Annotated in this window: 110 protein-coding genes (1 of these 110 running past the window's edge); 52 read left to right on the forward strand and 58 right to left on the reverse strand. The window is 44.3% G+C overall.

Features of this window, described 5'->3' with window-relative positions; genetic code table 11:
• Positions 1-220: 220 nt before the first annotated feature.
• The 3 genes from G6047_RS01765 to xerA form a co-directional block, all read right to left on the reverse strand.
• Positions 221-910, reverse strand: a complete 690-nt coding sequence (locus G6047_RS01765; protein WP_169525753.1) for a hypothetical protein — start codon at positions 908-910, stop codon at positions 221-223.
• Between the two features lie 171 nt (positions 911-1,081).
• Positions 1,082-1,873, reverse strand: coding sequence for an HNH endonuclease (locus tag G6047_RS01770; RefSeq protein WP_169525754.1), 792 nt, complete (start codon positions 1,871-1,873; stop codon positions 1,082-1,084).
• A 127-nt stretch (positions 1,874-2,000) separates the two neighbouring features.
• Entirely contained in the window at positions 2,001-2,912 is a 912-nt protein-coding gene (gene xerA, locus G6047_RS01775; protein ID WP_169525755.1) for a site-specific tyrosine recombinase/integron integrase, read from the reverse strand.
• 483 nt (positions 2,913-3,395) lie between these two features.
• Between xerA and G6047_RS01780 the strand changes: the two genes are divergently transcribed.
• Positions 3,396-4,442 (forward strand): quinone-dependent dihydroorotate dehydrogenase, encoded by a 1,047-nt coding sequence (locus tag G6047_RS01780; RefSeq protein WP_169525756.1) that lies wholly within the window; start codon positions 3,396-3,398, stop codon positions 4,440-4,442.
• A 139-nt stretch (positions 4,443-4,581) separates the two neighbouring features.
• Positions 4,582-5,457: a beta/alpha barrel domain-containing protein gene (locus G6047_RS01785; RefSeq protein ID WP_169525757.1), complete on the forward strand. Its 876-nt coding sequence runs from the start codon at positions 4,582-4,584 to the stop codon at positions 5,455-5,457.
• A 1-nt stretch (position 5,458) separates the two neighbouring features.
• Here G6047_RS01785 and G6047_RS01790 read toward each other — a convergent pair whose 3' ends face one another.
• Positions 5,459-7,552 carry a beta-galactosidase gene (locus G6047_RS01790; RefSeq protein ID WP_169525758.1) on the reverse strand — a complete coding sequence of 698 codons (2,094 nt, stop codon included), beginning with the start codon at positions 7,550-7,552 and terminating at the stop codon, positions 5,459-5,461.
• A 112-nt stretch (positions 7,553-7,664) separates the two neighbouring features.
• Here G6047_RS01790 and G6047_RS01795 point away from each other — a divergent pair, with 112 nt between their 5' ends.
• Entirely contained in the window at positions 7,665-8,144 is a 480-nt protein-coding gene (locus tag G6047_RS01795) for a spermidine synthase family protein (protein WP_169525759.1), read from the forward strand.
• Between the two features lie 2 nt (positions 8,145-8,146).
• Here the strand turns inward: G6047_RS01795 and G6047_RS01800 are convergent, their stop codons facing one another.
• From G6047_RS01800 to G6047_RS01830, 7 genes are all read right to left on the reverse strand, one after another.
• Positions 8,147-9,109: a D-2-hydroxyacid dehydrogenase family protein gene (locus G6047_RS01800; RefSeq protein ID WP_169525760.1), complete on the reverse strand. Its 963-nt coding sequence runs from the start codon at positions 9,107-9,109 to the stop codon at positions 8,147-8,149.
• Position 9,110: 1 nt separating this feature from the next.
• A complete protein-coding gene (locus G6047_RS01805) occupies positions 9,111-10,823 on the reverse strand; it encodes a tetratricopeptide repeat protein (protein ID WP_169525761.1) in 1,713 nt (570 codons plus the stop codon).
• Positions 10,824-10,851: 28 nt separating this feature from the next.
• Positions 10,852-12,168: a serine hydrolase domain-containing protein gene (locus G6047_RS01810; protein WP_169525762.1), complete on the reverse strand. Its 1,317-nt coding sequence runs from the start codon at positions 12,166-12,168 to the stop codon at positions 10,852-10,854.
• Positions 12,122-12,787: a Zn-dependent protease gene (locus G6047_RS01815; RefSeq protein ID WP_169525763.1), complete on the reverse strand. Its 666-nt coding sequence runs from the start codon at positions 12,785-12,787 to the stop codon at positions 12,122-12,124. The genes G6047_RS01810 and G6047_RS01815 overlap by 47 nt, the downstream gene beginning before the upstream one ends.
• A gap of 13 nt (positions 12,788-12,800) precedes the next feature.
• Positions 12,801-13,904, reverse strand: a complete 1,104-nt coding sequence (locus tag G6047_RS01820; protein WP_169525764.1) for an MBL fold metallo-hydrolase — start codon at positions 13,902-13,904, stop codon at positions 12,801-12,803.
• Between the two features lie 89 nt (positions 13,905-13,993).
• Positions 13,994-14,290, reverse strand: a complete 297-nt coding sequence (locus G6047_RS16705) for a superinfection immunity protein (protein ID WP_211165358.1) — start codon at positions 14,288-14,290, stop codon at positions 13,994-13,996.
• Positions 14,291-14,315: 25 nt separating this feature from the next.
• Positions 14,316-15,722, reverse strand: a complete 1,407-nt coding sequence (locus tag G6047_RS01830; RefSeq protein WP_169525765.1) for a glycoside hydrolase family 30 protein — start codon at positions 15,720-15,722, stop codon at positions 14,316-14,318.
• Between the two features lie 115 nt (positions 15,723-15,837).
• Between G6047_RS01830 and G6047_RS01835 the strand changes: the two genes are divergently transcribed.
• The 5 genes from G6047_RS01835 to G6047_RS01855 all read left to right on the forward strand — a co-directional run bounded on the left by G6047_RS01835 (position 15,838) and on the right by G6047_RS01855 (position 19,680).
• Positions 15,838-16,158, forward strand: a complete 321-nt coding sequence (locus tag G6047_RS01835) for an ArsR/SmtB family transcription factor (RefSeq protein ID WP_169525872.1) — start codon at positions 15,838-15,840, stop codon at positions 16,156-16,158.
• Between the two features lies 1 nt (position 16,159).
• Positions 16,160-16,624 (forward strand): SRPBCC family protein, encoded by a 465-nt coding sequence (locus tag G6047_RS01840; RefSeq protein ID WP_169525766.1) that lies wholly within the window; start codon positions 16,160-16,162, stop codon positions 16,622-16,624.
• Positions 16,625-16,630: 6 nt separating this feature from the next.
• Positions 16,631-17,008, forward strand: coding sequence for a DoxX family protein (locus G6047_RS01845; RefSeq protein WP_169525767.1), 378 nt, complete (start codon positions 16,631-16,633; stop codon positions 17,006-17,008).
• Positions 17,009-17,690: 682 nt separating this feature from the next.
• Positions 17,691-19,163 carry an IMP dehydrogenase gene (gene guaB, locus G6047_RS01850; RefSeq protein WP_169525768.1) on the forward strand — a complete coding sequence of 491 codons (1,473 nt, stop codon included), beginning with the start codon at positions 17,691-17,693 and terminating at the stop codon, positions 19,161-19,163.
• 154 nt (positions 19,164-19,317) lie between these two features.
• On the forward strand, positions 19,318-19,680 hold the full coding sequence (locus G6047_RS01855; protein WP_169525769.1) for a VOC family protein: 363 nt from the start codon (positions 19,318-19,320) through the stop codon (positions 19,678-19,680).
• 29 nt (positions 19,681-19,709) lie between these two features.
• On the opposite strand, the gene G6047_RS01860 is transcribed toward G6047_RS01855, so the two are convergent.
• The 7 genes from G6047_RS01860 to G6047_RS01890 form a co-directional block, all read right to left on the reverse strand.
• Positions 19,710-21,878 carry a cation:proton antiporter domain-containing protein gene (locus G6047_RS01860; protein ID WP_169525873.1) on the reverse strand — a complete coding sequence of 723 codons (2,169 nt, stop codon included), beginning with the start codon at positions 21,876-21,878 and terminating at the stop codon, positions 19,710-19,712.
• Between the two features lie 312 nt (positions 21,879-22,190).
• Positions 22,191-23,537: an adenylosuccinate lyase gene (purB, locus tag G6047_RS01865; RefSeq protein WP_169525770.1), complete on the reverse strand. Its 1,347-nt coding sequence runs from the start codon at positions 23,535-23,537 to the stop codon at positions 22,191-22,193.
• A gap of 68 nt (positions 23,538-23,605) precedes the next feature.
• Positions 23,606-25,345: an ABC transporter ATP-binding protein gene (locus G6047_RS01870; RefSeq protein ID WP_169525771.1), complete on the reverse strand. Its 1,740-nt coding sequence runs from the start codon at positions 25,343-25,345 to the stop codon at positions 23,606-23,608.
• A gap of 65 nt (positions 25,346-25,410) precedes the next feature.
• On the reverse strand, positions 25,411-26,004 hold the full coding sequence (locus tag G6047_RS01875) for a VOC family protein (RefSeq protein ID WP_211165359.1): 594 nt from the start codon (positions 26,002-26,004) through the stop codon (positions 25,411-25,413).
• 11 nt (positions 26,005-26,015) lie between these two features.
• Positions 26,016-26,402 carry a hypothetical protein gene (locus tag G6047_RS01880; protein ID WP_169525772.1) on the reverse strand — a complete coding sequence of 129 codons (387 nt, stop codon included), beginning with the start codon at positions 26,400-26,402 and terminating at the stop codon, positions 26,016-26,018.
• Between the two features lie 178 nt (positions 26,403-26,580).
• Positions 26,581-27,267, reverse strand: a complete 687-nt coding sequence (locus G6047_RS01885; protein WP_169525773.1) for an SIR2 family NAD-dependent protein deacylase — start codon at positions 27,265-27,267, stop codon at positions 26,581-26,583.
• Between the two features lies 1 nt (position 27,268).
• Positions 27,269-28,462, reverse strand: coding sequence for a serine hydrolase domain-containing protein (locus tag G6047_RS01890; protein ID WP_169525774.1), 1,194 nt, complete (start codon positions 28,460-28,462; stop codon positions 27,269-27,271).
• 126 nt (positions 28,463-28,588) lie between these two features.
• On the opposite strand from G6047_RS01890, the gene G6047_RS01895 reads away from it, so the two are divergent.
• From G6047_RS01895 to G6047_RS01910, 4 genes are all read left to right on the forward strand, one after another.
• Entirely contained in the window at positions 28,589-29,251 is a 663-nt protein-coding gene (locus tag G6047_RS01895; protein WP_169525775.1) for a TrmH family RNA methyltransferase, read from the forward strand.
• Between the two features lie 99 nt (positions 29,252-29,350).
• The gene (locus G6047_RS01900) at positions 29,351-32,179 is read left to right on the forward strand and encodes a T9SS type A sorting domain-containing protein (protein WP_169525776.1); all 2,829 of its coding nucleotides are present in this window, start codon (positions 29,351-29,353) and stop codon (positions 32,177-32,179) included.
• A 180-nt stretch (positions 32,180-32,359) separates the two neighbouring features.
• Complete coding sequence (locus G6047_RS01905) at positions 32,360-32,680, forward strand: ArsR/SmtB family transcription factor (RefSeq protein WP_169525777.1); 321 nt, start codon at positions 32,360-32,362, stop codon at positions 32,678-32,680.
• A complete protein-coding gene (locus G6047_RS01910; protein ID WP_169525778.1) occupies positions 32,677-33,180 on the forward strand; it encodes an SRPBCC family protein in 504 nt (167 codons plus the stop codon). Before G6047_RS01905 ends, G6047_RS01910 begins: the two co-directional genes overlap by 4 nt.
• 187 nt (positions 33,181-33,367) lie before the next feature.
• Here G6047_RS01910 and G6047_RS01915 read toward each other — a convergent pair whose 3' ends face one another.
• The 3 genes from G6047_RS01915 to G6047_RS01925 form a co-directional block, all read right to left on the reverse strand.
• The gene (locus tag G6047_RS01915) at positions 33,368-34,138 is read right to left on the reverse strand and encodes a carboxypeptidase-like regulatory domain-containing protein (RefSeq protein WP_169525779.1); all 771 of its coding nucleotides are present in this window, start codon (positions 34,136-34,138) and stop codon (positions 33,368-33,370) included.
• A gap of 108 nt (positions 34,139-34,246) precedes the next feature.
• Positions 34,247-36,091, reverse strand: a complete 1,845-nt coding sequence (locus G6047_RS01920) for a DEAD/DEAH box helicase (RefSeq protein WP_169525780.1) — start codon at positions 36,089-36,091, stop codon at positions 34,247-34,249.
• A 142-nt stretch (positions 36,092-36,233) separates the two neighbouring features.
• On the reverse strand, positions 36,234-36,812 hold the full coding sequence (locus G6047_RS01925; RefSeq protein ID WP_169525875.1) for a non-canonical purine NTP diphosphatase: 579 nt from the start codon (positions 36,810-36,812) through the stop codon (positions 36,234-36,236).
• 295 nt (positions 36,813-37,107) lie between these two features.
• Here G6047_RS01925 and G6047_RS01930 point away from each other — a divergent pair, with 295 nt between their 5' ends.
• From G6047_RS01930 to G6047_RS01950, 5 genes are all read left to right on the forward strand, one after another.
• Positions 37,108-41,844, forward strand: a complete 4,737-nt coding sequence (locus G6047_RS01930) for a beta strand repeat-containing protein (protein ID WP_169525781.1) — start codon at positions 37,108-37,110, stop codon at positions 41,842-41,844.
• 11 nt (positions 41,845-41,855) lie between these two features.
• Positions 41,856-42,065: a hypothetical protein gene (locus G6047_RS01935; protein ID WP_169525782.1), complete on the forward strand. Its 210-nt coding sequence runs from the start codon at positions 41,856-41,858 to the stop codon at positions 42,063-42,065.
• 155 nt (positions 42,066-42,220) lie between these two features.
• A complete protein-coding gene (locus G6047_RS01940) occupies positions 42,221-43,489 on the forward strand; it encodes an aminotransferase class I/II-fold pyridoxal phosphate-dependent enzyme (RefSeq protein ID WP_169525876.1) in 1,269 nt (422 codons plus the stop codon).
• 129 nt (positions 43,490-43,618) lie between these two features.
• Positions 43,619-44,095, forward strand: a complete 477-nt coding sequence (locus G6047_RS01945) for a hypothetical protein (protein WP_169525783.1) — start codon at positions 43,619-43,621, stop codon at positions 44,093-44,095.
• A 105-nt stretch (positions 44,096-44,200) separates the two neighbouring features.
• Entirely contained in the window at positions 44,201-44,815 is a 615-nt protein-coding gene (locus G6047_RS01950; RefSeq protein WP_169525784.1) for a TMEM175 family protein, read from the forward strand.
• A 49-nt stretch (positions 44,816-44,864) separates the two neighbouring features.
• Here G6047_RS01950 and G6047_RS01955 read toward each other — a convergent pair whose 3' ends face one another.
• Both G6047_RS01955 and G6047_RS01960 read right to left on the reverse strand, forming a co-directional pair.
• A complete protein-coding gene (locus G6047_RS01955) occupies positions 44,865-45,986 on the reverse strand; it encodes a GTP cyclohydrolase (protein ID WP_169525785.1) in 1,122 nt (373 codons plus the stop codon).
• Positions 45,986-46,951, reverse strand: coding sequence for a transporter (locus G6047_RS01960; RefSeq protein WP_169525786.1), 966 nt, complete (start codon positions 46,949-46,951; stop codon positions 45,986-45,988). Before G6047_RS01960 ends, G6047_RS01955 begins: the two co-directional genes overlap by 1 nt.
• 114 nt (positions 46,952-47,065) lie before the next feature.
• On the opposite strand from G6047_RS01960, the gene G6047_RS01965 reads away from it, so the two are divergent.
• From G6047_RS01965 to G6047_RS02010, 10 genes are all read left to right on the forward strand, one after another.
• Positions 47,066-47,344, forward strand: coding sequence for a DUF4834 family protein (locus G6047_RS01965; RefSeq protein ID WP_169525787.1), 279 nt, complete (start codon positions 47,066-47,068; stop codon positions 47,342-47,344).
• 66 nt (positions 47,345-47,410) lie between these two features.
• Positions 47,411-49,825 (forward strand): YfhO family protein, encoded by a 2,415-nt coding sequence (locus G6047_RS01970; protein WP_169525788.1) that lies wholly within the window; start codon positions 47,411-47,413, stop codon positions 49,823-49,825.
• Between the two features lie 4 nt (positions 49,826-49,829).
• The gene (locus tag G6047_RS01975; protein ID WP_169525789.1) at positions 49,830-51,104 is read left to right on the forward strand and encodes a glycosyltransferase family 4 protein; all 1,275 of its coding nucleotides are present in this window, start codon (positions 49,830-49,832) and stop codon (positions 51,102-51,104) included.
• Position 51,105: 1 nt separating this feature from the next.
• Positions 51,106-52,578 carry a lipopolysaccharide biosynthesis protein gene (locus G6047_RS01980; RefSeq protein ID WP_169525790.1) on the forward strand — a complete coding sequence of 491 codons (1,473 nt, stop codon included), beginning with the start codon at positions 51,106-51,108 and terminating at the stop codon, positions 52,576-52,578.
• 190 nt (positions 52,579-52,768) lie between these two features.
• Positions 52,769-53,656: an ABC transporter ATP-binding protein gene (locus G6047_RS01985; RefSeq protein WP_169525791.1), complete on the forward strand. Its 888-nt coding sequence runs from the start codon at positions 52,769-52,771 to the stop codon at positions 53,654-53,656.
• 9 nt (positions 53,657-53,665) lie between these two features.
• The gene (locus tag G6047_RS01990; RefSeq protein WP_169525792.1) at positions 53,666-57,313 is read left to right on the forward strand and encodes an ABC transporter permease/M1 family aminopeptidase; all 3,648 of its coding nucleotides are present in this window, start codon (positions 53,666-53,668) and stop codon (positions 57,311-57,313) included.
• An 81-nt stretch (positions 57,314-57,394) separates the two neighbouring features.
• Positions 57,395-57,898, forward strand: a complete 504-nt coding sequence (locus G6047_RS01995) for a low affinity iron permease family protein (protein ID WP_169525793.1) — start codon at positions 57,395-57,397, stop codon at positions 57,896-57,898.
• Positions 57,899-57,969: 71 nt separating this feature from the next.
• Entirely contained in the window at positions 57,970-58,335 is a 366-nt protein-coding gene (locus G6047_RS02000; RefSeq protein ID WP_169525794.1) for a hypothetical protein, read from the forward strand.
• A gap of 58 nt (positions 58,336-58,393) precedes the next feature.
• Positions 58,394-59,149: a TIGR02757 family protein gene (locus G6047_RS02005; protein WP_169525795.1), complete on the forward strand. Its 756-nt coding sequence runs from the start codon at positions 58,394-58,396 to the stop codon at positions 59,147-59,149.
• A 231-nt stretch (positions 59,150-59,380) separates the two neighbouring features.
• Positions 59,381-60,427: a proline iminopeptidase-family hydrolase gene (locus G6047_RS02010; protein ID WP_211165360.1), complete on the forward strand. Its 1,047-nt coding sequence runs from the start codon at positions 59,381-59,383 to the stop codon at positions 60,425-60,427.
• A 12-nt stretch (positions 60,428-60,439) separates the two neighbouring features.
• Here G6047_RS02010 and G6047_RS02015 read toward each other — a convergent pair whose 3' ends face one another.
• Positions 60,440-61,303 carry an alpha/beta hydrolase gene (locus tag G6047_RS02015; protein WP_169525797.1) on the reverse strand — a complete coding sequence of 288 codons (864 nt, stop codon included), beginning with the start codon at positions 61,301-61,303 and terminating at the stop codon, positions 60,440-60,442.
• Between the two features lie 34 nt (positions 61,304-61,337).
• Positions 61,338-61,634 (reverse strand): hypothetical protein, encoded by a 297-nt coding sequence (locus G6047_RS02020; RefSeq protein WP_169525798.1) that lies wholly within the window; start codon positions 61,632-61,634, stop codon positions 61,338-61,340.
• 423 nt (positions 61,635-62,057) lie between these two features.
• Here G6047_RS02020 and G6047_RS02025 point away from each other — a divergent pair, with 423 nt between their 5' ends.
• Entirely contained in the window at positions 62,058-63,398 is a 1,341-nt protein-coding gene (locus tag G6047_RS02025; protein WP_169525799.1) for a DEAD/DEAH box helicase, read from the forward strand.
• A gap of 159 nt (positions 63,399-63,557) precedes the next feature.
• On the opposite strand, the gene G6047_RS02030 is transcribed toward G6047_RS02025, so the two are convergent.
• Positions 63,558-65,024, reverse strand: coding sequence for a TonB-dependent receptor (locus G6047_RS02030; protein WP_169525800.1), 1,467 nt, complete (start codon positions 65,022-65,024; stop codon positions 63,558-63,560).
• A 124-nt stretch (positions 65,025-65,148) separates the two neighbouring features.
• Here G6047_RS02030 and G6047_RS02035 point away from each other — a divergent pair, with 124 nt between their 5' ends.
• The 3 genes from G6047_RS02035 to G6047_RS02045 are packed head-to-tail and all read left to right on the forward strand — an operon-like array spanning position 65,149 to position 66,777.
• A complete protein-coding gene (locus tag G6047_RS02035; RefSeq protein WP_169525801.1) occupies positions 65,149-65,916 on the forward strand; it encodes an MBL fold metallo-hydrolase in 768 nt (255 codons plus the stop codon).
• On the forward strand, positions 65,917-66,399 hold the full coding sequence (locus G6047_RS02040; RefSeq protein ID WP_169525802.1) for a hypothetical protein: 483 nt from the start codon (positions 65,917-65,919) through the stop codon (positions 66,397-66,399).
• A gap of 3 nt (positions 66,400-66,402) precedes the next feature.
• Complete coding sequence (locus G6047_RS02045; RefSeq protein ID WP_169525803.1) at positions 66,403-66,777, forward strand: VOC family protein; 375 nt, start codon at positions 66,403-66,405, stop codon at positions 66,775-66,777.
• Here the strand turns inward: G6047_RS02045 and G6047_RS02050 are convergent, their stop codons facing one another.
• From G6047_RS02050 to G6047_RS02070, 5 genes are read right to left on the reverse strand one after another with little or no spacing between them, the layout of a single operon-like run.
• Complete coding sequence (locus G6047_RS02050; RefSeq protein WP_169525804.1) at positions 66,778-67,350, reverse strand: hypothetical protein; 573 nt, start codon at positions 67,348-67,350, stop codon at positions 66,778-66,780.
• The gene (locus G6047_RS02055) at positions 67,347-67,997 is read right to left on the reverse strand and encodes an alpha/beta hydrolase (protein ID WP_169525805.1); all 651 of its coding nucleotides are present in this window, start codon (positions 67,995-67,997) and stop codon (positions 67,347-67,349) included. Before G6047_RS02055 ends, G6047_RS02050 begins: the two co-directional genes overlap by 4 nt.
• Positions 67,997-68,323 (reverse strand): hypothetical protein, encoded by a 327-nt coding sequence (locus G6047_RS02060; protein WP_169525806.1) that lies wholly within the window; start codon positions 68,321-68,323, stop codon positions 67,997-67,999. Before G6047_RS02060 ends, G6047_RS02055 begins: the two co-directional genes overlap by 1 nt.
• On the reverse strand, positions 68,320-69,573 hold the full coding sequence (locus G6047_RS02065) for a dihydroorotase (protein ID WP_169525807.1): 1,254 nt from the start codon (positions 69,571-69,573) through the stop codon (positions 68,320-68,322). The genes G6047_RS02060 and G6047_RS02065 overlap by 4 nt, the downstream gene beginning before the upstream one ends.
• Positions 69,570-71,495 (reverse strand): BatA domain-containing protein, encoded by a 1,926-nt coding sequence (locus tag G6047_RS02070; protein ID WP_169525808.1) that lies wholly within the window; start codon positions 71,493-71,495, stop codon positions 69,570-69,572. The genes G6047_RS02065 and G6047_RS02070 overlap by 4 nt, the downstream gene beginning before the upstream one ends.
• Positions 71,496-71,591: 96 nt before the next feature.
• On the opposite strand from G6047_RS02070, the gene G6047_RS02075 reads away from it, so the two are divergent.
• Positions 71,592-72,698 carry a lactonase family protein gene (locus tag G6047_RS02075; protein WP_169525809.1) on the forward strand — a complete coding sequence of 369 codons (1,107 nt, stop codon included), beginning with the start codon at positions 71,592-71,594 and terminating at the stop codon, positions 72,696-72,698.
• Positions 72,699-72,799: 101 nt separating this feature from the next.
• Here the strand turns inward: G6047_RS02075 and bcp are convergent, their stop codons facing one another.
• From bcp to G6047_RS02115, 8 genes are read right to left on the reverse strand one after another with little or no spacing between them, the layout of a single operon-like run.
• Positions 72,800-73,255: a thioredoxin-dependent thiol peroxidase gene (gene bcp, locus G6047_RS02080; protein ID WP_169525877.1), complete on the reverse strand. Its 456-nt coding sequence runs from the start codon at positions 73,253-73,255 to the stop codon at positions 72,800-72,802.
• A gap of 58 nt (positions 73,256-73,313) precedes the next feature.
• Positions 73,314-74,087: a tryptophan synthase subunit alpha gene (gene trpA / locus G6047_RS02085; protein WP_169525810.1), complete on the reverse strand. Its 774-nt coding sequence runs from the start codon at positions 74,085-74,087 to the stop codon at positions 73,314-73,316.
• Position 74,088: 1 nt separating this feature from the next.
• Positions 74,089-75,267, reverse strand: a complete 1,179-nt coding sequence (trpB, locus tag G6047_RS02090; RefSeq protein ID WP_169525811.1) for a tryptophan synthase subunit beta — start codon at positions 75,265-75,267, stop codon at positions 74,089-74,091.
• Positions 75,255-75,863: a phosphoribosylanthranilate isomerase gene (locus G6047_RS02095; RefSeq protein ID WP_169525812.1), complete on the reverse strand. Its 609-nt coding sequence runs from the start codon at positions 75,861-75,863 to the stop codon at positions 75,255-75,257. Before G6047_RS02095 ends, trpB begins: the two co-directional genes overlap by 13 nt.
• Positions 75,860-76,642 carry an indole-3-glycerol phosphate synthase TrpC gene (trpC, locus tag G6047_RS02100; protein ID WP_169525813.1) on the reverse strand — a complete coding sequence of 261 codons (783 nt, stop codon included), beginning with the start codon at positions 76,640-76,642 and terminating at the stop codon, positions 75,860-75,862. The genes G6047_RS02095 and trpC overlap by 4 nt, the downstream gene beginning before the upstream one ends.
• Positions 76,639-77,631: an anthranilate phosphoribosyltransferase gene (gene trpD / locus G6047_RS02105; protein WP_169525814.1), complete on the reverse strand. Its 993-nt coding sequence runs from the start codon at positions 77,629-77,631 to the stop codon at positions 76,639-76,641. The genes trpC and trpD overlap by 4 nt, the downstream gene beginning before the upstream one ends.
• Positions 77,628-78,203: an anthranilate synthase component II gene (locus G6047_RS02110; RefSeq protein WP_169525815.1), complete on the reverse strand. Its 576-nt coding sequence runs from the start codon at positions 78,201-78,203 to the stop codon at positions 77,628-77,630. The genes trpD and G6047_RS02110 overlap by 4 nt, the downstream gene beginning before the upstream one ends.
• A gap of 1 nt (position 78,204) precedes the next feature.
• Positions 78,205-79,602: an anthranilate synthase component I family protein gene (locus G6047_RS02115; protein ID WP_169525816.1), complete on the reverse strand. Its 1,398-nt coding sequence runs from the start codon at positions 79,600-79,602 to the stop codon at positions 78,205-78,207.
• Between the two features lie 246 nt (positions 79,603-79,848).
• Here G6047_RS02115 and nth point away from each other — a divergent pair, with 246 nt between their 5' ends.
• Entirely contained in the window at positions 79,849-80,511 is a 663-nt protein-coding gene (gene nth, locus G6047_RS02120; protein ID WP_169525817.1) for an endonuclease III, read from the forward strand.
• Between the two features lie 13 nt (positions 80,512-80,524).
• On the opposite strand, the gene G6047_RS02125 is transcribed toward nth, so the two are convergent.
• Positions 80,525-80,668: a hypothetical protein gene (locus tag G6047_RS02125; RefSeq protein WP_169525818.1), complete on the reverse strand. Its 144-nt coding sequence runs from the start codon at positions 80,666-80,668 to the stop codon at positions 80,525-80,527.
• Between the two features lie 47 nt (positions 80,669-80,715).
• On the reverse strand, positions 80,716-81,300 hold the full coding sequence (locus G6047_RS02130) for an RNA polymerase sigma factor (RefSeq protein ID WP_169525819.1): 585 nt from the start codon (positions 81,298-81,300) through the stop codon (positions 80,716-80,718).
• 325 nt (positions 81,301-81,625) lie between these two features.
• Here G6047_RS02130 and uvrA point away from each other — a divergent pair, with 325 nt between their 5' ends.
• The 4 genes from uvrA to G6047_RS02150 all read left to right on the forward strand — a co-directional run bounded on the left by uvrA (position 81,626) and on the right by G6047_RS02150 (position 86,817).
• Positions 81,626-84,415, forward strand: coding sequence for an excinuclease ABC subunit UvrA (uvrA, locus tag G6047_RS02135; RefSeq protein ID WP_169525820.1), 2,790 nt, complete (start codon positions 81,626-81,628; stop codon positions 84,413-84,415).
• Positions 84,416-84,485: 70 nt separating this feature from the next.
• Entirely contained in the window at positions 84,486-85,001 is a 516-nt protein-coding gene (locus tag G6047_RS02140) for a hypothetical protein (protein WP_169525821.1), read from the forward strand.
• Positions 85,002-85,015: 14 nt separating this feature from the next.
• On the forward strand, positions 85,016-85,663 hold the full coding sequence (locus G6047_RS02145) for a hypothetical protein (RefSeq protein WP_169525822.1): 648 nt from the start codon (positions 85,016-85,018) through the stop codon (positions 85,661-85,663).
• Positions 85,645-86,817 carry a hypothetical protein gene (locus tag G6047_RS02150; RefSeq protein ID WP_169525823.1) on the forward strand — a complete coding sequence of 391 codons (1,173 nt, stop codon included), beginning with the start codon at positions 85,645-85,647 and terminating at the stop codon, positions 86,815-86,817. The genes G6047_RS02145 and G6047_RS02150 overlap by 19 nt, the downstream gene beginning before the upstream one ends.
• An 8-nt stretch (positions 86,818-86,825) precedes the next feature.
• On the opposite strand, the gene G6047_RS02155 is transcribed toward G6047_RS02150, so the two are convergent.
• A complete protein-coding gene (locus G6047_RS02155) occupies positions 86,826-88,517 on the reverse strand; it encodes an LIC_10190 family membrane protein (protein ID WP_169525824.1) in 1,692 nt (563 codons plus the stop codon).
• Between the two features lie 2 nt (positions 88,518-88,519).
• Positions 88,520-89,182: an ABC transporter ATP-binding protein gene (locus G6047_RS02160; RefSeq protein WP_169525825.1), complete on the reverse strand. Its 663-nt coding sequence runs from the start codon at positions 89,180-89,182 to the stop codon at positions 88,520-88,522.
• 174 nt (positions 89,183-89,356) lie between these two features.
• On the opposite strand from G6047_RS02160, the gene msrA reads away from it, so the two are divergent.
• A complete protein-coding gene (msrA, locus tag G6047_RS02165; protein WP_169525826.1) occupies positions 89,357-90,022 on the forward strand; it encodes a peptide-methionine (S)-S-oxide reductase MsrA in 666 nt (221 codons plus the stop codon).
• 22 nt (positions 90,023-90,044) lie between these two features.
• A complete protein-coding gene (locus G6047_RS02170) occupies positions 90,045-90,353 on the forward strand; it encodes a hypothetical protein (RefSeq protein WP_169525878.1) in 309 nt (102 codons plus the stop codon).
• On the opposite strand, the gene G6047_RS02175 is transcribed toward G6047_RS02170, so the two are convergent.
• The 4 genes from G6047_RS02175 to G6047_RS02190 form a co-directional block, all read right to left on the reverse strand.
• The gene (locus tag G6047_RS02175) at positions 90,350-90,673 is read right to left on the reverse strand and encodes a DUF6787 family protein (protein ID WP_169525827.1); all 324 of its coding nucleotides are present in this window, start codon (positions 90,671-90,673) and stop codon (positions 90,350-90,352) included. The two genes, G6047_RS02170 and G6047_RS02175, sit on opposite strands and share 4 nt — an antisense overlap.
• Before the next feature lie 35 nt (positions 90,674-90,708).
• Positions 90,709-91,134, reverse strand: a complete 426-nt coding sequence (locus G6047_RS02180; RefSeq protein ID WP_169525828.1) for a DUF6146 family protein — start codon at positions 91,132-91,134, stop codon at positions 90,709-90,711.
• A gap of 45 nt (positions 91,135-91,179) precedes the next feature.
• Positions 91,180-91,413, reverse strand: coding sequence for a hypothetical protein (locus tag G6047_RS02185; protein WP_169525829.1), 234 nt, complete (start codon positions 91,411-91,413; stop codon positions 91,180-91,182).
• Positions 91,414-91,544: 131 nt separating this feature from the next.
• Positions 91,545-92,696 (reverse strand): THUMP domain-containing class I SAM-dependent RNA methyltransferase, encoded by a 1,152-nt coding sequence (locus G6047_RS02190; protein WP_169525830.1) that lies wholly within the window; start codon positions 92,694-92,696, stop codon positions 91,545-91,547.
• A gap of 86 nt (positions 92,697-92,782) precedes the next feature.
• On the opposite strand from G6047_RS02190, the gene G6047_RS02195 reads away from it, so the two are divergent.
• The 5 genes from G6047_RS02195 to G6047_RS02215 all read left to right on the forward strand — a co-directional run bounded on the left by G6047_RS02195 (position 92,783) and on the right by G6047_RS02215 (position 96,468).
• A complete protein-coding gene (locus G6047_RS02195; RefSeq protein WP_169525831.1) occupies positions 92,783-93,541 on the forward strand; it encodes a class I SAM-dependent methyltransferase in 759 nt (252 codons plus the stop codon).
• Complete coding sequence (locus G6047_RS02200; protein ID WP_169525832.1) at positions 93,538-94,221, forward strand: ZIP family metal transporter; 684 nt, start codon at positions 93,538-93,540, stop codon at positions 94,219-94,221. The genes G6047_RS02195 and G6047_RS02200 overlap by 4 nt, the downstream gene beginning before the upstream one ends.
• A 601-nt stretch (positions 94,222-94,822) precedes the next feature.
• Entirely contained in the window at positions 94,823-95,650 is an 828-nt protein-coding gene (murQ, locus tag G6047_RS02205) for an N-acetylmuramic acid 6-phosphate etherase (RefSeq protein WP_169525833.1), read from the forward strand.
• Positions 95,647-96,213 (forward strand): hypothetical protein, encoded by a 567-nt coding sequence (locus G6047_RS02210; RefSeq protein WP_169525834.1) that lies wholly within the window; start codon positions 95,647-95,649, stop codon positions 96,211-96,213. The genes murQ and G6047_RS02210 overlap by 4 nt, the downstream gene beginning before the upstream one ends.
• 3 nt (positions 96,214-96,216) lie before the next feature.
• The gene (locus G6047_RS02215) at positions 96,217-96,468 is read left to right on the forward strand and encodes a DUF6095 family protein (RefSeq protein WP_169525835.1); all 252 of its coding nucleotides are present in this window, start codon (positions 96,217-96,219) and stop codon (positions 96,466-96,468) included.
• Between the two features lie 15 nt (positions 96,469-96,483).
• Here the strand turns inward: G6047_RS02215 and G6047_RS02220 are convergent, their stop codons facing one another.
• Genes G6047_RS02220 through G6047_RS02235 form a run of 4 tightly spaced genes read right to left on the reverse strand, consistent with a single transcriptional unit; the run spans position 96,484 to position 99,332 of the window.
• On the reverse strand, positions 96,484-96,906 hold the full coding sequence (locus tag G6047_RS02220) for a GNAT family N-acetyltransferase (protein ID WP_169525836.1): 423 nt from the start codon (positions 96,904-96,906) through the stop codon (positions 96,484-96,486).
• 53 nt (positions 96,907-96,959) lie between these two features.
• Entirely contained in the window at positions 96,960-97,511 is a 552-nt protein-coding gene (locus tag G6047_RS02225) for a dihydrofolate reductase family protein (RefSeq protein ID WP_169525837.1), read from the reverse strand.
• A 54-nt stretch (positions 97,512-97,565) separates the two neighbouring features.
• A complete protein-coding gene (locus G6047_RS02230) occupies positions 97,566-98,387 on the reverse strand; it encodes an alpha/beta hydrolase (RefSeq protein WP_169525838.1) in 822 nt (273 codons plus the stop codon).
• A gap of 27 nt (positions 98,388-98,414) precedes the next feature.
• The gene (locus G6047_RS02235; RefSeq protein WP_169525839.1) at positions 98,415-99,332 is read right to left on the reverse strand and encodes a sialate O-acetylesterase; all 918 of its coding nucleotides are present in this window, start codon (positions 99,330-99,332) and stop codon (positions 98,415-98,417) included.
• 617 nt (positions 99,333-99,949) lie between these two features.
• Here G6047_RS02235 and G6047_RS02240 point away from each other — a divergent pair.
• The 3 genes from G6047_RS02240 to G6047_RS02250 all read left to right on the forward strand — a co-directional run bounded on the left by G6047_RS02240 (position 99,950) and on the right by G6047_RS02250 (position 102,562).
• Positions 99,950-100,855, forward strand: coding sequence for an NmrA family NAD(P)-binding protein (locus tag G6047_RS02240; RefSeq protein ID WP_169525840.1), 906 nt, complete (start codon positions 99,950-99,952; stop codon positions 100,853-100,855).
• 17 nt (positions 100,856-100,872) lie between these two features.
• Complete coding sequence (locus G6047_RS02245) at positions 100,873-101,787, forward strand: helix-turn-helix domain-containing protein (RefSeq protein WP_169525841.1); 915 nt, start codon at positions 100,873-100,875, stop codon at positions 101,785-101,787.
• Positions 101,788-101,977: 190 nt separating this feature from the next.
• Positions 101,978-102,562 carry a DUF1572 family protein gene (locus G6047_RS02250; RefSeq protein WP_169525842.1) on the forward strand — a complete coding sequence of 195 codons (585 nt, stop codon included), beginning with the start codon at positions 101,978-101,980 and terminating at the stop codon, positions 102,560-102,562.
• On the opposite strand, the gene G6047_RS02255 is transcribed toward G6047_RS02250, so the two are convergent.
• Positions 102,563-103,789, reverse strand: a complete 1,227-nt coding sequence (locus G6047_RS02255; protein ID WP_169525843.1) for a DUF418 domain-containing protein — start codon at positions 103,787-103,789, stop codon at positions 102,563-102,565.
• A 133-nt stretch (positions 103,790-103,922) separates the two neighbouring features.
• Here G6047_RS02255 and G6047_RS02260 point away from each other — a divergent pair, with 133 nt between their 5' ends.
• From G6047_RS02260 to G6047_RS02280, 5 genes are all read left to right on the forward strand, one after another.
• Positions 103,923-104,309, forward strand: a complete 387-nt coding sequence (locus G6047_RS02260; RefSeq protein WP_169525844.1) for a DNA topoisomerase IV — start codon at positions 103,923-103,925, stop codon at positions 104,307-104,309.
• On the forward strand, positions 104,309-105,142 hold the full coding sequence (locus G6047_RS02265) for a TerC family protein (RefSeq protein WP_169525845.1): 834 nt from the start codon (positions 104,309-104,311) through the stop codon (positions 105,140-105,142). The genes G6047_RS02260 and G6047_RS02265 overlap by 1 nt, the downstream gene beginning before the upstream one ends.
• Positions 105,143-105,511 (forward strand): hypothetical protein, encoded by a 369-nt coding sequence (locus G6047_RS02270; protein ID WP_169525846.1) that lies wholly within the window; start codon positions 105,143-105,145, stop codon positions 105,509-105,511.
• A gap of 75 nt (positions 105,512-105,586) precedes the next feature.
• A complete protein-coding gene (locus G6047_RS02275; protein WP_169525847.1) occupies positions 105,587-106,384 on the forward strand; it encodes an MbnP family protein in 798 nt (265 codons plus the stop codon).
• A gap of 46 nt (positions 106,385-106,430) precedes the next feature.
• Positions 106,431-107,330, forward strand: a complete 900-nt coding sequence (locus G6047_RS02280) for a transporter (RefSeq protein WP_235946478.1) — start codon at positions 106,431-106,433, stop codon at positions 107,328-107,330.
• Positions 107,331-107,584: 254 nt separating this feature from the next.
• Here G6047_RS02280 and G6047_RS02285 read toward each other — a convergent pair whose 3' ends face one another.
• From G6047_RS02285 to G6047_RS02310, 6 genes are all read right to left on the reverse strand, one after another.
• The gene (locus G6047_RS02285) at positions 107,585-108,031 is read right to left on the reverse strand and encodes an SRPBCC family protein (protein WP_211165362.1); all 447 of its coding nucleotides are present in this window, start codon (positions 108,029-108,031) and stop codon (positions 107,585-107,587) included.
• 49 nt (positions 108,032-108,080) lie between these two features.
• Positions 108,081-108,473: an RDD family protein gene (locus tag G6047_RS16965; protein WP_169525849.1), complete on the reverse strand. Its 393-nt coding sequence runs from the start codon at positions 108,471-108,473 to the stop codon at positions 108,081-108,083.
• Between the two features lie 76 nt (positions 108,474-108,549).
• Positions 108,550-111,228, reverse strand: a complete 2,679-nt coding sequence (locus G6047_RS02295; RefSeq protein ID WP_169525850.1) for a DNA gyrase/topoisomerase IV subunit A — start codon at positions 111,226-111,228, stop codon at positions 108,550-108,552.
• Between the two features lie 301 nt (positions 111,229-111,529).
• Positions 111,530-113,383 carry a DNA topoisomerase IV subunit B gene (locus tag G6047_RS02300; protein WP_169525851.1) on the reverse strand — a complete coding sequence of 618 codons (1,854 nt, stop codon included), beginning with the start codon at positions 113,381-113,383 and terminating at the stop codon, positions 111,530-111,532.
• Between the two features lie 133 nt (positions 113,384-113,516).
• Positions 113,517-115,031, reverse strand: coding sequence for a phosphoethanolamine--lipid A transferase EptA (gene eptA, locus G6047_RS02305; protein ID WP_235946479.1), 1,515 nt, complete (start codon positions 115,029-115,031; stop codon positions 113,517-113,519).
• A 78-nt stretch (positions 115,032-115,109) separates the two neighbouring features.
• Positions 115,110-115,343, reverse strand: partial view of a lipid A deacylase LpxR family protein gene (locus G6047_RS02310; protein ID WP_169525853.1) — the 3' end only. 714 nt of this gene lie beyond the right edge of the window; 234 of the gene's 948 nt are visible here — the last part of the coding sequence; its start codon lies beyond the right edge, outside the window; its stop codon occupies positions 115,110-115,112.

Consider the following 115,343-nt stretch of genomic DNA (forward strand, 5'->3'; position numbering starts at 1 on the left):
TCATTCTGCATTTTGGCAAAAAAGTAATACCAGGAAATTATTGCCAATAATGGTCTTTGACTTTTGCGGCGATAGGCATGGAACACAACGTTTGGCAGCCAAGCGCGGTTGCGGACTTCCGAAGAAAGTTGGTTCGGCTGAACGTGAAAGTACAAAGAAAATCGATTGGTTCAATTACCGGAAAGCAGCAATCGCGTCTTGGGTGCGGTTAGGTGCGGTTTTAATTCGCCATCTTAAAAATTCCATAGTCCGAAAATTCAAGAACTGAAATTTTACCTTTTGGTTTTAGTAAATAGCTCTTATGTGAGTAAATCCTATCTGACTTAGAAATTTGGATATCTTCAATTTGAATTTCAATTATTTCCATTTCTTTATTTTGTCTCAGAAAAAGATTTCCTTTCTTTAATTTTAAACTTTCTAAATGTTGTGGATTGATAAATGGCTCATCTAGATTATAAAAGCATACACTATCTCGCGTTTCTACAAAACGTTCGAATTTATAAATTCCATTACTTATAGATTTATTTTGAAATCCGGCATTTTGATATTTTTTTACTTTTATATCAATACCTTCTTGAGAGATATTAAACTTTTCTATTGGATCAAATATCTCTTTTTCTCGGGCTTCTTCGAAAGGTTCTAAACCAATTCCAAGAATAAATTTTCGATTTGGAATTTCTTCAAGATACATAACATCCAAATTTTTTGATAAATCAACTTCGAAAACATCTGAAGAATCCATAATGACAAAACCATGAATCATTGTATCTCTACCGCCAGTAGCAATATAATTATAAATTACTTTGGGTGAATCTTCTATTTTTTGACAGTATAATTGATAAGACCATTCAGTTTTGCAGCTTGCAAGTAGAGATGTCGAAAGGATGAAAGCTAAATATTTAAATTTCATATTTCGGTTTTACAGTTGTTAAAAATCGCACCTAACGTTTGGCAGCCAAGTGCGGTTGCGGACTTCCGGAGAAAGTTGGCTCGGCTGAACGTGAAAGTACAAAGAAAATCGGTTGGTTCAATTACCGATGAGCAGCAATCGCGTCTTGGGTGCGGTTGTGCGCTGTAAATATTAGTTAAACGATAAATTAATTTTATATTCTTTACCGTTGAGTGTAAATTCGATTGACGATTTATCCTTTTTTGTAATATTAGGGCTTCCTAAATCGAATTCCTTATGATGATTTGGACAAAACAAAATAATGTTTTCAGGTAATTCTTGTCCTTGTTCATGTTTAGGAATAATGTGAGCCGCTTCTATATATTTTTCGCCATTACTTTTTGGAATAAAGGTTTGGCAAATTTGACATTTAAAATCTCGTACAATTTTAATTAAAGCAATAGTTTTATTATCTCGTTTATAGGCTTTATGGTTAATTGTTACTATTTCAGGTTCTCTCGCAGTAATACTATTTAGTTCAGCTAAAACTTCTTGTTTTGATTTTGTACGCTTTAAATATGAGATGATTTCATTTTGTTCAACTTCGTCATGTAAACTTTCAATAGTGCTTTGGAATGTTGATACTCTTAATTTTTCAAAGTACATGTTACAAATTAATCTCAAACGCCTTTTAGGGTTTCCCTTTGCCCATATATAAGTGATATGAAGATCTAATGCTGTTAAAGCCGCTTCGAGTTTCTCTTTTCCATATTCTAAAAATATATTTTCTAGAAAGTATTCAAATAGTGGATTGCTTAAAGTTCTTGTAAATCGCTCGCCGTTCATCATTTTTACAAAAATATTGACAACAATAACTGCAGAATTTCGATTCATGTTTTGTTGATCGACTAATGCTTGTATTCCTTCCTTTCTCGTAATCTGATTTTCGAAAACTTGTTTACAGATTTGATAAATAATTTCCATATTTGATCAAAGTTCGAAGATTGGTTTATAGCGAACAACTAATTTATCCCTTCCCAAATCCAACACATATCCTCCAACTAAAGTGCGATAAACGCATAAAAATAACAAATAAAACAATTATATCGATTTATAGCATATCCAAAGGATTTTTAATATTGTGCATAGCTACATCGGTAACATGGGTATAAATCATGGTAGTTTTTGGGTTACTATGACCTAGAAGATTCTGTATGTAACGAATGTCGGTTCCTTGTTCCAGCAGATGAGTGGCAAAACTGTGTCTCAGTGTATGTAGTGTAATTTTTTTGCGGATATCTGCCCGTTCAGCAGATGTTTTAAGAACATTTTGTGCGGCTCTTTCAGAATATCTCTGCCCATTTTGTCCTTCAAAAAGAAATTGTTTTGGCTGATATATAGCTAAATATTCATTCAACATAGCCAATGCTTTATGGGACAAGAGCGTATATCTGTCTTTTTTCCCTTTGGCATTGCGGATATGTATCAGCATACGATCGCCATCAAGGTCAGACATTTTCAAATTGAGTACTTCACTTATCCTGAATCCGCCGGAATATATGAGGCTCAAAAGCACCTTATGCTTGAGATTTGTAGCACATTTGAGCAAGCGACGTACTTCTTCAACACTCAAAACCACAGGTAATTTCTTTTCCCGTCGAGGCCGTTCAATATTATAGACCACCGTGTCATTCTTACGGAAACGCAAAAATTGTTTGATTGCATTAATCGCCTGGTTTTGATAGGATATGGATTTTTCCGGAAGCACGATAAATTCATAATTGAATTGAGCCACGGTTCGTTCGGTAATCGTATCAAACTTGCGCTTAGCCAGATATTTCAGGAAGAATTCCGCAAGCCCTTTATAAGTATGAATAGTTGACGGACTATAGCGTTGCGCTTCCAGCCAACGTACAAATTGCGAAAGTTCGGTCAGTTGATGCAATTCAAGCTGAATATCATAAAAATGGACACGGCGCTTTCGTTCTATTTTCTTGATTTTGGAATAATCAATCTCCGCCATAGTCGATAATTTGGCAAGAACGATTGGCAAATTTTCTGCGGAATACGGAATATACCAGCAGCGTTTGGTTTCACTCCAAGTGGCTCCGAATTCAAATCGGATAAATTCAAAAAGTCTGCGGTTTGTGGAAAAATGGAAACTCAATATTTCCTGTTCACGATGGTCTTGTAGGTCCAGGACCAATAAAGGTAGCGGTTGCATATTCGTAAATTTTGGCGTTTATGTAGCAAATATAATTAATTTTTAGAAGCTGTTCCCGCTGCCTGCTTCAACTCCTCGTTTTATAACCGTAGTTCGCACAAAAAATCAATGGCTTCCGGTGGTCGCCTTGATTTTATGGCTCACGATCGGTTGTAAAACTGCGGGGTTTTCACTGCATCGGGGCTAGGCAATCGTTGATAAATAGACTGATTTCTATTTCAGAAGCTTTTTTTCGGTTGTCCCAAAAAACTATCTTTGCCAACCGAACCAATGCCATCCAGAATGTACAAACTCCTTTTACGCCCAATCCTGTTTCTTTTCGACCCGGAAGAAGTCCATTATTTTACATTTTCGGCCATACGATTCGCGTGCAAAATTCCTGGAATGTCTGGTCTTTTCAAATCGCTTTATGAAGTCCGCGATCCGTTGCTCGAAAAAGAAGTCTTCGGAATCAGGTTTAAAAATCCGGTGGGTCTGGCGGCGGGTTTCGATAAAGATGCCAAACTGTATAAGGAATTATCCTATTTTGGTTTCGGCTTTATTGAAATAGGCACCTTGACACCAAAAGCGCAACCTGGAAATCCCAGAAAACGTTTGTTTCGTTTGCGTGAAGATTCGGCGGTTATCAACCGGATGGGTTTCAATAACGGTGGTGCCGTAGAAGCAGCCAATCGGCTCAAAGAAAACAAAACGGTATTGATTGGAGGAAACATCGGCAAAAACAAAGACACGGCCAATGAAGATGCCGGAACAGATTATGATATTTGTTTTGAAGCACTGTTCCCATACGCCGACTATTTTGTCGTTAACGTAAGTTCCCCGAACACGCCCAATCTTCGTGCATTACAGGAAAAAGAACCGCTCAAAGCTCTGTTGCTGGCGCTTCAGCAGAAGAATTTGTCAAAGCCATCGCCTAAACCAATCCTGCTTAAAATCGCCCCGGATCTTACCGATGAACAGTTGCTCGACATCATCGAAATTGTGAATGAAACAAAGATTGCCGGTGTCATCGCAACCAATACGACTTTGTCACGTGATGGATTGGTATCTGAAAATAAAGTTGAAACAGGCGGATTATCCGGAAAACCGTTGACGAATCGTTCAACAGAAGTCATACGGTTCCTGTCTGAGAAAAGCAACAAATCATTCCCGATAATCGGAGTAGGAGGAATCCATTCTGCCGACGATGCCATCGAAAAAATCCGCGCTGGTGCCAGCCTTGTCCAGCTTTACACCGGGTTTATCTATGAAGGCCCGAAATTGGTGCGCGATATCAACAAACGCATCCTAAAAGAGCTCAAGCAGGGAACTTTGCACAACTGCGGTTAAGATAGTCATATATATAAATTATTACCATTTTATCTCATATCTTGTTTATTAGGTTTTTCGGTAATAATGTGAAACATTACGATTTTGAGTAATGATGATCGGTTTCAATCGATTTCGCAAAATCACTATATTTGACGCTATGATTTCCGGAAACGCCCCAATCAAGATTATCGAATGCCCGCGCGATGCCATGCAAGGTATCAAAGATTTTATTCCGACCCAAAAGAAAATAACGTATCTGCAATCGTTGCTTAGGGTCAATTTCGATACGCTTGACTTTGGCAGTTTCGTATCGGCACGTGCCATTCCTCAAATGCAGGACACAGCCGAAGTGCTTGCAGGGCTTGACCTCAGTCGTTCCCAAACCAAACTGCTCGCCATAGTCGCCAATACCCAAGGGGCACAATTGGCAGCTGAGCACGAACCTATCCGCTATCTGGGTTACCCGTTTTCTATTTCGGAGAATTTCCAGATGCGCAACACCCATAAAACCATAGCCGAATCGATTGTCACGTTACAGGAAATCCTCAACATCGCATCGGCCAAAAACAAAGAAGTCGTCGCGTATTTGTCCATGGGTTTCGGAAATCCTTACGGCGATCCGTGGAATGTCGAAATAGTAGGCGAGTGGACCGAAAAATTATCGGGAATGGGTGTAAAGATACTGTCGCTGTCCGATACCGTAGGCAGTTCCACGCCCGATGTCATATCGTACCTTTTTTCAAACCTGATCCCAAAATATCCGAACATCGAATTCGGGGCACACTTGCATACGACTCCGGATAAGTGGCATGAAAAAGTAGATGCTGCCTTTCACGCAGGCTGCAGGCGGTTTGACGGTGCGATACAAGGTTTCGGGGGTTGTCCGATGGCTAAAGACGAACTCACCGGGAACATGCCGACCGAGAAATTACTGTCGTATTTCAGCCAGCACAAGCAAGATACCGGAACAGGTTGGATGAGTTTTGAGAGCGCTTACAACGAAGCCTCTAAGTTGTTTGGTGCCTATCACTGAATCATTCCTCAACAATCAGGACGCCCCAGGGTTCGATGGCCAGTTTTTGGTTGGTATTGACTTTTTTACCCGATAGCAATTCGGTTCCTGAGCCTTTCGAATAGCTAAAAGAAGCGTCTTCCGATGAATAATTGTAGTAATAATGGATGGTTTTGCCGAACTCATTTTTACCTGATTTGGTAATCAACGGCCAATGTAAATCTGTATCCGGAGCCAGTTTGAGTTTTTCGATTTCCTGCAGGATAATCTTTTCCTGTATGGCATCGGAAACCATGCAGCCTTCATACACCAGGCTTCCTTTTCCGAATGTATTTTGTGTGACCGCCGGATATTTTCCAAAGTATTTATGATCGTAAAAAGCAATCGGTTTTGCAGAGTCGGGAATCAGATATTCCGCCCAGGTATTGACTTTGTTGTTTTCATCCCCAACCCGGAACGGATCGTCTTTTAAGGAAAGTTCCTTGAAATTCGTAAACTCCTGATAGGTAAACCCACAGGCTTCACGTAACGGACCAGGCGCAAGTACAGGCCGGACCATTGAGTTTTCATCGCTGAAACCGCTTTTAAACTGCATAATCACATGGCCACCTTTTTTTACATAATCGCTGATTTTTTTAAGCAGGTCGTCGCTGGCAATATACAATGACGGGATGATGACAAGGTCGTATTTTTCAAATTCGGGCCGTTCCGGAAATATAAAATCGACACCAATGTTGTTCTGATACAAAACCCTGTGGAATTGTGTGACCAGATTGTTCCTGTAAAAATTATTGTGGTCCGGCCCCCACGGATTTCCGCTTTGGTCGAATGGCATGAAATTCAACGCCGCATTCGCATCATGACTGAACAAGATAGCGACTTTATTTTCTTTTTTAAGGTTGACCAGATGCTTCCCGATTTGTTTTAATTCCTGAGCAGTCCGGGTTACTTCCGAATAGGTCCGGTTCGGTTGCAGGTCATGTGACAGCACGCCTTTCCAATAGATTTCCTGTCCGTAATGAATGGAATGCCAGTGCCAGTATTCCACCATATTGGCGCCAGAACCCAAGTGTGCGTATACGTTTTGCCTCAACTGGTTCGGATAGGGCGGTGACTGGATTCGGGAATTCCACCCGATGGTTTGGGCGTTGGTTTCGGTAATGAGGTAATTGTCATGCTTGACAGATCTGAAATAATCGCCGGCCAATGCAATCTCGCTTCCCGTAAGCTTATCCTGTGAATCGTGGTAAACATTGACCGCCATGACATCCATGAGTTTCGAGCTTTCCATTTGGTCTACATCTTCGAATGCAGGCATAAAACATTGGGTCACGAACTGGTCAGGCCTTTTGTATTCGCGCACAATCGCCGATTCCCAGGTTAGGAAATCCGCAAGAGCCTTTCTGTTGAAACGCTCCCATTCGAGTTTGTAGCCGGTATTTGTAATGCCGTCTCTCGGCGCGAGTTCTTCCCATCCGTTTATCGTCATTCCCCAATAATTGAGACCCCAGATTTTATTGAGGTTATCGGTCGTCTTGAATTTTTTCTTCAGATAATCCACAAAACTGACCTGGAAATCGTGGTTGTTCACCCCTCTGGTCAGCGTCTCATTATCGACCTGGTAGCCAATGATAGCCGGGTGTTTTGCATAATGCTGCATCAGCTGGCGAATGATGCGTTCACTGTAAAAAAGGAAAGTCGGGTTTGTAATATCCATATTCTGGCGGATGCCGTAATACGTCCTGTCTCCTTTTTGCAGCTCGATCAAAACTTCAGGATGTTTGTGCCAAAGCCATGCAGGAATGGAATAGGTAGGTGTTCCGAGGATAACCTTAATCCCGGCCGAATGCATTTTGTCTATGATACGATCCATCCACGCAAATTCAAACTGGCCTTCTACAGGTTCAAATAAGCTCCACGTCGATTCGCCTAACCTCACTACGGAAATACCTGCTTCTTTCATCATTTTTACGTCTTCATCCAATCTGTCGGTGGGCATATATTCCTGATAGTAAGCCACCCCGTAGAGAATGTTGTCGAATTTTTTGACCTGGGCACTGACTGCCATTGAAATCAGGGACAGGCAAGAAATGAGAAAGCGTATGTTGGGATTCATCGGATAAAGAATAACCATATTTAAAGTGTAATTTAAACATTTAATTTCCAATAACAAATGGAACCGAAAAATTCCCGAAAGATTTTATAAATTCCCGCGAATAAATCGCAATATGTCGCATCAATTACTCTTTCAACTGCAATCTGGAAATCCCGAAGACGAAGAATTCAACCTGTTCCTTTTCGCCATTCTCATGACAGGCGTCATTATGGTTTGCCTGTGTTTTATTGTTGCCCTGATCCTGATTGCGCTGGCAATTGTGGTGATTCTGGGGTTGATAGGCATCGGCGCGTTATCGGCCTCTGTCATTGTCGGGCTGAGTCAAAAGTCGTTGACCAAAGGATTCAAGACGTTTGTAATTGTGTTTTCGACGTTGACAAGCGGAGTCATAGCTGCATTCGGATTTTGGGGAATTAATAGTATCACGCATTGGTGGTCGACAAAAATGGCACTATTGACCGGTTTGGGGATAGGCCTTGTAGGTGGTTTTGCCATTGGATTCATCATCGCATACCTGATCCGGAAACTGAGCAATTTCATCAAACTGAAACTCGAAAAGAGAAAGCGACTCAGGGAAAAAACAGTGGAGTAATATTATTTCAGGACTTCAGGATTGGCGATGTTCGTCGGAGTTCCGTCTATAAAATTTATCACATTTTCAAAGGCTTTCCCAAAATACAACTCGTAGCCGTTTTTCTCGACATAACCCAAATGGGGCGTGCAGATGACATTCTCGAGTTGCAGTAAATCATAGTTTTTATCGTAGATGGGTTCGTCTTCATAGACATCGATTCCGGCCAGGAGCTTTCCCTTTTTCAGTACATTCAGCAAGGCACCGGATTCAATCAGTTCAGCGCGGGCGGTATTGATGAAGGCCGAATTGGCTTTCATACGTTCCAGGTCTTCCTGCTTTACAATTCCCCTGGTGGTTTCGGTCAGGCGCAGGTGCAGCGTCACGATATCTGAATTCTCAAAAAAATATTCTTTTGACGCCGCTTTTGCAAAACCATCGGCAACTGCTTTTTCGCATGACATTTCGCTTCCCCAAACCAACACATTGGCACCGAAAGCCTTTGCATATTGTGCGATTTTCTGGCCTATTTTTCCGTATCCCCAAATGCCGATCGTCTTTCCGTGGATCGTCGATCCGATGTTCACCTGCCATTTGCCGTCTTTCATTCCCTGGATTGCCTGCGGTATTTTGCGCACGACGTTCATCATCAAAGCCCAGGTGAGTTCTGCCGGCGCGATTGGCGATCCGATTCCTTCAGCTACCGCAACGTTGTATTTGGTACAGATCGAGAGATCGAGATGATTCGATATTTTACCGGTCTGGCTGATGAGTTTGAGGTTCGGCAGCAGTTGCAACAAACCTTCGGAAATCTCAGTCCTTTCGCGTGTAAGCACGAGGATTTCGCAATCGTCTATTTTTGATGCCAATGTCCGCGGATCTTTCTCAGTTTTATGAAGAATCCGGAAGTCCTGACCTTTCAATATGCTGAAACAATCCAGTTTTTCAATGACGTTCTGGTAATCATCTAAAATGGCAATCTTCATATCAGTTCAGGATTCTTGATGATTTTATAGAAATATCGGCATACTTCCAGGCTTCGTTGAATTTGGTTTCGGTTTGCAGATACATTTTTTTATCCTGCTTTTTTTCATAGGCATTCATCAATCCTTTTAACGCCCAGCCGTTTTTGCGGAAGGTCTTTAAATCGGCTTCATACACTTTTATCGCGTCGTCGTACTTTCGGGCATCGATTAAAACAGCGCCCAGATTATGACGGACAGAGAAGAACCAATCAGGCGGCTCGTCGTAATTCAACGCATCTTCCTCTGCGACGGCTTCGGTAAGTAACGTGATTGCTTTGGTATAATTCTTTTCGCTTGCGCAGATTTCCCCTTCGAGGGTTTTTGCCGCTATTTCACATAAGTCATATAAGTTGTTGATGCCCCAAATGGTCAGGTCTTTTAGTTTGGGATCGGTCATTATAGTTCTGATTTCTGACAAGTGTTTTTTGGCGATATCAGTTTTGTTTTCTGATAATGAAGCCATTCCCTGGGCATAATTCCAAATGACCGACGGGTATTTCAAATCTTTTTCAGGTTGTTTTGAATTTCGGATTTCATTCCACTTCCCAAGTTTGACCTCAACATACCACGGAATCGAATAATAATGCTGTAAAGTGGCCCATGCCGGATCACGCAACAGTTTTTTATGGGCGTGTCTTGCAGTGGCATTCGCCGATTCGAGAGCCATCTTGCTTTCTCCGTCAAGCGTGGCACAGGCCGAAATAAAATGATGGTTATGTGGATAGTAAGCCAACGGATAGGCACCTTGTGCATGGCACGCATCGAGATAAGTATCGTCTGCATCAACCGCCTTCCGGTTTGTGACGACGCCATCGTGATATCGGCCGGTCCTGATATAGATATGTGATGGCATATGCAACAAATGCCCCGAACCCGGAACCAAATGTTCGAGTAATTTCGCACTTGCATCGGCGGCTTCCGGATGATGCGACATTTCCTGTGCATGGATGAAAAAGTGATTGGCACCAGCGTGATTTGGTTCTGCAGAAAGACATTTTTCAAGCACTTGTATTATTTCGTGCGTCCACGGTTGAGGTTGTCCGTCTTTTTTCCACAGATCCCAAGGATGTATATCCATGATCGATTCGGCGAACAAAGAACCAATAGTGGCATCGTCCGGATATTTCTTATAGACCTTCCGCATCGCATCGGCATAAGTGGAATCAAGCGATTTGCGGGTAAGCGTCGTGTCGTTTGAATATCGATGTGACAAAGCTTCGATGAGGTCTTTCTCTTTTGGTGTACAATGGACAGAATGTTTCTTCGCCTTGTTGACTGCTTCAAACGCACGTTCAAAATTGTCTTTTTCCATTCCACCGTTGTAATTCGGGCCGAGCACATAGGCAAATCCCCAGTAACCCATGGCGCAAAGTGAATCCTGGCGTGTAGCTTCAAAGAAAGAACGGGCAGCTTCGGCATGGTTGAACCCGAACGAAAGCATCAATCCCTGGTCAATGTATTTCTGGACTTCCGGATTTTTTGTCGAAACCGGAAAATGAATGCCATCGAGACCTTTGAAAAATGGTGCTTTTTTATCGGAAGCATACCAATTGGCATCTGAAACTTCGGGCGTCCCGCAACTGTATGAAGAAGAAACGATGGTTTGTGACACTTTTTCCTTTTTGTCGCACGAAAGGGAAAGTAGCGTAAAACACAGAATATAAAGTTTTTGCATATCTAAAATTACAAAAACTGCCCAAAGATTATTCTTTGGTAAACAAAAATTCGCCTCCGCCTTGTTTTAAGGTCAGCGTCTTTTTTGTAGTATCGAATTCGATAAGTATTCCGGCGGCATCAAACCTGAATTTATCCTTTTCAAATGCTTCCAATGGAAATGCCGATTGACCCGTAGCCTGGGCCGTAAGCTTGCTTCCTTCTTTGGCAATGGTAATTTTCATTGGCATCTGTGTAGTAGAATACACACCTGTATAGGTATCGAGCTGTTCCGGTGTGAGTGCTACAGACTTAAAATCCGGAATTGAAAAAGGTTGGCTATAAACGGCATTCAGCGCCACGATCAGTATGTCGTTCATATTGAAATTATTTCCGTTCGAAAGCAGCACCACAGAAACATCCTGTTCATCGATGTGGCAAAATACAGATGAAAACCCGTCAATGGAACCGGTATGCCCAAATCCTTTTTTATCACCAAAAGGCAACGAGAATAAAGCCATTCCATAATCGTCTTTGATATCTTTCATCATATCAAGGCTTTTGGCAGAAATGATTTTGCCTTTGAATAAAGCCTCTATGAAGACAGATAAATCAGTCGGAGTCGAAACTATCGCTCCGGCACCAAGAGGCACGGATGGATCTGTCTCTATTTCCTGTTTCCAGCTTTTATCGAATCCATACGATTTGCAGTCGCCAGCTGCCACATTGATTTTTTTCCCGGAATATGTATGCTTTAGTCCCAGCGGTTGTGTGATGTCTTTGGAAAGCAATTCGGCATACGGTTTCCCATATATTTTTTCCAGGATAATGCTCAGCAGGATGTAATTCGAATTGCTGTAATCGGCGGTGGTGCCGGGTTCAAACACACTTTCTTTTTTGGCGATTTGTGCAATCAGCTGTTGTTCTGTTTGAGGATGTATGGCCCACGACATGAATTCCGGATCGTCGGTGATATTGTAGATTCCACTGCGGTGATGCAATAATTGATAAATAGTGATTTTACCGGAATTCGGAACTTCAGGAAAATAACCTCCGATATTTTGGTCGAGACTGAGTAATTTGCTTTCGACTGCTTTGAGGATAAGGGCCGCCGTAAAGGTTTTGGAAATGGAACCAATGTGGTATTTTGATTTTTCGGTCGCGCGGATATTGTTTTCGACATCGGCAAACCCAATGGATTTGGTGTAGATGACTGAACCGCCTTTGGAAATCGCGACGCTTCCCATAAATTTATTGTGCTGTTCAAGCGCATCGAAATAGGAATCGAGTCTGGTTTTGTCGATGGTTTGGGCAGATGCATTAAGAATGAAAAGACAGGTCGATAGAATAAGTAGTGTTTTTTTCATTGTATTTCTGATTACCGTTTGGGTTTTGTCGTGTGTTTTCAGTCTTATTGAATTTCCATCCGTGATTTTTCAAAAAAGCGGTGCAATCTTCACAGAATCCTTTTTCTTCGTCTATTACGTTCGCACCTTCGGCATCACGCATCAGACAGGTTTTTTCGGGACAATGTGACAAGCCTTCGGTATGGCCGAGTTCATGAAGGACGACTTTGTGAAACTGCTCTTTTTTGTTGTAAGAGGCCAACCGGTAATCAGAAATTACACATGCTTTTCCAGGCCGATAGCCCAAACCCATAATGCCCCAATCCTGGAATTTACCTTTTGTCGTGCTGATATCTTTATGTGTCAGGCCTACAACCACCGAATCTTCCCCAATCCTGGCGTTGAGGTATTTTATGATGCTGTCCGCCCTGTAACGACCTCTGACCTGGTTATATGATTTCGGCGGAAAATCCATGTTCTTCCTGAGAATGACGTTTGGATTTATGGCTTTTACCTGAACCAGTACCTCTTTGGCCATAGACGCATCAAAATTTCCTAAAGGCTGGATCACGATATGTTTTGTCCTTGGTCCTGAACAGGAAACGATTGCAAAAAGCAAAATCAGTAATAGTCTTTTCATTGATGCCAATTAATTAATCAATCGTTTCCCACCATTTGGAGAATTGCTGTCCGCCCTCGAGGTAAACCAATTCCCCAATCATCGGTGTCCATAATGGAATTCCAGATGCTATTGCATTTTCGGTAATCTTGCGTATCGGCTCGTCCCAATCGTGCAGGGCGAGGTTGAATTTTGCCCAATGGACGGGAAGCACCGCTTTGGCCTGCAAGTCTTTTGCGGCGTTCATTTCATCTTCTGGCAATAAATGAATGTACTTCCAGGCCGGATTGTATTGTCCGCATTCTATAATTGCCAGATCGAAAGGGCCGTGAACCGCACCGATGTTTTTGAAATGGGAATCATATCCACTGTCGCCACCGATGAAGATTTTTTTCGATGGTGTCTTGAGCACGAAAGAAGACCATAAGGTACCGTTTCGTTTAAAAGTGCGACCCGAAAAATGACGTGCAGGCGTACAATCGAGACGGATGTTGTCACGAAGCAGGATATGCTCGTTCCAGTTGAGTTCATTGATGCGCTGCGGATCGTAACCCCAGGCTTCCAGGTGCGCACCCACACCGAGACTCGTCACGACAGCCGAAACCTTCGGGATTAGTTTTCTGACTGTTTTATAATCGAGGTGATCCCAGTGATCGTGCGTAATGATGAGAATGTCTATGTCAGGGAAATCATAGGTGGAATATACATCGGAACCCTTAAAACTTCTTGTCGTCGGCGGAATAGGAGAGGCCGAACCACTGAACACGGGATCGACAAGTATCTTGAGGCCATCGATTTGGATAAAGTAAGACGAATGCCCGAACCAGACCAGGACATTTTCATCCGGAGCCAGTGATTTGAGATCGGTTTTACGGGAGGGAATGGGTTGTTTTGGTTTACGACGAGCACCCCGGCCAAAGAAGAAATTGTAAAGAACCGTAGACATTTTTGCATCTTCAGCGAGGTTCGGTGTAAAGGAAATATTCTGGAATTCACCTTTATCGAAATTCGTGGCAGCAAGAATACGATCGAGACGTTTGCCTTTTGGTTTCTTCCCGAATTCGGGGCGTTGCATAAAGGCGTAAGTGAGAAGAATCAGTAAAAGTATGGTGGAGATTAAAATCAGGAGAAAGGACATGGTTGCTGTTTTTCCAAAGTTAATGGTTAACTGATAACGGCCGAAAGAAATAAAATTGTTTCAGAAGTAATTGTATGTAATCATCCAAATCAACTTCCGGATAATTCGGGGTCGGGATTTTTATTTTTTCCTTTCATGGCAAATGCAAAGCTGATAAACCAGCCAAGTATTGTCCAACCGACTAAGAGGTTCATCACCAAGACCAGTTTGAAATTTATTTTATCGCGGGCAATGACGGTTGGAATAAAGTAAACGAATGCGGCAAAAATTCCCGCCATTATCTTTTCAGGCGTAATCTCTTTGTTTTCAAACGGAATATCGCTTTGTTGTGACCAAAGTGAATAAATGCTTAAAAGCGCTAAGGTTACTGCATATGTTGATTTCATCGTTCAGGATGTTGAGATACGAAAATCAAAAAACGTAAGTGATTACAGATCCGGCCGGTAAATGCCCGCCTACCGCATTTCCGCCCAATGCAATCCAGAAGTTCTTTTTCACATTGGTTTTATTGACCACTACGAGTACGAATTTCCCATCTGGTGTTTTGAATGCAACATTCGCTAAACCTTCAACCTGTGTCGTTTCGATACGCTTTGAACCCGGCCGCACGAATTTTGCCGCATGGGCCATATGGTAATACGCGACATTGCGGGTGACTTTTGATCCGTCGATTGTCACGGCTCCCATACACGAGGTACAACCACCGCGATCCGTGTGCGGGTCATACTTAAGGTCTGATGCGAGGTTCCATTGCAGCACGGTTTTCGCCCAGTTTTGGGTCGCGCCGATGAGCAGGTTTTCGACATTCCATTTGAGGTCGTTCGGGAAATCGCCGGGGCCGCCAGTCCATTGTTCGGTAAAATAGATGTTCTTATCAGGATGTGCATCGTGGACTTTGCTCATGGCGTCTATCGTGCCTCCATATAAATGGAAAGCTGAACCGTCGACGAATTTTTTAGCTGCCGCATCATCAAGGATTTCAAGCGGATATTCGGGCTTGTCGCAATTGTGGTCGTACACAATGATTTTAGTTTTGACACCCGCTTTTTCGAATGCCGGGCCGAGATTGTCGCGGACGAAAACCTTCTGGTCTTTGGCAAGCATCAGTAAACTCGGATTGTTTCCGGGATGAAGCGGTTCGTTTTGGACGGTGACGGCATCGATGGTAATTCCTTCGAGTTTCATCCATTTGATGTACATCACGAAATAATTGGCATAGGTACCATAAAATTCCGGCTTCAGTGAACCACCACGGGTATCGCCATTGTCCTTCATCCAGACTGGTGGCGACCAGGGCGAGCCCATGATTTTAATTTTAGGATTGATCTTTAGGATTTTTTTGAGGATTGGGATCAGTCCGGTGCGACGGTCGTTTTCGAGGCTGAATTTTTCAAGTTTAGGGTCGGTTTCACCTGCTGGCAAATCATCGTAAGAAAATACTTTGTCGTCGAGATCTGATGCGCCAATGCTGATTCTCAGATAGCTGATGCCAATATTGTTTTTATCGGTACCGAATAATTCCTTGAGCAGATCGTCCTGAGCCTTCGGGTCCATTTGGGAAATAAGCTGGGCGCTTCCTCCGGTCAGGCAATATCCAAAGCCGTCTATGCTCTGGAATGTTTTGTTTTCGTTGAGACGGATGATGTCGCCGGTTTTAGCATTGACATTCGTAAATCTGAAATCTTCCTGTTTGGAAAAAAGTGCCGATTTATCTGGAGTCGTGAGCCAGGATTGGACGGTAAAGTGATTGTTTTGTGCGGATAAATTGCCAATGCAGATTACATTGAGTGCAAAAACGATTTTAAGGAAGCGGTTCATTGAAAGTTGTTTTACCCAAAGTTAGCAGATTAACGAACCGAAAAAATTAAATTATCCAGATAAAAAATTGCGTAGTTAAATAACTACATTATATTTGTAGCCAAATGACTTCATGATGAATTTGAGACGAGATGTTTTCCAGGCAATTGCAGATCCGACACGAAGGGCAATCCTGTTGCTGCTGACTTCCCAAACCATGACGGCGGGTTCAATCGCTAATAACTTCGATTCCGCCAGGCCGACCGTTTCAAAACATCTGCAAATACTTACAGAATGCGGATTGATACTGCAGGAACAGCAAGGCCGTGAAATCTACTATCAGCTTAATACCCAAAAGATGAAGGAAATAGCGGAATTCCTGGAACCTTTCCGCAAGATTTGGGAAGAGCGTTTCGATAAGCTCGAAAATCTGATGAAAAACTACAAAAGCAAATAAAATGGAAGCGAAGACAAAAATCAGTACCGAACAAGATAGGCAAGACCTGGTTATAACCCGGGAATTCGACTTATCAGTAGCGTTGCTTTTCAAGGCTTTTGAAGACGCGGATCTTTTTGAACAATGGATGGGAACAAAAGTGCTGAAGCTTGAAAATAAAAAACACGGCTCCTATGCTTTTGAAACATCGCAACGAGGCAATGTGGTTTTTCGTGCCAACGGAACAATCCATGAGTTTATACGGAACGAGAAAATCACAAGGACGTTCGAGATGGAAAACACTCCGTTTCCGGTTCAGTTGGAATTTCTTGAATTTGAAAAAATCAGTGAGGAAAAAAGTAAGCTGACCCTGCATATCGTCTTCAAATCTATTGCGTTCAAAAACCAATTGCTCCAGATGCCTTTTGCCCATGGAATCAATATGGCGCACAACAGACTTGAGGAAATCATGAAATTTTTAAATTGAAATACTATGGCTAAAAGGAACAAAATTATCTATTGGATCGCGACGGTTTGGCTGGCACTTGGAATGGTTTCTACGGGAATTGTCCAGCTTATCGGCATGAAAGAAGAAGTAGATGAAATTTCTGTAAAACTTGGTTATCCGGCTTATTTTCTGGTTATCATCGGGGTTTGGAAATTGCTGGGTGTGGTTGCGGTACTTATCCCAAAATTCCCATTGCTCAAAGAATGGGCATACGCCGGATTTTTCTTTGTGATGACGGGTGCTGTTTTTTCACATCTCGCGGTTGGGGATGAACCGTTGGAATATTTCGGGCCTACGTTATTATTGTCGCTGACTATTCTTTCATGGTATTTTCGGCCTGCCGATAGACGGTTAGCGGTTTAAAGTTTCTTTTGGTATTAAAGCCTAGCCCCGATGTGAGCGGTTAGCCTTTCGCAGATCCTATGTATTTTTTGCCGCAAGATGAGGGCGACCAACGGAAGCCATTAGATTGAGCCGCAAAAAAGCATTGGAGCAAGAAAGCTATGAGCGGGCAGCGGGAATTTGCTTCAAATATCCATTAATCGATGGAAGGGTTTTCAAACTAATTTTCCTTTGAATGAGCTTTTAACATTTGGTACATTTTTTATGTACTTATTGTGTCGCTGAGATTTGTAATTTGCAACCGGGGAGGGGCCAATGCTGTTCCCTACAAAATCTGAAAATAGGTTTGTTACATTTTTTATTACACTTCGTTCCATACAGTTCGGCTACGCCTCGGGTTATGTACCAATTAGCTTCGCTCAGTTCGGCTAAAGCCTCCGGGTGTTAAATTTTTACATTCTGGTTTTTGCTCATTTCAATTCTGACTTTTTCTAACGATACTTCCGAACAACCAATTTTCGATCTTTTCCGTCTTTCCTGACTTTCCTGACTTTCCTGACTTTAAGACTTATATTCTTTCCCGACGCCTATCTGCACTTCCGATTTCCCGAACCACGAACTTCCGATCTTTCCAGACTTCTAACCACACTTCCAATCTTTTTCCTTACATTTGCACGCAATTTAACCACAACAGTTAATTGCAATGAATGCACACACTTCCAAGATCATCGGTGAAGGATTGACTTACGATGATGTTCTCCTGGTTCCCAATTATTCCTCTGTACTTCCGCGCGAAGTATCCATAAAATCCAAATTTTCACGCAATATCGAGCTCAATGTCCCAATCGTTTCGGCGGCTATGGACACGGTCACAGAAAGTGCCATGGCAATCGCAATGGCACAGGAAGGCGGAATCGGCGTACTTCACAAGAACATGACCATCGACCAACAGGCTGCGAAAGTCCGCAAGGTAAAGCGTGCCGAAAGCGGGATGATCATCGATCCGGTGACGCTTCCATTGACTTCGACGGTTGCCGATGCCAAAGCCGCGATGAAGGAATTCGGGATCGGCGGTATTCCGGTTGTCGATGAAAGCCAGAAACTCAAAGGGATCGTTACCAACCGCGACCTGCGTTTCGAAAAGAACCTGTCTCGCCCAATCGTTGAGGTAATGACATCTGAAAACCTCATAACGGCTGCCGAAGGTACCTCCTTGCAAGAAGCCGAGGTAATCCTGCAAGGCCACAAAATCGAGAAACTTCCGGTCATCAATTCGAATAATGAACTTGTCGGGTTGATTACATTCCGCGATATCACAAAACTTACGCAGAAGCCAATTGCCAACAAAGACAGCTTCGGGCGTTTGCGCGTTGCAGCTGCTATTGGAGTTACAGGCGATGCTGTAGACAGAGCAGAAGCGTTGGTAAATGCCGGTGTAGATGCTATTGTTATAGATACGGCTCACGGGCATACCGCAGGTGTTGTCGGGATTTTAAAAGAAGTCAAGTCGCGTTTCCCAAAAGTAGATGTGATTGTCGGAAATATCGCCACTCCTGAAGCTGCAAAATATCTTGCCGAAAATGGTGCCGATGCGGTAAAAGTAGGAATCGGTCCAGGTTCTATCTGTACCACACGTGTCGTTGCGGGTGTTGGGTTTCCGCAGTTTTCCGCAGTATTGGAAGTAGCTGCAGCCCTTAGAGGTAGCGGTGTTCCGGTTATTGCCGATGGCGGTATCCGTTATACAGGCGACATTCCAAAGGCAATTGCCGCGGGAGCAGATTCCGTAATGATGGGATCGCTGCTTGCAGGTACAAAGGAATCTCCGGGTGAAACCATCATTTTTGAAGGACGTAAGTTCAAGTCATATCGTGGAATGGGTTCGGTGGAGGCCATGAAAGAAGGATCAAAAGACCGCTATTTCCAGGATGTGGAAGACGACATCAAGAAATTGGTTCCGGAAGGAATCGTCGGCCGTGTTCCCTATAAAGGCGAACTCAATGAAAGCATGCAGCAATTCATTGGCGGTCTCAGGGCCGGAATGGGTTATTGTGGTGCGAAAGATGTTCCGACGTTACAGGAAACCGGACGTTTTGTTCGGATTACTTCAAGCGGAATAACAGAAAGCCATCCGCATAATGTGACTATTACCAAGGAAGCACCGAATTATTCGAGGTAGGGCCGAGCGTTAAAAAAATGTCCAGTAGACATTTTTAGCGAAGGAGCCTGGAGGCGCGTCGGGGCTTGTTAAAATTGAATAATTGCGGCTCTTTGGGGCCGCTTTTTTATGAAGTTAAAAAGCTATTTATTAAGTTTGGTAACAATCCAAAGATATGCAACACCGCGCCAAATCAATCCGACCGTTTATAGGAGCAGACAATTTTGAACTTTCCCGCAATTTCTACACAGATATTGGATTCGAAGAAACGGTTTTAGACAAAGGTTTTTCTGTCTTCAAATCCGGAAATCTTGCTTTTTATCTTCAGGATGCAAGTGTACGCGACTGGATTGACAACACCATGATTTTTATGGAAGTCGAAGATGTCCGGCAATTCTGGGATGATTTACAAAAACTCGGACTTCCTTCAAAATATCCTTCGGTACGACTGGTTCCTGTTCGTGAAGAATCATGGGGACGTGAATGTTTCGTCCATGATCCTTCAGGGATTTTATGGCACTTTGGAGAGTTTTTCTAAAGCCTTTTTGCTTTTTCGCCTAGTTAGGTTCAATCCGAAAAACGCAGATTACCTAATAATTTCTTATCGCCCACAATCCATAAAATATCATTCTGTTCGAGGATCAAATGCGAATCCGGATTCAGTATGCGATTGCCGCCTCGTTCCACGCCAACCACAAGTCCTTTGGTCTTTTCGCGTATCTGTGATTGCCTGATGCTTTTTCCGGCAAATTCAGTACGCCCGATTTCAAACTGCTGGAGTACAATTTCAGAATTGGAATTATCCGATGTCGCGCCAATTTCATTTCGTTCCAGGTATTTCTTGAATTCATCTACCTGTTCATCTGTCCCAATCACGCAAATTTCATCACCTGGAAATAACCGTTCGTTTCGTGCCGGAATATTGATGGTCACTTCGCCACGTTTGATGAATGCGATGTTGACGCCCATCTGTTCCCGAAACTGTAGTTCCTCTAACGTATGCCCGGCAATGTTCGATTCGCGTGAAATATCGAACAGCGTCATATGTCCTTCCCAAGGTGTCAAGTCGCTGCGCTGGCGTTTCATTTTGATGATTTCGCGTGCGTTGAGGTTATTCAGGAAGCGGGTTTCGATACGATGGTATTGCTTGTTGAGTTTTTTCGGGAAGATGGAATACACGATGATACACGCACAAAAAGCCAGGAAAGCGATTTCTGCCGAAAAGAAATTGTCAAGCAGAAATCCGATGTAAAACAACGCCAATACAAATCGGAACAGCACCATCATTACGATCGGCCCGCGATACCGTCGTTCAGCCATCAATTGTGTCACCTGTTCCACCGCGACGCGACGTAAGGACAAAGCCCAGAAAAAAGGTGCCAACGCAGCTAATGTCACAAAAGCCGCCAATGCATGCCCGAATCCGTAATGGTCCACAATCGGAAGGAAGAAATTACGAGAAAGTAAAATTCCGCCAATAATGATGACCGAATGCAAAACTACCTGAAGAATATAAGCCCGAAGCACGATTTGCCAGTTGCTAGCCGATTTGATCGATTGCGCATTCGCCGAATACCGTTCGATGCGTTTGAGCCATTTTCTCGGCAATATGCGGCCCAGGTATTCGGCCATAGGTGTAGACCATTTCACCATAAAAGGAGTGGTGAAAGTAGTGATTGCCGATACCGCGACCACAATCGGATATAAAAATTTACTCGTCACATGAAGTGAACTTCCCAGCGTGGCGATTATAAACGAGAATTCCCCAATCTGGGAAAGGCTCATTCCCGTCTGTACCGATTGTCGCAACGGTTGGCCCGAAAGCAACGCACCGAAAGTGGAAGCGATCGGTTGTCCTATAATGACCAGAAGTGTCAGTATCCCGACAGGGACGATATGTTCGGTTAGTGTATTCGGATCGATAAGCATCCCGACAGATACAAAAAATACGGCGGCGAATAGATCCTTTACGGGTTTGACCAAATGCTCGATGTGTTCGGCCTGTGTCGTTTCTGCAATGATAGAACCCATGATGAACGCACCAAGGGCAGGAGAAAATCCGGCTCCCGAAGCCAGTATTACCATGACCAGGCAAAGCGCTATCGAAATGATAAGCAGCATTTCGTCCGTCAACAGGTTTTTGGCCCGCTTGAGCAACGTCGGGATAAAGAAAATACCGCACACGAACCACAACGTCAGGAAAAACAGTAGTTTGAGTACGCTCATAAGCAATTCCATTCCGGAGAATTGGTTACTCACGGCAACGGTAGACAGCAATACCATCATCAAAATCGCCACGATGTCCTGGACAATGAGCGACCCGATTACAATCCCGGCGAAACGTTTTGCTTTTACGCCCAATTCGTCGAAAGTTTTTAAAATGATTGTGGTGGAAGAAACCGAAACAATCACACCTAAAAAGATACTGTCCATCGAACTCCACCCCATAAGACGTCCGGTTCCATAGCCGAAACATGTCATGAGCAGAATCTGTGTTACGGCCGTAATCGAAGCCGTTCCACCAACCTTCATCAATTTCCGGAAACTGAATTCGAGTCCGAGGCTGAATAACAAAAAGATAATCCCAATCTGCGCCCAGACCTCCACGCTGTGCATGTCCTTGACCGATGGAAAAAAGTCGAAATGGTTTCCTGCCAAAAAACCTGCAATAAGATAACCGAGCACCAAAGGCTGCTTGATCATGCGGAACAACAACACGGCAATTGCGGCCGTCATCAGGATTAGTCCCAGATCGGAGATAAGTGGGTAGAGTTGCTGGGTGGTTTCGGCAGCCAATTGGAGGATGTTTTTTGTTTATTTGATGATTCGTCAATGCGAAAAGTGAAACCGTAAGATAGTACTTTCGGCCAATAGCGAAAAACGATCTGGGTTAAAGATTTGTTTTTTTTGGAGCTGATCCCGCTGACACGCTTTAAGCTTTTTCAATCCCGCTTGTTTTGCAGGCACAAAAAAGGGCTTCTGTTGTCGCCTTTTTTGAGCGGCAAAACTATCGCGTTATTTTCAAAAGGCTTTACGCTTGCATCGGGGCTATATCCCGGTGTAGTTTGCAGGCGTGATTTTCAAAAGTTCCTGCTTGATTTCGTCAGTTACATCAAGCGTTTCGATGAATCCGTGGATCGCATTTTTGTCAATCGCAGTGTTAGTCCGCGTCAGGCCTTTGAGGGCTTCGTAAGGGTTCGGATAGCCTTCGCGTCTCAGGATGGTTTGGATCGCTTCGGCCACGACGGCCCAGTTTTTTTCGAGGTCTTCGGCAAATTTGGATTCGTTAAGCAATAGTTTGTTCAGGCCTTTGAGTGTAGCCTCAAAAGCGATTATCGTATGCCCGAACGGAACACCGATGTTTCTTAAAACCGTACTGTCTGTCAAATCGCGTTGCAACCTTGAGATAGGAAGTTTGGCCGAAAGATGCTCGAACAAGGCGTTAGCGATTCCTAAATTGCCTTCGGAATTCTCAAAATCAATCGGGTTCACTTTATGTGGCATGGCCGATGAACCGATTTCCCCGGCCTTGATTTTCTGTTTGAAATAATCCATCGACACATATGTCCAGATGTCGCGGTCCAGATCGATCAATATGGTGTTGATTCGTTTCAATGCATCGAAAAAGCCTGCGAAATGATCGTAATGCTCAATTTGTGTCGTCGGGAACGAATGCTGCAACCCAAGTCTTTTCTCAACGAAATCTGTCCCGAACTGTTGCCATGAAATTTGAGGATACGCCACATGATGCGCATTGAAATTCCCCGTCGCCCCACCGAATTTGGCCGCGAAAGGCACATTGAAAAGCTGTCTTAATTGTTCTTCGAGCCGTTGGACGAACACCGCGATTTCCTTGCCCAATCGGGTAGGGGAAGCCGGTTGTCCGTGCGTGCGTGCAAGCATCGGGATATCCTTCCATTCTACACTCAGTTCTTTTAATTTGGCAATGACGGCAATCAACGATTTTAGATATACGTTCTCAAAAGCTTCTTTGGTGGAAAGTGGAATCGCAGTATTGTTTATGTCTTGTGATGTCAGCCCGAAATGGATGAATTCCTTGAAATCTGCCAACCCCAGTTTATCGAATTCGGCCTTGATGAAATATTCGACTGCCTTGACATCGTGGTTCGTAGTCTTTTCGATTTCCTTGATGGCAAGTGCATCGTCGGTACTGAAATTTTCATAAATGCGACGAAGCTGCGGAAAAACGGCCTGACTCACATTGTTTAATTGAGGCAACGGCAACTCGCACAACGCGATAAAATACTCGACCTCGACAAGCACGCGGTATCTGATAAGCGCTTCTTCTGAAAAATAAGGAGCGAGCGAATAGGTTTTGTTCCTGTAGCGTCCGTCGATAGGTGAAATGGCGTTGAGTTCAGAGAGTTGTTGCATTGTCGTGATTTTAGAGAAATGCAAAGATAGGTTTTAGGGCTGTATCTAAAAAGCCTGGTAGCTGTCTTTTATTCCTTTCTTTCCCCAATCTGCTGACGCCACAACGCGTAATACAATCCTTTTGCGTCAAGAAGCTCATCATGTGTACCGTGTTCGGTAATCTGGCCTTTTTCAAGTACGTAAATTGTATCAGCGTGCATGATGGTCGAAAGCCGGTGCGCGATCAAAACTGTAATCTGTTGGCGGTTATCGCTGAGTTCGCGTATGGTTTGCGTAATTTGTTCTTCAGTTATTGAATCGAGTGCCGATGTCGCTTCGTCAAAAATGAGAAGCCTCGGATTCCGAAGCAATGCACGTGCAATTGACAATCGCTGTTTTTCACCTCCCGACAGTTTGCGTCCGCCTTCACCTAAAATGGTATCGAGGCCGTCTGGCGCATTCTGCAGTATGGTCATCGCCGATGCATTTTCCATAGCCGAAAGCATCTCCGCTTGGGTGGCATCTGGTTTTACGAACAACAGGTTTTCACGTATCGTCCCGAAAAACAATTGCGTATCCTGGGTTACGAAACCCATTTGTCGCCGGATTCGGTTGTATCGCAGTTCTTTTATGGAAACGCCGTCGTATAAGATGTCGCCTTCAACTGGTCGGTACAATCCGACAAGTAATTTTACGAGCGTAGATTTTCCGGAACCTGACGGCCCCACAAAGGCAATCGTATCGCCCAATTTTGCTTTGAAAGAAATATTCCGGATGGCATCGGTCGAAGCGTTGCGGTGCCTGAAAACCACATTGGAAAATTCCAGTTCCGATATCGGCCCGCTGTCGACCCAATCTTTCGGGCTGTATTCAACCGGTTTTTCAAGGATGTCGTTGAGCATCGACAGCGCTGTTTCCGCTTCGCGCCAGGAAACGATGATGTTGCCCAAATCCTGTAACGGACCGATGATGGCTACAGAAATGAACTGCATTGAAATCAGCTGGCCGGCGGTGAGTACATTGCGGAAAATCAGCCACAATAAAATAAAAAGAATCGATTGCTTGAGCAGGATCAGTATGCTTCCCTGAAGGAAACCGAGCGTGCGCATCTTTTTGACCTTGGCCATTTCCGAATCGTAGATTTCACGTGTATGCAGCTTGAGCCGTTTGATTTCGGAATACGTCAGGCCGAGGCTTTTGACGAGTTCTATGTTGCGAAGGCTTTCGGTTATGGTGCCGCTCATTTGACGGTTCTGGCGCATCAGTGAACGCTGGAGCGTCTTGATCGACCGGCTCAATAAACTCGTGATTCCGCCCAGCAATACGAATCCGACAAAAAATATCGGGATCAAAGCCCAGTGTTTGGTCACGGCGTACCACATCAAAAAACCGATGCCGACAAGCGATGAAAAAAGTACATTGATAAACGCCGTGATGAATTTTTCGGTGTCGCTTCGAACTTTGAGCAAAACCGCGAGGATCTCGCCACTTGTCTGGTCTTCGAATTCCTGGAATGGGAGCCGCAGCGTATGTTTAAGGCCTTCATTGAAAATGTCCATGCCGAAACGCTGGACAATCATTCGAAGCACATATTCTTTAAGCGAGAGGAAGATTCGTGCACCGATAGCGACCGCAAGCGCAAGGATCAGTAAGTGGATTATGCCTTTCGGGATTTGTTTCGATTCGCTGTTTTTGAGTGCATAACCGTCTACGATCTGTCCGAAAATAATCGGGTCATATAAAGCGAGGATTTGTGCAAAACCCGCAAGCAACAAGGCGAGGAAAATGTAGTTAGCGTAAGGTTTGAGGTATTTCCAGAAGAGCTTCATTGTTGTGTGAAGATACTAAAATCACGGATCATATCGCTACTGATAAAGCTCGAAACAGATGGAATTCATTTAAGCTCAGAAAGTATCAGCTTGGTTTGCTTAAATGTATTTTTCATTGCCTTATCCCTGACTTTTGGGTCATTACTGTTAATCAGGTCAAAATATTCAACAGGAACAACCTGCCACGATAAGCCGTATTTGTCTTTGCACCAGCCGCAGGACCCTTCTTTTCCGCCGTTTGCAGTCAGGGCTTCCCAATAATAATCTACTTCTGCCTGGTCTTTACAATTGATGACGAATGAAATGGCTTCGTTGAATTTGAACAAAGGGCCGGCGGCGAGAATACTGAACTCCGTACCGGCAACTTCTATGACCGCGGTTTCAAAACTGCCCTGATCCTGGCCGTTTTCCTGAGGCGGATTTTTATACTTGCGATAGTCTTTGAGTTTGCCATTCCTGAAAATGGAAAGGTAGTAATCAGCGACTGCTTTTGCATCTTTTTCCACCCAAAGACAGGGTGTTATTTTGTGTGCAATGGAATCAGAAGCCTGACTGGATGCCTTGTCAGCTTCACCGGTCTCATTGGAATTTTGTTGTGAGTTTCCGCAACCCATTACCAGAAGTGATGCGGTAAAAAAAATGGGGATATATTTTCTCATCGGGATTGATATTAACTTTTTAAATCACTCAGTAAAAAACGCATCGTATCTCTGCGGAAATCAAACGTGCTTTGGTTTCCGTGTGTATCGAAGGTATCAAATCTTAAAATTAATTGTCCGGATTCCATTTTATATTTTCCGTTTCCGGTGACAATTAGTTTTAGATTTCTTTCCTTTATTTTCTGTCCTATTGGGCTCATTTGACTTTCGGGACTTGTCTTGCAATATTCTAAAAAAGTAAAGTTTCCATCGGCACTGATTTCTATAAGATCGATTGCATTGGCCTGATCATATTTGTAAGTGGAACGACAATATGTTTTTTCCGGTATTTTCTGAGCGACTGTAAAAACTGAATTTATAATCAAAGCGAAGAATATTATGCTGGGAATTGACTTCATGTACAATAGATTTTAATGAATATTTCCATAAATGATTCTCATATTCAGCTGTTTATTATTCCAAACTTACAATTTTCGTCCAACAAACTTGCGTAAGGATTTCAAAAAAATTAAAACACAATGACGTTGAAAAACCAGTTTAAAAATGGGGTTTGTCAGTGAACGACAAGAAAATGTTTTACAAAGCAGTCAAACGTTTGCGCAACACTGCAATTCCCTCAGATGCGGTCATTGATATGACTTCAACGGCATTCGGCATCCACGGAATCTCCGCAGGTTTCGGATCTATGTAAAAAACGGGGACTTCTGGCCGGACATAAGATATCAATCCCGCCGCAGGATACACTTGCAAAGAAGTTCCGATCACGACAAGAATATCGGCGTCATCTGCAAGCCTGATTGCTTCTTCCATAGCCGGAACCGCTTCACCGAACCAGACGATGTGCGGCCGGAGCTGGCTTCCGTCAGTTGCTTTCTGTCCAAGTGCAATATCAGCTGTCCAATCTATGATCGCTTCAGGATTGTGTGAACTTCTTGCCTGTAACAATTGGCCGTGCAGGTGAACGATTTTCGAGCTTCCGCCGCGTTCGTGCAAATCATCTACGTTTTGGGTCACGACGGAAATGTCGAAATCTTTTTCCAGTTCGGCTAGCCCGATGTGTGCGGCATTCGGTTTGACGTCTTTGAGCTGTTTTCTGCGTTGGTTATAAAATTCAAGTACGAGTGCTGGATTTTTTTGGAAACCTTCTGGTGTCGCGACTTCCATTACATCGTGGCCTTCCCATAGTCCGTCGGCGTCTCGGAATGTCTTGATTCCGGATTCGGCAGAGATTCCGGCTCCGGAAAGTACGAGTAGTTTTTTCATGTTACTGTTTTTTGAGATTGTAGGGGATATAATTTTCCCATTGCCACGGCGTGTACGTATCACCTATTGCTGTTTCGAGCAGTTCCTTGAAGATACTTTCGGCATTGTCGCTGTTGCTCATGATGATTATTCCAATTCCGGCTTTCGGAAAAAGGATTGAATAATGCTGGAAACCGTCGCCGTGCCCTTCCTTGAAAGCACCAGTTCCGTATGGAGTCGTCAGTAACCCCCACCCGAGACCGTAACCCAGGTTGATACTGTCATTTGCCTCGGAATCCTTTACACTTAATGGCCCGAATTGGGCAACCGAACGTATCTTAACTTGTTGCCGGAACATTTCGTCTGTGGTTGACTTTTTGAGCAACTGATTTGTCAGGATAGCTTTGGTAAACAGGATATAATCTTCGAATGTAGTCTCTAATGTGCTGGCCGACCTCGCATCATTATCCTTATCTTTTTCGTACAATTCGCCATTTGATTGATGGCCCATACAATAATCTTTTTCAAAACGGGGCTGCCACGTGTACGAAGAGTTGTTCATTTGAAGTGGAATGAAAACATATTCACGCATCAATTCCTCCAATGGTTTGTTCAGGTAATATTCCAATACGACCTGCAAGTAGACCAGTCCTTCGCCGGAATAGCTGTATCTGGAACCCGAAGTTGTTTTGACACGCAATTTCTGGTCTGGTTCCGTCCATCTCCAATTTGGAAAGCCTGACGTATGATCGAGGCACATACGGGCGGTGATTTTTCTATAAGCGGGGTCGTCCTTCAGGTCTTTATAGTTGTCATGCCATTTTTTTGTCGGCGTGTATTCGTAGATGGGTTTGGGCAGATAATCCTGAAGCGGCTTGTCGAGGTCAAGAATTCCTTCTTCCACAAGCCGCATCACCATGGTCGCAAAAACGGGTTTGCTTAATGAAGCGCCGTACATATTCGTATCCATTTTTATCGGCTCTTTTGTCCGGATGTTTTTGTATCCGAACGTCTTCGCGTAAACCGGTTTGTTATCATTAAAGACGGCAACCGCCAATCCCTGGACATTGGCGGCTTTTATCAACGTCTCGATTTTCGTATTCAGATCTGCTGAGGAAATACGTGTGTTGTCAAGCTTTCGGATTGATTGGCCTATGCAGGCACCTGTAAAAAAGAGAACTAAGAAAAAAATCCGACGGTGGTTTTTTGATGACATGGATGGCGTTTTATCCGATTTACATAAAGATAGAAAATGGCGGCAAATTACAGAAGCGTTATTTATTGGAATGGTATGTAACGATTCGGTCCTGACGAACCATTATATTTGTGTAACCGCAATTTTATGGCAGATATACAACTCCTGGAGTACCTCGAAGGTTTCCTGACCGAAAACCGCAAAGCTAAATTTCACGATATTCTTTCGAGACGAACCAATCATTTTACCGTTGCCATCGAAGATGTATTCCAGCTTCACAACACAAGCGCGGTTATGCGATCGTGCGAGGTTTTTGGGATTCAGCAGCTCCATGTGATTGAGGAGAAATACAGCAAAACAATCGATAAGGAAATTGCGATGGGCGCAGAAAAATGGGTCGATATAAACAGATTCGGCAGTATAAGCGAATGTATTTCACATCTGAAATCTTCGGGTTACAGGATTGTCGCAACGACGCCTCATGAAAATGATTGCCTGTTGGAAAATTTCGACATTAACCAAAAATCAGCTTTCTTTTTTGGGACGGAACGCAACGGGCTTTCACAGGAAGTTCTCAACGCGGCCGACGGTTTCCTCAAAATTCCGATGGTCGGTTTTACCGAAAGCCTCAATATTTCCGTATCTGCAGCCATCATTTTGCAAAGCCTGACTTCACGCTTGCGTAATTCCGATATAGACTGGCGGTTATCAGAATCTGAAATAATTGAAAAACGCCTCGACTGGGCGCGAAAGTCAATTAAGGATATCAAACGGATCGAACAACGGTTCAATCAAAATATTGATTCTTAAACGAATAGCGGAATTGTACTATTTAGTTTACAAATTGCACTAGGGTATTTTTCCAATGATTTGTTTTTCTTTTGAATTTACACCGAAAAGCCAATCATTATGACCAAAACCTCTGCTTTTATTGCATTTATTTTAACATTTTTTAGCTTTCAATGCGTTTTATCTCAGGATAACATTTGGTATGTTTCCCCAAACGGAACCGGAACCGGAACCAGTTGGGCGCAATCTTCCGGTGATTTACAGGCCGTTATCAACAACGCGGTTGCCGGTGATCAGGTTTGGGTCAAACAAGGAATGTATCAGAGAGCTGTTGGCCAGAATTTTTCTTTGAAAGATGGCGTTTCGGTGTACGGTGGTTTTCCCGATGCTGAAAATCCAACGTTGGCTGAACGTAACCCCAAGGCATTCGAGACCATCCTCAACGGTAATCAGGCTCGTGTACTTCAGGCGTCAGGCCTTTTCGAATCGCTAAGCCCTGATACCATACTCGATGGCTTTATCATCCAGAACGGTTACGCAAACGTAGGCGCCGGAATTTGGGCGTACAACTGCGATGCTACCTTCCGCAACCTGACTATCAGGAATAATACCTCTTTTCAGGGCTTGGGCGGCGGCGTAAGCATAAGCAATTCCAATTCTACTTTCATCCATGTACTGATCCATCATAATTCCACTGTCGTAACACCGGGAACAGATGGCGAAGCTGCCGGAATTCGTATCAACAGCGGCAACCTTAAATTTTACAATTGCGTTATAGCGGACAACCATGCACAAGGTCCTATAGGCGGAATTTGGCTGGTGACATCAAACGTTTATTTCTACAATAGTATTATCTACGGAAATACGGCCGAGGTTCAGTTCACGACCTTTACCAACGACAATTACAACGCCGGATCTAATGGTAACTTTTATGCGTATAATTGTATACTGCAAGGATGTGGTGGCAGCGATTATTTCCTGGAAGGGCCTCAATATCAGGTTTACGGACATGACATGGGTGGTAACCTCGATATCAACCCTACGTTCAATGCTGATTATTCCATATCTGCCAGTTCTTTCGCGATCAATAAAGGAAATACCGCTGCATTTGAAGCTGCCGTGAATACAGTCGATAAAGACTTTTTCAATAATAACAGAATCGTCGATGCCATAGATATCGGGCTTTCAGAAAGCCAGACGGTGCAATCTGAAATCTTGTATGTAAAGCAAAACGGGACGGGCGACGGATCTTCCTGGGCGAATGCCTCGGGTGATTTACAACTGATGATGGACAATCAGTTCAGGAATAGGGAAGTGTGGGTTGCAGAAGGAACTTATAATGCGCCTGACCCTTATTTCCGTTTAAGGGACAGCGTCAAGGTGTATGGCGGATTCCCGTCTGAAGGAAATCCGACATTTGCAGATCGTGATGCTGAACTTCATCCTACGGTGCTGACATCAGTATATCGGGCCATTATCGGAAATTTTTATCCCTCAGGCCAGAACCTTTCTGCCGAAACGTTGCTCGATGGTTTTGTCATCACCAACAATGAAGATTCTCCCGAATACATGTACGGGCTTTTTGAAAGCAACTCAGACGCAAGCTATTCGAACATTGTATTCACCGGTTTGAATTACAGCGCTGCAGAGATGCGGAGGGAAGGCCATAATTCGTTTACCGATTGCTCGTTCGTAAACAACACAGCGATCAATACGGAAGGTGTCAATTATCCATACACCGTAATGTTGTTCGACAGGGCACAGAGTACATTTACCAGATGTCTCTTTTCGGGGAACTATGCTTTCATGGGTTCGGCTATGGCTGTAATCGATGATAGCGACGCCCGTATTGACGAATGCGTTTTCGCTAACAATGACAACGACGTGACATCGGGAGTCGGGAAGGTTGTACTCATCCTCAACAGTAAAGCCACCATTACCGATTCCATATTCGAGGAAAATGGGGACAATTCATATGACGGCGGAATACTTACGGTTTTTGGTACGAATACCTATCCAGATGCACCTTGGATGATACATCCGCTGAATGTGACTATCGACCGTTGCACCTTTAAGCATAACCATAACTGCGCACTGTGGTATCAAGGCAAACAAGGCGATTTCCTATCCGTTAACAACTCCTTGTTTGCAAACAACAGGGCAGCCGGTAGCGGCGGCGCGATAACCCGGTCATTCGGGGGCGAATTCTTCATCACCAACAGCACGTTCACACAGAACCATGCACCAAACCCATTGGGCGGGGCGATTTATATGAGTGATACGGCACTTGGTATACCGATAGGAACCACCGAAATCCGCAATTCGATAATTTACAACAACACTTCTTTCTTTCCGTACGGGCAAAATCTGTGGACTTATCGGTCCATCAACATCAAAAATTCACTTATTGAAGGAAGTGGCGGCAGCGCAAACTGGGACGGAGGCATGTTCAACGATTTTAATCTTCCTGACTTTTGCATTGATCTGGGTGGGAACCTTGATACCAACCCCATGTTCGTGGATGCCGCAAATGAAGATTACAGATTGATCCAAGAGAGTCCTGCCATCAATGCCGGTGATTCCGCCTTGTTCAATACCGGTCTGATTCCGGATTTGTACCTGAGCGTCCTGGATTTGGATGGAAACGACAGAATCCTGGACGACGTCATCGACATGGGCGCTTTTGAATTCGATCCGTTTTTGGGTACAGATACGGTTTCGTTGACCAATGGTATTTCGATTTATCCGAATCCGGGCAATGGACTGATAACGGTTCATTCTGCTGATGCGGCAGTTTCAGAAGTGAAATTGTATGATTTGTTGGGTAAGGAATTGATGGCTGTGCAACAGGGCAGCATCAACGTATCGCAATTCCCCAATGGAATTTATGTGGTGAAGGCAACGTTGGATAACAATAAGTCTTACAGTATAAAACTGATTAAAAAGTAAGTACTTATCTTTTAACTTTCTTTGTTAAATGCGGCATTAAATGTCGCATTTTTTGCTTCCTTTTTTTCGGAAGGAAGTGCTGCTGATACATATCCTAAAAAAAAAATCAAATTTTCATTGCGCAACCAAATGATTGCATATATTTGCAACTGAATGATTGCGCAATTTAATTCAAAACAGATGAAAAGGGATGTTTTTCAGGCTTTGGCCGATCCGACACGCAGGGCGATTTTATTGCTGATTGCCGCACAGGCCATGACGCCAAATGCCGTGGCCGAACACTTTAAATCTAGCCGGCAAGCGGTTTCAAAGCATCTGCAGGTGCTTTCGGAAGCCGATTTGCTGACCCAGCAAAAAAACGGGCGGGAAATTTTTTACCATTTGAATCCGGATCGCATGACAGAGGTAGAAGAGTGGATTACCAAATTCAAAAGTTTACTGGCCACCAAATTCGAACAATTAGACAACGTATTAGAACAATTAAAAAATCAGAAATCATGAAGAATCCTCTTTTATTTAATTTTTCAGTAGACAAGGAAAACAAAAAAATCTATGTTAAACGTGAATTCGCAGCAGATTTGGACCGGGTCTGGGCGGCATGGACAAAACCGGAATTGCTCGACCAATGGTGGGCGCCAAAACCATGGAAAGCCAAAACAAAAAGCCTTGATTTCCGTGATGGCGGAAGATGGCTCTATGCCATGGTTAGCCCGGAAGGTGAAGAGCATTGGTCTTTGGCAGACTACAGCAATATCGAAGACAAAAAGCAGTTTTCCAACCTTAATGCTTTTTGTGACGAGAATGGAGTCATCACTAACGGAATAAGCCGTTCGCAATGGACAAACACATTTACGGGAAACGGAGATTCAACAACGGTAAACATCGACATTACTTATGAGACCGTAGAGGCTTTGGAAAAAATGATCGAAATGGGCTTTAAGGAAGGCTTTACGATGGGATTGGGCAATCTGGAAGCGTTGCTGGATTCGGGGAAAGCCTGATTTTTTGGATTTATCAGTATTTACGACCCTTGGATTTTTGTTCAAGGGTTTTTGTTTTATGTCGCTTCGCTCTTTTTTTTGACACGAAGACACGAAGGCGCAAAGACACAAAGAAGATTTTAAATCAAATTTTGACTTGAAAAGAGATACGAAAAAAACTTCGCTTTTAGCTAAGATTAGCCAGCTTCTAATTTTTCTTTTTGAGGATTTTGTATTCCTCGTAGCATTCGGAAATGGCTTCCATAACCTGTAAGTCATTCGCGGTTTTGGCGAACGATTCCGAATAATTGCATCGGGCCAGGATTTCAGGGATTTCGCTTTTGTCCACACCTAAAAGGGCGGCGACAGTCTCGCGGTCGTATTTGGATTCGAGCAGGTTGCGGACGTTTTCGTCCTTTTTATATTCACGCAGCTTTTTCAGTTCAGCCGGTTTTTTCCCGAAGAAATTATACAAAGCATCGGCCGGATTGAATAGCGAACCCATGACTTTTCCAAAGGCGCCGGGAGAATAAGCACCGGCTTCATAACCCTGAGGCAAGCCGGAAATACTATACCGATAATTTTCTGGAATCGGGATCAGTTTGGTGTCTACTTCGAGATATCCGGTCAATCGGTAAGGCTGAATGATTACTTCTTCAAGCGCAATTGCTTTTTCCGTAAGTGAAATGGTAGCTGTTTTGTTTCTGATCCAGTCATTTGTGACGCGAACCATAAGTGGCTGGAAACCGATCAGTGAAACATGGAGTGTATCGTTTACTTCGGCCTCGATCTCAAAACGTCCGCGCTCGTCGGTAACGGCGCCTTTGACCTTGTTCAGGTTCACGATGTTGGCGTTCATTAGCGGCAATAGCGTAGCATCGTTCGAAACGACACCGGAAATTTTTTGGATTCCTTCGTTTTTCTGGGCGAAAAGGCTGGTGGCAATCGCTAAAAAAAGAAAGACTGTAAACGATCTCATGCTTGGTTTTAAAGGGCTAAAATAAATAAATAGCGCCAAGTTCGTTTACAGTCTTTTTAGAATTATATGAAAATTAACAGAGAACAGTCAATTTAAACTGGTTCTATGTTAATCTTTCCTTGTACGGCGCGGCTTCGGAGCGTCGAAACTATCGGAACGCCGCGGGGCGCGCGGTGCAAATCCATCCGGCTTTTTGCGTGCGCCGTCCTTTTTGGCGAACGATGTTTTGTCTGAACGATCGGAACGGAAACCACCTCTGTCCCCACGGTCGAATTTGCGGTCGCCCCTTGGTGCAAAATTTCCGGAATTGCGTCCGTTGTGATCGCGTCTGCCGCTGTTTCCACCGCCGTCGTTTTTAGAAATTTCCACATTGATGCGTCGGCCTTCAAGCGTAACGTTGTTCAATGTTTCCATTACTTTATCGCTCAAATGCGGATCTGTACTGAAGAATGAGAAGCCTTCTTTCACATCGACTTTGTACACGTCTTCTTTCCCTAATTCAAGCACTTCGCGAAGGAAATCCTTGAGTTGCATCCAGTCGAAATCGTCGCGTGAACCTATGTTGATGAAATAACGTGTGGAATTTTCATTGAACGATGCTTTGCCTTCACGTCTTTCATCGGACGAAACCTGGGCAGAAACATTGCGTGTATTCTTGTAATAATTAAGGAATTGGTTGAATTCCACCGATACCATTTTCTTGATGAGTTCTTCTTTGGAAAGATCCTTCATCAATTCATAAATCGCTGGCAGGTAATTGTCGATCTCGTGGTCGACTTCAACATCCTTGATTTTGTTGGCCAAATGGAACAACTGGATTTCGCAGATCTCAATTCCAGATGGAATCGTCTTTTCTACGAATTTCTGTTTGATGATACGCTCGATAGCAGAAATCTTACGCATTTCACTTTTCGTGATGATGACAATCGAGGTTCCTAATTTCCCGGCACGACCTGTACGGCCTGAGCGGTGATTGTAGGTTTCGACTTCGTCAGGAAGCTGGTAGTTGATAACGTGAGTCACATTATCCACGTCGATTCCACGTGCGGCCACATCGGTCGCAACCAACATTTGAACCTGTCTTCCGCGGAACGATTTCATTACCGAATCACGTTGCGCCTGAGACAAATCCCCGTGCAGGGCTGCAGCGTTATATCCGTCTTCGATGAGTTTTTCGGCAACATGTTGTGTGTCGCGTTTGGTGCGGCAGAAAACAACTGAGAAAATATCCGGATTCGAATCTGCAAGGCGTTTCAGAGCCTCGTAACGGTCACGCGCATTTACAAGGTAAAATTCGTGGGAAACCGTAGCCGAACCCGAGTTGCGTGCACCAACTGTGATTTCGGTCGGATCGCTCATGAATTCTTTGGCGATACGGGCTACTTCAGCCGGCATGGTCGCAGAAAACAACCAGGTTTTCTTTTCGTCCGGAGTTGTGGAAAGAATAGAGACGATGTCTTCGTAAAAGCCCATGTTGAGCATTTCGTCTGCCTCGTCCAGAACGCAGTAATTGATTGTGGTGATGTTGACCAGGCCACGGTTGATCATATCCTGCATACGGCCTGGAGTCGCTACAATGATTTGTGCGCCTTTACGAACTTCGCGCGCTTGTTCGGTAATTGAAGCACCTCCGTAAACGGCCACGGTGTGAAGGCCTTTTACATATTTGGAGTAATGCTTTATCTCGTTGGTTATCTGCAAACAAAGTTCGCGTGTAGGGGCAAGGATAAGCGCCTGTGTATTCCTGTTATTTACATCCAGTTTCTGGATCAGCGGAAAACCGAATGCGGCTGTTTTGCCAGTTCCGGTCTGCGCCAGTGCGACAATGTCAATTTCGTCGGCCAACAATAGGGGAATCGCTTTTTCCTGTACGTCTGAAGGAGTTTCAAATCCCATGTCCGCGACAGCCTGTAAAAGGGATTCGTTTAGTCCTAATTGTTCAAATTTGTTCATTATGAATTTTTAAAATTGGGTGCAAAGGTAGGGTTTTATTCCCGATGAGCAGTCGGTAAATAATAATTAATTAATAATTAACGAGTTAAGGAGTGCTGTTGTAGATTACGGGTTTTCGGTTATCTGATATTTGACCTTTCTGTCAGGTATTTGAATTCAAGAAATCGATCAGTTTTCCAAGTGCTCTTCCGCGATGGCTCATCTTAGCTTTTTCGTACATTTCCATTTGGGCAAAAGTCCTGTCGTAGCCTTCCGGAATAAAAACCGGATCATAACCGAAACCTTTATTTCCAATAGGTTCGTATGTGATTTTTCCGCGGACAATTCCTTCAAACAAATGTTGATTTCCGTTTAAATTCAACGCGATGACCGTTTTGAATTGGGCCGAACGGTTTGGCTTTCCATCTAGTTCCGACAGCAGTTTTTTGATGTTGTCCGATGCGTTTTTCTGTTCTCCGGCGTATCTGGCGGAATATACTCCAGGAGCATTGTTAAGCGCTTCGACTTCAAGGCCGGTGTCATCGGCGAAACAATCCGGATTGTATTTTTCAGAGACGAAATTGGCTTTGAGGATGGCATTGCCTTCCAGGGTATCGGCAGTTTCGGGAATGTCGTCATCGGAACCGATATCGGACAGACTTATCAGCTCGATATGTCCAGGTAACATCGCGCGGATTTCCTCGATTTTGTGTTGATTTTGGGAGGCGAATAGTAATTTCATGGCACAAATATCTGAAATATGCATCATGTGAAAATTTAAAATCTGAAAAAACCTACAAATAAAACCGCCCGTATGTCAAGGAATCATTAACAATTTTATCATATTGGCAAATTTTGAGACTTATTGAATGAAATTTACCGATGAAATCAAACTCTTTATCAAATTATTGGGGAATAGTAGGTTTTCCCACTTATAATATGTTATTTTGCTGCTTGTTGCCGAAAATTGCCTTGATTGAATCCAGCGTAATTTTTTAACAAAGCAACGCCCAAATTGTTAATTAAAATTATTCCGTATGGTTTCAAAACTACTCGTTTCCAATGCTTTTTCCTCGAAAGTTTGCCGAAGCTTGTTTATGATGGCTATGATCTTTTTGTCGATCCAGGCAGACGCCCAGACAGTAACCCGCATCATCACAGATTACAACGGCTTTTATTTGTCAGATGCGACATCTTCGACCAACCAGCCTGATGATCGCCACAACGTACTTGCATTCAGATATGCGGGAGTGACCTATTCGACAGGCGTCAACGATGCTATCCTGACTGCGAACTCAGGTTCGGTAGGGGCATTTACAGCTGCTAATTTTCAGGCGTATGCATTCCAAAGCATGGCCGGAAGCGTCGGAAGCAGTAATTATATGGCCTTGGCGACAAAGGTCGATGGCGTGGCGAGTGGTTATAACCTCTCTGCTATAAACAGCTACACTGTTCCATACGTTCTTACAGATGGTCAGCACGGACTTGATGTCGGTACGGGTGTGACGAATATTCCTGCATCGGCAATCATTAATATACCTGTGACGGTTCCAAACGTTATTGACTTCGCAGACGCGATTCCGGATTTCGTATTGGGAGCCATCGCTGATCCTGCCGGATCTACAGATAAATATTCATTTATAGATGCCTCGGGTAATACGGTAGGTAATGTTGTCAATTCAACCATAAGTGCGGCTTCGGCCATCGGTACGTATAAGGTAGATTTATATACATTGGCCAGTGCCACTTTTGCCACGACTACACCTAACGGAACATTCAACTCGGCGAATACCAGAAATATTTTCATGCAGGCTTTCAAATTGTCTGAATTTGGAATTACCAGTGCGAACTATGCCAACATTGTTGGTTTCAAGATTGTTCCCGGCGGTGATACCGATCCGGCGTTCTATGCTTTCAACACCCAAACGGTCCAGAATGCTGCGCCGCGTATCACAACCCAACCGGTAAGCCAGGTGGTTTGTCCTGACGGATCCTCATCTGCTACTTTTACTGTTGTGGCTTCAGGTACAGGTTTGAGCTACCAGTGGAAAAAGAATGGCGTGAATATTTCCGGAGCAACTTCTGATACCTATACTATAAACCCTGTTGTTGCCGGAAGTGCCGGAAGCTATACAGTTACAGTAACAAATTCTGCTGGTAGTGTCACAAGCGTCCCTGCCACATTGAACTCTTTCTTCTATACACAACCTGTAAACGAAACAACGTGTCAGGGAACGGCTGTTAGCCTTTATGCACCTGCTGGCGGAACGGGAGTATCGTATCAGTGGTACCGCAATACTACGGCGAGTACTTCCGGGTCAACTGCGGTAGGAAGCAACTCTCCGACATATTCACCGGTTGTATCTGCAGCAGGAACACTTTATTATTATGTTGTGGCCACCGCGACAGGAGGAAGCAGCTGTGCAGTTACATCTAATATTGTATCAGTGGCAGTAAGTGCAACTTCGGTAGCAGGTACCGCTACAGGAAGCACTACGGTTTGTACGGGATCTACAGCAACGATGTCTGTTTCGGGTTACACTGCCGGTGCAGCTATCCAGTGGCAGGTTTCGACTACCTTGACCGGAACTTATTCGAACGTTACCGGAGCTACTTCGGCATCTTACACAACAGGTACGTTGACTGCTACAAGATATTACAAGGCACGTATCACCAGCGGTGTTTGTGCGGCTGTACTTTCCAATGCAGTTACCATTACGGTTTCTCCAGCTTCTGTTGCCGGAACGCCGTCATCAAATCAGAATATCTGTTCCAATACAAGTACTACCGTTTCAGTTACCGGATATACAGGAACGATCCAGTGGGAACAATCTGCAAACGGTTCCACGGGCTGGGCTCCTGTAACCGGGGGAAGCGGAGCAACTACAGATACCTATACGACTCCTAACCTTACTTCTGCGACATATTACAGGGCTGTTGTGACGAGTTCGCCTTGTGCGTCAGCTACAACTTCAAATGTCCAGATTTCAATCACGCCGGTTTCCAATGCCGGAACGGTTTCTTCCAACCAGACTATCTGTACGGGAAGTTCGACTTCAGTATCGGTTTCCGGAACTGTGGGAACTATCCAATGGCAACAATCTGCCGATGGCTCAACGGGCTGGGCTAACGTAACAGGCGGAAGCGGAGCTACTACGGCAACGTACACCACACCAAACCTTACTGCTACAACCTATTATCGTGCTGTTGTTACTAATTCACCTTGTACTTCTGCTACTTCATCGAATGTCCAGGTTACTGTAAATCCTGCGTCAGTTGCCGGAACGGTTTCTTCCAACCAGACTATCTGTACGGGAAGTTCGACTTCAGTATCGGTTTCCGGAACCGTGGGAACTATCCAATGGCAACAATCTGCCGATGGTTCGACAGGTTGGGCTAACGTAACAGGCGGAAGCGGTGCAACGACAGCAACCTATACAACACCGACACTTACTGCAACTACTTATTATCGTGCAGTCGTCACCAATTCACCTTGTACTGCTGCGAATTCATCAAATGTCCAGGTTACGGTTAATCCTGCTTCAGTAGCCGGAACGCCATCTGCCAATCCGACAATCTGCCCTAACACTTCGACTGTTATTTCATTATCAGGTTACACCGGAACAATCCAATGGCAACAATCTGCCGATGGTTCAACAGGCTGGGCTAACGTAACCGGTGGAAGCGGAGCTACAACTGCTTCTTACACTACTGCAACTTTGACAGTAACTACCTATTACCGTGCGATTGTTACCAATTCACCTTGTACTTCGGCTACTTCGGCTACCGTAACCGTAACGGTTTCAAGTACGAATACCTGGGTTGGAGTTACGAGTACCGATTGGAATACACCTTCTAACTGGAGCTGTAATATTATACCGGATGCGACAATCGATGCGAATATTCCAGTAGTCGGGTCAGGATTATATCCGGCACTTGCAAATGCTACCGGTACTTGCCGCAACCTGAATGTGTCTACCGGAGCTAGCGTTATTGTTACGGGAACTGGTTTTATCCGCATTGCAGGAGCAATCAACAGTACGGGTACAATCAATGTGGTTGACGGAGGTGTCAGCTTTATCGGATCGTCTGCGCAGACAATACCTTCAAATGCATTCCAGACAAACTTTGTCAAAAATCTTACATTGAATAATACAGCCGGCGTAACGAACAACAGCGTGTTGAGTATTACAGGAACGTTGAATCCTCAGGCTGGAACATTCACAACAGGCGACCAGATTACTTTAAAGAGTAATGCGACCACAACCGCTATGATTGCTCCTGTAACAGGTGTTGTTAGTGGCACTATGACCATTGAACGTTATATTCCTGCACGTCGTGCCTTCAGATTCCTTACTTCACCTGTCAATGGCGGAACTATCCGTGCTAACTGGCAGGAAGGTGGAGCTGCTGTGATTGGTTTGGGAACAGATATTACAGGTGCTTCACCAATTACCAACGGTTTCGATTCCTCTTTGAGTAACAATGCATCGATGTTCAGATACCTTAACATCAATCCTGGAACTGGCAGTAACTGGGTGGCCGTTACAAATACCAATGCTACGAACCTCGTAGCTGGTACGGCATACAGGATTCTTGTTCGCGGAGACCGTTCCGTAGATCAGACAGATAACGAAGCAACACCTACAAATACAACTATCCGTTCTACAGGTACAATCCTTCAGGGCGATGTTGTCCGTACCGATATTAATCAGACGGCTGCCGGATTCAGTTTTATCGGAAACCCATATCAGGCTCCTGTAAATATGGAAACAGTTTTGGGTAACATTACCGGGACAACCAATATCAACAGAACGTTTTATTATATCTGGGATCCGACAATCAATACACGCGGTGGTTATGTCACTGTCAACGTATCAAGCAACACCAATACAATCCAGGATCCGGACGGGCCATACTCTTCAGTTGCCGACAGGTTTGCACAACCAGGACAAGCGTTTTTTGTAATGACTGATGCCAACGGAGCCGGACAATTGACGTTCCGTGAATCAGACAAAGGAACTTCGACCGTTACGACACATTTGTTCCGTACAACAGCCGAAGATCAGGTATCAAGCATCAGAATGACGCTTTACGATTCGGCTGCCCTTGCCGCCAGTGGCCCTGCTGCGGACGGTTTCGTTGTCAACTTCGACCCGACTTACACGAACGATGCGGATTCGATGGATGCCAAGAAGCCTGTCAACCAGGATGAAAATGCAGGCATGCTGATTGGAGATTTGTCTTACAGCTTCCAGAGCCGTGCCATGCCGGTTGCATCAGATGTGATTCCATTGACCCATACACAATACCGTCACACGCAATATACGTATCGCGCAAGGGTTACCGGTCTTTTCGGAACGATTGCCTATCTGCAGGATACCTATTTGGGAACACAGACAGAATTGACAAACGATGGTGTGACCGACGTAACTTTTGAAGTAAACGAAGCAGATGCGGCCAGTATCGCAGCCAACCGTTTCAACATTGTATTCGAAGAAGCTCTCGGAACCCCTGACAGTGAATTCGCCAATAGTGTCTCTGTATATCCTAACCCGGTGACTGACGGTAAATTCTTTATCAAAGTACCTTCAGGAGATAATTATACCGTAAGCCTTGTAAATGTACTTGGACAACAGTTCACTACTACAAATGTGGCTACAAGTGCGAATACATTGCAGGTTATGCCAGATAAATTACTATCTTCAGGCGTATATATGGTCCGTGTAACAAATGGCAATGTGAGCGCCACTAAGAAATTAATCGTAAAATAATGAGATTGACTATGAAAAATAACGCTCTGGCTTCCTTCTTTAAAACCGCTTTGGTTATCGCTTTTTTTGCTCTACCGGTTCAGGCGGCATTTGCTCAGGACGAATTCGATGAAGATGTAGATGACGAAACACCTCAGACATTTATCGACGGCTTTGTGGTTGTCGGTCTTGCTGCCGGTGCCGTTTACGGATTGACCCGCGTCAAAGCAGACAAGGAATAATTTCTGGTTCCTTATAAAATCAAAACCGCTCTCTTGCAAGGGGGCGGTTTTTTTATGACGGCTATGGCTTAAATGCAATATTCCGTTTTTTGGTTATGCAGATAATACTTATTTTTGCACGCAATTGCAGGGTTTCTCCTGCAGCCAATTACACTATGGTAAAAGACTTATTCGAAAGAATCCAAAACAGCAAAGGCCCGTTGGGCAAATGGGCTTCACAGGCCGAAGGATATTACGTATTCCCAAAACTCGAAGGAGAACTCGGACCGCGTATGCAATTTCACGGAAAAGAAATCCTGAACTGGAGCATCAATGATTACCTCGGATTGGCGAACCATCCGGAAGTACGTAAAGCCGACGCCGATGCTGCACAGGAATACGGAGCCGCTTATCCCATGGGCGCCCGAATGATGAGCGGACACACCAGCCTGCACGAACAATTGCAGGATGAATTGGCTGCTTTCGTTCAAAAAGAAGCTGCTTACCTGCTTAATTTCGGTTATCAGGGAATGGTTTCTACCATTGATGCATTGGTGACAAAGAATGATGTAATCGTATACGATGTGGATTCACATGCGTGTATCATAGACGGTGTCCGTTTGCACATGGGTAAGCGATTTACCTATAAGCACAACGATATCGAAAGTATCGAAAAGAACCTTGGGCGTGCCACCAAAATGGCCGAAGAAAACGGAGGCGGAATCCTTTTGATTACGGAAGGTGTTTTCGGGATGCGCGGACAACAAGGGAAACTGAAAGAAATCGTCGCCCTCAAACAAAAATATAACTTCCGTTTGCTGGTTGATGATGCCCACGGATTCGGGACGCTTGGAAAAACAGGAGCCGGAGCGGGCGAGGAGCAAAATTGCCAGGACGGCATCGATGTGTATTTTTCGACTTTTGCCAAATCGATGGCCAGTATAGGCGCTTTCATTGCCGGCGATAAAGACATCATCGATTATTTAAAATACAACCTGCGTTCGCAAATGTTCGCCAAAGCATTGCCGATGATCCTGACTAAAGGTGCGCTTAAAAGGCTTGAGATGCTGCGGACGATGCCGGAACTCAAAGACAAGCTTTGGGAAAATGTCGATGCGTTGCAAAACGGCCTTAAAGGGCGCGGTTTCAATATTGGCGATACCAATACGTGCGTAACTCCGGTTTATCTTGAAGGAAGCATTCCGGAAGCCATGATGCTCGTAAACGATTTGCGTGAGAACTATCACATCTTCCTTTCGATCGTTGTGTATCCGGTAGTGCCAAAAGGAATCATCCTGTTGCGTATGATCCCGACCGCTTCACATACGCTCGCCGATATAGAGGAAACACTTGATGCATTCGATGCGATCCGTGAGAAACTGGTCAATGGGGTTTACCTTGAACTGGCTCAGAAGCATACGGTTGATGTGAGTGATGAGAGGTAATTAATAACTAACGATTAACAATTAATAATTACTGCCTTGGGAACGGGGCAGTTTTTTGTTTTTTAAGCCATTCGTCATTCATCATTTGTCATTCGTCAAATTACCCTATCTTTAAGTAAAATCCATCTTATGAAAAATAGTGTAATATCATTTGCCATAGCTATATCACTCATTGGTTGCAATAAAAAAGAAGAAATCAAGGCAGGCGAAAGCCCGATCAAAACAGAAACAGATACTATCGTTAGTTCCTCAGAAACCGAAAAAAATTGTTATGAATTCGTCCAGCAAAAAGACACGATTTCACTGTCTTATAATCAAACCGGAAATAAGGTAAACGGCGAATTGCATTTCAAGAATTTTGAAAAAGACAGCAGCCACGGAAAGGTCGAAGGTATATTTTCCGGAGATACCTTGAAGTTGGACTACACATTTCAATCTGAAGGAACCGAATCTGTACGCGAAATGAATTTCCTCAAAAACGGATTGTCACTGATTATGGGAACTGGAGACATGGAAGATAAAGACGGAAAAATGTCATTCAAAAATCAAAAACATATCAAATATATCGATGCCATTGTTTTGGTGAAAGCCGATTGTAAGAATTGAGGTGTCTGATTGTTATCCAGTGAATTACTGGCTGTTCTTTAATTTGTGAGTTGATTTTTTCTATCTTTCCATCGGAGTCATAGCAATCATAACTCACGATAGAATATGGAAAACCAGGAACTGAACAACGAAATACGCAAAGAGTTCCAACTCGACAGGATCATCCTTTTCACCGATGCCGTATTCGCCATTGTCATAACCTTGACTGCGATTGAAATCCGGTTGCCGGAACATTCGGATGAAAGCATCCAGCAGCAATTGTTTGAGTTGCTTCCGGTGATATTCGCCTATGTGGTCAGTTTTCTGTTCATCGGACAAATCTGGTATCAGCACCTTAAGCTTTTCAGCCTCATCCGGGATTTTGACAAAGGTCTTATCGTCCGGAACCTGCTTATGTTATTCTGGCTCGGTTTCCTGCCATTCAGCGTAACGCTTATCGCGCGAAAAAGCAGCTTTATTTCTATCTGTATTTATTTTTCAGTGATATTCCTTTGCCGTGGTGCGCAGTTGCTTTTGCAGCATTATATATTGGTCAAAAGGCCGAATCTGAGGCATGAAATCGGTATGGAAGACGAACTGCTTCGGTTCAAAAAATCCCGGCTCGCTATGTTATTGCTGGCGGTTGTTTTTATCCTTGTTACATCCACGATGCTCCTCATAGACGATCCCGAACTCAGCAACATTGCCTGGTGGTGGTTCGTGCCGTTCCCTTCGTGTTGAAGTTCTTTCAGAAAAAACTCGAAGCGAAAGAAAGCCGTCAGATTGTGGATTAAAGCGGTTTGATAAAAGTTGCCCGACGCTTTTGTACCGGAGAATTAAAGAATTTCCACAGGTTATGTATGGCGTGATTCTCTTCTAATTCCGGTGTCCGAACGCACCATTTGATGCCGTTGTCGCGGAACGAACGGAAATATTCCGCCATGATGATTGCCGTAAGCCCGCGGTTCTGCCATTCCGGGTCAGCGCCGATCAGGTAGAACAAGACTTCATCCGTATGCTTTTTGGCCCACCACAAACGCAGCCAGCCGAAAGGGAACAGCTTTCCGTCTGAATCTTTTATCGCTTTGGTCAGTGAGGGCATACAGATGCTGAATGCAATCAGTTTTCCGTTTTCGTCCTCGATGAACTTAAGGAATTCCGGATTGACCATATCGATGTATTTGTCCTTGAAGAACTGTTTCTGCCGGTCCGATATCGGAACGAAAGAAGTCAGTTTCGTATACGATTCATTAAAAAGATCGAACATACGATCCACAAAAGGCAATACTTCCTTGATGGTTTTCGGATTATAGACTTTGAGGTTATAGCGTTTCTTGATGAGTGCTTCACCTTTTAAATAAGGTGCAACCTGTTCTTCCGTCGGAAAAAGGAAACGGCTTTCGACCCATTCTTTTTCCTGTTTCATCCCAAGAGCCTTGAAATGGTCTATGTAATAAGGATCGTTATACCACGTAATCATGGTGCTCATCTGGTCGTAGCCCATGGTCAATGCACCGGTTTTGTCCATGTTCGAAAAGCCCATCGGGCCTTCTATGTTCTCCAGATTGTGTTTCTTGCCGAGTTCGGTTACTTTGGCCAATAAGGTTTTTGTGACTTCGATATCGTCGATAACGTCGAACCATCCGAACCGGACGTTCTTCTTGCCCATGTCGCGCACTTCCGTCCAATTGATGATGGCTGCGACACGGCCAACGGCTTTTCCATCGCGATATGCTATATAGAAATAGGCTTCGGCATGTTCAAAGACCGGATTCTGGGTTTTGTCGAACGACATTTCCTCTTCTATGATAAGCGGCGGAACCCAATACGGATTTTTTTTGTACAGGCTGAACGGAAAGGTGATGAACTCGCGGATTTCGGCCTTGGTCTGTGCTTCCTTAATTGTGATCATCAGGGTTTTGCAGGTTCTTCTGGTGTGACTTCGTCCTTTCGTTTCTTCTTTTTCTTTTTGTCTTTCTTGCCATCGGCTTTTTCTTCGCCAGGCAGACGGATGATCACATCTTCGTAATTGGCATCGAACCGCCATGAAAAGCCTATTCCTGCATTGAGGACAGATGGTGTGCTTTTTACGCCGGCTCCGATCGAAGCATCGATCTGCATGTTTTCCGCAAGCAGGTAAGCCGCGCCGCCCCGGAAAATAAGGTCTCCGTAAAAATCGCTCTGGATCGCCTGGTTTTCGATGAATGCGGACCATCTGTCATTGACTCCGTACGTCAGTGTCAATACGTAACCCATGGTCTCGAAGTTAGATCCGAAGCGATCCATGTAGAAATTGGTCACGAAAACATATCGTCCCAATTGGTTCTGGGTGATGATCATGGCTTTCCCTGACACTTTCTGGTCTTGGGTCAGCGGCGGGAATTTGTCGGACATCTTGATATTAGCACCAACATAAACCCCAACGGCGGGAATCACATCTCTCCATCGGAACCTGTGATTGGCTTTCCAGCTGCGCAGATCGGGCTTGTCGTCGAAGTGTTTTTTGTGTGGATCATAAACGAGGTATTTAGCCCCGATATATCCCTGACGAAAACCGCGTCTGTTAAAATCGCCAGTCGCGTTATCGACCTGTTCGTTTGAATAGGTGAGTTCCCCAATGAATTCGAGTTGCTCTAAAAGTGCACCGTATCTGAGCACAAGTTCTGTGTCAAGACCATCGATATCGTACTTGAGCACATCGTGATTCATGGAATTGTAGGTTACACCGAGTTCTGCCTGTATCACCGTTTTTCCTACCGAAAACGCCGACATGGATTCGCCGGGACGGTTGGAATTGATGACATCTGTAAACTGGGCAAAAACCGGCGACGCGGCAAGTAACAGTATAGCTGGGATTTTTTTTCCGATGTAGGACATAAGCAGGTTGTGGCGTAATCAGGTGCTCAAAGGTAGCATTTTATTATTTATTTAAGAGCCGATTCCGATTCCCCGCTTATTCCTTTTTGTAATTTTGGGAAAATTTATTCGTAAATGGATACGGCATCTTTCAATGGTTTTTTACGCACGGTAATCTATATCGTATTCTTCTATTATCTTTTCAGGTTCGTGGCGAGGTTGCTTTTTCCGGTGCTTGTCAAAAAAGCGGTAGCCCATGCCGAGGAAAAGTTCCGTTCCGAATACGGAGGTTACACCAAACAGGATTATTCCAGAAAGCCCGACGGAGATATTTCCATAGACACCACAAACGCAAAACCTACGCGGGAAAAGAAAAAAGTAGGTGATTATGTTGACTTCGAAGAAATTGATTAATGCCAAAACCAATTCTCGGATGCTTGCGGCTTTTTAACTACTTTTGAGCAGTAATTCCCGCACTTCATGAAGCAACTTCAACGTTTTTATCCGCATCTGCTCGTTATCATCGGATTTATTTTTGCGTCTTTGCTATACTTTTATCCGGTACTTCAGGGTAAAAAGATTTACCAGAGCGACATAGCCCAATATACAGGAATGGCCAAGGAGCAGAACGATTTCCGGGCTGCTGGCAAAGGCGAACCGTATTGGACGAATTCTTCTTTTGGCGGGATGCCGACATACCAGCTTGGTGCGAATTACAAACACGATTACATTGGTGTGCTTGACGATGCGTTGCGTTTCCTTCCCCGTCCCGCCGATTATCTTTTCCTGTATTTCCTCGGATTCTATGTACTGATGCTGGCCATGAAAGCCGATCCATTGAAAGCTTTCCTCGGTGCGCTCGCTTTCGGTTTTTCCACCTATCTTATTGTCATTCTCGGTGTCGGGCACAATGCCAAGGCACATGCGATTGCCTATATGCCAGCTGTTGTCGCCGGTGTTATTTTAGTTTTCAGGCGAAAGTACATCGTCGGTGGTTTGCTTACGTTGATTGCCGCCGCTCTTGAAATAAACGCCAACCATTTCCAGATGACGTATTATTTATTGTTCCTGTTGGGAGCGATCGTAATTTACTATCTGTACGAATTCATCAAAGCTAAAGAATACAAGGAACTCGCAAAGGTTTTCGGTGTTTTTGCCATTGCCGGAATCCTTGCCATGGGCGCGAATGCCTCTAATTTGATGGCGACTTCGGAATTCGCCGATTTCAGTATCCGCGGAAAATCGGAACTTACCTTCACACCCGAAGGCGGCAAAAAAGGAAGTGCCGCGATGGATTACGACTACATTACCGAATACAGTTATGGCATCACGGAAAGCCTCGACCTGATCGTGCCGCGTATGTTTGGAGGTTCCAACGGAGAGAAACTCGGGCCTGATTCACATATGTATGAATTCATGGTCAACCAGGGCGTTCCGGAAAACCAGGCCAGGGATGCGGTGGACAGTATGCCTTTGTATTGGGGCGACCAGCCTATCGTCGCGGCTCCGGCTTACATTGGCGCGGTCGTTTTCTTTTTTGGGCTGATTGGCCTGTTTGTCGACAAACGAAATATCAAATATGCTTTCCTTGCCGGCGCTTTGTTGTCCTTGTTTTTATCATGGGGAAAAAACTTTCCGGCTTTGACCGATTTCTTTATCCATAATGTGCCGCTTTACGATAAGTTCCGTGCGGTTTCATCAATCCAGGTTGTGCTTGAATTGTGTTTTCCGGTTCTGGCGATCATGGGGCTGCAATCGTATTTTCAATTGGAAAAAGAACAAAGGATCAAGGCATTATATAAGCCTGTGGGTGTTTTCTTCGGACTGATTGCACTCTTGTTCCTGTTCAAAGGTTCGTTCGATTTTGCAGGAGGAAGCGATGCGATGCTTCTGCGGAATTATGGCCCTGATTTCGTCGATGCCTTAAAAGCAGACCGCAAAAGTTTCTACAGCAGCGATTTGTTGCGTTCATCGTTCTTTGTGATTATTTCGATTGCTGTGCTTTGGTTGTGGTCGACGGAAAAACTCAAACAGCGTTCGGCTTTGATCCTTCTGGGTATTTTTATGATTGGTGATTTGTTTTTCATAGACAAGAATTATGTGAGCCAGAAAGATTTCGTCGATGCGCGTGAGGTCGATATGCCATTCCAGGCATCGGAAGCAGATAATGCCATTTTGAAGGATACGACACATTACCGGGTTTTTGAAACCAGCCAGATAAACCAGGCACGTACCTCTTATTTCCATAAATCGATTTCCGGTTACAGTGCTGTGCGCCCGCGTCGTATGGAAGAATTACTGCACTACCAGATTGCGAAAAACAATCTTGAGATACTGAATCTGCTCAATGTAAAATATGTGATCCAGCAGAACGAAAAAGGCGAGGAGTTCGTGATCCCGAATACGGAAGCCAACGGGAATGCATGGTTTGTAGATCAGGTTCAGTCCGTAAATTCAGCCGACGCCGAAATGAAAGCACTTGACAAACTGAAGTCAAAACATATTGCTATTGTCAATACGACCCAATTTCCGCAGGCTGCTTCAAAACAATTTTCCCGTGACAGTGTAGCATCTGCCATTTCATTGATTAAATATGAACCGAATCGCGTCATTTACCAAACTAAAAATGCAGCTGACGGTTTTGCCGTATTCTCAGAAATGTATTATCCTAAAGGCTGGATTGCCACAATAGACGGAAAAGAAACCCCGATCCTGCGTGCCGATTACACCTTGCGCGCCTTGAATGTGCCGGCCGGAAACCACAAAATCGAGTTCCGTTTTGAACCGGAAGTCATCAAGACCGGAGGCGCCATCACGCTTGCAAGCGGCTTTGCCATTGTGTTGCTTGCAGCAGGGGGATTGTATTACGAATTCAGACGCAAACAAAAAAAATAACGTCATGAAGAAAGTGCTGATCGTTACCTATTATTGGCCACCTGCAGGCGGTCCGGGTGTTCAGCGCTGGTTGAAATTCGTCAAATATCTGCCGGAGTTCGGGATTGAACCTATCGTTTATATTCCGGATAATCCGCATTATCCCATAATAGACGAAGATTTGGTGAATCAGGTTGCTGAATCCGTTACCATCCTGCGGCATAAAATAATTGAACCCTATACGGTGGCAAGTATCTTTTCCAAAAAGAAGGTCAAGCAAATGAGTGCCGGAATCCTTATGCACAGCAGTCATCAGTCACTTATTGAAAAACTGGCACTGTGGGTCAGGGGAAATCTGTTTATTCCTGATGCACGTGTGTTGTGGGTCAGGCCATCTGTTCGCATCCTGAAAAAGTATATCCGCGAACACAATATCGAAACCCTGATTACTACGGGCCCACCTCATAGCCTTCATCTTATCGGGCTTGCCCTGAAAAAGAATTTGCCTTTGAAGTGGATTGCAGATTTCAGGGATCCATGGACGACGATCGGATATCAAAAAGAACTGAGGTTGTCTGAAAAAGCTACAGAAAAACACAGGCGTCTTGAAGAAGAAGTATTGCTTTCGGCCGATGAAATCTTGGTAACAAGCCCTACCACGGCAAGCGATTTTAGCGATATAACAACTAAGCCGATTCATTTGATAACCAATGGATACGATGTCGAAAGCGTGGTTGAGAAACCTTTGGATGCCAAGTTTTCGATTGCACACATAGGGTCGTTGTTGTCAGAGCGCAACCCGAAGCTGTTATGGACGGTTCTGAGTGAAATGATCCATGAAATTCCAGGTTTTGGGAATGATCTCGAAATAAAACTCATAGGTACGATAAGCAATCAGGTGTTGGAATCGCTGGAAATCTATAGCCTCAAGCCCTATTTGAAATTGCCGGGATATATGTCTCACGAGCTGGCAATAGCGGAACAAAGGTGTTCACAGGTATTGCTGTTGGTAGAAATAAATTCACTTGATACCAAAAGCATCATTCCGGGAAAATTATTCGAATACATGGTTTCGGGAAGGCCGATTGTTGCGATTGGCCCCGCCGGATCAGACTTTGCAGAAATCATAAAAGAAACAAATAGCGGAAAATTCGTCGATTATGGCGGAAAGGAAGAGCTTAAAAAAGTACTTACGGCCTATTACGATTCCTATCTTGCAGGCGACCTGAAATCCAATGCCATAGGGCTGCAGAAATATTCCAGGCGAAATCTTACGGCCGAACTCGCACGTCTTATCTGATATGGGAATCGTAATCAGGCAATCCATCCGCAATACGGTCATTACCTACATCGGTTTTGGCATCGGGGCTATAAATGCATTGATTCTTTATCCACACTTTTTAGGAAAGGAACTATACGGATTGACTGGTTTTGTGCTATCTGCAGCAAATGTCATTATGCCAATCATGGCTTTTGGCGTGCACAATACATTGGTCAAATATTTTGTCCAGTATAAAACCGAAGAGGAAAAGAATGGCTTTCTTACTTATGTAGTTCTGCTTCCGTTGCTTTTGATCATTCCGCTTTTTCTGGTCGTTTCTATTTTTTACGACCCGATAGCGCTTTATTTTTCGAGTAAAAATCCCGGAGTATATACCTACTTCTGGCAAATTCCGATTATCGGCTTCTGTATGGGGTATTTCGAAATCTTTTATGCCTGGGCCAAGGTTCACCTGGAATCGGTTTTTGGGAATTTCGTGCGGGAATTATTGCTGAGGGTTTTGATTTCCATCGGATTGACCGGCGTTTTCCTAAAATGGTACGATGCCGCTTTCTTTATTAACCTGACGCTGTTGGTGTATCTTATTGCGACCGTTGCCATGATGGTTTATGCCTTTCGTGTTCGTCCGTTTCGCATGGATGTGACATTTCCGGTGAACCACAAAGAGGTTTTTACGTATTCGATTTTTATCATTCTTTCCGGAAGCATTGCCAATGTCCTGCTTGATCTGGACAAAACGATTTTAGTCAAGTTCGTAGATGCGGAATACATTGCCTTTTACGGAGTGGCTATTTTCATCGCTACGGTCATTTCGGTTCCGGCGCGGGCGATGCAACAGATAACGTACCCCATCACGGCAAAATTAATGGCCGAAGGAAAACACGATGAACTCAACGATCTCTATAAAAAAAGTTCTATCACACTCCAGGTTTTAGGCGGATTGATCTTCGCCGGAATCGTGGTCAACATACGCCAGTTGTACCTCATGATGCCGCCTGAATACAGCGCCGGATTGTTCTCGGTGTTCGTTGTCGGCCTGAGCAAATACATCGACCTGATTTTGGGCAACAACAACGCAATCATCTTCAATTCCCATTATTACCGCGCGGTGTTGATCCTGGGTATTTTGCTGACCCTGATAATGGTCGGGCTCAATTTATGGCTGATTCCGATTATGGGCATCGACGGTGCTGCGATAGCGACTTTGATTTCCATCGGATTGTATTTGCTGGCAAAACTGCTGTTTGTGGTACTGAAAATGGATTTGTATCCGTTTACAGTCCGGACGTTATATTCAACCGGAATTCTCATTGTCACGATCCTTGGGTTTTATTTTTGGGAATTTCCGTTCCATCCGATTTTGAATATCGGGCTCAAGTCTGTACTGGTTACTTTCTTTTTTATGGGGGCACATTATTTTTTGAATGTATCGTCAGAAGTCAACGGTATGCTCCACTTAGCATTATCGCTGTTTAAAAGACGAAAATCCTGATCATGGCAGAGAAGGCATGATAAAATTGTGGAGATTGTAACTGTGGAGATTTAAAAAGCCACACGTGCAATCTCCACAAATCTTACAAAGCCCCTGTTTGAGTTCTCAGCAGGAACGGCTCCAAATCCCTGAAAAAAGTTTTTCCGCGACACGCTCCAAATCAGTATATTGCTGTTCTAAACAAACACTCATGCAATTACAGATTCACGATCTCACCAAAACGTACCCGAACGGCGTGCAGGCGCTCAAGGGAATTTCATTGACCATCAACCAGGGAATGTTCGGGCTTTTGGGGCCGAACGGGGCAGGAAAATCATCACTCATGCGCACCATCGCGACACTGCAGGATGCCGATTCCGGAAGCATTACACTAGACGGCATCGATGTGCTTAAAGACAAAGAGGCCGTTCGCCGTATGTTGGGTTACCTGCCTCAGGATTTCGGCGTTTATCCGAAAATCTCGGCAGAACAGATGCTCGATCATATCGCGGCCCTGAAAGGAATTTCGAATAAATCGGAACGAAAAGAAGTCGTGGCGTCTTTGCTCGATAAAGTGAACCTGGGTTCCCATAAAAAGAAAAACCTCGGCACGTATTCGGGCGGTATGAAACAGCGTTTCGGGATTGCGCAGGCGCTTTTGGGCCAGCCGAAACTGATTATCGTAGATGAACCTACGGCCGGTCTCGATCCGGCAGAAAGAAACCGTTTCTATAATTTGTTGAGCCAGATTGGCGAAAATACCATAGTGATCTTATCGACGCATATAGTTGAAGACGTGCGGACGCTGTGTTCCGATATGGCCATCATCTGCCAGGGCGGATTAATGTATCAGGGAACGCCGGACGATGCACTGAACCTGGTTCATGGTAAAGTATATACCAAGAATATCGATAAGGCTGAAGTACAACAGTTCAAGGCAAATTACAATTTGATTTCCACCCAGCTCAAATCGGGCCAGCTGACCGTGCGCATCGTGAGCGACGAAAATCCGGGTGCCGGTTTCGAACCTGCCGAAGCCACGCTCGAAGATGTGTATTTCAACCAGATTTCCCACGTTACCGACGTGGTCACTCTTTAAGCTGTCCGTATGTTTAAAGAGATATTTTTATTTGAGATAAAGTACCGCTCGAAGCGTGCGGCTACATGGTTGTATTATGCGGCGTTCCTTATTCTGGGCTTTCTTTCGGTTTCACAGGGATGGACGCCGGCCACAGAGAAAGTACATCACAATTCACCGTTCATCATTGCCGATTGCAACGTGTTTTTCAGTATGATGATGATGTTGGTCTGTTCAGCTATTATGGGCGTTCCGTTGTATCGCGACATCGAGCATGGCACCAAGAATTATTACCTGTCATATCCCATAACCAAACCGGGTTACTTTTGGGGACGTTTCTTTGGTTCGTTCGTATTTGTATTGCTCATCGGAACTTCCATTTCGCTGGGCTGTTACCTGGGGTCGCTTGTGGGCCCGATATTCGACTGGGTTCCGGCGGAACGTATCGGAGAAAACCATTGGGATTATTACATACAGCCGTTTTTGACCATGGCGGTTCCGAACCTGTTCCTGGCTTCGGCTATTTTCTTCGGATTGGTCGCATTCTTCCGGGATGTTAAAGTCATCTACACCGGAAGTATTTTATTGCTGATCGGATACCTTCTGGCCAATTTCCTCACGCGTGACCTGGATAACCGTGAGCTCGTAAAGATACTCGATCCGTTTGCCATGAATACGCTTGCACTTGAATCGCGATTCTATACACCTGTCGAACGGAATACCTTACTGGTTCCGGTTCAGGGAGCTTTCCTGGTGAACCGGTTGTTGTGGTCGGGCGTGGCCTTCGTAATTCTGATGGCGACATATTTCGGGTTCAGTTTCAAACGATTCTTTGGCGGAAGCAGCAAAAAGCAACGCCACGTTGAGGTTGAAGAGACTATCGCAGATTATGGTGCACCAATTCCAAAAGTAGCCATCCACTTCGCTAAAAGCTACTACCGCAAAATCATGTTCAGCCTTGCAAAAATCGAATTGCTCAACATACTTCGCGATAATTACTTCAAGGCCATATTACTTGGGGGCGTGGTATTTTTGTTTGTCGATTTCTGGATCGGTAATACGACGTTCGGGGTTTCGGCCCTGCCGCTTACGGTAAATCTGATGCAATACAAGAATTATGATTACGTATTGTTTATTTTTATTATCATTATTTTCTACACGGGGGAAACCGTCCATCGTGATAAGTCTACTGGTTTTGCACTTATAAACGATGCGCTCCCAACGCCCGATTGGGTATTGTACGGCTCAAAACTTCTTGGATTAACAGGACTTGCATTCTTCCTCGCCATTGTTCCTTTGTTCGCCGGTGTCATCGTGCAGGTTCTTAAGGGGTATTTCGAATTCAGGTTCGATGTCTATTTCATTGAGTTATGCCTTATCAGTTTTGTTCAATACCTGCAAATTGTCATGTTGTCGTTTGCGGTGCATGTACTCGTGAACAATAAGTTTGCAGGCCACGGCATAGGGCTTATCATCTGGATCGTAATGTTCCTGTTGCGTAATGTGGGCGAAATGGGGTACAACCTGTTTTTCTATTCGTATGCGCCGGGTTATATGTGGAGCGATATGGATGGCATCAACAGTATGTGGAAAGGCGTTTTCTTTTTCAATTTATACTGGATGTTGTTCGGGGCGTTGTTGCTCGTCATTGCCGCTGCATTTTACACTCGTGGTGTCTTTAGCGGACGAAAGGAACGTTTCCGTAGTGCCAAGTCAAAATATAACGGTCGCCTAAAGATGATGACGGCCATTTTCCTTCTTGGGTTTTTACTGACAGGCGCGTACAACTACTACAATGTAAGCGTCCTCAACAATTATCTCACATCTGAAGAAGCCCGTGAACGACAGGCTGAATACGAAAAGAAACTCAAAAAATACGAAGCGTTGCCTCAGCCAAAGGTCAATCATTTGTATGCCGATATCGCTATCTATCCAAAGGAAAGGAGGGTGCATACCTCGGCACGGATTGAATTGGAGAACAAGACCGATAAGCCTATTTCTGATTTGCACCTGAACGGCGAAGGTCTTGAACGTTTCAGCGTGAAGATCAATGGCAAACTGTTGACGAACATATCCTATCCGCTCATCTACAAACGCGGCAAATTCAACTTCCTGCGACCGGCGAACGATACGGCGAAATATCGTATCTATCATCTCGACAAGCCACTTATGCCGGGTGAAAAGATGATTGCGAATGTCGAATCGGACAACGTAAACAAAGGCTTTACGAACGATATGAGTGGCACCGACATTCTCAGCAACGGAACTTTCTTCGCAGGTGGATTGCCGTCTATGGGATACGATCCGAACGGTGAATTGTTCAGCGACGAGAAACGCAAGAAATACAAGCTCAAACCGAAGGATGAAGAATTGCCGCCATATACGGATGCGGTTGGCGTAAAAACATTGTTGTTCAATGACGATGCCGATTTCGTGACGATGGAATTCACCGTAAGCACCGACAAAGGCCAGATTCCGATTGCGCCCGGAAAAGAAATCAAACGATGGGAAAAGGATGGACGTGTGTATATCAATTACGCCCAGACAACGCCTAAAGTCGATTTGTTCTTCGATGTGATTTCTGCGCGGTACGAAGTGCTCAAAAAGCCGTTTCAGCTCCAGGGTGCACAAAAAGTCGGTATTGAATTGTACTATCACAAAACGCATAATACCAATCTCGATAGGTTCCTCAAATCGTATGAAGATGGTTTGACGTGGTTTTCAAAATGGTACGGAAACTATCAGTTCGATCAGTTGCGACTGCTCGAATTCCCTAAATATCGCAGCTTTGCACAATCGTTCCCAAATACGGTTTCCTATTCGGAATCGTTCGGATATACGGCTGATTTCAAACCAGATGATTTTGATTACGGATACTATGTCACAGCCCACGAATTGGCGCACCAATGGTGGGGGCATCAGGTAACGCCGAACAGGACGCTTGGTTCTAACCTGATTTCAGAAGCCCTTGCCGAGTATACGGCTCTTATCCTTAGTGAAAAGCGTTACGGGAAGGACAATATGAAGCGCTTTTTGAAGCAGGAACTCGACGATTACCTTCGCGGTCGGGCCAACGAATCTAAAAAAGAAAATGTATTCATTGATTGTAACCGACCGTATCAATGGTATAACAAAGGTTCGCTCATTCTGTACGGACTCCGGGATTTAATTGGAGAAGATACCCTGAACAAAGCGTTGAAGGAATTCCGCGACCAGTTCGCTTTCAAGGAAACCCCGCCGTTTGCCGGAAGCCATGATTTGTATAATGCCATCGATAAACACGTTCCTGATTCGCTCAAATATTATCTCCAAGACACCTGGAAGAAAATCACACTGTACGAGAATAAAGTACTCGATGTAAAAGTCACTCCGGGTAAGGGTGATGAGAAAATAGTGACATTGACGGTTTCGACCAGAAAGATGTATGCCGATGCAAAAGGTGAGGAAAAACCGGCAGCATCCATGGACGATTACATTGATATTGGGGTTTTCGCACCTGAAACTACCGACAAGGACGGACGCAAAAAAGTGAATGTGCTGTACCTGCAGAAACACAAACTAAAAGCCGGGACACATAAAATCACTGTGAAAGTAAAAGGAGAAGTCACCAAGGCCGGAATCGATCCGCTTATAAAACTCATCGACCGAATCCCGGACGATAACATAAAAGACTTATAAACTGTAACGACTATGATGGTTTAGTCAGTAAATTAGACCCTGTCGAAATCTATCGGCAGGGTTTTTTAATGTATCCACATCATGAAAAAAGAAAAAAAAGACACCAATTTCTTTGAAAATTTCGCGTCGGCAGTCACCAAATGGACGGGAAGCACAGCTGCATTCCTCATCGCATTCTTCGTAGTCATCATTTGGGGAATCACCGGCCCCATATTCCATTATTCCGAAACCTGGCAGCTTGTCATCAATACCGGAACCACGATCATCACGTTCCTCATGGTTTTCCTGATCCAGAAATCCCAGAATAAGGATTCGATGGCCATTCAGCTAAAGCTCAATGAACTGGTGGCTTCACATGAATATGCAAGCAACAGACTGATCGATGTTGAGGATTTGTCTGAAAAGGAACTGCTGGTACTTCACAATTACTATCTCGAACTGAGCAAAATGTGCCAAAAAGAAGACAGCCTGCTTATGACACATTCCATAGACGAGGCCAAAGACAATCACACCATCAAACGTCACAGTCGTAAAAAACTCGCTAAACTCGCCGACGACATTGAGGAAGGCAAGGAAGAAATCTGATGACGGTGGAAATTATGTAAGATGCCACTGTCAAAAGTGCAGTATCTTATCTGCACTAAAATCCAAATCTTATGTTCCGGATCCCTTCGAGATTACACGCATCGATAGACTACGGGGTTGTGCTTTTCCTGCTTTTTTCACCTGCTTTTTTTGACCTGCCGCCAGCCACGGCGAATTTCACATATGCACTTGGCATAATACATTTGTTGCTTACCGCGTTGACGAATTTCGAGCTGGGTATTTTGCACGTGATTCCTTTTCGTATACACGGAATCATCGAACTTGTGGTTTCTATATCACTGGTTGGCGTGGCATTCTATCTGGGAGATCTCGAAGGAAGTTTACCAAAGATTTTCTACCTGACTTTTGCCGGAGCCGTGTTTTTAGTTTGGCTCTTGACGGATTATAAATCTGATGTTCGGCGTCGTGTGGTTTAAAAAATGCTAGATTGACCAGCAGATTTTAGACGTAACTTGCGGCTCAGGAAAATCAAACATGAAATTCGAAGACCTCAGCTCTTTTCTCGATGAAAAGGCAGATTTGTACAACAATCCCAAATTCATAGAATCGGATCCAATCCAGGTTCCGCATCGGTTTTCACAAAAAGAAGATATCGAGATTGCCGGTTTCCTCAGTGCTACGATTGCCTGGGGAAACCGCAAATCGATAATCACGAATGCCTCCAGAATGATGGAGCTCATGGGCAATTCGCCTTATGATTTCGTGTTGTCGCATACTCCCGATGATCTTGCACGGCTTGACGGATTCGTCCATCGCACCTTCAATTCACACGACTTTTCAACTTTTATTTCCGGCCTCAGGAATTTATATAGGAACCACGGAGGTTTGGAAAATGCTTTTTCGTCAGATATGAATCTGCAGATTGCCATAAGCCATTTCCGGACAAAATTTTTTGAAATCCCGCATCAGCAAAGGACACAGAAACATCTGTCCGATCCGTTAAAGAATTCGGCGGCCAAACGAATCAATATGTTCCTGCGCTGGATGGTGCGCAAAGACAATAAAGGGGTCGATTTCGGTATCTGGGATTCCATTTCGCCATCGGCATTATCGTGCCCGCTTGACATTCATTCGGGAAATGTAGCCCGAAAACTCGGCTTGCTCAAACGAAGCCAGAATGATGGAAAGGCATTGGCAGAGCTTGACGCTTCTTTGCGTAAACTCGATGCTTTGGATCCGGTAAAGTATGATTTTGCTTTGTTCGGGTTGGGTGTTTTTGAGGGGTTTTAGTGAGGTAATTAACAATTAATAAGTAACGATTAACAATTAGCTGCTGCTGGCTGTCGCGGTTGACTTTTTTTATTTAAGATTTTTTACATAAAAACTACCGCAGTGGTATGTCCAGGATCGTTACCTTGTAAGGGTGGGAGGGGCAACCTCTTTTTTGTTTTGGATTTATTTTTCGGATGATTTTATCTTCGGCAGGTATCGGTTATATTTGGTTATCTGATGACAAACATTATGAAAAAACGTATCACAAGTTTCCCCGTAATTTTCTTTTTGATCATACTGATAGCTACTTCGTGCGCAAGACCTGTCGAAACCAAATCAGCGGAGCCTGTTTCCATTACCGACTATTTCAAACCGACAGATTCCATCGAAACAGGTGGCGTCAGGCTTATTCCAATTAAAACTCCTTTGGGTGATTTTAAAGTCTGGACAAAACGGTTCGGATTGAATCCAAAGATAAAGATACTTTTACTGCACGGCGGGCCTGGATTGACCCACGAATACATGGAATGTTTCGAATCTTTTTTTGAGCGTGAAGGGTTTGAATTCTATGAATACGACCAGCTTGGTTCTTATTACAGCGATCAGCCTAAAGACAGCAGTTTATGGACGGTTCCGCGGTTTGTCGAAGAAGTGGAACAGGTCCGCAAAGCCATCGGTGCCGACGCCTCTAATTTTTACATCGTCGGAAATTCGTGGGGCGGAATCCTGGGGATGGAATATGCGCTCAAATATCAGCAAAATCTAAAAGGGTTGCTCATTTCCAATATGATGGCGAGTGCGCCTGAGTATGGAAAATACGCCGATGAGGTGTTGGCAAAGCAAATGAAACCGGAAGTACTTGCGGAAATCCGTTCCATCGAAGCCAAAAAAGATTTCTCGAATCCGCGTTATATGGATTTGCTGATCCCGAATTATTATGCCCAACATATTTGCCGGCTGCCGGAATTCCCGGATGGTTTCAACCGGGCCGGAAAACATATCAATCCAGCTGTGTATACCATTATGCAAGGCCCGAGCGAATTCGGTATCAGCGGAAGGCTCGCCAAATGGGACATCAAAGCCCGCCTTCATGAAATTACGATACCGACCCTTATGATTGGGGCAAGGTATGACACCATGGATCCAAGAGCTATGGAAGAACAGAGCAAGTTGGTCAAAAAAGGACGTTATTTATATTGCCCGAACGGAAGCCATTTATCCATGTGGGATGACCAGAAGGTTTTTATGGCAGGCGTTGTCGGGTTTATCAAGGATGTCGATTCGGGACGATTCTGAAGCTGATACAGCTCATTTGGTCAGAAAGGCAATCGTTTTTTCAAAAACAGCATTTATTTTCGGATGAGCTCCGGCCCAGAATCCGCCAAAATGATCTTCATCTTTTACAGTGATAATTTCATTGCGTACATGAGCCGCATCCAGTTTTTTGCCAAAAACGACCCCATGGGGCAGCAACACATCTTTTTCATTCACGACAATCAGGCAAGGGGCAAAAACGGTGAAGTCACCGGTTGCGATCGGGGAAACCAATTCATTTGAGGCATCTGCCCCGGACAGATACCATTGTGTGACCAACCCATAAAAATCCTCGCCCGGATTCCGTAAGTCGAACGCCGGATTGATGTAGACGACCCTGTCGATTTTGTTTTCGACGGAATCGCGTTTAATCTTAACCTGTAATGCGGCTGCCAGTAAAGAACCGCCGCTGTCTGATACAATAGATACTTTGCTGTCTGATCCGCCAATTTTGATTTGGTTTCCAATGATCCATTTGTAAACTGTTTCAACATCTTCGAGACTTTTTGGGAACGGATTTTCCGGTGCTTTCCGGTAATCGACCGAAATGACGATTGCATGGGCCGCATTTGCCAGTTTGCGCGAGATATTTTCATGGGTATCCAGGTCACCGGCTACCAATGCGCCACCGTGGATATTATAGATGATGTTCCATTTTTTCGATGCATCCGGATAATAGATACGTATGGGAACGCCATCTGCTTTTTGATCTTCTGTCCTGAAAATCTTTTCGGGTTCGATACCCAGCGATTTTATATCGCCCGAAATCAGTTGTCGGACCATATCAGGCGTAGGGACTTCCTGGGAGAATGCCCTTGCACAAACGAAAAGAAACAAAACGATACCGATTTTTTTCATTGCCATTGCTTTTTAAAATGTGGATTCAAATTACTCAACCGCCATAATACGGTTCCGAATAGATTTTCAACATCGACCTGAAATTATCGAAAAATACAATCAGCATCTGTGATATGTCTTCCTCATCTGAAACCAGGTATCGCAATTCCATTCCGGTTTTACCGTCGAATTCAACATCTTCCAGAACATCCTTTAGCTTTACATTATCTAATGTAATATTGAGGTTCATAATGACTTTTCTATGTGCTTCGGCAATTTTGCGTTCGAGGTATTCGTCTTCGAGGAAAAATTTCTTGCCGTGTTGTTCAAAGTCGTAGTCGTAAAAGGGCATTGGATTTTTTTTGTAAAGATAGCAAGTCGGGAGTCGCATGTCAACCCGATAGCTGTTATCCGGATTGAGCCGCTTTATGTTTACTATAATACTGTTTACAAAAAAATGTAAACGGAGTGTTAGTAAACAAGGTGTGGCTGCTTTTTAAAATGGGAATGGTGCAGAAAAAAAAACGAAAGCCGGGTCCGGCCGGAAGCGTGAAGGATGCGAGCGGCACCCCACAGGCACAATACCCTGGCCGGGCGGTTTTGGGGCAGCGACAACGGAGCTCACCCCAAAGCCTGCGAGACCGGTATTGTGACGAGGAGTACAGCGGGCAGCCTGACCCTTGGGGCACGCCCAAATTATTAATTGGCTTCGACCAGTTCGGTTTAAAAAAACCTCGTGTTTTAATTATTCATTATTAATTAAGACCTTTGCCGCATGTCATTCGAACAATTCAAACTTCCCAAAGCCCTTCAGAAAGCCGTTGACGAACTCGGTTTTGAAAATCCGACACCTATCCAGCAGCGCGCTTTTCCGGTGATTTCATCGGGACGCGACATGATGGGAATCGCCCAGACCGGAACCGGAAAGACCTTTGCCTATTTGCTTCCGCTCCTCAAGCAATACTCGTTCACGCCGACGCATACGCCAAAAATCGTGATCCTCGTACCGACGCGCGAGCTGGTGGTGCAGGTGGTCGAGGAAGTGGAAAAACTGACCAAATATATGTCGGTACGTACACTTGGTATTTATGGAGGGGTGAATATCAATACCCAGAAAACATCGGTTTATCAAGGAATCGATATCCTTGTCGGTACACCGGGTCGCGTGATGGATCTGGCTCTCGATAATGTATTGCGGTTCGATGAGACCAAGAAACTGGTGATAGATGAATTCGACGAGATGCTGAACCTGGGTTTCCGTCCGCAGATCACCTCGATATTGGCGATGATGAGCCAAAAGCGACAGAATATTTTGTTTTCGGCAACCATGACGGATGATGTGGACGATGTGCTCAACGATTATTTCGATTTTCCGGAAGAAGTCACGCTTGCCGCATCCGGGACGCCTTTGGAGAAAATAGAGCAATCGGCTTATGCGGTCCCGAATTTCAATACGAAGGTCAATCTGTTAAAGGAATTGCTTCGTACCGATGATTCTTTCGAGCGCGTGCTGGTATTTGTCAACAATAAAAAGATAGCCGATATGTTGCACGAGAAGATCGAAGAAGATTTTCCGGAGCAATTCGGCCTTATCCATTCCAATAAGTCGCAAAATTACAGGCTTCATTCCATGGCTGATTTCCAAAGTGGGCAACTGCGCGGATTGATCACCACCGATGTCATGGCGCGTGGGCTCGATATTTCAGATATTACCCACGTCATCAATTTCGAGATGCCTGAACTCCCGGAGCAATACATGCACCGTATCGGTAGGACAGGACGTGCGGATAAATCCGGGACAGCGATTTCATTCGTGACGCCACGTGAGGAAGATATCCGCGTTGAAGCGGAAGTATTGATGAACCGTGAAATCCCGAGCGTGGATTTTCCACCAAATGTTGAAGTCTCGACCTTATTGATCGGCCCTGAGAAAGAAAAGGAAAAAGTAAAATTCCTGCTCAAGAAACCAAAGCTGACTGGTGGCGCATCAACGCATGAAAAATCTGCGAAAAATAAAAAAGTGAACCTTGGCGGGCCTTCCAAGACGAAGAAGAAAACAGGTTCGGTGAACCGCGGTTTGTTGCGGGCCCAGGCGGCGAAGAAAAAGAAGAAGTAGTTGGTTAACAGTTAACAGTTAACAGTTAACAAGTAACAGTTAACAGTTGAAGCACGTTGATGGAACAATAATGATTAAATAAAAAACTCCGGTTCATTTTAAAACCGGAGTTTTTTATTTTCGTTAACCGTTAACCGTTAACCGTTAACCGTTAACCGTTCACTTACTTTCTTCCAGAACCTTATTCGGATCATACCCAAACAAATGATGCTCCTTGATGAGTTCCGCGATACCTTTTGGCAGCATTTCTTCCCAACCCGGAATTCCGCCGGTGATCATTTTGAGAACGACACGTGAGAAAATTTCGAGGTTGTGCGGATCGAAGTCGTCTATGTCGATTACTTTTCCGTTGAATTTGAAGAACTTGTACAATTCTTTCATCCGCGGATGGACTTTGAGGTTTTCGGAATTGATGATTTCCCCATCTTCCCCAATCATCGGATACAGGAATACCTTCAAATCGCGATAAAACAGTTTCCCGAAAGCTTCAAGGATGCCGCCGCTCAAATGACGATAATATTTCTCGTCGAAAATATCCACAAGGTTGTTCACGCCCATGGCCAATCCCATACGGGCCTTGGTATAGTTCGAGAAATATTCGACCACTTTGTAGTATTCCTGGAAATTGGAAATCATTACGGTCTGGCCCAAAGCACAGAGCAATTCGGCCCGGTCCATAAAGTCGCGCTCGTCTATTTCCCCGTCGGAACGCAGGTTCGATAGCGTAATTTCAAAAATGACCAAGGTATTTTTTTCGTCAACTTTGCTTTCTTCGAGGAACATTTTGAGTGACTTCTCATACATGTCCATATTGACCACTGTAACCGGACGGAAACTTCCGCGCAAGGCAAGGATGTTCTTTTTGTAGAGCACGGCAGCCGGCAAAATATTCTGGCCTTCCGGGTTGAACATCACCGCATCGGTCATTCCGTTCTTGACGAGTTGGAGCGACATCAATCTGTTGTCGACATCGGCAAAACGCGGCCCTGAAAAGTTGATCGTATCTATTTCAAGCTGGTCTTTGTCGAGGTGATCGTACAGATAACGCAGCAGTTTCTTCGGGTCGTTGTATTTGTAGAAAGCGCCATAGATCAGGTTGACACCAAGGATTCCAAGTGTTTCCTGTTGCAGGCGCGCATCGGTTTCCTTGAACCGTATGTGGATGATGATTTCGTTGTAATCTTCGTCGGGTTCGATCTGGTATTTGATCCCGACCCAGCCGTGACCCTTGAATTGCTTGGCGAAATCAATGGTAGCAACAGTATTCGCGTAAGAGAAAAAGATTTTATTCGGATGCTTCTCACGGCTCAGACGCTTTTCAATGATCTGGACTTCGTGCGAAAGCATTTTTTTGAGGCGGCTTTCGGTTACATATCTGCCATCAGCTTCAGAACCATAGATGGCATCGCTGAAATCCTTGTCGTATGCCGACATCGCCTTGGCAATGGTTCCGGAAGAACCGCCGGAACGAAAGAAGTGGCGCACGGTTTCCTGTCCGGCCCCAATCTCGGAAAATGTTCCATAAATGTTGTCATTCAGGTTGATTCGCAGTGCCTTATCCTTTATGGAAGGAATCTGTTCAATCGCCTTGTCCCCTTTGAGGGTAAAACCGTCATCTCTTAACATAATCGTTGAAATTCACAGCAAAGTTAACGAAATCTGCAACGAAATGAAACGTAATAATCTTATTTTTGTTTTAAATTAATCGGACGATTTGTAATTCGAAGCCGGTTTTTTTATCTGATTCTCAATGAAGGTATATTTCTTAGGTACAGGCACTTCCCAGGGCATTCCGGTAATCGGTAGCACGCATCCGGTTTGCCTGAGCAAAGACCCTAAAGACAAGCGGTTGCGTGTATCTGTCTGGATCCATTGGGATAATGGTTCGTTCGTGATTGATTGCGGACCGGATTTCAGGCAGCAGATGCTCACTTCGGGCTGTCCGCGTATTGACGGTATCCTGTTCACCCATGAACACGCCGATCATACGGCCGGCCTCGACGACATCCGTCCGTTCAATTTTTTCCAGCAGCAAAAGATTCCGCTGTTCGCCCATCGCCGTGTGATCGAAAACCTGCAAAAACGATTCGATTATATTTTTGAAGAAGAAAACCGCTATCCGGGCGCGCCGTCTGTTTCCGTAATTGAAATCAAAAACGACGAACGGTTTGCCATCGGTGATAAAACCTGTATCCCGATCGAGGCGTGGCACGGAAAATTGCCGATACTCGGTTTCCGTATAGATGACTTCGCCTACCTCACGGATGTCAAGACGATTTTTGAAGAAGAAGCCGATAAATTAAAAGGATTGAAAGTATTGGTCATCAATGCCTTGAGGGAAGAGCCGCACGAGAGCCATTTCACTTTGCAGGAAGCCATCGATTTTATACATTTGGTGAAGCCGGAACGCACCTATCTGACCCACATCAGCCATATCCTGGGCTTTCACGAAGAAGTCGAAAAGAAGCTTCCGCCCAATGTTTTCCTTGCCTACGATAACCTCGAACTGACTCTATAAATGAAAAAATCACTTTTCCTGTACCTGTTCATCCTTGCCGTTGTAATGAATGTGTTCACGTATGCGTACTTCAGCAAACAACACGAATCTGATGTAATGAAAACCGAGTCGAAGCTCAAAAAAGCAAACGACAGTATTTTGGTTTTGTACAATGATTTAATCGATGCCAATTATTTTTCACTTGAATACAACCAGAACGCCCAGGATAATATGGACACAGATCCGAAGCAAGTCATCAAACTCGTCACGAATGAAATCCTGGAAATGAACAGCAATGTCAAGGGAAATCCGCTTATTCCGTATGATCAGATAAACGAACAGAAATTCATCATCAACAAAGTGCGTGTCCTGAACCACCGCTGGGTTATCGCAGATTACACCGATGGCAAAATGTGGGGCGAATTGTTGCTCAAATATTTCATTGAAGACAACGGAAAGCTGACCTTCGAGCGTATGGATACGCAGCTTTACGCCAAACAGTAACGTATGGATTTAGGGGTCAGGGAAATCATCACGTTTATCTCTTCGGGAAAGGATTATGCAAAATCGATCGGATTCTATGTCGATATGGGTTTCGGACTGGAATGGAGCAACCACGAAATCAGCAGCCTTAAACTTGGCAACTGCCGGTTTTTCCTCCAGAACTATCCGTCCGAATGGATGCACGGGAATTTCATGATGGCACTCGAGGTCGAAAATGTAGACGATTGGTGGACGAAACTATCATCATTGAATCTGGAATCAAAATACGAAGGCGTCCGGCTCAAGGCACCACAGGATTATCCGTGGGGAAAACGCGAAATCCATTTGTCCGATCCCAATGGCGTATTGTGGCATATTTCGAGTGACATCAGGAAATGATCAGCGTGTTTTTTTGTGATACCAGTCGCTGACTAAAATCGGAATCCAGATAGGAGCTAGTAAAACGGCATAAAAATATTGGGAAATCCGGCTGCTTCGTTTTCGTTCTGTCCTTAGTTCCGTTCGTTTATTGATAAATCCAATAAAGTCTTCGTTTATAGCAATCAGACCGAGTTTCTCCGTCCGGTCATCGCGTATGGATACGCCAATGGGCACTTCGCCTTCGCTGTAATAAAATACTTGCGGAATCTGAGCTTTTCCTATTTCTATAAAGTAGTACAGCGTATTATGGAAAGGATCTTTTTTTTTCAGGAAGCAGCATAGATCAGCCGCATCCAGTACAATTTTCGGATCGTTTCCAATTAGTGTCCTGAAATCTTTCTGCAAACGGATAAATGAATCGACAGTGAAATCGGTATCGAGGATGTTCGATTTTTTTCCGGCTGTTTTCAGGAAATGTAGGACTATTTCGGGAAGATCCGTTTTGAAATACGATGTGATGATGGAAAGCTCATCAGCTGAAAACCCAATGTTATCGATTCCTTTTACGCTGATGAAGTTCAGTCCTTTCAAGAGTGTCTGCTTTTGGACAGCCAATCCCTGAAATCAAAGAAATTCTGGGGCGCTACACCATGACCGACGGGATATTCATGGTATTCATTCGTAATTCCTAAAGTATCTAAAACCGGTTTGGCCTTTCGCGCCCAATCAACAGGAACGACCTGGTCTACGGAACCGTGCGAGATAAAGAACCTCAATTTTGAAAAGTCATTCTTCTCAAAACCGTTTAGGACTATATCGGTGTTCAGATAACCGCTCATGGCCGCAACCTGTTTGATTTTCTGAGGATACGACAAAGCAACGGCATAACTCAGGATCGCGCCCTGGCTAAAACCGACAAGGGATATATCCTGTGGGTCTATCGGATATTGCTGTGGCAATTTATCCACAAAATCAACAATCCTGTCCCTGGATTCCGCCGCTTGGGCCAAATCTGAAAAACGTTTTTCATCGGCGGTGAAATCAATCGCGTACCAGGCATAACCGGAATACGGCATGTCATAAGGCGCTCTTGCCGAAATGATAAAATATTCCTGAGGAAGTTCAGAAGCGAACGAAAACAAATCTTCTTCATTGCTTCCATAACCGTGAAGCAGTATGAGTGCCGGATTTTTTTCAAGTAGGATTGATGGCTTGCGAACCAGATGATAAAGACTCATTATATTGATTTGAGGAATTTCTGAAAAAACGAACCAACTAATGGAACAGGTTGCATTTCCCCGCGAACAGCTGTCGAAACGCCATAAATCCAAAGAATCATATTCGCAAAATACAACGGAGCCGATATAAGCCAGTTACCGAACGGACTCGCAATCATGCCCACGGAAATGAACAACAACGACAAACCCGCAGCCTGACGGATGTGGAAAGCGGCAAACCTGTTTTTGGTTTCACCATTCATCGACATCGCAATCAAAACGCCTACGATTAAGATGTAGGCTGTGATGGCGGTTGTTTTTCCCTCGCGGATTTCTTCAGGGTTCATGACCATACCAGTTTGTTTTCACGCAAGGTTCCCAGGACTTTTCCTTTGAGTTTGCGTCCGAGGAAAGCCGAGTTTTTGGATTTGGATTTGATGTCGGACGATTGGAAGACCCACGAACCTTCTGTGGTAAAAAAGGTAAGTTCCGCCGCTGCGCCTTCGATGATTTGAGGCGGTTCAACTCCAAAGAACAACCTTCCCAGCGTAAGTTTATTAACGATGGTTTCCACCGGAAGTACCGTCATCAAAGCCGCGAAAGCACTTTCCAACCCGATTGTCCCGCTTTTTGCGAGGTCGAATTCCATCTTTTTGTTTTCGATGTCGATAGGGTTGTGGTCAGACGTAATCATATCGATAGTCCCGTCTTTGACCGCTTTTACCAAGGCTTTGCGTTGCTGTTCGTTGCGCAACGGCGGCATCGTTTTCTGTCGGGTATCGAATGTTTCTAGCGAATCATCTGTCAGCACCAGATGATGCACGGCCACGCTGCAACTTACCTGCAGCCCTTTGGCTTTGGCCTCTTTGATCAACCCGACGGCAACCGGTGAGCTGACGGTCGGGATGTGCATTTTGCCACCTGTATATTCAAGGATTTGCAGGTTTCTGGCAACCGCGAGATCTTCGGCAAGCGTTGGGATTCCTTTGAGGCCGAGTCGTGTCGCGGCCAGACCTTCATTGGCCACGCCATTTCCTTTGAGGCTTGTTTCCTGTGAAAAGGCAATCACCAATCCGTCAAAATCCTTTGCATATTGAAGCGAAATCTTGAGCAGGTTGGCATTGTCCATATATTTTGCGTAATCACCGAAAGCAATCGCCCCGTTCTGGCTCATTTCAAAAAGTTCGGCCAAATCTTTTCCTTCGCTTTTTGATGTCAAAGCCCCGATGGGATACAACTGGGTCAATGCATCTACCGCTTTGGAATGCACGAGTTGCAATTGGGAAGCGCTGTCGATTACCGGGTTCGTATTCGGTTGAAGCGCCACAGCCGTAAACCCGCTTGCTGCGGCTGTCGCCAATCCGTTTTCTATGGTTTCACGGTCTTCAAAGCCCGGTTCGCCAAAAGACACGCTGCTGTCGAACCAGCCTTGTGAGATATGCAGGCCCTCTGCCGAAACTTCCTTATAATTATTGGTGTTTTCGAGCGAAGCCCCAATTTGTGTGATGATTCCGTTTTCAATGATCAGGTCGCGCACTTGCTGGTGATGTGCCGATGATTCATCGAGGATGGTTGCTTGCTTGATGAAAAGTTTCATTTTACGAATTTTTGGATCAGTAATTCGGTAATCAGGAAAACCAGCGCCAGTAAGGCAAAAATCTTCCATAAGTCGGTATTGGTGCGATTGTCTTTTATGTCGTCGAATACTTCGGATACGTTGTCGATTATAGTGTAACCCGATAACGCATCCACATTCGGTTGTAATCTGCTTTCTGTTCGCGGATAATTGAAGCTGACATCGGCCACACGGCTTTCCTTGTTGAAAATGCCATAATTGCCGGCGGTAGAAGGCAAATCGGTGAAACTCATTTTTACTTTGTCGTTAAGTGCCTGTTGCACCGGAATAAAAGAAACCTCGTTGTTTTTGACCGTCAGGATTTCATCTTTGGATAAATTCGACTGCACCACAAACGACTGATTGCGGCCAATGGTCAAAGCCACAACTCCCGAACGCTGGATGTTTCGCGCCATGTTGTAAAACGTAGGCACGACCAGAGGCGAATTGATAAAGTTGCTGTTCGCCCTGTCGATAGGGGCGCCAAAAAGGAACAGATCCGAAACGCCGTTCCCGATGCCCGAAAGGAAAGGTTGCTGGTCTTCGAACTGCAAAACAGCAGGCGTGGCCGTTTGCAATGTGAGCGATGATTTGGCTTTCGGATACTGGAAATTATCGGTCTTGCGCTCAAAAACACCGGCATATAAGGGGTGCGTATAAGCGATTTTTGTAATCAGTTTTTCCTGGGAAGCAACGTTCCTGTATTGTGCTTTTCCAAACGAACCTGCAAAGGCGTTCAGGGATTCGGCTGTAGACTGGGCAGATGGAATCAGGACGATGTTTCCGCCTTTGGCATAAAAATCCTTGAGTGTCGTAGTCAACGCCGCCGGAATTTCCTTCAGGTTATTGAGAATTATCGCGTCCTGTTTGGCAATCTGGTTGTAATCGAGCTGGCCAAGCGGCAGGTTGAGGTAATCGAATTCGGCCGCTGTGTATATGCGTGAAAGGAATTGGGAATCTGCCGTTTCACCAATGCTAAGCACTTTTATCTTTTTTGGCGCCGATATGCTGAAGAAGTATTCGTTGTCATAATCCAATCCGTTTTCAGACACCGAAGCGCTTCCGTTGAAATCGGCTCGCGGCAACATGAACAATTGTGTTTTGCTGCCCGATTCCATTTTGACGACGGTTTTGGCGAGCAATTTTCCGTTGTTCGTAATGGCGACGGGAACTTCTTTTTCGGAATCTCCCGATGCATTGATGCGGACACCGATTTCGTAAAAATTGTCAAGCGTCTGGTTTAGGTAAACGCTGTCGATCGAGATATTTCCACTGTGTTCGGCTTCGGGAACCAAAAACCAGGTGTTTGCATTTTTAGGTACGGATGACAACTCCTTTTGTTCGAGGCCGGCGGCATCGGTAATGACGATGATGTCTTTTCCGACCGACGATTTACGTGAATTGACACGTGCCATGAGGTTTTCCAGACGAAATTCAGAAGGGCTGTACGTAATTTTCTGCAAGTCACGTCCAGACGATTTGATATCGGTATTCCAAAATTGGCCGTCGGTTGTCAACAATGAAAATGTAGCCTCTTCGGGAATATTCTCCAATAAATCCTCGATGCTTCTTTTGAGCAGTTCTCCTTTTTTTCCTTTGGCCTGCATGCTGAAAGAATTGTCAAGGACGATGTACATTTCGTTCGATTTCGATTTGAAATCCTTTGCATTGAAAAACGGCTGGGCGAACGCGATGATCAAGGCGGCAAGCAAAAGCAATCTGGTCGCAAGCAACAGCCATTTCTTGATGACCGAACTTTTGCGTGTTTGCTGGCTCAGTTCCTGGAGCAGCTTTACGTTGGTGAAATACTGTTTCTTAAAACGCCTGAGTTGGAAAAGGTGGACGATAACCGGGATGATCAGCAAGAAAAGGAAGTAAAGAATCTCGGGGTGTCTGAACTGCATTCCGGTTTTTAGTTGCCAAAAATACGGAATTTTATCATGTGTTTTGGCTGATGGATCTGATTTTAAAAACTACTTTTGAGTTCCATAATTCCTTATATGAAAACACGATTCCTTATCCCGATATTTTTTACGATCATGACCGCATCGGCACAAAACAAAGTCAATCTTTTGGTTGGTACGTACACGAATTCCTGCGACAGTAAAGGGATTTATGTGTATGAATTCGATACGGCGACGGCAGATGTGAAGCTCAAAGCGACATCGGACAAAATCATAAACCCGAGTTACCTGACCGTTTCGCCTGACCGAAAAAAAGTATGGGCCGTCAATGAAGACGGTGCAAAAAGCGGAGTCACTTCATTCGCTTTCGATGCCAAAAAAGGAACGCTCAAAACCCTGAATTCCCAGGAAACATTAGGCGCCGATCCCTGTTTCATCATGAACGACAAGGGAAATGTGATCACGGCCAATTACAGCGGCGGTTCCATCAGTGTCTTCAAAAACCAACCCGATGGCAAGTTGGATAAAGCCTGCCAGATTGTTACGCATGAAGGCCATAGTATGCGCAAACAGCAAAAGTCGCCACATATGCATCAGACGCAATTGGCACCCGATAAAAAATTCGTGATTGCAAATGACCTCGGGACAGACCGGATTTACGTTTACAGATATTATCCCGAATCTGAAAAACAGGTACTTGAATTCCAGGATACGATTCCCGTCAAAACAGCGAGCGGGCCAAGGCATTTAACGTTCAGCCCGGATGGGAAATCGGCTTATCTGCTTCAGGAACTGGATGGAACATTGACGGCTTATCATTATGCGGAAGGAAAATTCAGCCGGTTCCAGGAAACGACGGTCGTAAATCCGGATTCGAAAAGTGATGCTTCAGCCGCAGATATCCATATTTCTCAGGATGGCAAATTCCTATACGCTACCAACAGGGGCGATGCCAATACGATTACTACATTTAGTGTTGGCACAAACGGCCGTCTGTCATTGATTGAAACCATCGCGACAGGAGGGAAAGGCCCACGTAACTTCACCTTGTCGCCTGATGGTAATTTTGTCCTCGTCGCGCATCAGTATTCCAATGATGTCATCATTTTCAAACGAGATAAGCTTACCGGAAAGCTTACGGACTCCGGGAAGAAGATAGCATTATGTTCTCCGGTGTGTTTGGTTTTCGCGCCCCAGGATTGATATTCCGGCCTGATCAAATCTTTGTTACGTTATTTTCTGTTACGTAAAATCGCGTAACAGAAAATTGCGTAACACATTTTTCCGGCTTCAAAAAAAGTAGCTTAACCTTCGAGCAATTGGGCCGCGTGGTCTTTTGACTTTACTTTATCGATGACGCGTTCCACGATTCCGTTTTCATCGATCACGAATGTGGTCCTGTAGATTCCGTCGAACGAAAGCCCCATGAATTTTTTCGGGCCCCAAACCCCGAACGCATCGATGATTTTGTGGTCGACATCACTCAATAACGGGAATTTGAGTTCGTGTTTTTTGGCAAAGTTCGATTGTTTTTTAACCGTATCGGCACTCACACCAAGCAATGCATACCCTTTCTTTTTGAGCAATGCATAATTGTCGCGCAGGTTGCAGGCTTCAACCGTACAAGTTGGTGTGCTTGCGGCCGGATAGAAAAACACGATGAGTTTTTTTCCTTTGTAGTCAGACAGGGAACGTTTTTTTTCGTCCTGGTCGAGAGCAGAGAAATCTGGGACTTTGTCGCCTGGTTTTAGCATTTTGATTAATAATTAATGATTAACAATGAAGAATTCGGTGCGCCAAGATACCAAATGCTTTTGGCTATCGGAACTTATTTATGAATTGGCTGATGCCTTTGATGCCTTCTTTTTCCAGCTGACGGATGAAAGAGCTGCCAATGATGCCGCCGTCACTATACCTTGAAGCACTTTCGAAACTTTTTTTGTCGTGGATTCCGAAACCTGCGATGCATGGATTTTGAAGATTCAAAGCTGCAATCCGCTTGAAATAGGTTTCTTCCACGTTTGAAAATACCTTGTTGTTTCCGGTGACTCCGGGCGATGATACCAGATAGGTGAATCCGGTGGACAGGGAATCGATGTATCGGATCCTGTCGTCTGAGGTTTGAGGCGTGACCAATAAGATATTTTTTAGGTTGTACCGATCCAGGATTTCGACATAATCGGTTTCAAATTGTTCCGGCGGCAAATCAGGGATGATCAACCCATCGATTCCAACTTTCTGGCAGTTTTCACAAAAATCCTCAAACCCATATTGCAGCAACGGATTCAGGTAAGCCATCAAAATCAATGGAATCTGTACCGATTCGCGAATGTTCGACAACTGTTCAAAAAGTACTTTCGCGTTTATTCCGTTTGAAATAGCGATAGACGATGAATGTTGGATAACCGGCCCGTCGGCCAACGGATCGCTGAACGGCAGCCCGATTTCGATCATATCGGCCCCGCTTTTTTCAAGTTCACGGATAATTTCCGTGGTGTCATGCAACTCCGGAAATCCGGCCGTAAAATAAACAGAGATGATTTTCTTTGCTGATGCGCGGCTTTTGTCGATTTGTTTTTTGATCCGATCCATATTAAATAGAAAAATAATCGATATAGGTTTGTAAGTCTTTATCGCCACGACCCGAAAGATTCACCACGACGACATCATCTTTTTTGAATTTGAGTTTTTCGAGGGCCGCCAATGCATGCGCACTTTCAATGGCTGGGATGATTCCTTCCAATCGGCACAAATCCAATCCGGCTTTCATGCTTTCGTCATCGGTTACCGATAAAAATTCCGCCCGGCCCGAATCAAACAAATGTGCATGCAACGGCCCGATTCCCGGATAATCCAAACCGGCTGATATGGAATGTGGCTCGGTGATTTGCCCGAATTCATCTTGCATCAGCAACGTCATGCTTCCGTGTATGATTCCCGGTTTTCCCAAATATGTCGTCGCCGCACTTTCACCGGAATCGACACCTTTTCCGGCGGCTTCGACTGCAACCAACCGAACTTCTTTTTCATTGAGGTACTCATAGAAAGCCCCGGCCGCATTGCTTCCGCCGCCAACACAGGCAATCACGGCTGTCGGATTTTCGGAACCAGTCTTTTCCAGTAATTGTTTTTTTATTTCTTCTGAAATGACCGATTGGAAACGTGTCACCATGTCGGGATACGGATGCGGCCCGACGACAGATCCGATCAGATAATACGTATCGGACGGATTCGCGATCCAATCCCGGATGGCTTCGTTCGTCGCATCTTTCAAAGTCTTTGAACCCGATTCGGCAGTCCTGACTTCGGCACCGAGCATTTTCATCCGTGCCACATTCGGAGCCTGTCGTTTCACATCGATCGCGCCCATGTAAACCACGCATTTCAGTTGAAGCAATGCACAGACCGTAGCCGTGGCGACTCCGTGCTGGCCCGCGCCTGTCTCGGCAATGATGCGTTTTTTGCCTAGCCGTTTGGCCAGCAGGATTTGTCCGATGGTGTTGTTGATTTTATGGGCACCCGTGTGGCACAGATCTTCGCGTTTAAGATAAATTTCAGCTTGATATTTTTCCGATAGGCTGTTGGCTCTGAAAAGAGGTGTTGGTCTTCCGGCGAAATCCCGAAGCAATTGACGGAATTCTGTCTGGAAATCATCCGATTGTGAAATGTCGAGATAACAACGACGTAGTTCCTCAACACTCGCATGGAGCATTTCGGGGACGTATGCGCCTCCGAATTTGCCGTAAAATCCTGTATCGTTTACTGAAAACATAGTCGTAATTCTTTTAAAAATTCTTGGATTAATAGGATATTTTTGATTCCCGGTTGGGTTTCGAATTTGGAGTTGATGTCGATGCCGAAAGGCTTCAATCCGGAATCTTTTAGCTGCTGAATATCGTTTGGGCCAATTCCGCCACTGATGAAATACGGTTTGTCCGATGGATATTTTTTGAGGATTTCCCAGTCGAACCGGGTTCCGTTACCACCCAATCTTTCTCCTTTGGTGTCGAACAGGAAATAATCGGCGACGGCTTCGAATGGTTTCAATCGGTCGAAATCAAAATTGGTTGCGACAGAAAAAACTTTTATCCGCATAAAACCGGAAAATTTTTCGAGAAATTCTGGTGATTCATTTCCGTGGAATTGAATCGCTTTTAAATGATAGAAGGCTGATTTTTCGCGGATTTCATCTTCCGAAGCATTTACAAAAACGCCGGTTCTTATTATGGTATCGGAAGTTTCCGGAAGTGATTGTGTGACATTCCGAGGAGAATCGGCGTAAAAAATAAAACCCATAAAATCTGGTTTCAACGCTGAGACTTCGTTTATGTTTCCTGAATCCGTCATGCCGCAAACCTTGATCTTCATAATGTAGATTTGATTAATTCAGACACTGATTCATACGGATTTTCCGAAGTCATGAATTGGTCACCGATTAAAAATCCGTCAAAGCCGGCTTGTTTCAATCGCTTGATTTCGTCTGCCGTCTTGATGCCGCTTTCTGAAATTTTTACTACGGATTTGGGAATGCCACCGACCAATGAAAAACTCGTCTCCAAATCTATTTCCATGGTTTTGAGGTTTCGGTTGTTGACGCCAATCAACCCAATTCCAGGACAAACCGATTTTTCGAGTTCTTCCGAATCGTGAACTTCAAGCAAAATTTCCAATCCTAATGAAACGGCAAGTTTTGTAAACGACTGGATTTTTTCAGGCGAAAGCAAAGCCGCAATCAGCAATATAGCATCGGCTCCGATCGCTTTGGATTGAAGGATCTGGTATTCGTCTATGATAAATTCCTTGCGAAGAATGGGAAGGTCGGTCACGCTTCTGGCAATCTGCAAATCATCGGTAGAACCGCCAAAGAATTTTCCGTCGGTTAATATCGACATTCCAGCCGCGCCTGCTTCCTGGTAATCGGCTACGATTTCATCTATCCAATTCGTGGACTGAGCCAACGTCCTCGAAGGCGAGCGTCTTTTGTGTTCGGCAATAATTCCGGTAGTATGTGAGCGTAATGAAGCTGCAAGCGACACACATTTTCGGTCGAAAAGGGGCGAAGCTTCAAAGTAGGAAACGGGGATGAGTTTTTTTGTCCTTTCGACTTCGATTCGTTTGTAATAGGCGATTTTTTCCAGAATATTCATAGCGAAATGTGTTGTAATTTTTGGAACGATTTTAAGGCTTTTCCAGATGTCAACGATTCTTTTGCCAGTTGGAAAGCATCTGTCAGCGATATGTCTTTCATCAATGAAATTCCGGGAGCGGCGTTGGCACAGACTACATCGGATTGGGCTTTTGTGCTTTTATTTTCAAGGACAGATGTGAAGATTCGGGATGCGTCTTTTATTGTTTTTCCGTTTCCGATTTGATCCGGATGCAATGTTTCCGTCGAGAAATGAGTCGGTGAAAACACCTTTTCTTCATCGGCGGAAAGTAACTTCCAATCACCTGTCAATGAAATCTCATCGTATCCGTCAAGACCATGGATCACCGAATAGTTCATGTCGGTCTGTTGAAACAGATAATGATATTTCCGCGCAAGTTCCAGGTTGAAAACACCCGAAACCTGATTTTTTACAAATGCCGGATTCACCAAAGGCCCGAGCATGTTGAAAAATGTCGGAACGCCCAATTCACGCCGTATCGGACCGACGTGCTTCATGGCCGGATGGAACAATGGTGCGTGCATGATACAGATTCCGGCTTCGTCCAAAGAGCGTCTGAGGAAATCTTTGTCGTTTGAAAACCGGATTCCCAGTTCTTCCAGAACATTGCTTGAACCGCAAGTTGACGTTACGCCATAATTTCCGTGTTTGGCGACCGGAATGCCGCAGCCTGCCGTTACAAAGGAAGCAAGCGTTGAAATGTTGAAGGTGTCTTTTCCATCGCCTCCGGTTCCGCAAAGGTCAATCGGGTCGAAATCGCTCAAATCTGTCTGGATGCAAAAGTCGAGCAGGGCGCTTCGGAAACCAGAGAGTTCATCAACTGTAATCGGTCGCATCATAAAAACGGTCAGGAATGCGGCGACCTGTGCCGGTGCGACATCGCCTTTTGAAATCTGGCTTAAAGCGTCGTATGCCTCACTTTTGGAAAGCGATTCGTATCGGATCAATTTGTTGAGTACCTGTTTCATAATTGGGAATTTTCAATCCAGTTTTTGAGAATTTGGGTTCCGGATGGTGTCAGGATACTTTCCGGATGGAATTGGATGCCGCGCACATCGTAGGTTTTGTGTCGCAACGACATGACTTGCCCGTTTGCATCCGTCGATGTGATTTCCAATGCGTCAGGCAGATTTGGATCGACGGTCCACGAATGGTATCGGCCTACTTCAAATACATCCGGAATTCCGTAGAACAACCGGTTATCTCTCGAAATAATTTGGGCCTGATCTGATTCTCCGTGGAAAACGCGTTCCAGATTTATGAGCTTTCCGCCAAAAACCTCGGCTATGGCCTGATGCCCGAGACAAACCCCGAGGATGCTTTTAGTGCCCGAATATCTTGAAATAACCGCTGTAAGCAAACCCGCTTCCGAAGGAATTCCCGGTCCGGGAGACAACACGATATGTTGAAACGGTTCGATATCTTCGAGTTCAAAAGCATCGTTCCTCCAGATGGTGACTTCGCAACCCAAAGCTTCGAAACAATGCAATAAATTATAACTGAAACTGTCGTAATTGTCTATGATGAGTACTTTTTTCATGTCAGTTGATTTCTTCGGCGAGTAAAATGGCTTTGTCCAACGCCGCGAGTTTATTGTAGACTTCCTGTAATTCCGAATCTTCGTTGGAATTGATTGTGATTCCGGCTCCAGCCTGATAGCGCAATCGATGGTCTTTGCTTAGGAACGTCCGGATGAGAATGGCGTGGTTGAAATTCCCGTCGAAATCCATGAACCCGATTGCGCCGCCGTAGAATCCGCGTGATGTGCTTTCTATTTCCTCGATGAGTTCCATCGCCCGGTATTTTGGTGCACCGCTTAAAGTTCCTGCCGGAAAAGTTCCTGCAACCGCATTCAAAGTTCTGGCCGATTCCCGCAATTTTCCGGTGACTTTTGAAACCAGATGGATTACGTGGGAAAAGAACTGCAATTGGGCGAATGTTTCGACCTTGACGTTTGTGGCATTGCGTGAAAGATCATTTCGGGCTAAATCGACAAGCATGACGTGTTCGGCGTTTTCTTTTTTGTCCGAGGCGAGTTTGCGGGCGAGTTCGGCATCCTGTTCGTCATTTCCGGTGCGTTTGAATGTGCCGGCAATCGGGTGGATTTCCATTTGGCGGTTGCGGACGACCAGGTGTGCCTCTGGCGAAGAACCAAATAGCTTGAAATCACCATAATCGAAATAAAATAAATAGGGTGAAGGATTGATGCTTCGCAAAGCCCTGTAAACGTTGAAATCATCGCCTTTGAATTTTTGGGAGAACGATCTTGAAAGCACCAATTGAAAAACATCGCCGCGTTGGATGTGGGTTTTGGCTTTGCGGATGTGGCTTCGGAACTGATCATCGGTTAAATTCGATGTCTTTTCCAGATTGCGGCTGAACGGATATTTCGGCAAACCTGTGTTGTTTATTAACTGAAGGATTTCTTCAAGGTTATGGGAATCATCCGGGGAATAATTAAAAATATGGGCTTCGTTCCGAAAATGATCGATGGCGATTACGTTGGAGTAGAAGCTGTAGAAAATATCCGGGATTTGATCTGAAACCGATTTTTTAGTGATTGAAATATCCTCAAAGTATTGTACAGAATCATAAGCCATATAGCCAAAAAGGCCTTGAGAAATAAACGGAACCTTTGATTTTTCAAGTTGGAAAAAAGATGCAAATGCTTCAAGTTCTTCGATCACCGCTATTTTGTTGTTGATTGTTTTTTCAGATTTCGATCCGTCAGGCAATTGAACGATAATCTTTCCTGACGCGACTTTTATCGATGCCACCGGATTGCAACAGATGTAGGAGAAACTCTGGTCGCCCGAATGATAATCGGAACTTTCCAGCAATATGGAATTTGGAAAACGATCTCGCAGTTTGAGGTAAGTGCTGACTGGCGTCAATGTGTCGGCGAGCAGTTTTTTATAATGAGTCTTGAATGGGAACATGGTGTTGATTTTTGGGAATAAAAAAAGGCCTGTCGTGATGGACAGGCCTTTTGTATATGGATATATAACTAAGCGGACCGCTTCACGACGTTCGACGTAAATTGTTCCACCAGCAGTTATTTTGATTCATTTTGTACATATCACAAAAGTAACAATCTTATTTAGCGGGCAAAATTTTATCGGGTTTTTTTGGGAAATTTTTCTCTCGGGTTAAAAACGTACTTTAGCGCGACTCAAAAAAATGCCATGACCGTTAAAGAACGCGCCGCCTTTGTCGTAGAAAAATTAGAGGAATTGTTTCCCGAAGTCCCGGTTCCGCTCGATCACACAGACGCTTACACCTTGTTGATCGCCGTGTTGTTGTCGGCTCAATGTACAGATGTCCGGGTCAATCAAATCACGCCGATCCTTTTTGCCAAAGCCGATTCGCCCCAACGAATGGTCAAACTCGATGTGGAGGAAATCAAGGAAATCATTCGTCCGTGCGGGTTGTCTCCGGCCAAATCAAAAGCGATCCATCGGTTATCTGAAATCCTTCTGGAGAAATACAATGGAGAAGTGCCGGCTACTTTTGAGGACTTGGAATCATTACCCGGAGTCGGACACAAAACCGCAAGTGTCGTGATGTCCCAGGCTTTCGGATTTCCGGCGTTTCCGGTCGATACGCATATTCACAGATTGATGTGGCGCTGGAACCTGACCAATGGAAAGAATGTGGAGCAGACAGAAAAAGATGCGAAACGATTGTTTCCTGAAAAGTTATGGAACAAACTCCATCTGCAAATCATCTATTACGGACGCCAGTATTCACCGGCCCGTGGACTCGATTTGAATAAAGATATCATCACCCGGACAATTGGCCGGAAGGAAGTGATTTCTGAATGGGCCAAAAAAAATCCCGGCATTTAGACCGGGAGTTTCTTTAGTTTGCGATGCTTTCAAAAATAAGTTTTCCTTTTTTTGTGATGGTCAGCGCTTTGGAGTAGCTGAGCAAAAAATCAATGGTTTCTTTTTTTGGTAACATTTTGGAAGCGGCAACTGGTTTTTCAAAGTAAATTTTTGCCATAGTGTGCGTTTGTTTTTTACATAAACGCATGCCGCTTTATATTATTGTCAGTTGGTCAAAATTATTTGATGTTTGTCGATCACTTTTCTAAGGTTCATGAGCGCGTAACGCATTCTTCCTAATGCGGTGTTGATGCTGACGCCTGTCACTTCCGAGATTTCCTTGAAACTCATATCCTGGTAGATACGCATTTCAAGAACTTCACGCTGGTCTTTTGGCAGTTCGAGGATTAGTTTTTTCACGTCGTCTTCAACCTGTGTTGTTATGATCTGGCTTTCTATGTTCGGCGAATTGTCGGACATGATCGAGAAAATGGAAAACTCTTCTGTCTCACGGAACATCGGCATTTTTTTATTGCGACGGAAATGATCGACAATCAGGTTGTGCGCAATCCGCATGACCCAAGGAAGGAACTTGCCTTCTTCATTATAATTGTTCGATTTCAACGTCTTGATGACCTTGATGAAAGTGTCCTGGAAAATATCATCGGAAATATCCCGATCTGAGATTTTCGAATAGATGAATCCGTAGATTTTGGATTGATGGCGACTGATCAATACAGCAAGCGCGTTCTCATCGCCAGCGATATAATTTTTTACCAGTACAGCATCAGGGGTGTTCACAGTTGCCATAAAATTACCTTTTAGTTGTTGGTGGAATCCGTTCTGAATTTCTAAAAAGTACTTTTATGCGATAGGCGACTGTTGGTTTGAGTGAATTATTGAACCAAATGTAATGGTATTTGATTGTATTATGCAAGCGTTCATTGAAAAATTAACACAATTCGGGCAATAATGCTTCAAATTAACTCAGATTTCCGAAACTTTGTTAACCTTATGGCAAACTTTGGAACTAAATGATGCAATAAATACAATATCTTCCCTAGAGATACGATGCTGACATGGTTTCGGATTCTGTCAAACAATGATTACCTTTGCCCACTTATTTTCAGACTAGATGCAGCCCGATTTCAATACGCTCAGCCCAAAGGAATACATTCTTATAAAAGGTGCACAATTACATAATCTCAAGAACCTTAGTGTAGCCATTCCACGAAACGAACTCGTCGTGATTACAGGTCTTTCAGGTTCGGGGAAATCGAGCCTGGCGTTTGATACGCTTTATGCGGAAGGACAGAGGCGGTATGTTGAAAGTTTGTCGTCTTATGCGCGTCAGTTCCTCGGCCGTCTGGATAAGCCGAAAGTGGAATATATCAAAGGAATCGCGCCGGCAATCGCCATCGAGCAAAAGGTCAATACGACCAATGCGCGTTCTACGGTTGGGACATCGACTGAAATTTATGATTATTTGAAGTTGCTTTATGCAAGGGTCGGTCGCACCTTTTCGCCGGTTTCAGGCGGTGAGGTCAAAAAAGATACGGTTTCTGATGTGATCGATTCGGTAAAGAAATATACTGAAGGAACAAGATTGTTATTACTTGCCCCGGTACATCTGGAAAAAGGCAGGGCGATAGAAGACAAGCTCAAAGTGTTGTTGCAACAAGGTTTTTCACGGGTGCTTGTAGGTGATGAAACGATTCGCCTTGATGAGATCGAACAACACCGCCTTGACGATAAAAACGTATTGATTGTTATCGATCGGGTTGTCGTCCAGGATGATGAAGATTTTTTCAATCGGTTGTCAGATGCTGTACAGGCCGCCTTCTATGAAGGAAAAGGGTTGTGCTACATTCAGGAAGCCGATAACGGAAACCGGATCGAATTCAGCAATAAGTTCGAACTCGACGGCATGAATTTCCTGGAACCGAATGTGCATTTGTTCAGCTTCAACAATCCATATGGCGCCTGTCCGGTTTGCGAAGGCTACGGAAATGTGATCGGTATCGATTCGGAACTCGTAATCCCGAATACAGCCATATCCGTCTACGAAAATGCCATCATGCCGTGGCGCGGGGAAAGCATGGGCTGGTACAGGGACCAACTCGTCAACAATAGCCATCGTTTCGATTTCCCAATCCATAAACCATTCTATCAATTGACCGAAGCCCAGAAAGCATTGATCTGGGAAGGAAATAAATACTTTACCGGACTCAACGATTTCTTCCGTGAGCTCGAGGAGAAAAACTATAAAATCCAGAACCGCGTCATGTTGTCGCGCTATCGCGGAAAAACCAAATGCTGGTCGTGCAAAGGCAAGCGCTTGCGTCCCGAAGCCGATTTCGTGAAAATTGGCGGCAAGACGATTTCAGATCTTGTCGATATGTCCATCAAAGACCTGATCCCGTTTTTCAAAAATCTGGAACTGACGGAATTCGAGCAGAAAGTCGCCAAACGATTGCTTATCGAAATAAACAACAGGCTGCGTTTCCTTGATGAAGTCGGTCTCAATTACCTAACGCTGAACCGGAATTCGAATTCACTTTCGGGTGGTGAATCCCAACGGATCAACCTCGCGACTTCGTTAGGAAGTAGTCTGGTCGGGTCAATGTACATTCTCGATGAACCCAGTATCGGCCTGCATCCGAAAGATACCGAACGATTGATCCAGGTGTTGCTGTCGCTGCGTGATCTTGGAAACACGGTAATTGTCGTCGAACACGATGAAGACATCATGAAAGCTGCAGACAGAATCATTGATATAGGCCCGGAAGCCGGAACGCACGGAGGTGAAGTTGTCGCTTATGGAACCTATGATGAAATCCTCAAATCTGATTCGCTGACATCAAAGTATCTGAACGGACAAATGGAAATCAAGGTGCCGCGCCAACGACGGAAGTGGAACCAATACATCAACATCCTCGGCGCACGCGAAAACAACCTGCAGAATATCGACGTCAAATTCCCGCTTGAGGCATTGACCGTGATTACAGGCGTATCTGGCAGCGGAAAAAGTACGCTCGTCAAGAAAATCCTGTTTCCGGCCATGCAGAAGAAACTCGAAGGCGTGAGTGAAAAAGCCGGACAGTTTACGGATATGCAGGGCTATTACAGCAAAATCCGGCATATTGAATTCGTGGACCAGAATCCAATCGGGAGAAGTTCACGGTCGAATCCGGTCACTTATATAAAGGCTTATGACGACATCCGCGATTTGTTCGCCAAGGAAAAACTGTCGAAAATCAGAGGTTATCAGGCCAAACATTTTTCGTTCAACGTAGATGGTGGCCGATGCGAAACCTGCAAAGGCGAAGGCAGCATCAACGTAGAAATGGTCTTTATGGCCGACGTCCAACTGCCTTGTGAAACCTGCGGAGGCAAACGATTTAAGAAGGAAATCCTTGAAGTTCAGTTCAACACAAAGAATATAGATGATGTGCTGACGATGACTATCGATGAAGCTTTGTCGTTTTTCAAAGAGCACAAACAGACCAAAATCTCGCAAAAATTACAGCCATTGCAGGATGTCGGCCTCGGCTATGTGCAACTCGGGCAATCTTCTTCGACACTTTCAGGCGGTGAAGCGCAACGTATCAAACTCGCATCATTCCTCGTAAAAGGTGCGACCAAGGAAAAAGCATTGTTTGTTTTCGATGAACCTACGACGGGCCTTCATTTTCATGATATCCAGAAATTGCTCACATCGTTTGAAGCCCTGATAGACCAAGGTCATTCCATCATCGTCATCGAACACAACCTCGACCTTATAAAATGTGCCGATCATATCATCGATCTCGGGCCTGAAGGTGGCGTAAACGGCGGGCAATTGCTTGCGGAAGGAACGCCGGAGGAAGTTGCTAAGAACAAGAATTCGGTTACAGGCAAATATCTGAAGGAAAAATTGCGGTAATTGATTGTTGCTCCATACTTTATTGGCAGATTTTAAGTTATTCCGGAAGTCATTCCGTGATTTGATCCCGATGAAAAAAGTAGCGCTTTTTGTTTCTTTGGTTTTTCTGTTTATTTCCGGCGACATTTCCGCACAGCTCTGCGGAGGCGGGATTTTACAGTTTTATATCCTGACGCTTAACGGTTCTGAACCTATCGATTTTGAATATGAGCTGTTCACGGCTTCTGACAGTTTGGTGCAGAAAAAAGTATATGATGTACTGGATAAATATTCAATTGAGCGCTACGAAAGAGCATTTAACGAAACAGGTTTTGAAATCGCAAAGCAAACAGCCGAAGAAATCTCTAATCCGCAAGACGAAAAACGCACTATTCAACTGGATAAATTCATTGCGAATTCCGGTCTTTCAAGAAAAGGTAAAGTCAAAGAATTGCTGGAATTTAAAACCTACGAATTGGTCGGAACACCCGTGATTTTAAAGATTTCCGCCAAAGGCAAATCGATTTATATTCTGGGTAATTTCTTCGGGAATTGCGACCGGATTTCAACGCTGTTATGGACGGATAGATTCAGGTGGATCAGATGAAAAAGCTGCTTTTTATGATTTGTTTACTGATTTTCATCGGATGTACCAAACAGCAAAAACAGCTTGTCCCGAAAGCAAAGACCGAGTCGGTAGAAAAACTTCAGTTGCCATCAACCAATGATCTTCTTCGGAAAAAACCAGACACTTTAAACGTTCCGATTGCCAAAGTCAACGGGTTTGACCTGGTTTACGATTGTATGGGTTGCCGTCAGACCATTTCTGATTCCATTGCCGTGTATGCCAAAAAAGACAGCATCAAAAAATTGCTTTTCAAATTACCTATATTAGATTTTTATGTGGATGATGTCTCTCATTTCAAGTACAAAGGATATGATTTTATCTATGTCGGAAGCACCCATACTTATGGGCATTCACAAGGTTATCTGTACTATCTCAATACACGGAATATGGAAACCTATGCTGTCGAAATCAGACCGACCAAGCGATCACCGACTTCAAAATCTGAAGACACACTTGAAATTCACAAGTATTTTGACCTGACCAAAGACGAACATAACAATCTTGGTGGCGGAGCAAGTTATTGGGAGAAAAAAACGCGACACAGATATTATTCCGAATGGAGCTATTCACTTGTAAAAGCTGGCAAAAACAAATTTGTATTGGTTTCAAAAAACGATGAGAAATGGAGCGAAGATTATTGAAATGGACTTTACTTTTGGGGCTGATTCCTTTGTTTTCAACCGCTCAGGATCATTATTTCTATCGTTTTGAACAGATGGAAATCACCGATACGCTGACCGTTATAGAGGCTGATTCCCTGAAAAGAGGCAGCGAATTCATTTATCCCGAATATTTTCTTGTGGGAAGGAATTTCAAAAACGAGCCGGATACAACTGTCCAATGTTTGATCAGGAAAATCAACGATCACTGGATTTCTTACGCCATCCCGAACGAATTCGGAAATACACAACTCCTTGGTCTCTCCCAAAATCCGAAGTACTTTTTGGCTTCATCGTCTTTTAATCATTTGTCCCACGGAGGCGGCCACGGAAATGAAAACGGTATCGAAAATCTTATTATTATTGACCTTTCGAACCATTCGTGGGTTCAGCTTGAATCGTACAGTCTGGATCAGTATTGGGAGCAAAATGAAAATGGTGAACTGACAACCAATGAAAAAAGCGAAAGTATTTCAAAGTTCAGCATCGATGAAAATCAGCTTACAGAACTGACAACCTGTTATAGTAACGGCCAGTTTCAGGACTGCTTTTATCCCGGAAGTGTCTACGAATTCCGAAATGGCGAACTTCAAAAGATAAAGCGATACGATACTAAGAAAATGGGTTTTTCACAAATCCATTACGCCGGACGAATGGCGTTCGGGATGGCATTGGCAGATGTACTCGAAGCGTATCCGGATGTCGAATTCACAAAGACAGCCAATAGATTTGGGATGTGTGCCGATGATAAAAAAGGTTTTGCCATTTCAATAGCTACTGATACCTTGGCGTTTGTCCTGACGCGCCCGATAAAGGAAGGTGAAACGGATACGGAAGACGGGGGCATCAATCTTTCCAATGAAAAAATATTCCGGATTTTTGTTGAATCGGAAGGCTTTCAATTTGGGAAATTGTCAAAAAAATCAACTGCGAGTGAAATTTTAAAGCTGTATCCAACTGCGAATGTAAGACTCGATTTACTGACAAATTGGGAACACATTTATATCCAAGAACTGTCTGTCGAATTTGTTTTTAAGACCAATGACAAAAACAGGATTGGAAAATACAGGGATGAAACTTTCGTGAAACTTAGAAACAAGAGAGCAAAACCGGATTTTATTGCTGTATCCGATTAAAGTCGTTTTCAATCAGATACTTTCTCGGGGTGGAATCCGTCATGCAAAGATGTTCCTCCAAGCTGCGGCCGATACCCAAAATTCTTTTCAAAAAAGTCCAATTGTTCCGTATTGACACAAGGCAACGGGCCATTTCCGGTAAACCAGAAAAACGTTGGTTCGGAAGGTGAGAAATAGTTTAAGTTACCGATGGTTTCTGCTGTAAAGTGTGTCGTTTCGGATGAATTCGGATGCGGAAACACCGCTTGTCTTCTTGTCATTACCGGATTTTCCCTGAATAATTTATTGTTCGACAGACTTGCCATTCCAATCGGAACCAATAAAGGAACGGATGCAACGACGATTGAAAAACCTGTAAATGCGACGGCAAGTTTTTTTCTGGATTGTATCATCGATGCCAGAACGAACAGTCCGAAGATCAATACAAAATGCAACCCGAACCGGTATTGTGGCGAAATGGCATATAGCAGCAACCATTGAAAAACCATCGTAAAATACAGCAGCCACCAACTGCGGATTTTTTTAGCAAATAATATCGGAACCGGAACAAGCAATACTAAAACGCTTAGCATATTGAAGATTCCGTGTAATCCGGGAAGCATCAGCCAGCGCTTGAACAAGTGAAGCTGGGAAACCGATTGATAGGTCGTCACATCTATATCAAATGCCGCCGGGCGTGTGTTTGCCGCGAAATAATCCATTATGATTTTTGGAACCTGATGTTCAAAACCAAAAGAAAGCATCGGCATCGGATAGAAGGCGTAACCTGACACTATCAGATTCTTCGCGATAAAAAGGCTCAACGTCACAAAACAGGTTGCGAGTAACGGAAGTTCCGTCCGTATTGAAAATGCTTTTACTTTCGGTAACAACAATAGCGGTAATAAAAGTAACGCGACAGCTGTCAGTTTGATGAAAACGCCGAACAAAACCAACACTGTTATTTGACGTAAAACAGATGCCGAAGCCTTGTCAAAATGCTCCACGAACAGCCACGAGGCCATGAATGCGATGATGTAAACCGGTAAATCCGGTGATGGGGCAGCGATGAATTGGAACAACAATACATTGACACATCCGGTCAAACCGAAAACCAAGGCCGTGAACGAGCCTGATTTGAGATAATCCTTTAATCTGAAAATCGCAAACCCGTTCCCGATCCATAACGCAAATCCGCTAAGGTCGTTGAATCGGTCGTCAATAAAAGATAAGCTGAACACACTTTGTGCGATGTGCCAGCCACTCGTCTGCCCGAAAAAGAAATGCAGGTTGGCCAATCCGCGGACCAAACCGTATTCGTTGAGCCACTTTACGGTTTGGATGTAATACGATTCGTTATCGGGTAAAAATGGTGAGCCGGCGCATTTGGCTATGATAAGTGCCGATGTGATTCCGAAAATGATTTTTAGCGATAAGGGCAAATCCCGGATTCCCGAACGTAAGCCGTGATAAAAAGCCGCCGATTCAGACTTGTAAATAAAAGCAAGGATTATCGAATACAACACGAGCGCCAATTGGAATTCCCAGCCGATCCTTCCAAAGAAAGCCCAAAGACACGCAAATGTCGTGATTCCGAAAAGCCCGGAAAAAACGGTGATGAACGGATCCGGATTTTTGATGGATAACCAACGATTGACAGCGATTCCCGTTTGTGCCGATAAGGCGAATATATAAACGAAAGTGAGCGCTACCAGAAGCATGGTTACAGCAGTAGACGTCCGTCGGACATGGTGAGTTTGCGGTCGGCCATATTTGCAAGGTCTTCATTATGGGTGACGATGACGAACGTCTGTCCAAGCTCTTCGCGAAGTTTGAAGAATAATTGGTGCAGGTTTTCCGCAGATGCCGTGTCGAGGTTTCCCGAAGGTTCATCTGCAAAAATCACAGCGGGATTGTTGATGAGTGCGCGGGCAACGGCAACACGTTGTTGTTCTCCGCCGGAAAGGGCCGAAGGTTTATGGTCGAGCCGATGCGACAATCCGAGGAAATCCAATAACCGTTTGGCCTCCGTTTCGGCTTCTTTCTTACCTCGCTTAGCGATGAAAGCCGGAATGCAGACATTTTCCACTGCATTGAATTCGGGCAATAATTGATGGAACTGAAAGATAAATCCCAGATTGAGGTTGCGGAATTTCGAAATGCCTTTGTCTGTCATGCCGAGGATGTTTTCTCCTTTTATGGTGAGTGACGTATCGCTTTCAACAGTCGGTTTGTCCAAGGTGCCGAGAATCTGCAACAACGTAGTCTTTCCAGCTCCTGAAGCCCCAACGATAGAGACAATCTCACTTTTGCGGATGCTTAAATCGACACCTTTGAGAACGTGAAGCGAATCATAGAATTTATGGATGTTGCGGGCTTCGATCATGGAATTTTGACTTTAAAACAAAGAAACGAACATTTTGCAAAAGGCCACAACCTTAAGGTGCTTTCTTTCGTATATGGGCTTGATAAACTTACGTTAACTACACAAGCTAAACTTGGTTTATGGCGTAAATTTGTACCGCTAAAATCAAAACTCATTTAAGCTAAACATCAGGCTATGAAAAAAGTATTGGCACTTCCCTTAATCATGCTTGCTATTTCCTGCATGGCAAAGGATTCACAACAAACCGCACAACAGAACCACACGAAAAACAAAATGGAAGAACAAAGAGGATTGGAAACGGCAACATTCGCCGGCGGCTGCTTTTGGTGTACCGAAGCGCTGTTTTTGGAAATCGACGGAGTCAAAACCGTCGTATCAGGATATATCGGCGGAAAGACCGCAAACCCTACGTATAAAGAAGTCTGTACCGGAACTACGGGACATGCAGAGGCCATACAGATTACCTTCGACCCTAAAAAAGTGACGTTCGGGGAATTGCTCGAGATTTTCTTCGCAACCCATGACCCGACAACTCTTAACCGTCAGGGAGCAGATGTTGGCACTCAATATCGAAGCGAAGTTTTCTATCATTCGGACGAACAGAAGAAACTGGCCGAAGATTATATCGGGTTGCTCAATTCCGAAAACACATACGGATTCGGCAAAAAAGTCGTTACTAAAGTGAGTAAGGCGACCACGTTCTATCCTGCAGAGGATTATCACCAGAATTATTACGCCCAGAATACTTCACAGCCGTATTGCAGTTATGTGATCACGCCCAAGGTTGAAAAGCTCAAAGAGAAATTCAAATCGAAACTAAAAACAGAAAAGGCCAATTAAAATGTCGCCCTACGTGAACGAAATGATCAAACAACAGATTGGAGCGACTCCGGTGCAGGCTTCGAACAAACAACGCGACCTGTATCTTGGTTTGCTGTTCGACGGAATCGGGATGCTTTCCTTTACAATCCCATTCATTGGTGAATTCGCCGATGTGGTCTGGGCGCCGGCATCAGCTTTCCTGATGGCCTGGATGTATAAAGGAAACCGAGGAAAAATAATGGGAGCTTTTTCGTTTCTCGAAGAACTGTTTCCGTTCACCGATTTCATCCCGAGTTTCACGCTCATGTGGTTATACACCTACCTGATCAAAAAACAAGACTCCCGCTAATCCCGGGAGTTTTTTTCTTTTGGGAGTAAAAATCCCAAGCCCATTCCTCTCAACATTTTTTTTTCAAAAGCCCAGAAGAATTTAAACTGGCCGAAAATAAAGCCGTAAGCGACAAGCAATACCTGGTAAAACGGAAGGATCAGGATAATATACAGCGGATAATAGACCCAACCTGAAGTTGTATCTTTAGTAATACCGAACAAAGCCAATATAGGTTTGGAAATATACGCGGCCGTTGAGCCTGTAACGGCAAACACGATGAGAATGACCAGCATTTGCCAGTTCGATGTAATATGCCAACGTTGCCTGAAATTCGCCATTTGATTCGGTTCCGCCCAAAAATACGAATTAAACTTCAGGGATTCGGTTGGAAACTGCCTAAACGCTGGCGATTTGTCTGTTGAAAATAAACGAGGTAGTTGAAAAGCAGGTAATTTACTTCATAACCGTAATTGATTCCGGGGCGGTAATCGATTTCCATCTGATACAAATCACGCGAATATTGAAACGAATTGCGTGCGCGGCGGTTCCATTCGTAAACCCATGACAGATTGCGGCTTTCCAGATATGATTGCCCATAAAAATTGCGGGGTTTTGCTGTTGATGCTAGCCACGAATTGAATCCCGGGTCTATGATAATGACTTCGTATTCGAGTGAGTCGTTCGCGATACGCACGGTATCGTTCTTTGACGCGGATTTGTCAGCAACAATAGACTTTGCCGAAGTGCATCCGATAATCGAAAGCATCAAAACAACAAGTATCAAAACCAAACTTCTCATACTTAAAAGTAACGAAAAAGAAGGTAAGGGCAACGTGTTTTCGCCTTATTTTATTTCACGGACGCCGCTCAGGAACAGCCATGACATAAATAATTTTTGTCCTTGCGCCGTTCGTACGCTCTGGAATTTTGGCGATAGGATGCTTGAAGCCACGGCGGCCGCAACCGCAGTCCAGATTTGTGAAAACCAGGAGAAACGCTGGATCAGGAAATAGGCGGGAAGATAGAAAACGGCAAACCCGATGAAGTTGTATAAGAGTGCTTTATGTTGAGGTTTCATGGTTTTTTGAATTAACGATTAACGATTAACAATTAATGATTAACAATTGCATGGAGATGCATTAGTTTTTGTTTATATCAAAAGGGTCAATTCTATTCGTACAGAAATTATTAATTGTTAATCGTTATTTGTTAATTTCCGACCCGTTCCTGGAATTTCGTCCGTTTGCTGCCTTCATACATCTCGTATTTGACGAAACGCGCTTCAAGGCCGCCATTGAATAATTTTATTTTACGCGAAGGTTTGAGGCCGACGAATTTCAAGGCTTCGAGATTTGCCGTAATGAACCAGGCGTGTGTATTCGGATAGGAATTTTTGAGCGTATCACCCACTTCGCGATAAAACCGTTCGAGCTGAATGTCAAGACGTTCGCCATAAGGCGGATTGAATACCATATGTAACGGGCCTTTGTTTTCTTTTTCGGTATCGAAGAAATTACGTTCGTAAATATCTATGTAATCGTCGAGGTTTGCATTCCGTATGTTGTCTTTGGCTTTGTCTACCGCCGACGGGGCTTTGTCGTACCCTTTGATTGTGTAATTGAACTCACGCACCTTTTTGAGCAGTGATGACGTGATGGTATCAAAAAGCTCATTATCCCAATCGTTCCATTTCTCGAATGCGAATTCCTTGCGGTTGATATTGGCGGGTATATTACACGCAATCATTGCGGCTTCGGCCAATATGGTTCCGCTGCCACACATCGGGTCTAAAAAATCGCTGCGGCCGTCCCAACCGGAAAGCAACAACATTCCCGCGGCCAGTACTTCATTGATGGGAGCGATGTTGGTAGCTGTCCGATATCCGCGATGGTGCAAAGAGGCGCCAGAAGTGTCTAGTGCCACCGAACAGTAATCATTTCCGATATGGACATTAATGCGCATATCCGGATGCAGTTTATCGATGCTAGGACGACGACCAGCCCGGTTTCGGAACTGATCCACGATAGCATCCTTACACTTTTGGGCGACGAATTCAGAATGTCGGAACTTTTCTGAATGGACGGTTGCATCAATTACAAAAGTCTGATCAGCTGAAAAATAATCTGCCCAATTTATAGCCGAAATGCCGCGATAGAGACTGTTCTCGTCAAACGCACGGAAATTATGGATCGGCTTTAAAATCTTGAGTGCCGACCGCAGCGCGATATTAGCCTTATACATAAAACCTTTGTCGCCTATAAAGCTCACCATACGTACACCTGGCTCAACTTTCTGTGCACCCAGTTGTTGTAGTTCACGCGCCAATATTTCCTCGAACCCGAAGAACGTCTTGGCTATCATCGTATAATTATTTTCCATCCGGTTATCGGGTATAGGCTGCAAAAATAGACTAAATTTGCGGCACCGAATTCCATCTGCACTTTAAAATGCCAAAATCTGACGTTCATCCGCATCCGCACGAAACCGACCCGAATTGGTTTGCTTCGTGGTTCAATACGCCTTATTACCACATTTTGTATAAAGATCGCGATTATGAGGAAGCCCAGTTGTTCATGGATAATATCACGGCTTACCTGAATTTGCCCGAAGATGCGAAAATCCTGGATCTGGCTTGTGGAAAAGGCCGTCATTCGGTGTATCTGAATACATTGGGTTACGATGTTACCGGTGCGGATCTTTCCAAAAACAGCATTGCGGAAGCTTCTAAATTGTCTAATGATAAGTTGCATTTCGAGGTACATGACATGCGTGAACCGTTCGAGCAGAAGTTCGATGCCATTTTCAATTTATTCACGAGTTTCGGATATTTTGAAAGTGACGATGATAATGCAGAGGCACTAAGGGCAATGCGCGACAGTCTTTCGGAATATGGTTTTGCTGTTATCGATTTCATGAATGTGACCAAAGTCTTGCAGAACCTGGTTCCGGAAGAAACCAAAACGGTCGAGGGTATCGATTTCCAGATCAGACGCTATTTCGAGGACGATCATATTTTCAAGGACATTTCATTTACCGATGGCGGCAAAGACTATTCTTTCACCGAGAAAGTCAAAGCCCTCACCCTTGAAGACTTTACGCAGATGATGGACGAAGCGGGGATTTTTCTGCTCGACGTCTTTGGCGATTACAAACTCCATAAGTTCCACCCGAAGGAAAGCGATCGATTGATCCTGATTTTCAAATGAATTACCTGTTACCCTTACTTTCCGTCCTTATCGGTTATGCTATAGCTTTGTTGCTCAAGCCATCGAACAAGGCAAACCTCAAATTACTGTTGGCGTTCAGCGGATCGTTCCTGTTGTCGCTAACGGTACTGCATTTATTGCCAGATGTATATGAGTCGACTGAAAACGACATGGACGGCAAACAGATCGGGTTGTGCATTATGTCCGGAATCTTGTTCCAGATTCTTCTCGAATTTTTTTCCAAAGGCGCCGAACACGGACACGTCCACGTTCATGGACCCATGGTTAAAATCCCGTGGTTGTTGTTCATCAGTCTTTGCATCCATGCACTTTTTGAAGGTTTTCCGGTCAGCCATCACCACGATCTTGCCTGGGGAATCGCAATCCATCATTTACCGATTGCCATCATCCTGACCGTATTTTTCCTCAACGCCCAACTCAAGCCGTTGACCGTATTCGGTTTTATGGTCGCTTTTGCGCTGATGACGCCACTTGGAACTTTGATTGCCGCGACTGTTCCGGCTGCCGCTGTATATAGTCGTCCTATAACAGCCATCGTAATAGGTATCTTGATTCATATTTCATCGACGATCATTTTTGAAAGCAGCGAAAATCATAAGTTTAATATTGCGAAAGTTTCGGTGATATTGGTTGGGATTGTGATTGCGGGGTTGTTGTGAGTTCGGGAAAGTCGGGAAAGTCGGGAAAGTCGGACTTAAGAGTCAAGATTGTTTTTAACTGATTAATTAATTGGTTAGGCTGAAAATAGTAGTGGGGAATGTGACTACTGTAAATTTAACAAAGGCGGTAGTTTTTCTGTATGCGGGTGAATTCAGGAACCGCTATATTGCGACGGGGAGGGGCCGGTGTTGTCCCTACGAAATTCCAAAAAAATCAGGGTACATTTTTTCTGTATTTAATGTTAAATTTTATGTTTTCTGAGTCGGGAGCCGGAAAATATATAACAGTCAGGAAAGACAGAAAAGTTCGTAAACTCCGAAAGGGCGCGAGAGTCAGGAAAGACGGAAAATATAAGAAAGATAATGGGCAGGAAATTTTGGAAATAGCTTAAATATCTGGCGAGTTGCAACTATTGGCAAAGACTGGGAGTCGTCTGAGGAAGTCTAAAGAATGAGTTTTCAGAAAATTGGCCAGTCTGAAATGACCGAAAACAGTTAGACTTAAATTTAAAAGGTGCTGCTATCTGAAAATCTGCCAATCCAAATTCCTGGAAGTCGGGCTTACTCCTGAATTAAATTAAAATATCAAACCAACAGTTATATGTCTTTTCATAAAACCACCGAAGAATCCTCGCGATATGAGTCGCTTGAAAATATGTCGGTTCCCCAATTACTCCAAAACATAAACGCCGAGGACAAAACGGTTCCATTGGCTGTTGAAAAAGCGCTGCCGCAGATTGAAAAACTTGTGACACAAGTGGTTGAAAAACTCCGAAATGGAGGACGGTTGTTCTATATCGGGGCCGGGACTTCGGGGCGTTTGGGAATCGTCGATGCCTCTGAATGCCCGCCTACATTCGGTGTTCCTTTCGATCTGGTCAACGGAATCATTGCCGGAGGTGATAAAGCGATCCGTCGCGCTGTTGAAAATGCCGAAGACGACAGGGAACAGGCCTGGATCGACCTTCAGGACAAGGATATCTCTGAGGGCGATGTTGTAATCGGTATAGCCGCATCAGGAACCACGCCTTATGTCATCGCTGGGTTGGAAGCCTGTAACGCAAAAGGAATTACAACCGGCGGCATCACGTGTAATGCAGGAAGTCCGTTGGCATTGACTGCAAAATTTCCAATCGAGGTTGTCGTAGGGCCCGAATTCGTAACCGGAAGTTCACGTATGAAAGCCGGTACAGCCCAGAAATTGGTTCTCAATATGATATCGACGGCAACTCTGATACAACTCGGTCGCGTTAAGGGAAATAAGATGGTCGATATGCAACTGACAAATGACAAACTGGTAGATCGGGGAGTAAGGATGATTATGGAACAAATTCCGGTGAATTATGAAGAAGCATCGGAAATGCTCGAAAAATTCGGTAGTGTCCGCAAGGCCGTAGATTCGTTCAACGCGAACAAATTTGAATTATGAGGCCATTTTTGAAGATTTTATTTTTGGTGTTGTTCGTAAAATCGGCTTTTGCTCAATCGGGTTGCAATCTGACGACATCATCAAACGGAAAAATCCCTGCCGTAACGCTTGAAGACATACAATGCATCGCGCGTGAATCGGGAAAAAAGAATACCATTTTCTATACGTTTGGGATATGGTGTGAACCTTGTATCCTTCATTTGCCTAATGCCGTAGGACTCTCGCGCAAGTACGATACGGAGTTTTATGTATTGCTTGTCGATCCTGAAATGAGCGAAAGAACCATAAAGGCTGTAGAAGAACTGCGAAAAGCATCTCCCGAAATAAAAATCGCCGTTCTTAAAGATTCGGTTTACGGAAGCAAACTCAAAAAACGAAACAGGAAATTTGTTGAAGATGTAACGCCCAAGAATCTTGAAGCCATAGACGATTATTCCAAATACATCGTGCTTGACAATACCGGAAAAGTGTTGCTGGTCACGAACTGGAAAGACAATCGCGACAACGACTGGCACGACGATTCCAAAATGACCGAAAAACTTATTGTTCCGCTAATAAAATAAATCATGGCAGACGAAAAACACGGAATGAACCGCGGAGGAAAGTTTTTGGCTTTTGCCTTGCCGTTGTATTTTATCGGGCCGTCCGTGATTTACAATGCTTTCCAAAACCAACAGACAGCTTGGCATTACCTTGTTCTCGTTATTGGGATTTTGTTTTGTGCGGGAGCGATTTACTTTACGTTTAGAGGTTTGAATCTGGTGGTTAAGGCTCAGTTTGACAGTGATGAAAAACGGACAAGGAGCGGGGAACGGTAATATTTTGTTCCGTGTTTAAATTTTCTTTTCCATTTTATAATTAACGAGCACGACATTCTCTCTTACATTATATTGTTCCTTTAGAGCGATAAAATCATGTTTTTCAAAAAAAGGTTTGGCAGTGATGCTTATATCGGAACTCAACAAATGTGAGCCATTTTCTTTGGCTTGCTGTTCAATTTTAAGTAACAGTTGTTTTGCAATTCCTTTTCCCTGAAAATCTTTATGGATATAGAAAAAGTCAATGTAGTTTGACTCTTTTAAGCTAGCGAAGCCTACAATCTGATTGTTTATTTCGGCCAGCAAGACAAATTGGGTAGCCATCATTTCCTGCCAACGCTCCGTCTTTTGTGACGAGGAAGACCAGACTTCAAGTTCCTCTTTGCTGTAATCATTGCTGCAAACCGAGCGAATCGTATCAACATACAATTGCTTCATTTCATCCAGGTCATTCTGGTTTGCTATCCTGAAATTCATTTTGAGTTTATTATTTATACAGAAGCTTTTTTGTAGTAGAGTAATATGGCTCCCGATTTGAATTTTTTCGTACCTACAAGTTCAAACTCCTTCCTGACTTCTACATTTTCAAATAACTGCCTGCCTTTTGCTGCAATCACGGGATGCATGCACAATTGATATTCGTCGATCAGGTTGAGTAACATGAGTTGGATGATAAGGCTCCGGCTGCCGATAAGAATGTTTCCATCTGGCAGGCGTTTAAGGTCTGACAGTGTTTCTTCGACAGATTTGTCAGATAATTCAGCGCTGTCCCAATCGATGCTTCTCAGTGTATTCGAAAAAACGATTTTCCGGATCTTACCTATTGCCGTTGCAAAATCATCCATCGCTTTTTCACCCGAAGGTGTTTTTACAAAAGGGCGCCAGTATTCCATCAACTGATAGGTCGTCTTCCCATATAAGATTACATCTGCCTGTTGTATCAGATTGGTATAATGGTCATGTACTTCCGCATCCGGATTTACAGCGATATGATCGAAGACACCATCAATAGTCATATTGATTCCGGCGATTACTTTCCTCATGATTTTATTGTTGGCTATATTACATTGGATGGAAATCCTGAGATGCCATAGCAATCAATCGTATTTCCGGATCCATTTTTCGATTTCATCAAGATTCTTCGCCTCGCTTTCCGGTTTGTCCATTCCCGCACTGTGTCCGGCACCTTCAATGGTAATCAGTTTATTTTCGACGTGATGCTTTTCCAAAACCTCTTTCATGAACATGGCATTGCTGTACAAAACCAACTCGTCTTTGGTTCCATGGATCAATAGTGTCGGAACTTTTTTTACGATGGAATAGGGGCTGATGTCGGTAAATTTCGTATCGGGTTTTCCATTCGCGTAGCGGCTTCCGGCAAGCATTTCAATAGTTTTCGATAAGCCAAGTTTTGCAATGAAATCGCGGCTTTCCTCCGTATTGAAACGTACAGGCCCACAAATGGAAGTTACTGATTTGGTTTCCGACGGATGAAGATACGCCTGCATCAAAGCCAAATGGGCACCGGCACTTATCCCGATGATGTGATAGGCGGAATTCCGGAAATTATATTCAGGTGACAATGATTTGACTTTTGCAATCGCATCGGATACATCTTTCTCCAAACCCTTATGATCCAGCGTCGGGCTTACGTAACGGTATTCGATATTGGCCACCACAATGCCACGGTCACGCAATTTCTTTGCGTGTGAATCGGTGTAATATCTGTCGCCCAAAGACCAGGCACCGCCGTGGATAAAAATGGCCACAGGAGTTTTGTCTGATACATTTGCAGGTAAGAATAAATCGAGTATTTGCTGAGGTTCATTACCATAGGCGATTTTCAATACATCTTTTTGTGAAAAACCGGTCAAAGGTAAAATCAAAAAAAGCAAGATCAGATTCCGAATCGACTTCATGATTTCTTATTAATCGTTACTTATTGATTATTTCAGGATTGATATCCACGCATCGGCGAATTGTTTTCCCAAATCCAGATATCCTTCGCTGTCGTAATGGAACATATCGGAATATTTATACCTGGACGTACTCCTGACAATAGCTGCATGCCCATCCATTCGGACGTATTTTTCCTCGGCATATTGGACGAGCTCTCCGTATTTCCAGACCTTACCTTCCGGATTGCTCATCGAATCTGAAATTTTCCCGATTACCACCGGCAAATCATCTGTGCGTAAAGCGGCGCGCATCAAATCCATGAGCCGTTTCAGGTGCTCGTAATATTTGGTCGCGATTTCTTCAGTAAAAGCCGAATCGCCTTCCCCTTGCATCCACAGGATTCCGGCCGGAACAAGTTCATCCGGTTTGCCGTCACCATTTACATCTTTTGAAGCGAATGCATGGTTCAGTGTCGCAAGGAAGAAATCATATTGATTCGGTTTTGCCCTATAATCCGGATCCCAGCAACCGAAATCACCTTTGGCCAGGCTGTCTATGGACGATCCGTTCCTTGCGTATTTAATGATGGCAATCTTATCGTTCGGATACTTTTCCTTCAATCGTTTTGCAAAGGCCAGTTCCAGCCCAAAACGGTCCGAAGGTGTATTGGTATTTCCATCTGACGTAAAACCTGTTCCATGACCGGGGCGCAATGCTTCCCATTTTCCCTTGGCCGCATCGGCAAATCCGTCGCCTCCGCGGTTTCCGTCAAAAATATAGACGTCTTTCATGTTGACTTTTAAATCTGAAGGCAAATCTTTATTGTAACCGAATCCTTCCATATTCGATTGGCCTCCGAGGAGAAATACACGGAATGTGTCGCCTTTTTGTGCATTGGTCGTAAGGTAAAATGAAAGCAGTGCAATTATGGAAAGGTGTTTTAGAAGTATCCGGCAGTTAATCATTTAAATACGGTTATAATCGGTTAATAATTTTTAGAGGAACGATAGCTTTCTAATCGATTTGGATTCCTATTTCCTCAAAGTTAAACTTTAACAATTGATACAGAAAAAATGTACTCCACATATTTTCGAATTTTGTAGGGTCAGCATTGGCCCCTCCCCAATGCAATATACATCTCCGCAACATTACTCGTTTACACAAAAACTGCCTATAATGTTAAAAAATCAGGTGCATCAAAATAATCTGATTCTGTAATTTGGTTCATAGGATAAGATGGTTCAGATTTAAAGTCAAACGTACAGGAAAAATCCTTCGTTGTTAGCCAAAATACCTGCGGGACGACACTTGTGAATTTATCACCGATATTTTTATTCGCCATGGGCAAAATAAAAAAAAACTACAGATTTTACTCCCAAAGGCTAAGCAAACTCGTTTCCGACTTTTAGATTATTAGCGTAGCTAACCTGAATATTTTAAAGCCATTACTGCAATAACTTCAAAGTAGTATTCAAGAGCATCAATAAAATTGCGAGTTCAACTTTTTGGCTAAGTACTGAATAGATTCGGCTACGTAGGATTATCCACATATCCCCAATTTTGTCCCATAAAAAACAACATCATGAAAATTGTATTGACCGGCTCTCTGGGCCATATTTCAAAACCGTTGACATCTATTCTCGTTTCACATGGGCACGATGTCACCGTTGTCAGCAGTAGTCTTGACAGAGCAACCGAAATCGAATCACTAGGAGCAACAGCTGCAATAGGATCATTAGAAGACAAAGAGTTTCTGGCTGAAACTTTTTCAGGAGCCGATTCCATCTACACCATGGTTCCGCCAAACGACTACACCAACCCCAATCTTGATTTGCTCGCGTATTACAAACGATTAGGGACAAACTATGCCTATGCGATTGCAAAATCGGGTGTCAAAAAAGTCGTCAACCTGAGTACGATTGGCGCACACCTCGAAAAAGGATCGGGTATTTTGCTGGGAGCGCATCATTTGGCGGGAATACTTGATGCGTTGCCATCCGATGTAATCATTACGCATCTGCGGCCGACATCATTTTATTATAATCTGTATGCGTATTTGGGTTCGATCCGACACGCCGGAATGATTGCCGTTAACCACGGTGCCGATCGCGTCATGAGTTGGGTTTCACCTGCGGATATTGCCGTTGCCGCGGCAGAAGAGCTTGAAAGTAAATCGGCCGAAAGAAAAATCAGGTATGTGGCCAGTGATGAACGCAGCGGGCACGACATTGCCAAAATCCTTGGCGAAGCGATTGGAAAACCAGAGTTGAAATGGGTATTGATTTCCAATGCGGAAATGGAGAAGAGCCTCATAGAAAAAGCTGGAATCCAACCTGCGATCGCGGCCGGACTGACAGAAATGTGGGCGAGTTACCAAAGCGGTTTGCTGTCTTCTGATTACGATGTCAACAAGCCGGAAGTTTTCGGCAGCGTGAAGTTTGAGGATTTTGCAAAGGAATTCGCATCGGTGTACCATCTGTCGAACTAAAATAGCTACCTTTCCTCATGCCTTCGTCAGCTCCAAAAGTACTCAGGACCATTACGGAATTCTGTCAGTTCCGAAATCTCGATAAACCACAACATCCGTTGGTGAGTGTCATTGATTTTGAAAAGATCAGTCACCTCAGGCCGGACGAACCCACGAGCATCGTCAATAATTTCTATTCGATCGCACTCAAAAGGAATTGCAATATCAAGATGAAATACGGCCAGCGCGAGTATGATTTTGACGAAGGCGTGATGTTCTTTATGGCGCCTGGTCAAGTGTATGCGCTCGAAGGTTCAGGCGCGATGACGCATATTGGATACAATTTGGTTTTCCATCCGGATTTTTTGTGGAATACGCCGCTCGGCAAAAAAATCAAGCAGTATGAATTTTTCCGGTATTCGGTTCACGAAGCGTTGTTTTTGTCCGATAAGGAAGAGCAGACGATTGTCGATATCATCCAAAAAATCGAAAGCGAATATTCGGGAAACATGGATCATTTCAGCCAGGATGTCATCATCGCCCAACTCGAATTATTGCTGACGTATGCTGAACGGTTTTACCACCGCCAGTTCCTGACCCGAAAAATGGAAAGCCACAAGACACTCGATAAGCTGGAAAAGGTTCTTGACGATTGGTTCGATTCCGGTGCGACTGACAAAAAAGGTTTGCCTACAGTCCAGTATGTCGCATCCAGGCTCAATGTTTCCCCGAATTACCTGAGTGGCATGCTCAAAGTCACCACAGGCCAAAGCACGCAGCAGCACATACACGACCGGCTCATCGAAAAAGCAAAGGAGAAATTAGCGGGTTCCGATTTATCGATAAGTGAAATCGCGTACGATTTGGGTTTCGAGCATCCGCAGTCGTTCAGCAAATTATTTAAGGTCAAGACGAATGTTTCGCCTTTGGAATTCAGGCAGTCGTTTAATTGAGTTAACAATTAACGATTAACAATTGCTTTCGGTTGACAGAAACATTCATTTTTTCTGGAGGCTGAGAGCAATTCTTTTTATATCATAGAGACTCACGCGAAATTTATAAATACATTAGCTATTGAAATAAATGGCAGTTCATCATTCCTTGAGGTAATTGTTAATTGTTAATCGTTAATTATTAATTACCATGGAAAAGACCAACACCAATTTCCTCGAAAGCGCCAAAAACCTGTTCCGGTATTACAAGCTGCTCGCCGATAAGGCCATGAAGCAACTGGAACCGGCGCAATTGTTTTTTTCAGAAGGCGAAGATTGCAACAGCATTGCCGTAATCGTCCAGCACATGAGCGGCAATATGCTGTCGCGCTGGACCGATTTTCTTACGACCGATGGTGAAAAACCGTGGCGTGACCGCGATTCCGAATTCGAGGAGAAGCTAAAAACACCGGAAGATCTTTTCGTTGCCTGGGAAAAAGGCTGGGATTGTCTTTTCGCGGCTTTGGATTCCGTTACCGATGAACAATTAGGAACAATGGTTTACATCCGTAATGAAGGCCACAGTATTCTGGAAGCCGTCAACCGTCAGCTTGCCCATTATTCCTATCATGCAGGCCAGATTGTGTTTTACGCCAAGCTTCTTAAACGTGGAAGCTGGGATAGCCTTTCTATTCCGAGAGCAGGCTCGAAAGTATATAATGACGATAAATTCTCGAAGGAACAATCTATACAAAATTTTACGAAAGAAGAAAGTAACCGGCTGGAAAATAAATAATCAGGATTCTTTTCTGATTTTAAAAAGTCTTCCGTACGTCAAACACCTCCAGATCCATTCCATCGGCCCGAAGCTGAAATAAGTCAGCCATAGCCGGCTATAGCAAATCTGGACAAGATACACGCCAACGGCAATCGATTCCACGTACACTAATCCGGTTTTTCCGCCAAAACCCAATCCGATTCCATAAAAAATGGAAATGGCGAAGACGGTTTGCATGAGGTAATTCGTTAACGCCATTCGTCCGGGCCATGAGAAGATGTTGAGGATTTTGTTTTCAGGATTACGGACAAAGATGAGAGCTATGGTTGCTGTATACGCAAGGCTCATCGGAACCACACTCAGGGCATAGCAAACCGTATGGAACAACAGATTATAGTTGTCACGTGTCAGCTCAAAGAATGCCATTCCGATTGAAAATGGAAACCCGATCAGGAATCCGTATTTACGAACTCTTTTGAACAGTGGTACGAAATGCTGCGGATGGCTGTGCATATTATTGCGGCCGGCGTATAATCCGAGCAGGAAAATCCCGAATACTTTAAAGGCCCTGTTGCTATCGATAAGACCCTGCCAACGCGCAAAGAATCCAACCTGATTGTTTTTAAGTATGCTGGCGTAATCGTTGTGTTTCACCAGATAATCGGCCATATCGCTTTCCTGGAAATGATACTTCTGCGCCGTTTCTATCAATAATTGCATCACCGGATCTGACAGCCTGACTTTTGAGATTTCTTCGGCAAAATCTATCACTATTGGCATCAGTATCAATACGAAGGCTAGTCTTAATAGTGTTTTATCTGATATATTCCGGAAAAATGGCAGCAGCATGGCGAGTAATCCGTAAAGCATTAAAATATCGCCGCTCCACAGCAAAAGTAAATGTGCTATTCCAATGAGTGTAAGGATGAATGCCCGACGGTAGAATCTTCCCATTCCCGTTGAGGTTTCACTTTTCCATTTCGAAAGCATGATGGAAAACCCGATTCCAAACAACAACGAGAACAAACTGTAGAATTTTCCGTCGACGAATATGAAGTGGAAATAATCAAGCGCATGATCAATCGGCGCAGTCGGTAGCGAATCAATCGTTTCATGGGTCTGGAAAACATAAAGTGAAAAGGCCGGATAATTGGCCCAGCAAATGCCGCCCAAGGCAATGCCGCGAAGTATGTCCGGCAACGCATGACGGATAGAAATGGCTGGTCCGGAGTTTAGTTGACTCATTCTTAATTGTTTATTGGTTTGGTTGACAGACGGAATGTACAAAATAAACCGAATTGTCGTGGTTGCACTTTTTTATTTTATAAACCTGTCGATTGTCTTTGTATTCCCGGTTTTCCCGATGTATTTTTGCCTCATGCGAAGTATAGTCTTACTTGTTGTTTCTTTCCTCATGGTTTCCTGCCTTGAACAGCCGGAACGCGACTGTAAATCTTTCCATGATGGTTGGTTCCGGTTTGAGATGAAGGTAGATGGCGTCAAACAAACAACAGTTTTTGAAAGACGCGGAAACATCGAAATCGATCATTACAATGGAAAATCAGATACGGCCACGATACGCTGGGTCAGCGACTGCGAATATGTCATCACCAAACTGCACCCAAAGAACCGCGCGGAATCAAAGGCAATCGCCATGAAAATCTTGACCACAACCAAAAATTCATATACCTTTGAATTTGGCGAGGTCGGAAATCCGCAAACTGTCAAAGGAACCGTCACCCGTTTACCACAAAAACCTTTTTAATGGAAGTTTTCCTCAATGCGAACGCCTGGATCGCGTTATTGACCCTTACTTTTCTGGAGATCGTTCTCGGTATCGACAACATCATCTTCATCTCTATAACCACGGGCAAATTGCCAAAGGAAAATCGCAAAAGAGCCACTAAAATCGGGATGTTCCTGGCTATGTTCATGCGTATCGCCATGTTGTTGGGCATAACGGTCCTCATCAAGATGAAAGATGCCTGGGTCACGATAGAATGGGGCTGGGTCGAGATGCATATTTCCGGACAGAGCCTGATTCTGTTCCTTGGCGGACTTTTCCTTTTGTACAAGAGTACGACCGAAATCCGCGAGAAAGTAGAAGATCACGGCGAAGAGGAACGCGAACTTAAAAAAGGTGCCTCGAGTTCATTCGCGAGCGTCATTTTCCAGATCATACTTATCGATATCGTCTTTTCATTCGACAGTATCCTTACGGCTGTAGGAATGACAAACGGCGTACAAGGCGCCATTTACATCATGATTACGGCTGTAGTCATATCGGTTTTCATCATGATGCAGTTTGCCGTACAGGTTGGGAATTTCGTCAACAAACACCCATCGATACAGATATTAGCGTTGTCGTTTTTGGTACTGATCGGATTTATGCTGATTACCGAATCGGCTCACCTGGCACACGCTTCCTTCTTTGGAAATACCGTAGATGCGGTGCCTAAAGGCTATCTGTATTTTGCCATTGCGTTCTCATTGCTGGTTGAAGTCCTGAACATGAAGATGAAGAAGAACAAACGCAAGCACAATGACGACGACAAACAGGCCGATGGTAAAGACGACACCAAAAAAACGCTGGAATAGATGTGGCGAGCCTGGTCGGTCGTGTTCACCCTTTTCCTGATTACCAGGCCGTTGTTCCCGTTGGTGGATTATGCTGTCAACTACAATTATATCTCGACCGTACTTTGCGAGAACAAAGCCAAACCGGAACTCAAATGTAACGGAAAGTGCCATTTGATGAAGGAGCTTGCCAATGCTGCAGATGCTGAAAAATCTTCGTCTGAACCAGCCAAAAAAATCCCATCGCTGACAGAATTGTTCTGTGATATTTCGACAGTTTCCATCGGCTATCACCCTTTATTTACTGAATCGGCACCACATCGGTTTGCCTATTCCAATTCGTATCTTTTTTCAGCTTCAGATACCGTTTTCCATCCGCCCGCCGTATAGTGAATCTTTGAGGTAAGCCGAAAGGCATTTCTTTATTTCCGGTCAATCCGGACAAATTCACTATATATCTAAATCATGAAAAACTTTTTATACAGGCTTGTCGTAGTGGCAGGTTTCTTTGCCGCGGCTTCGTGTTCGTCAGACAACGATTCGGTTCCGGCCATATCGGGCAACGGCTCGCTCATACTTGAATTCGACAATGTCTACGGAGCCGATGACCTCGCACTAGGTCAAATCCAGTCGGCGAATTCCGAAGGCGAATCGCTGAACATTTCCCAACTTAAATATATCGTCAGCAATATTGTGCTGACAAAATCCGATGGGACAACCTACGTGTACCCAAAATCCGACAGTTATTTTATCGTGGATGAAACAGATGAAGAAACGTCTGAATTACTGCTTACGGATGTTCCGGCCGGTGATTACGTTTCGGTTTCGTTCGGAATCGGTATAGATGAGCAGCAATATGCGCTCGGGCTTGACGTGTTGCCGGAATTCGCACTGCTTGCCCAAAACGAAGGTTTACTCGGCGATTGGGCCGACGGTTTTACGCAATTTTATATGTCTGGGAATTTCAGTTCCGCTACCATTGCACAAACACCTTTTGATGTGAGCGTGGGAAGCAACCAGTCCGAATTCAATTATGTTTCCGTCAACCTCACCTTGCCGCAACAGGCGCTTGTACGCACCACGATTACGCCGGAGGTACATATTTTTGCCGATGCTTCCAAAGTGCTCGACGGCATCAATGCGTTGCCGCTTGAAAGTCATGTTTCGGGTGATTCGGCCAATGTATCTGATGAAACGTCCATCCTGCAGATTTCGACCAATATCGAAAGCATGTTCCAGGTAAACCACGTGCACAATGATTAGGTTTTTAGGGCTGATACTGTTATGTATCGGCCCAAACCTTTTTGGCATGGAAACGGACAGCATTACAAAACCAGGCCGTTTCCATTTCCAGTCGATGGCATTGGGTAAGTGTGATGCGTGCGGCTGCTCGGCAAGTGGCGGCAGCATGGGGTTCGGGTCTTTTTTGACGAGCCGTTTCGTCGGGGTCAGATACATCTATCAGCAATATTCGAGTTCAGACGGATTGTATGCCAATTCGCCCTGGTACAAGGAATCTTATAATTCCATACAGGTGTGGGGACGGATTCCGGTTTTTAAAAATGCCCAGATTTCGGTTCTGGCTCCGTATCATTTCAACAGCCGCGATACCGAAACCGGAAGCCATTCAATACAGGGAATCGGAGACATCACTGTTTTGGGATTGTACAAAGTGGTACAGACCAAGACCGACACCACGTTCTTTGCACATACCGTACAACTTGGCGCAGGTGTCAAAGCACCGACCGGAACCTATGACGCGCTCAACAACGGCAGTATAAATCCGGGGTTTCAGCTTGGTACGGGAAGTTGGGATTATCTGTTCCTGATCGAGCATACCGTCAAACGAAAGAAATTCGGTTTGGGATCTATGGTCAATTACGTGGTCAAGACGGTCAACGATAAAGGCTATCGGTTCGGGAACCAGTTCAATTATGCCTCGACCTTATTCTGGCTGCATGAACAAAACGACTTTTCATTTTCACCTCAATTGGGTTTGGCCGGAGAAGTGTCGGCTTCGAATTACCAATATGGGCAGGAAGTTGAAAAAACCAAGGGAAACATTCTTTTTGGCCGCATAGGTTTTGAAACGGCGTTGAAGAAATTTTCACTCGGAATGAATGCGTTGTTGCCGTTGAGCCAGGATCTGACGGGTGGGAGAGTGGATGCGAAGTTCAGGTTGGGGGTTAATTTGAATTATAGCTTGTAGGATTAATTAACAATTAATAATTCCAATCAGGCTCAGGCTTTATGTGAAGGAATTTTCAAAGTGTTACGCGATTTGCTGTTACTTAAAATCGCGTAACACTTTTTTGCGTAACAAGTCGGTAGAAAGCGTCTATGGATTTTTTGTTTTGGGAGATATGGCTTTGGATTGGGAGCAACATGAAATCGTGCCGTCATGTCAGTGGCGGATAAGAGTTATAAAAAGAGAATTGTTGCTACTACTAGTATGAGTCCAGGTTAGCGGTCAGCATCATACATATTTTCTATTACTCTTTCCAGCCTGTCGAAGTTTTCTTCGTTTTTGGGTTCTGCAAATCTTCTGATTTTTTCACATTCTTCGAAAGTTTTGAAAATCATACGGAAGGATACTTTCGTTTTGGTTTCGTCCAGTTCTTCAAATTCGATTTTCATATCGAATAAAGGCTGTGAAATTCTTTTCCAGCTTACCCGCTTATTTGGTATGACCTCTTTGAATACAGCTGCATTTTCATAATTTCCCTTTTCGGGCCCATGCATGGTAAGTTTCCAATTGCCTCCTGGTTTTAGATCAAACTCATGAATGGTATTGGTGAAACCTTCCGGACCCCACCAATTTTTCAAATGATCTGGATTTTCAAAGGCTTTGTAAACCATTTCCACGGGAGCATTTAAAATTCTCGAGCTAAAAATTTCACGATCATTCATTGAAATTATATTGAATTCGATTGATTGCCTGACGGTTAACGTTCTTCGTTTATTCGATTTTGATTACAGTACTTCCACCAATAAAGTCATGAATTGCCCTGTTCTTTTTAGTGAAAAAGATGGTTATGAAAGATATCCAGTAGAAAAGGATTTTGAACAAATATCTGAAAAAGGAACGAATGATGTTTATCCTCTTTTCCGGATTTGAATGCTTGCGGACTCTTATCCCAATGAAATAATTGCCAACCGTTGTTCCCAATGAATTGCAGGCCGGATCGTAAAAAACGAACAATCCTAAAAATATCCACTTTCTCGACCACACAGGCAAATCCTCTGAATTTGGAAAAAGAAGTGCAGTTAAATACATTACATATATGATGAATAGCGTATCAACTGTTCTTGCCTGAATTCTTTCTAAAATTGATGCGGATCTATAGAGCAAGGTTAAAGAATTTCATACAATTTGATAGGACTTGTAACGTTTCGCCCACCGCGAGCCAATCCTGACCGTTACTCATTTATTCAAGCGTCAGCGTAATCTGGCCTTCATCATCGATTTCCGTATCCGGACCGTCACCAATTTCCACTTCGGGTGCTTCCGGAATTTCTTCGACCGGAGGCTCATATGGCAACGGTTCCAGGAGATTCACCTGCTTGAGCTTATCGGTGGTCAGTTGATTGCCGAGCGCCTTGAAACCTTTTACGGCAATGAACGATTCGATGTCAATCGTCTGATTTTCTTTCTGTACGCCTTTGACTTTGGTAAATACGATTTCAGCAACGGGACGCCAATCGGTGGAAACGATTTCCAATTGGGAATTCGCGTGTTCCGAGATAAAGATGTCTTCCTTGTTTTCGTTCTCCACGAGGAACCGCTTTACATAATATCGTTCCTTTTCGCCATCGTAGTAAATAGCTGACACCGGTTTGTTCGGCAGCCACTTTTCAAGCACGATCATATCGGGTTCGAAATGGGTCGATAAATCCGGGATGATGACCTTTAGTTTTCCGGTAGATGAAATGACGAGCAGTTTATCCGTCGGACGGAATTCACCCAAAAGTTCCCCGCGTCCGTCCGTATTGAGTCGCTGGACGGTGTCGTCGAACCAGATTTTTCTCGGAAGCAACGTAGAGATACCTTTCTCCTTGAGCTCGATTTTCTTGATCGGGTATTTGGTGACCGTATTTCCGCGTGAAGCCCGTCCTTTGATGGCCATGTCGGCGAAATCGAGATCGAATTTGAGTTTTTTGACAGATCCGACCTGGCGCAATAAAATCGTGATCACTTCTGCTTCACCGTTAGGGTTCGCCGAGAAGTATAACGTTTGTGAACCGGGCTTTTCCTGAGTGAGGTTGTACGCTTTATCGCGCGTAACACCAGAAACATTGAACCTTTTGATAAAAGACGGCCCTGATTTCCCGTCGCGGTAAACCATATTGTAAATCGTCCGTTTGTCGTTTTTGTCGAAAACGGCTACATGGATGATGTCTTTCCCGATGAACTTTTTCTCATCGACTTTGGTGATCATCATATTTCCGTCGCGAAGGAAAACAATTACGTCATCAATATCCGAACAATCGGCCACATATTCATCTTTCTTGAGGCCGGTTCCAATAAAACCTTCTTCGCGGTTGACATACAATTTGGTATTGCGCAGCACAACTTTCGTCGCTTCGATCGTATCGAAACCGCGCAATTCCGTTTTGCGTTCGCGTCCTTTGCCGTATTTCTCCTTTAGCCTTGTAAAGAAAGCAATCGTAAAATCAATGATATGCTCGAGGTCATGCTTGACCTGGGCTATGTCGCCTTCAAGTGCCTCAAGTTTTTCCTGTGCCTTGTCGATATCGAATTTCGAGATACGCTTGATGCGGATTTCGGTCAGGCGCACGATGTCTTCTTCGGTTACGGCCCGTTTCAAATGTTTGGTAAACGGTTTCAGTCCTTCGTCTATGGCACGGATGACGCCTTCCCAGGTTTCTTCTTCCTCGATCAGGCGATAGATGCGGTTTTCGATGAAGATGCGTTCCAACGACAAAAAGTGCCATTGTTCTTCGAGTTCTTCGAGTTGTATCTCAAGCTCACGCCGAAGCAGTTCAACCGTGCGGTTGGTTGAGATCCGAAGCATTTCTGATACCCCGACGAATCTCGGTTTATGGTCTTCAATGACACAACCCAAAGGCGCGACCGATGTTTCGCAGGCCGTAAACGCAAACAAGGCATCGATGGTCTTGTCCGGGGAAACACCGGGAAACAAATGGATCAGGATTTCGACCGCAGCGGCCGTATTGTCTTCGATTTTCTTGATCTTGATCTTGCCTTTTTCATTGGCCTTCAAAATCGAATCGATGAGTGTCGAGGTGTTCGTCGAAAACGGAATCTGGGTAATGACGAGCGTATTCTTGTCGAGCTGGGAAATCTTCGCCCGCACCCGTACGCGTCCGCCGCGCATACCGTCGTTGTAATTCGAGACATCGGCGATTCCTTCGGTCAGGAAATCCGGGAACAGCGTAAACGGTTTGTTCTTGAGGATTTTTATCGATGCGTCGATAAGTTCGTTGAAGTTATGCGGCAGCACTTTGGTCGATAAACCTACGGCGATTCCTTCGGCTCCTTGTGCCAACAGCAACGGGAATTTGACCGGAAGGTTTACCGGTTCGTTTCTTCGGCCATCGTAAGATGCCTGCCACTCTGTGATTTTTGGAGAGTATAATACGTCGTGCGCGAATTTGGTCAGTCGCGCCTCGATGTAACGTGAAGCCGCAGCTCCGTCGCCCGTTAAAATATTTCCCCAGTTTCCCTGGGTGTCTATGAGTAAATCTTTCTGACCAATCTGCACCATCGCATCACCAATCGACGCATCACCGTGTGGATGGTATTGCATGGTATGTCCGACCACGTTCGCTACCTTGTTGTAGCGGCCGTCGTCGAGTTCCCGCATCGAGTGCATGATACGTCTCTGAACCGGTTTGAATCCGTCTTCTATGGCCGGAACCGCGCGCTCCAGGATTACATAGGAAGCGTAATCGAGGAACCAGTCTTTGTACATCCCGGTGACTTTCGTGATCGTGTCTTCGGGGTTTACTTCCTGGTTTTCGAAAAAACTGGCGCTTTCAGATGATGAGGCGTTGCTGGAAAGTTCTTCCTGGCCGGAATCTTCTGGCAGTTCTGGAGTTATGTTTTCTTCGTCTTCAGTCATTTGGTCGGTTGTTAACGGTTAACAGATAACAGTTAACGGTTTATTCAGGTAAAATTGAAACAATCGTTTTTATTGAAATTGTGGTGCAGCCCGGATGCAAGTGAAAAGCCCACAGCTTTTTGGCTTTGGTTTTTTTGTGTATGGACGGCGACCAACGGAAGCCGGCCAGAGACTTTAAAAACCTGACAAAAAGCGAGGACTTGCAACGATCAGCCGGAAGTGTCTGCCATAATTCAAAAAGCAAAATTTATTCTCTTTACACACTATAATTTTCACGCTCCAACAATTCCCCCTTTGGGGGTTAGGGGGCTACCACATCCAACTCCACCTTCAAATTCCGTATGATAAAATCCTGTCTGTCGGGCGTATTCTTGCCCATATAAAACTCAAGTAAACTCTCGATGGTCGTAGCCTTGTCAAGCATGACCGGATCCAGGCGAATGTCCTGGCCAATGAAATGCACGAATTCGTCAGGAGAGATTTCACCCAATCCTTTGAATCGCGTGATTTCAGGTTTCGGCTTTAGTTTTTCTATGGCGTTGACGCGTTCTTCCTCGCTGTAACAATAAATGGTTTCTTTCCTGTTTCGGACGCGGAACAACGGTGTTTGCAAAATGTACAGGTGATTTTCCTTGATGATTTCCGGGAAAAACTGCAGGAAAAAAGTAATCAGCAACAGGCGTATGTGCATACCGTCCACGTCGGCGTCGGTCGCGATCACGATTTTGTTGTACCGCAAATCTTCCATGCTTTCCTCAATATCCAAAGCGGCTTGCAACAGGTTGAATTCCTCGTTTTCATACACGATTTTCTTGGTCATGCCGTACGAATTCAAAGGCTTGCCACGCAAGGAAAAAACGGCTTGTGTATTCACGTTGCGTGATTTCGTGATGGAACCCGAAGCCGAATCACCTTCAGTAATAAACAACGTACTTTCAAGGCTCAGCGGATTCTTGATGTCAGTAAAATGTACGCGGCAATCACGCAGCTTTTTATTGTGGAGACTGGCTTTCTTCGCGCGGTCTTTGGCGAGTTTACGTATGCCGGAAAGTTCCTTTCGCTCGCGTTCGGCCTGTAATATCTTACGCAATAGCAAATCGGCGGTTTCCGGGTTTTTATGCAGGAAGTTGTCGAGTTTGGTCTTGATGAAATCGTTGATGAAGGTTCGCACAGATGGCATATCGGGCCCAATTTCAGTCGAACCTAATTTTGTCTTCGTCTGGGATTCGAAAACCGGCTCTATGACTTTGATCGAAATGGCACCGACGATGGATTTGCGGATGTCGCTCGGTTCAAAACCTTTGTTGTAGAATTCACGCACGGTCTTGACCAAAGCTTCACGGAACGCGTTCAAATGCGTTCCACCCTGAGTCGTATTCTGTCCGTTGACGAAGGAATGATACTCCTCGGAATACTGACTCTTGGAGTGCGTCATGGCAATCTCGATGTCGTCGCCTTTGAGGTGGATCACAGGATATTGCATGTCATCTTCCTTGATGTCTTCTTCAAGCAAATCCTTAAGGCCGTTTTCCGACGAAAATTTTTCCCCGTTGAAATAAATCGACAAACCTGTGTTCAGGTAGCAGTAATTCTTGAGCATCCGGACCACGTACTCGTTCCGGAATTTATAGTTCTTGAAGATGGTATCGTCCGGGACAAAGACTACTTTGGTGCCTTTGCGTTTTGTCGATTCGGTGATTTCTTCTTCTGATGTCAGGTTTCCGGCAGAGAATTCGGCGGCTTTCTGTTTGTCGTCCCGAACGGATTCGACGCGGAAATAATTTGACAGCGCGTTGACGGCTTTTGTTCCGACTCCATTCAACCCGACGGATTTCTTGAACGCGAGCGAGTCGTATTTTCCACCTGTGTTCATCTTCGAAACCACATCTACGACTTTTCCCAATGGAATGCCGCGGCCGTAATCGCGAACCGAAACTGTTTTGTCCTTGATACCGACCTCGATGGTCTTTCCCGCACCCATGACGAATTCATCGATACAGTTGTCGATGACTTCCTTGAGCAGGATGTAAATCCCGTCATCAGGGCTCGAACCATCGCCGAGTTTCCCAATGTACATACCAGGCCGCATCCGGATGTGTTCTTTCCAGTCGAGCGATCGTATATTGTCTTCGGTATAGTTCGTTTGGTTTTCCATAAAAGCGGTAGAGCCGCTAATTTAGCCGATTTTGAGAGGTTTTTTGGGGTTGGTTTGGGGAAGTTATTAAGAATGATATTGACAGGTTTCTTTGGAGATTTTGACTGGAAGCTTTCGGGTACGGAAATTTCAATCAGTCGAAAATATTCAGTTCTTCATCGTAAATCGGGCTTTGGATGTCGAGGAAATTCAGGACGCTGTGGAATACGTGATGCTGGGATACGGTTTTGTTTGGTTTGAGTTGCCTTGAACCATCGGTCCAGACAATGAACGGAATGTCGTATTGTTCCTTTGGAGCAATGCTCAAAGGCAGTCCGTGCATATAGAGATTGTTTTCACCCAGTGACTCACCGTGATCGGAAACGAAGATCAGGGCACTGTGATACTCTTTTAAATCGGTAAGGTCTTCAATGATTTTATGTAGCAGGTAATCGGTGTAGATGATAGTGTTGTCATAGGCGTTGATCAAAGCTTCCTGTGTACAATTCGCCAGTTCGACACTAGTGCAAACAGGTTTGAAGGTTTCACATTGGGGCGGATATTTTTTGTTGTAGGTTGGTCCGTGGCTCGTGCTCGTATGCAGGACGATGAGTATTTTATTCTTTTTGCTGGAAAGGATTTGTTCTTTGAGTCCTGTCAGCAGCAATTCGTCATAATTACATGGCTTACCTTTACATTTTTGGCTTAAAACCGCCCGATCCTGGTAGTTTTTTATATGTATGGGCGGTTCTCCCCAGTTTGTGGTCCGCCAGATTACATCGACATTATTTCGGTATAAATAATTGGGCAGGATTTCATGGAACTCACCCGTATCGGCATGTTCCAGAATGCATTTTACCCCAGCCGTAGTGTAGGTAGCGCAGGAAGTAGCTTCAAAATGGAAAACATTGGTCGTTTTGGAAAGCAGCGGATTGGTGTTTTTTGAATATCCGTACAACGAAAAATTCTGGCTTCTCGCAGATTCGCCAATGACAAGGATCACGACCGATTTGCTACTGTCTTTAATCGTTGCATCGGGCAATAAAATTTCCTTTTGATTCTTTTGGTTCCGATGGGTGTAAAAAAGTGACGTATTCACCGCATATGACCACGGCATCGCCAATCCGCCCAATCGTTTGGAATTTTTATCGATCCATAACCAATTGCTGGCATTGGCAAATACCAAGACCAGCATAAACAGAAGCATAAGTGAAGATGTGATTAAAAATCGCTTTATCGGAACGCTGAATATCCGGGCTTTCACAATATATAATCCGGGCAAAATTCCAAGCAGGGTTACGTAGACAATTAATTTTATCGAGAAAAAACTGCCCGCTTCTTCATAGTTCGTGTTCAGTACGTTCCCAATCATGCTTTCGTCAATGATGACAGCATACGTGTTGACGAAATAAACCGCGACCGCATTGAGCATGAAAGTCAGCACCAATAAAAATTTGCCCAAATAACGCGACAGGAAAAAAATAAGGTAATACACCCAGGCGTTTGCGACCAACATCAGGACAATCAGGCTGATAATCAATATCATTCCATTCAGGCTCTTGTAATCATGATGGCTGAAAACGAAAGTGTAAAAAGGAATATGGAACAGCAGAAAAGTGAGCAGGCTCATCCAAAGCACAAAATGTGGCAACGGTATGGTATTACGCATTTTGGGCATTTGTACTTTCATGAGGTGAAAATGCAACTCAATCCTGAAATAATTCTGAATTGATATTGATTTGCATCTTTAAAATGTAAAACCAAACCGTATTCCGCCCCATTTACCTGAAGCCTGCGGATAAAACTCCCGCGTTATCATTGTTCTGGAATATTCAAAATACAACGTCCGCGTCTGTAGAATGATCCCGTAATTGTGTTGTCCGACGAACCGTTTTATATGGCCTGATGGAATCGTATACGGGCTTTTATCGTTGAACAAACCGCCTTGTAACGTGGCATCGTAACCTATTACGGAAACCAT

The organism is Flavobacterium silvaticum (genome assembly GCF_012911565.1).
GTDB lineage: Bacteria > Bacteroidota > Bacteroidia > Flavobacteriales > Flavobacteriaceae > Flavobacterium > Flavobacterium silvaticum.

What these genes read in the sequence shown, in the direction of transcription:
- G6047_RS02015 (WP_169525797.1), bottom strand. Translation starts at nt 61,303, where the DNA reads ATGAAAAAAATCGGTATCGTTTTGTTTCTTTTCGTTTGTGCAAGGGCA.
- guaB (WP_169525768.1), top strand. Translation starts at nt 17,691, where the DNA reads ATGAATGCACACACTTCCAAGATCATCGGTGAAGGATTGACTTACGAT.
- G6047_RS02035 (WP_169525801.1), top strand. Translation starts at nt 65,149, where the DNA reads ATGAAGGTATATTTCTTAGGTACAGGCACTTCCCAGGGCATTCCGGTA.
- G6047_RS01905 (WP_169525777.1), top strand. Translation starts at nt 32,360, where the DNA reads ATGAAAAGGGATGTTTTTCAGGCTTTGGCCGATCCGACACGCAGGGCG.
- G6047_RS02300 (WP_169525851.1), bottom strand. Translation starts at nt 113,383, where the DNA reads ATGGAAAACCAAACGAACTATACCGAAGACAATATACGATCGCTCGAC.
- G6047_RS02235 (WP_169525839.1), bottom strand. Translation starts at nt 99,332, where the DNA reads ATGATTAACTGCCGGATACTTCTAAAACACCTTTCCATAATTGCACTG.
- G6047_RS02220 (WP_169525836.1), bottom strand. Translation starts at nt 96,906, where the DNA reads ATGAAGCAATTGTATGTTGATACGATTCGCTCGGTTTGCAGCAATGAT.
- G6047_RS01935 (WP_169525782.1), top strand. Translation starts at nt 41,856, where the DNA reads ATGAAAAATAACGCTCTGGCTTCCTTCTTTAAAACCGCTTTGGTTATC.
- G6047_RS02045 (WP_169525803.1), top strand. Translation starts at nt 66,403, where the DNA reads ATGGATTTAGGGGTCAGGGAAATCATCACGTTTATCTCTTCGGGAAAG.
- G6047_RS01860 (WP_169525873.1), bottom strand. Translation starts at nt 21,878, where the DNA reads ATGACGGCCGCAATTGCCGTGTTGTTGTTCCGCATGATCAAGCAGCCT.
- G6047_RS01890 (WP_169525774.1), bottom strand. Translation starts at nt 28,462, where the DNA reads ATGTCATCAAAAAACCACCGTCGGATTTTTTTCTTAGTTCTCTTTTTT.
- G6047_RS01835 (WP_169525872.1), top strand. Translation starts at nt 15,838, where the DNA reads ATGAATTTGAGACGAGATGTTTTCCAGGCAATTGCAGATCCGACACGA.
- G6047_RS01975 (WP_169525789.1), top strand. Translation starts at nt 49,830, where the DNA reads ATGAAGAAAGTGCTGATCGTTACCTATTATTGGCCACCTGCAGGCGGT.
- G6047_RS02040 (WP_169525802.1), top strand. Translation starts at nt 65,917, where the DNA reads ATGAAAAAATCACTTTTCCTGTACCTGTTCATCCTTGCCGTTGTAATG.
- G6047_RS01815 (WP_169525763.1), bottom strand. Translation starts at nt 12,787, where the DNA reads ATGAAAAGACTATTACTGATTTTGCTTTTTGCAATCGTTTCCTGTTCA.
- G6047_RS02160 (WP_169525825.1), bottom strand. Translation starts at nt 89,182, where the DNA reads ATGATCGAAGCCCGCAACATCCATAAATTCTATGATTCGCTTCACGTT.
- G6047_RS01930 (WP_169525781.1), top strand. Translation starts at nt 37,108, where the DNA reads ATGGTTTCAAAACTACTCGTTTCCAATGCTTTTTCCTCGAAAGTTTGC.
- trpC (WP_169525813.1), bottom strand. Translation starts at nt 76,642, where the DNA reads ATGAATATTCTGGAAAAAATCGCCTATTACAAACGAATCGAAGTCGAA.
- G6047_RS02125 (WP_169525818.1), bottom strand. Translation starts at nt 80,668, where the DNA reads ATGGCAAAAATTTACTTTGAAAAACCAGTTGCCGCTTCCAAAATGTTA.
- G6047_RS01810 (WP_169525762.1), bottom strand. Translation starts at nt 12,168, where the DNA reads ATGAAAAAAACACTACTTATTCTATCGACCTGTCTTTTCATTCTTAAT.
- G6047_RS02030 (WP_169525800.1), bottom strand. Translation starts at nt 65,024, where the DNA reads ATGTTAAGAGATGACGGTTTTACCCTCAAAGGGGACAAGGCGATTGAA.
- G6047_RS01870 (WP_169525771.1), bottom strand. Translation starts at nt 25,345, where the DNA reads ATGAAGCTCTTCTGGAAATACCTCAAACCTTACGCTAACTACATTTTC.
- G6047_RS02025 (WP_169525799.1), top strand. Translation starts at nt 62,058, where the DNA reads ATGTCATTCGAACAATTCAAACTTCCCAAAGCCCTTCAGAAAGCCGTT.
- G6047_RS01970 (WP_169525788.1), top strand. Translation starts at nt 47,411, where the DNA reads ATGAAGCAACTTCAACGTTTTTATCCGCATCTGCTCGTTATCATCGGA.
- trpB (WP_169525811.1), bottom strand. Translation starts at nt 75,267, where the DNA reads ATGTTTTCAGTAAACGATACAGGATTTTACGGCAAATTCGGAGGCGCA.
- G6047_RS02230 (WP_169525838.1), bottom strand. Translation starts at nt 98,387, where the DNA reads ATGAAGTCGATTCGGAATCTGATCTTGCTTTTTTTGATTTTACCTTTG.
- G6047_RS01980 (WP_169525790.1), top strand. Translation starts at nt 51,106, where the DNA reads ATGGGAATCGTAATCAGGCAATCCATCCGCAATACGGTCATTACCTAC.
- G6047_RS02245 (WP_169525841.1), top strand. Translation starts at nt 100,873, where the DNA reads ATGCCTTCGTCAGCTCCAAAAGTACTCAGGACCATTACGGAATTCTGT.
- G6047_RS02150 (WP_169525823.1), top strand. Translation starts at nt 85,645, where the DNA reads ATGGAGCGAAGATTATTGAAATGGACTTTACTTTTGGGGCTGATTCCT.
- G6047_RS02095 (WP_169525812.1), bottom strand. Translation starts at nt 75,863, where the DNA reads ATGAAGATCAAGGTTTGCGGCATGACGGATTCAGGAAACATAAACGAA.
- G6047_RS01840 (WP_169525766.1), top strand. Translation starts at nt 16,160, where the DNA reads ATGGAAGCGAAGACAAAAATCAGTACCGAACAAGATAGGCAAGACCTG.
- G6047_RS02115 (WP_169525816.1), bottom strand. Translation starts at nt 79,602, where the DNA reads ATGTTCCCATTCAAGACTCATTATAAAAAACTGCTCGCCGACACATTG.
- G6047_RS02145 (WP_169525822.1), top strand. Translation starts at nt 85,016, where the DNA reads ATGATTTGTTTACTGATTTTCATCGGATGTACCAAACAGCAAAAACAG.
- G6047_RS02215 (WP_169525835.1), top strand. Translation starts at nt 96,217, where the DNA reads ATGGCAGACGAAAAACACGGAATGAACCGCGGAGGAAAGTTTTTGGCT.
- G6047_RS01955 (WP_169525785.1), bottom strand. Translation starts at nt 45,986, where the DNA reads ATGATCACAATTAAGGAAGCACAGACCAAGGCCGAAATCCGCGAGTTC.
- G6047_RS01880 (WP_169525772.1), bottom strand. Translation starts at nt 26,402, where the DNA reads ATGAAGTCAATTCCCAGCATAATATTCTTCGCTTTGATTATAAATTCA.
- G6047_RS01770 (WP_169525754.1), bottom strand. Translation starts at nt 1,873, where the DNA reads ATGGAAATTATTTATCAAATCTGTAAACAAGTTTTCGAAAATCAGATT.
- G6047_RS01845 (WP_169525767.1), top strand. Translation starts at nt 16,631, where the DNA reads ATGGCTAAAAGGAACAAAATTATCTATTGGATCGCGACGGTTTGGCTG.
- purB (WP_169525770.1), bottom strand. Translation starts at nt 23,537, where the DNA reads ATGCAACAACTCTCTGAACTCAACGCCATTTCACCTATCGACGGACGC.
- trpA (WP_169525810.1), bottom strand. Translation starts at nt 74,087, where the DNA reads ATGGATCGGATCAAAAAACAAATCGACAAAAGCCGCGCATCAGCAAAG.
- G6047_RS01965 (WP_169525787.1), top strand. Translation starts at nt 47,066, where the DNA reads ATGGATACGGCATCTTTCAATGGTTTTTTACGCACGGTAATCTATATC.
- G6047_RS01830 (WP_169525765.1), bottom strand. Translation starts at nt 15,722, where the DNA reads ATGAACCGCTTCCTTAAAATCGTTTTTGCACTCAATGTAATCTGCATT.
- G6047_RS01820 (WP_169525764.1), bottom strand. Translation starts at nt 13,904, where the DNA reads ATGTCCTTTCTCCTGATTTTAATCTCCACCATACTTTTACTGATTCTT.
- G6047_RS02225 (WP_169525837.1), bottom strand. Translation starts at nt 97,511, where the DNA reads ATGAGGAAAGTAATCGCCGGAATCAATATGACTATTGATGGTGTCTTC.
- G6047_RS01900 (WP_169525776.1), top strand. Translation starts at nt 29,351, where the DNA reads ATGACCAAAACCTCTGCTTTTATTGCATTTATTTTAACATTTTTTAGC.
- G6047_RS02210 (WP_169525834.1), top strand. Translation starts at nt 95,647, where the DNA reads ATGAGGCCATTTTTGAAGATTTTATTTTTGGTGTTGTTCGTAAAATCG.
- G6047_RS01985 (WP_169525791.1), top strand. Translation starts at nt 52,769, where the DNA reads ATGCAATTACAGATTCACGATCTCACCAAAACGTACCCGAACGGCGTG.
- G6047_RS01950 (WP_169525784.1), top strand. Translation starts at nt 44,201, where the DNA reads ATGGAAAACCAGGAACTGAACAACGAAATACGCAAAGAGTTCCAACTC.
- G6047_RS02180 (WP_169525828.1), bottom strand. Translation starts at nt 91,134, where the DNA reads ATGAGAAGTTTGGTTTTGATACTTGTTGTTTTGATGCTTTCGATTATC.
- G6047_RS01960 (WP_169525786.1), bottom strand. Translation starts at nt 46,951, where the DNA reads ATGTCCTACATCGGAAAAAAAATCCCAGCTATACTGTTACTTGCCGCG.
- G6047_RS02265 (WP_169525845.1), top strand. Translation starts at nt 104,309, where the DNA reads ATGGAAGTTTTCCTCAATGCGAACGCCTGGATCGCGTTATTGACCCTT.
- G6047_RS01940 (WP_169525876.1), top strand. Translation starts at nt 42,221, where the DNA reads ATGGTAAAAGACTTATTCGAAAGAATCCAAAACAGCAAAGGCCCGTTG.
- G6047_RS01915 (WP_169525779.1), bottom strand. Translation starts at nt 34,138, where the DNA reads ATGAGATCGTTTACAGTCTTTCTTTTTTTAGCGATTGCCACCAGCCTT.
- G6047_RS02060 (WP_169525806.1), bottom strand. Translation starts at nt 68,323, where the DNA reads ATGAACCCTGAAGAAATCCGCGAGGGAAAAACAACCGCCATCACAGCC.
- trpD (WP_169525814.1), bottom strand. Translation starts at nt 77,631, where the DNA reads ATGAAACAGGTACTCAACAAATTGATCCGATACGAATCGCTTTCCAAA.
- G6047_RS02070 (WP_169525808.1), bottom strand. Translation starts at nt 71,495, where the DNA reads ATGCAGTTCAGACACCCCGAGATTCTTTACTTCCTTTTCTTGCTGATC.
- msrA (WP_169525826.1), top strand. Translation starts at nt 89,357, where the DNA reads ATGAAAAAAGTATTGGCACTTCCCTTAATCATGCTTGCTATTTCCTGC.
- G6047_RS02140 (WP_169525821.1), top strand. Translation starts at nt 84,486, where the DNA reads ATGAAAAAAGTAGCGCTTTTTGTTTCTTTGGTTTTTCTGTTTATTTCC.
- G6047_RS02010 (WP_211165360.1), top strand. Translation starts at nt 59,381, where the DNA reads ATGAAAAAACGTATCACAAGTTTCCCCGTAATTTTCTTTTTGATCATA.
- G6047_RS02020 (WP_169525798.1), bottom strand. Translation starts at nt 61,634, where the DNA reads ATGCCCTTTTACGACTACGACTTTGAACAACACGGCAAGAAATTTTTC.
- G6047_RS02065 (WP_169525807.1), bottom strand. Translation starts at nt 69,573, where the DNA reads ATGAAACTTTTCATCAAGCAAGCAACCATCCTCGATGAATCATCGGCA.
- G6047_RS02170 (WP_169525878.1), top strand. Translation starts at nt 90,045, where the DNA reads ATGATCAAACAACAGATTGGAGCGACTCCGGTGCAGGCTTCGAACAAA.
- G6047_RS02240 (WP_169525840.1), top strand. Translation starts at nt 99,950, where the DNA reads ATGAAAATTGTATTGACCGGCTCTCTGGGCCATATTTCAAAACCGTTG.
- G6047_RS02185 (WP_169525829.1), bottom strand. Translation starts at nt 91,413, where the DNA reads ATGAAACCTCAACATAAAGCACTCTTATACAACTTCATCGGGTTTGCC.
- G6047_RS02000 (WP_169525794.1), top strand. Translation starts at nt 57,970, where the DNA reads ATGTTCCGGATCCCTTCGAGATTACACGCATCGATAGACTACGGGGTT.
- nth (WP_169525817.1), top strand. Translation starts at nt 79,849, where the DNA reads ATGACCGTTAAAGAACGCGCCGCCTTTGTCGTAGAAAAATTAGAGGAA.
- eptA (WP_235946479.1), bottom strand. Translation starts at nt 115,031, where the DNA reads ATGCGTAATACCATACCGTTGCCACATTTTGTGCTTTGGATGAGCCTG.
- G6047_RS02195 (WP_169525831.1), top strand. Translation starts at nt 92,783, where the DNA reads ATGCCAAAATCTGACGTTCATCCGCATCCGCACGAAACCGACCCGAAT.
- G6047_RS02275 (WP_169525847.1), top strand. Translation starts at nt 105,587, where the DNA reads ATGAAAAACTTTTTATACAGGCTTGTCGTAGTGGCAGGTTTCTTTGCC.
- G6047_RS01800 (WP_169525760.1), bottom strand. Translation starts at nt 9,109, where the DNA reads ATGAAGATTGCCATTTTAGATGATTACCAGAACGTCATTGAAAAACTG.
- G6047_RS01895 (WP_169525775.1), top strand. Translation starts at nt 28,589, where the DNA reads ATGGCAGATATACAACTCCTGGAGTACCTCGAAGGTTTCCTGACCGAA.
- uvrA (WP_169525820.1), top strand. Translation starts at nt 81,626, where the DNA reads ATGCAGCCCGATTTCAATACGCTCAGCCCAAAGGAATACATTCTTATA.
- G6047_RS01910 (WP_169525778.1), top strand. Translation starts at nt 32,677, where the DNA reads ATGAAGAATCCTCTTTTATTTAATTTTTCAGTAGACAAGGAAAACAAA.
- G6047_RS01765 (WP_169525753.1), bottom strand. Translation starts at nt 910, where the DNA reads ATGAAATTTAAATATTTAGCTTTCATCCTTTCGACATCTCTACTTGCA.
- G6047_RS02175 (WP_169525827.1), bottom strand. Translation starts at nt 90,673, where the DNA reads ATGGCGAATTTCAGGCAACGTTGGCATATTACATCGAACTGGCAAATG.
- G6047_RS01785 (WP_169525757.1), top strand. Translation starts at nt 4,582, where the DNA reads ATGATTTCCGGAAACGCCCCAATCAAGATTATCGAATGCCCGCGCGAT.
- G6047_RS16705 (WP_211165358.1), bottom strand. Translation starts at nt 14,290, where the DNA reads ATGAAATCAACATATGCAGTAACCTTAGCGCTTTTAAGCATTTATTCA.
- G6047_RS02190 (WP_169525830.1), bottom strand. Translation starts at nt 92,696, where the DNA reads ATGATAGCCAAGACGTTCTTCGGGTTCGAGGAAATATTGGCGCGTGAA.
- G6047_RS01990 (WP_169525792.1), top strand. Translation starts at nt 53,666, where the DNA reads ATGTTTAAAGAGATATTTTTATTTGAGATAAAGTACCGCTCGAAGCGT.
- murQ (WP_169525833.1), top strand. Translation starts at nt 94,823, where the DNA reads ATGTCTTTTCATAAAACCACCGAAGAATCCTCGCGATATGAGTCGCTT.
- G6047_RS02075 (WP_169525809.1), top strand. Translation starts at nt 71,592, where the DNA reads ATGAAAACACGATTCCTTATCCCGATATTTTTTACGATCATGACCGCA.
- G6047_RS01885 (WP_169525773.1), bottom strand. Translation starts at nt 27,267, where the DNA reads ATGAAAAAACTACTCGTACTTTCCGGAGCCGGAATCTCTGCCGAATCC.
- G6047_RS02110 (WP_169525815.1), bottom strand. Translation starts at nt 78,203, where the DNA reads ATGAAAAAAGTACTCATCATAGACAATTACGACAGTTTCAGTTATAAT.
- G6047_RS02260 (WP_169525844.1), top strand. Translation starts at nt 103,923, where the DNA reads ATGCGAAGTATAGTCTTACTTGTTGTTTCTTTCCTCATGGTTTCCTGC.
- G6047_RS01790 (WP_169525758.1), bottom strand. Translation starts at nt 7,552, where the DNA reads ATGAATCCCAACATACGCTTTCTCATTTCTTGCCTGTCCCTGATTTCA.
- G6047_RS01805 (WP_169525761.1), bottom strand. Translation starts at nt 10,823, where the DNA reads ATGCAAAAACTTTATATTCTGTGTTTTACGCTACTTTCCCTTTCGTGC.
- G6047_RS01875 (WP_211165359.1), bottom strand. Translation starts at nt 26,004, where the DNA reads ATGAGAAAATATATCCCCATTTTTTTTACCGCATCACTTCTGGTAATG.
- G6047_RS02130 (WP_169525819.1), bottom strand. Translation starts at nt 81,300, where the DNA reads ATGGCAACTGTGAACACCCCTGATGCTGTACTGGTAAAAAATTATATC.
- G6047_RS02255 (WP_169525843.1), bottom strand. Translation starts at nt 103,789, where the DNA reads ATGAGTCAACTAAACTCCGGACCAGCCATTTCTATCCGTCATGCGTTG.
- G6047_RS01925 (WP_169525875.1), bottom strand. Translation starts at nt 36,812, where the DNA reads ATGAAATTACTATTCGCCTCCCAAAATCAACACAAAATCGAGGAAATC.
- G6047_RS01780 (WP_169525756.1), top strand. Translation starts at nt 3,396, where the DNA reads ATGTACAAACTCCTTTTACGCCCAATCCTGTTTCTTTTCGACCCGGAA.
- G6047_RS01920 (WP_169525780.1), bottom strand. Translation starts at nt 36,091, where the DNA reads ATGAACAAATTTGAACAATTAGGACTAAACGAATCCCTTTTACAGGCT.
- G6047_RS01795 (WP_169525759.1), top strand. Translation starts at nt 7,665, where the DNA reads ATGTCGCATCAATTACTCTTTCAACTGCAATCTGGAAATCCCGAAGAC.
- G6047_RS02285 (WP_211165362.1), bottom strand. Translation starts at nt 108,031, where the DNA reads ATGAATGATCGTGAAATTTTTAGCTCGAGAATTTTAAATGCTCCCGTG.
- G6047_RS02055 (WP_169525805.1), bottom strand. Translation starts at nt 67,997, where the DNA reads ATGAGTCTTTATCATCTGGTTCGCAAGCCATCAATCCTACTTGAAAAA.
- G6047_RS02295 (WP_169525850.1), bottom strand. Translation starts at nt 111,228, where the DNA reads ATGACTGAAGACGAAGAAAACATAACTCCAGAACTGCCAGAAGATTCC.
- G6047_RS01995 (WP_169525793.1), top strand. Translation starts at nt 57,395, where the DNA reads ATGAAAAAAGAAAAAAAAGACACCAATTTCTTTGAAAATTTCGCGTCG.
- xerA (WP_169525755.1), bottom strand. Translation starts at nt 2,912, where the DNA reads ATGGCGGAGATTGATTATTCCAAAATCAAGAAAATAGAACGAAAGCGC.
- G6047_RS02280 (WP_235946478.1), top strand. Translation starts at nt 106,431, where the DNA reads ATGGAAACGGACAGCATTACAAAACCAGGCCGTTTCCATTTCCAGTCG.
- G6047_RS01855 (WP_169525769.1), top strand. Translation starts at nt 19,318, where the DNA reads ATGCAACACCGCGCCAAATCAATCCGACCGTTTATAGGAGCAGACAAT.
- G6047_RS02270 (WP_169525846.1), top strand. Translation starts at nt 105,143, where the DNA reads ATGTGGCGAGCCTGGTCGGTCGTGTTCACCCTTTTCCTGATTACCAGG.
- G6047_RS01945 (WP_169525783.1), top strand. Translation starts at nt 43,619, where the DNA reads ATGAAAAATAGTGTAATATCATTTGCCATAGCTATATCACTCATTGGT.
- G6047_RS02005 (WP_169525795.1), top strand. Translation starts at nt 58,394, where the DNA reads ATGAAATTCGAAGACCTCAGCTCTTTTCTCGATGAAAAGGCAGATTTG.
- G6047_RS02250 (WP_169525842.1), top strand. Translation starts at nt 101,978, where the DNA reads ATGGAAAAGACCAACACCAATTTCCTCGAAAGCGCCAAAAACCTGTTC.
- G6047_RS02155 (WP_169525824.1), bottom strand. Translation starts at nt 88,517, where the DNA reads ATGCTTCTGGTAGCGCTCACTTTCGTTTATATATTCGCCTTATCGGCA.
- G6047_RS02200 (WP_169525832.1), top strand. Translation starts at nt 93,538, where the DNA reads ATGAATTACCTGTTACCCTTACTTTCCGTCCTTATCGGTTATGCTATA.